The sequence below is a fragment of the Paraburkholderia nodosa DSM 21604 genome (assembly GCF_000519185.1).
Classification (GTDB): Bacteria; Pseudomonadota; Gammaproteobacteria; order Burkholderiales; family Burkholderiaceae; genus Paraburkholderia; species Paraburkholderia nodosa.
This window is the reverse complement of sequence record NZ_JAFA01000003.1, coordinates 224,680-336,161: the sequence shown is the minus strand read 5'-3', so window position 1 is coordinate 336,161 and position 111,482 is coordinate 224,680. Positions and strand designations below refer to the sequence as shown.

The following is a 111,482-nucleotide window of genomic DNA, read 5'->3' as shown; positions in this document are numbered from 1 at the left end:
AGCAGATGGGGCAGGCCGAGCCAGGCCAGGCCAGGCCGAACTTCATCTCGTCCGATTGCCAGCTCGCGGGGCATCACATTGCGCAGGGCATCCAGGAGAACCAGCTAGGCGAGCCGCCGCTCGCTCACCCCATTACCTTGCTGCGCCGCGCCTATGGCATTTAGGCCCCGACGCCAACCCGCAACATTCACGAGGCACGACTCATGACGATCGCGAGAAATTCGCTGTTGACGCTGGAAGCCTACGCCAGGGTGCGGGGCGATATGCGCAAACGCATCATCGAGCACAAGAAGCAGCGTGTGGTGTCGCTCGGCAATCACCTCACGTTCCTGTTCGAGGACGAGACCACGATCCGCTACCAGATCCAGGAGATGCTGCACATCGAAAAGATCTTCGACGAAGACGGCATTCAGGGCGAACTCGCGGCCTATCTGCCGCTCGTGCCCGACGGCGGCAACCTGAAGGCGACCATGCAGCTCGAATACGAAAGTGAAGTCGAGCGGCGCGCGGCGCTTGCGCGGCTGATCGGCATCGAGGACAACGTGTTCGTGCAGGTGGATGGCGAGTCGCCCGTCTACGCGATCGCCGATGAGGACCTCGAACGCGAGAACGCCGAAAAGACCTCGGCGGTGCATTTCGTTCGCTTCGAACTCACGCCGCAGATGAAAACGCGCTTGCGCGAAGGCGCCACGCTCACGATAGGCTGCGATCATCCGAATTACCGCGTGCCGACGCAGACCATCGACGGCGAGGTGCGCGCCTCGTTGCTCAAGGATCTCGCCTGAGTCGCTTCACATGCCTTGTCAAACGTCCTTGCGGTACATGACGAAGCCGGGCTTCACGGCCACGTCGTCGTAAAGCCGCATCGCCGTGTGATTCGTCTCGTGTGTGTGCCAGTACACGCGCGACGAATTCGACGCCTTCGCGTGCGCATACACGGCCTCGATCAGCGCGCGGCCCACGCCCTGGCCGCGCGCGTCTTCCACGGTGAAGAGATCCTGCAAATAGCAGATCGGCCCTTCCAGAATCGTGTTGCGGTGATAGATGAAGTGCACGAGGCCGAGCACGCGCTCGCCGCGCACGGCGATGAACGCGTGCACGGGCTCGTAGCCGTCGAAGAAGCGCGACCAGGTCGTGCGCGTGATGTGTTCCGGCAGCGCAGTGGCGTCGAAGCGGCCGTAAAAGCGGTTGTAGCCGTCCCATAGCGGCAGCCATGCAGCGAAATCGTCGGGTGCGACGGCGCGGACTTGCAGCGTCGTGTCGGTCATGCGTTGTCTCCTTGTTGGCAGGCTTGCCCGGACTCCCAAGCGTAAGCGACTTGTGGCACCATTGTTAGTCCCACCGAAACCAAAAGCAATGGAGCCACAGGTTTGGACTACGCGTTGATGATGACGGCCTATGCGAAGCGCGCCGTGCGCAAACTTACGCAGCAGGACCTGCTTTACGAGAGCCTGCGCCGCGCGATTCTCGACGGCGACATTGGCTGCGGCACGCGCCTCGCGTCGAGCCGCGCGCTCGCGGAGCAGCTCGGCATCGCGCGCAATTCGGTGCTCTATGCGTATGAGCGGCTCGTGGAAGAGGGCTTCGTCAGCGCTACGCGCCACGGTTCGGTCGTCAACGCGGTCAGCGCCGGCGCAGCGGCGACGCCTGCCCACACCGCGCAGCGCGAAGATCCCTTGCCTGCGCTTGCGCGCCGCGTGCGTGAACTGCCGCCGCGCCGCGCGGGCCGCGACGGTTCGAAAGCGCTGCGCCCGGGCGTACCCGCGCTCGACGCGTTCCCCTACGCGCAATGGCGCACGGCGGTCGAGCGCGCATTGCGCGAGTTGCGCGCGCACGATCTCGGCTATGGCGACAGCGCGGGCATGCCGGCGCTGCGTCAGGCGATTGCGCAATACGTGCGCGTGTCGCGCGGCGTGCGCTGCCAGCCCGGCCAGGTGTTCGTCACGGACGGTACGCAGTCGAGTCTCGACCTGTGCGCGCGTCTCTTCGCGGACGAGGGCGAGCGCGCGTGGATCGAAAATCCAGGCTACCTCGGCGCGCGTGTGGCCTTTACGGCCGCGGGGCTGGAACTCGTGCCGATGAGCGTCGATGCGGCGGGCATGGCGGCGCGCCCCGACGACTGGCGCGAGCGGCCGCCGCGACTCGTTTATCTCACGCCGTCGCACCAGTATCCGCTTGGTTGCGTGCTGAGCCTCGAGCGGCGGCTCGCGCTGATCGAGCAGGCGCGTGCGTGCGGCGCGTGGATCGTCGAGGACGACTACGACAGCGAGCTGCGCCACGATGGACCGCCGCTGCCGTCGATCCAGGGCCTCGCCGACGACGCACCCGTGATCTATCTCGGCACGTTCAGCAAGACGCTTTTTCCGGCGCTGCGCATCGGCTTCATGATCGTGCCGCAGCGTGTGGCGGCGCCGTTCGCGCAGGCGCATCACACGCTCGTGCGCCAGGGGCGCGTGGCGGAACAACTGGCGCTGGCGGAATTCATCGAAAGCGGGCGCTACGCGCGCCACTTGCGGCGCATGCGCAAGCTCTATGAAGAGCGCCGCGACGGCCTGGTCGCCGCAATCGAGAAGCATCTGGCCGGCATGATGACGGTGTCGGCGGACGCGGGCGGCATGCATTTGAGCGTACGCCTCGACGCGCCGCTCGCCGACGCCGATGTGAGCGAAGCCGCGCGCGCATACGGCCTGCATCTCTCGCCGTTGAGCGCGTATTGCGTCGATGCACCGGACGCCACGCGCTACAACGGCTTCCTGCTCGGCTATGCGGAAACGCCGCCGCAAGTCGCCGACACGCTCATGCAGACGCTCGCGCGCATCATGCGTGAACGTCTGCTGGCGGCTTCATCGCTTACTGATGGCCCGCAATCACATGCGGAAGATAGGGCGCTTCGAGCGTCTTGATCTCTTCGTCGGAGAGCTTGAGCGAGAGCGCCGCGACAGCGTCTTCGAGATGCTGCGGTTTCGACGCGCCGATGATCGGCGACGTGATGGCGGGCTTGTGCAGCAGCCACGCGAGCGCGACTTGCGCCCGCGAGACGTTGTGCGCCCGCGCGATGGTGGCGACCGCATCGATGATGGCTTTGTCCGCATCGGCGCCATAGAGCGTCTTGCCGAACTTGTCGGAGGCCTCGCGCTCGCTCGATTCGCTCCAGTCGCGCGTGAGGCGGCCGCGCGCGAGCGGGCTCCACGGCATCACGGCAATGCCCTGGTCGGCGCACAGCGGCAGCATTTCGCGCTCTTCCTCGCGATACAGCAGGTTCACGTGGTCCTGCATGCTGATGAACTCGGTCCAGCCGTTCAGGCGCGAGGTGTAGAGCGCCTTGCTGAACTGCCACGCATGCATGGACGAAGCGCCGATATAGCGCGCCTTGCCGGCCTTCACGACATCGTGCAGCGCTTCGAGCGTTTCTTCGATGGGCGTGTTGTAGTCCCAGCGATGGATCTGATAGAGATCGACGTAATCGGTGCCAAGGCGCTTGAGGCTATGGTCGATTTCCGTGAGGATGGCCTTGCGCGACAGACCCTGGCCGTTCGGGCCGGGCCGCATGCGGTTGTAGACCTTCGTGGCGAGCACGATGTCGTCGCGCTTGACGAAGTCGCGCAGCGCGCGCCCGACGATCTCTTCCGAGGTGCCGTCCGAATAGGTGTTCGCGGTGTCGAAGAAGTTGATGCCGGCGTCGAGCGCCTGGCGGACGAGCGGGCGGCTGGCGTCCTCGCCGAGCGTCCACGGGTGCGTGCCGCGCTCGGGCGCGCCGTAGGTCATGCAACCGAGACAAAGACGCGAAACCTGCAGCCCTGTCGAGCCGAACCTGACGTAATCCATTGCTGTTGCTCCTGGCGAAAAGGCGATTCAAGCAGAGGAAGTGCGTGCGCCGCGCGAGGGCGGCGGACTTTCGCAAGGGTATAACAGGCTCGGAGTTCGTGCAGGGCGTGCCGCGTCAGAACATCTCCATCACGCGGTGATAGAGCATGCCGATTTCCAGCGCGGGCCGCCGCCACGCGGGGCCGCCGGGGAAGCGCGCGTGCTGCAGCTGCGCGAACAGATCGAACGAGGCGCGCTCGCCGACGATGGCCTGCGCAACGAGACGCCCCGCCATGCCCGTGAGCGCGACACCGTGCCCCGAAAAGCCTTGCACATAGTAATAATTCGGGTCGATTGCGCCGAAGTCGGGCGCGCGGTTGCGCGTGACATCGACAAAGCCGCCCCATGCGTATTCCACGCGGGCACCGGCGAGCTGCGGGAAGGTATCGCTCATGCGCGTTTGCATGGCCGCTGTAAGGCGCTCGGGCGCGGCGCCGGTCGAATCGGCGCGGCCGCCGAACAGCATCCGGTTGTCTGCCGAGACGCGGAAGTAGTCGAGAAAGAAGTTGTTGTCGCACACGGCGGAACGTTGCGCGATCAACGAGTCGGCCAGCTCGCGGCCTAGCGGCTCCGTTGCGATGATGTACGAGGCGATGGGCGCGATGCGCGCGGCCACACTGCCGGGCAGCACGCCGCCCGGCGCGGCGTTGCAGCACGACACCACGAAGCGGCAGCGGACTTCGCCGTGCGTGGTCTTCACGACGGGCCGCGCGCCGCGTACGACTTCGAGCGCACGCGTATGCGCGAAGAGTTGCGCGCCTTCGCGGCGCGCGGCGGCGGCGAGGCCAAGACAGTACTTGAGCGGATGCAGATGCCCCGAGACCGGATCGTAGACGCCCGCGATATAACGCTGCGACGCCACGCGTGCGCGCGTGGCGTCGGTGTCGAGCCATTCGAGGCGATCATAGCCCCAGCGCATGCGTGCGGCGTCCATCCATGCGCGTAGATCGGGTACGCGCTTCGCTTTCGTTGCGACGGTCAGATAGCCCGGCGTGAAGTCGCAATCGATGCCATAACGCGCAATGCGCTCGCGCACGAGTTTCACGCCCTCGATGGAGAGCGCCCACGCCGCGCGTATGCCTTGCGCGCCGAGCTGCTTTTCGAGCACTTCGTCTTTCGCGAAGCCCACGAGCGTCTGCCCGCCGTTGCGGCCCGAGGCGCCCCAGCCGGGACGATGGGCGTCGAGCACCACGACCGAAAGGCCGCGTGCGCGGCACTCGAGCGCGACCGAGAGCCCGGCGAAGCCCGCGCCGATCACGCAGACGTCGGCGTCGAGCGTGCCTTCGAGCACGGGGTCGTCGTCGGCGGGGCGTGTGGCGGTGGCTTCGTAGTACGAGTGGCGGGCGAGGGCGTCCGCCTGGGCGTCGAGGTCGAGTGTCATCAAAGCAGGTCCTTCATTCGATACCACGCCATTGCGAGCACGAGGGCGGGGGTTCGCAGTGTAGCGCCGCCGGGGAAATCGCGGTGACGGATCTTGCCGAACAGGTCGAAGCGCGCGGCCTGGCTGTGGATCGCTTCGGCGATCAGCGTGCCCGCGAGCCCTGTGACGTTCACGCCGTGGCCCGAGAACCCTTGCGCGAAATACACCGTTGGCGAGAGGCGCCCGAAGTGCGGCGCGCGATTCATCGTGATGTCCACGTAGCCGCCCCACGCGTAATCCACCTTCACATCAGCGAGTTGAGGAAACGTTTTTAGCATGTCGCGGCGCATGGCTTCGCCCAGATTGGGCGGCGCGAAGGTGGAATAGCTCACCTTGCCGCCCCAGAGCAGGCGCGTGTCCGCCGCGGGACGGAAGTAGTCGAGCACGAAGCGGCTGTCGCATACGGCAGCTTGAGCGGGCATCAGCGCATTCATGCGCTCGGCGCCGAGCTTTTCGGTGGCGATCACATAAGTGCCCACGGGCATGATCTTGCGCGAGAGCGCCGGGGCGAGATCGCCCAGATACGTATTGCATGCGAGCACGACGAATTTCGCGCGTACGTTGCCGCGCGCGGTTTCCACCACATGCGCGCCGCTTTCTTCGCGCAGTCGCGTGACGGGGCTGTTTTCGTACACGCGCACGCCGGCTTCGACCGCCGCGCGCGCCAGCCCGAGTGTGTAGTTCAGCGGATGCAGATGCCCGCTATCGGGATCGTAGAGGCCGCCGGGATAGCGCGACGACGCCACGTAGCGCCCCACCCCGTCGCCGTCCACGTACTGGAAGCGATCGTAGCCGAAACGCTGCGCCGCCTCGTCGCGCCAGCGCTTGAGTGCATCCACGTCGCGCGCCTTGTTCGCGGCGGTGAAATAGCCGGCCGTGAGCGCGCAGTCGATGTTGTGCTGCTTGACGCGCCGCTTCACGATGTCGAGTGTCTCCAGGCCCATGTCCCAAATCTGCCGGACCTCGGCTTCGGGCATGAACTGCGCGAACGTGTCGATATCGCAGGCAAAGCCGCCAATCAACTGCCCGCCGTTTCGCCCGCTTGCGGCCCACCCCACGCGCGAGGCTTCCACGAGCGCGACGCGATGGCCGCGTTCGGCGAGGTTGAGCGCGGCCGAAACCCCCGTGAGGCCCGCGCCGACCACGCAGACATCGGCATCGAGCGCACCTTCGAGCGTGGGGTGCGCGGTGGTGTCGTTGGCGATGGCCGCGTACCAGGACGGGGCGTGAGGCTGATTGGTGAATTTGAGCATAGGGAAAGCGAATCAGGAAACGGCGGGCGACAGCACGAGGCCGGCGCCCGCCGCGACTTCATCAGAACGAGTAGATGAACTGCGCGCCCAGCAAGTCGTTGCTCTTGCCGTACGAGCCGTCGCTGTTCAGGAACACGCGCTGCGTGGCCCAGTCGTGGCGATATTCCACCTTCACCTGGATCTGCTGCGTGGGGTAGAACAGCAGGTCGAGCGCGACGTCCTGGCGTGTTGCGCCCTTGCACTCGAAGCCAAAGCCGCCGCCGGCCTTCGAGTTCGCCAGGCAGTCCGCACCAATGCCGAAGCCGTTGGCCGTATCCATGCCGTTCGAGTTGAGCACGATGCCGCCGCCACCGCCGCCGTTCTTGCCGTTCGCGAGCAGGTCGTAGCGTGCCGTCACGCCCATGCGGCCCACCACCGGCGCGTTGAACTTGCGGTGCGCGAGCAGCGAGAAGCCGTACCACTGCGCGTTGCCGCCGTTGAACGCCGCGCGCTGCTGCTGGCCGTAATCGGCTTCGGCGCTGTACTGGATGTCCGCGAGCGTGTAGGTCGCGTCCATTTCGCCGAAGAAGAAGTAGCCGCCCGAACTCGACGCCTGGCCGCCCACGCCGTACACGGCCTGGCCCGTCGTCGAATCGAATGCGCTCGGCAGCGTCTGGCGGCCGATGTTGAACGAGCCGCCGATGTCGAGTGCGCTGGACCACGTGTAGTCGGCACGCGCCGTGAACGTCGGGATCCTGTTGCTGGTGGTGATCGGGTCTCCGAGCGCGTTCTGGCCCGTCTGCACGACCGCGCCATTGGTGCGGTACTGCTCGTTGCCGATCATGAACTTGAACGCCCACTGGCTGCCGTCCGGCGTGTAATTCCAGCCAATGCCCACATAGCTGCCCGGGTCCGAGAAGTCGTAGAGCAGGTTGTGCGTGAGCGTGAGCATCTGGTTCGACTGCTGCACCTCGTAGCCGCCGAAGCTCGGCATGAGACCGGCGACGAACGTGCCCGTGGAAGTCACCGGCACGGTCACGACGGCGGTGTTCAGGATATTGTTGCCAATCTCGCCGTGCTCGTTCTGCAGCAGCGTGATGCCGTTGCCGCGGTTGGGCATGAGCGTGATTTCGGCAGAAGGCGCCATCGGGCCCACGCCGAAGGTCTTCTTGATGTCGAGATAGACGTCGCCGAACGTGCTGTTGAAGTAGTTATACGCACCGGTGTGGTTCGCGAACAGGAACGACGAGGTGCCCGGCGCGCGGTTGTAGATGTACGTCGGGTCGATGTAGCCGGTGATCGACAGACCCGCGAGCGGACCGGTGTTGGCGGCGTCGGTGAGCGAATCGACCTTGAGTTGCTGGCTCGCGATCTGCTGCTTCATCGCATCGACCTGGTCGTTGGTCAGGTTTGCCTGCGCCTTGCCGTAATCGGGCGAGCTGATGTCCACGACCGGCGCGGCTGCGGTGGCCGGTACGACCGGCGCTGCGGCTGCGGTCTTCGCCGTGGGCTTCGATTGCGCCAGTTCGGTCTTGAGCGACTTCACCTCTTTTTGCAGGGCATTCAGCTGTGCCTGCAGGGCCTTGATCTGTTCGCTGGTCGAGTCCGCTAGCGCGAGCCCTGGCAGCGCCCCGGCCACCAGCAGACAGATTAACTTCTTCTTCATCGAAATTCTCCTTGTTGGTCGTTATTGCAATCAGTTCGAGTTCGAGTTCGGTGAGAGGCGGCGCACGCCGCCCCTCCCTGCCTGGCAATCCTCATCAGGCGGCGCGGCGACCGATCGGCGCACCGACTGCGCGAGCGGGCGCGGCTGGCGTGATGGCTTCGGCGGCATCGGGCTGGACGAAGGCGAGTTGCATGTCGCGCGTGCGCTTCTTCTCGCGTGCGCTCATCAGCTGGTTCACGGCGATCACGCCGATCGTCACCGCGCTGATGAAGAGCGTGGCGAGCGCGTTCATCTCCGGGTTCAGGCCGAGGCGCACGCGCGAGAACACGACGAGCGGCAGCGTGGTCGAGCCCGGTCCGGAAAGAAATGCGGACAGCACGAGGTCGTCGATCGAAAGCGTGAACGAGAGGAGCCAGCCCGAGAGCAGCGCCTGCGAGATGAGCGGCAGCGTGATGACGAAGAACACCTTGAGCGGCGTGGCGCCGAGATCGAGCGCGGCTTCCTCGAGGGACTTGTTCATCTCCTTCACACGCGACTGCACGATGATCGCGACATACGACACGCACAGCATCACGTGGCCGATCCAGATCGTCACGATGCCGCGGCCCTTGGGCCAGCCGAGCATCTGTTCGAGCGCGACGAAGAGCAACAGCAGCGAGATGCCCTGAATGACTTCGGGAATCACGAGCGGCGCGTTGATCATGCCGGTGTAGAGCGTGAAGCCGCGAAACCGCCCCATGCGCGCGAGCACGAAGCCGGCCCACGTGCCGATCACAACCGAGGCGAATGCGGTCATGAGGCCGATCTTCAGCGAGAGCCATGCGGCGCTCAGCAACTCTTCGTCCTGCAACAGCGCCGCGTACCACTTGAGCGAGAAGCCGGACCACACCGTGACCAGTTTCGACTCGTTGAACGAGTAGACGACGAGACTGATGATCGGGATATAGAGGAACAGGAACCCGAGCGTGAGAACGCCGGTGGAGAGCGTACGGTTGGGCTTGATCATTTGCCTTCCTCCAGTTCCTTGACCTGGTAGTACTGAAAGATCGCCATCGGCACGAGCAGCAGCAGCACCATCGCCACCGTGACGGCGGAGGCCATTGGCCAGTCCATGTTGTTGAAGAACTCGTCCCACATCACGCGGCCGATCATGAGCGTGTCGGCGCCGCCGAGCAGTTCGGGAATCACGTACTCGCCCACCGCGGGAATGAACACGAGCAGGCTGCCCGCGATGATTCCGTTCTTCGAAAGCGGCAAGGTGATCTGCGTGAACGCCACCCAGGGCTTGGCGCCCAGGTCGTAGGCGGCTTCGAGCAGCGTGAGGTCCATCTTCACGAGGTGCGCGTAGAGCGGCATCACCATGAAGGGCAGGTACGAATAGACCATGCCGATATAGACGCCCGCGTCGCTGTGATAGAGCCGCAGCGGCGAATGGATCAGGCCGATGCCAATGAGCGCGTGATTGAGCAGGCCGTCGTCCTTCAGAATGCCGATCCACGCGTACACGCGGATCAGGAACGACGTCCAGAACGGCAGCATCACGCCCATCATGAGCAGGTTGCGCGTGGCCGGGTTCGAGCGCGCGATGTAATAGGCGATCGGGTAGCCGATCAGCAGGCAAAAGATGGTGGAGACCGCCGCCATCTTCAGCGAGCTGATATAGGTGGCGATATAGAGGCTGTCCTGCAGCAGGAACGCGTAGTGCCCGAGCTGCAGCGCGAAGTGCACCATGCCGTCCTTCATCTCGACCAGGTTCGAGTAGGGCGGAATGCCCATGACCTGGTCGGCGAAGCTGATCTTCAGCACGAGCACGAAGGGCAGCGCGAAGAACAGCGTGAGCCAGATGAACGGCACGCCGATCACGGCGGTGCGGCCCGACGGCACGAAGCGCGAGAAGAAGCGCGCGAGCGCGCCGCGGCGCGCGTCTGCGGCTGCGCGGCCGGATCGAGGCGTGGTGGGAAGAGTGGTACTCATGATTGAGGCCTCCTTACTGCGTGAGCACGACGCCGCTGGCCGGCGACCAGGACACGTAGACATCGTCGTTCCAGGCGGGCGCGCCCTCGTTCATGAGGTGCGAGCTGGAGAGGTTCGAGACGACCACCTTGCCGCCCGGCAGACGCACGTGATAAAGCGAATAGCTGCCCATGTAGGCGACATCCGTGACCACACCGCGCGCCCAGTTGTGCTGCGTGCCAGGCTTTTCGCGCGTCACACGCACGCGCTCCGGCCGCACCGAAATGCCCACGGGCATGCCGAGCGGGCCGCTCACGCCGTGGCTCACGTACATGCGCGTTTCGAGGTCTTCGCTTTCCACGAAGATGTGATCCGGCTCGTCCTCGACGACCTTGCCTTCGAACAGGTTGGTCGAGCCGATGAACTCGGCCGAGAAGCGGCTGTTGGGGAATTCGTAGACTTCGCCTGGCGAGCCGATCTGGACGATGCGGCCCTCGCTCATCACCGCGAGGCGGTTGGCCATGGTCATCGCCTCTTCCTGATCGTGCGTGACCATCACACAGGTGACATCGACTTTCTCGATGATGTTCACGAGTTCGAGTTGGGTCTTCTGGCGGATCTTCTTGTCGAGCGCCGACATCGGTTCGTCGAGCAGCAGGAGCTTGGGGCGCTTCACGAGCGAGCGCGCCAGCGCCACGCGCTGCTGCTGGCCGCCGGAAAGCTGATGGGGTTTGCGCTTCGCGTAGCGGCCCATCTGCACGAGGTTGAGCGCGTCGGCCACGCGCTCGCGAATTTCGTTCTTCGGCACGCCTTCCTGCTTGAGGCCGAACGCGACGTTCGCCTCCACGCTCATGTGCGGGAAGAGCGCATACGACTGGAACATCATGTTGACGGGGCGGCGGTACGGCGGCAGCGACGCGAGGTCTTCGCCATCGACGAAGATGCGGCCCGACGTGGCCGTTTCGAGGCCCGCGAGCATGCGCAGCAGGGTGGACTTGCCGCAGCCCGAACTCCCGAGCAATGCAAAAAGCTCGTTCTTGGCGATGTTCAGGCTCACGTTGTCCACGGCGGTGCTCTCGCCGAACTTCTTGACGACGTTTTCGATGCGCACGAACGCATCGTTCGTTGCCGGGGTCGCGTTGGCGCGCGGAGCTTCTGGAGCGTTGACTTTAGACGTCGAGTTCATGATCTGACCTTGGTTCCTTTCTGATCGCAGTACACGTTTTTCAGGCGCGAGCCGGCTCGCACGGGGCGCTGGCGCGACTCGCGATTAGTACTGCGAACGGAGCTCGGGAAAGGCTCGCGCGCGTCGTCAAAAATGGGGGGCGGCGCCGCGCGGCCTGACTTCGGAATTGCGCACTTCAGGCGGAGAGGGGTCGAGCGATCCCTCTTCCGCGTCGTCTCCTTCTTGTTTCCTTCAGGGGGAAATCAGCGTGTCAGCGGCCGGTCTTCAACTGGGCCCACAGACGGTTTTCGAGGCGCAGGATGTCAGCCGGCATCGGCTTCATCAGCGTCATCTTCTTGAGCACGTCTTCCGACGGGTACACCGTCGCGTCCTGCGCGACTGCCGGCGTGACGAACTGGCGTGCGGCCTTGTTCGCCGTCGGGTAGAACACTTCGTTGGTGATCTGCGCGTTGACCTTCGGGTCCGAGATGTAGTTGATCCACTTCATCGCGTTTTCGGGGTGCGGTGCATCCTTGGGCACGACCATCACGTCGAACCACAGCAGGCCGCCTTCCTTCACGTTCGAGAACTTGACGTCATACGAGCGCTTGGCTTCCTCGGCGCGGCGGTGCGCGATGCCGACGTCGCCCGACCATGCCACGGCAACGCAGATATCGTTGTTCACGAGGTCGTTGATATAGCCCGACGAATTGAACTGGGTGATATACGGGCGGACTTTCTTCAGCACTTCGAATGCGGCCTGATAGTCGGCGGGGTTCGTGCTGTTGGGGTCCTTGTGCATGTATTGCAGCGTCGCGGCGAACACGTCCACAGCCTGGTCGAGGAACGACACACCGCAGCCCTTGAGCTTCGAGAGATTTTGCGGATCGAACACGAGTGCCCAGCTATCGACCGGCGCGTTCGGTCCGAGCGCCTTTTCCACCGCCTGTTTGTTGTAGCCGATGCCGTCGGTGCCGAACGCCCAGGGCACGCCGTACTGATTGCCCGGGTCGGCGTCGGCGATCATATGCATGAGCACGGGATCGAGGTTCGCGAGGTTGGGGATCTTCGACTTGTCGAGCTTCTGGTAGACGCCGGCCTGAATCTGCTTGGCCATGTAGTTCGAGGTGGGCACGACGATGTCGTAGCCCGAGCTGCCGGCCAGCAGCTTGGCTTGCAGCGTGTCGTCGCTGTCGTAGTTGTCGTACTTCACCTTGATGCCGTCTTCCTTTTCGAAGTTCGGGATCGTGTCTTTCGCAATGTAGTCGGACCAGTTGTAGACGTTCAGATCGCCGTCGGCCGCGTGCGCTGGCTCGCTGGGAATGGCCGTGAGGCCTGCACACGCTGCGAGGGCCGCGATCGCGACCGCATGACGAAGATGACTAACACTCATGTTGCTTTCCCCTGAAGATGAAGATCGGCGGGAGGCCCAGCACCCCGTTGCGCCGCCCGCCGTGGACAAGTCGCGTTAAGAAAGACCCAGTTGTTGCGCAGTTGCGTCGATGGCCTTCTTCGCCTTCGACACGATTTCATCGATCTCGCCGCGCGTGACGACGAGCGGCGGCGAGAGCAGCATGCGGTCGCCCGTGGCGCGCATGATGAGGTTGCCGTTGAAGCAGAAGTCGCGGCAGAGCGTGCCCACATCGCCGCCATTCGCGAAGCGCTTGCGCGCCTTCGGATCTTCGGCGAGCTGCAGGCCCGCCACGAGACCCGCGCCCGAGATGTCGCCGATGATCGGATGATTGGCGAACGTCTCGCGCAGACGTTGCTGGAAGTACGGGCCGGTGTCGTTCTTCACACGCGTGACGATGCCTTCGTCGCGCAGCAGCTTGAGGTTCGCCACGGCCACGGCGGCGGCGACCGGATGCCCCGAGTACGTGAGGCCGTGATTGAACTCGCCGTTTTCGATGAGCGCCTTCGCAATGCGGTCGTGAATGCCCACTGCGCCCATCGGCACGTAGCCGCTCGTGAGGCCCTTGGCCATCGTGATGAGGTCGGGCTCGAAGCCGAAGTGCTGATGCGCGAACCATTCGCCGGTGCGGCCAAAGCCGCCGATCACTTCGTCGGCGCAGAGCAGGATGTCGTACTTGCGGCAGATGCGCTGAATTTCCGGCCAGTAGGTCGAGGGCGGGAAGATCACGCCGCCCGCGCCCTGGAACGGCTCGCCGATGAAGGCGGCCACGTTCTCCGCGCCCACTTCGAGAATCTTCGCTTCGAGCTGCTGCGCGCGCGCGAGGCCGAACTCCTCGGGCGACAGGTTGCCTTGCGCTTCGCCATAGAAGTACGGCTGGTCGATGTGCACGATGTTCTCGACCTTCGAGGGCATCTGCTCGTGCATATAGCCCATGCCGCCCAGCGTGCCGCCTGCGATGGTCGAACCGTGATACGCGTTCCGGCGCGAGATGACGACCTTCTTCGAGGACTTGCCTTGCGTGTGCCAGTACTGATGCACGATGCGCAGCACCGTGTCGTTGCCTTCGGAGCCGCTGTTGCAATAGAAGAAGTGGTTGAACGGCTCGGGCGAAAGCTGTGCGAGCAGCGCCGACAATTCGATGACCGGCGGGTGCGTGGTCTTGAAGAACGTGTTGTAGAAGGGCAGTTCCTGCATTTGCTCGTAGGCGGCGTCGGCCAGTTCCTTGCGACCATAACCCACGTTCACGCACCAGAGCCCGGCCATGCCGTCGATGATCTGGTTGCCTTCCGAGTCCCACAGGTACACGCCTTTCGCCTTCACGATCACGCGGCTGCCCGTCTTGTTGAGCGAGCCCATGTCGGAAAACGGGTGAATGTGATGCGCGGCGTCCAGCGCGCGATACTCGCTCGTCGAGCGCGCCGTTCGGCTGGATTGCGCGCGTAGCGTGGTCGGCACGTCCTGCAGCGCGCTGGCGGGGGCGTCGATTCGATAGCTCATTGCTGTCTCTCCTTTCGTTTACACGTGCAGCAGCAGGTGCTTGCGTTCCCACGAACTGATCACGCGGAAATAGGCTTCGTATTCGGTTTCCTTGAGCGCGAGGTAGGCGCGCACGAACTTCTCGCCGAGAATGTCCTTGAGCGGCTCGCACGAGCCCATCAGCGTGAGGCCTTCTTCGAGGTTGCGCGGCAACTGGTAGGGCAGCGAGTAGCCGTCGCTCACGAGCGGCTCGGTGGGCTTGAGATGCTGCGTCATGCCCAGATAGCCGGCGGCCAGCGTGCCGGCGATCGCGAGGTACGGGTTGGTGTCCACGCCGGGAATGCGGTTTTCCACGCGGCGCGCAGCCGGCGACGAATACGGCACGCGGAAACCCACCGTGCGGTTGTCGTAGCCCCATGCCACGTTGATCGGCGCGGCCATGAAGCGCGAAAGGCGGCGATACGAGTTGATGTACGGTGCGTAGATCGGCATGAGCGCGGGCGTGTACTTCTGCATGCCCGCGATATACGCGTAGAACATGTCCGTGGGCTTGCCGTCCGAACCCGTGAACAGGTTCTGGCCGCTTTCCACCGAAACGAGGCTCTGGTGCACGTGCATGGCCGAGCCCGGTTCGTTCTCCATGGGCTTCGCCATGAAGGTGGCGTACATGTGGTGGCGCAGCGCCGCTTCACGCACCGTGCGCTTGAAGAGGAACACGCGGTCGGCGAGATTGAGCGGATCGCCGTGCAGGAAGTTGATTTCCATCTGCGCCGCGCCCACTTCGTGAATGAGCGTATCGACTTCGAGGTCCTGAATATCGCAGTACTCGTAGATGTCTTCGAAAAGCGGGTCGAACTCGTTCACCGCTTCGATCGAATACGCCTGGCGGCCCGTTTCCGGACGGCCCGTACGGCCAATGGGCGGGGCGAGCGGAATATCCGGATCCTTGTTCATATCGACGAGATAGAACTCGAGTTCCGGCGCGATCACCGGCTTCCAGCCCTTCGCGGCATAGAGGTCGAGCACGCGGCGCAGCACGCGGCGCGGCGAGATCTCGACAGGCGTGCCGTCGAAATGCACGCAGTCGTGAATCACCTGTGCGGTGGGATCGACGGCCCACGGAATGATGCGGATCGTCGAGGGGTCGGGCACACACACCATGTCGGGGTCGGTGACGCCGGTAAGGCTGCCGTCTTCGGGGTAATCGCCCGTCACGGTCTGGATCATCACGGCTTGCGGCAAGCGCATCGACTCGCCCGATTCGAACTTGCTGCGCGGGATGATCTTGCCGCGTGCAATGCCCGCCATGTCGGGGATGATCGCTTCGATTTCGGTGATGTGGTGCTTTTTCAGGAATTCGTCGATTTCATGCATGATGGTTCTCTCTGTTCTGTATGGGCCGGCATCAGGCGTGGGCGGTGCGCGGCGCGTGCGCCACGTCGTGTCCGGCCCCGCCCGGTATTCGGGCCAGCATGTGGTTGCGGCAGGCTTCGCCGAACGCGTGGAAGATGGCGGTGGACAGCGCGTCGTCGGCATATTTCCATTCGGGGTGCCACTGCACGCCAAGGGCGAAGCGCTGCGCGTTCGCTACGCTCACGGCTTCGATGAGGCCGTCGGGTGCGAATGCCTCGGCCACGAGGCCCGCGCCCAGCCGTTCGATGCCCTGGCCGTGCAGCGAATTCACGCGTGCTTCGCGCGCGCCGCCCGCAAGCTGTTGCAGCACACCGCCTTCCACGAGCTTCAACGCGTGCGCCGGACCGTATTGCGTGTCGAGCGGATCGTCCTTGTTCTCGCGGTGGTCGTCGTAGCGGGCAACGTTGTGCACCTGCTGATGCAGCGTGCCGCCGAACACCACGTTCATCTCCTGGAAGCCGCGGCAGATGGCGAGCACCGGCACGCCAGCCTCGATCGCGGCGCGCATGAGCGGCAGCGTGGTGGCGTCGCGAGCGGGGTCGTGCAGCGTGCCGCTCTCGCTTGCCGGGCCGCCATAACGATGCGGCTCGACGTTCGAATAGCTGCCCGTGAAAAGCAGTCCATCCACGGCTTCGAGAATGTCGGCCGCAGCCTGCCGCTCGCCCAGGGCGGGCAGCACGAATGCGAGCGCGCCTGCTCCATCCACAGCCGCGGCGATGTACTTCTCGCCGGCAACATGCGACGCGTGCGGTCCCATCATCGTGCGGTCGGCAGTAACGCCAACTACTGGTCTGGTTCGCATGACTAATGATTCGCTTGCTTGCCCGTGCGCGGTGTGTCGGCGCTACGGGCGTGACATGACCTTGCAGCCTTGCGGGACGCAAGGCTGCAAACCCTGTGTGCTCCGCGCAGCGGCGCTAACGGATGGCGCTGCGCGTGGAGATCATGTAGGCGGTTCGTTTCTGGCCGTTGTGAGGCGCGACGGTGTTCAGGCGTGCGCAGCCACATCGCGAAGACGTGACAAGACACTTCGCGAACCAACGACGGCGAAGAAAACGAACGGCGCGGGAAGGAGAGGCGCTAGGGCAGAAGCGACGCGACTTCGTCCGTGTGGACGGCAATGAAGGCGCGTGCGGAGACCGAGTTGTGACGCCGCACAGAGCGGCGGGAAAGGATCGTGAAGACGGACAGGAACAGGCGAGAGGCAAGCCTGCCGCTACTGCCGTCGGCGATGGCGGAGCAGTCACTGCGAAGACACCTCGCATGACTACGATCCCACCTCACCAGAGGGCCACGGACTCTCACAATAACACTCGACTGGTTGCGTTGAAAAAGACGTCTGGTTAAAGCATTCGAGGTCGTCAATTTGAGTGAGGCATTAAACATTGAGCGACATCGATGTATTGCTTTCCAAACTCAGCCGACTCGCTATGTTTCTCGCATAAAACGCGGTTTTTGCGTTGCAACGCGGCAGAAACGATGCAGTGTTCGACCTGTAGTCCAGCATATACGAGCCAAAAAGGGCGTCAATTATTTTTTCAAGTTTTTGATGTCAGCACTTTCCCCGAGAGCCATGTGAATTAGCACGCTCTGCGAAATATCGGCTCCTGCACTTATATTTCGAATAACTTACAGGGGTTTGTACTGACGCAAAATCAAGCAAACTGATTAGAATAATCAACACGTCCACCGCGCCCTGTCCACGCGGTTTCACCCCCAACGATCCTTCATCGTGTCCGAGTCCGGTTCTGTGTCGTCCGAAGTCGCCACGCGCCTGCGCTATGTTCGCAAACGCTATGGCTTGTCGCAGCGCGAACTCGCCAAGCGCGCGGGCGTGACCAATGGCGCGATCTCGCTGATCGAGCAAAGTCGTGTCAGTCCCTCTGTGGGCTCGCTCAAGAAGCTGCTCGAATGCATACCGATGAGCCTCGCCGAATTCTTCACATTTGACCTGACCGAAGGGACAGAAGTCGTGTCGCGGCGCGGCGAAATGCCGAACCTCGGCAACGAGTCGATCGAGTTCTATCTGGCCGGCGCGAATGTGAAGGACCGCAACATGGGCATCATGCGCGAGGTCTATCAGCCGCTTGCCGATACCGGCCCTGAAATGCTGGTGCACGCCGGGCACGAAGGCGGCGTGGTGGTCGCCGGGCAACTCGAACTGACCGTGGAGAGCACGACGTGGCTGCTCGACCCCGGAGACAGTTACTACTTCGAAAGCCGCTTCCCGCACCGGTTTCGCAATCCCAGCGCGAACGAAGTCTGCGAAGTGGTGTCGGCCAATTCGCCGCCCACCTTCTGACTCCCTGATCGCGCGAACCCGTTTCACCTGACGCCGCGTTGCGGCGTGCAAGGTGGATCGCAAATCATTGAGGCATCCTGATGGAAAAGAAAACTCTCGCTTACTGGCAGGACAAGGCCGCGACGCTTTCGATCGAAGGCCGCGCATTCATCGACGGCGCGTATCGCGACGCGTATTCGGGCCGCACGTTCGATTGCGTGAGCCCGATCGACGGTCGCGTGCTCGCGAGCGTCGCCGATTGCGGCGCAGCCGATGTCGATGCCGCGGTCGGCGCTGCTCGCCGCGCGTTCGGCGCGGGGGTATGGGCAGGCCTGAATCCGCGTGCGCGTAAGGCCGTGCTGCTGCGCTGGGCCGCGCTCATGCGCGAGCATCTCGACGAACTCGCGCTGCTCGAAACGCTCGACGCAGGCAAGCCGATTGGCGACACGACGACCGTGGACGTGCCGGGCGCGGCTTATTGCGTGGAATGGTTCGCTGAAGCCATTGACAAGGTGGGCGGCGAAGTCGTGCCCGCCGATCATCATCTCGTTGGCCTCGTTACGCGCGAGCCCATCGGCGTGGTCGCCGCCGTCGTGCCGTGGAATTTCCCGATCCTGATGGCCTCGTGGAAGTTCGGACCCGCGCTCGCGGCGGGCAACAGCGTCGTGCTCAAGCCTTCGGAGAAGTCGCCGCTCACGGCCATTCGCGTGGCGCAACTCGCGCACGAGGCCGGCATTCCAGCGGGCGTGTTCAACGTGCTGCCGGGTGGCGGGGAGCCCGGCAAACTGCTCGGCCTGCATCGCGACGTGGACTGCATTGCGTTCACGGGCTCGACGAACGTGGGCAAGCAGATCATGCAGTACGCGGGCCAGTCGAACCTCAAGCGCGTGTGGCTGGAGCTGGGCGGCAAGTCGCCCAATATCGTGCTGCACGATTGCCCGGATCTCGACCGCGCGGCGAGTGCGGCGGCGGGCGCGATCTTCTACAACATGGGTGAAATGTGTACGGCGGGCTCGCGCCTGCTCGTCCATCACGAGATCAAGGACGTATTCCTTGCGAAGCTCGTCGAGGCCGCAAAGGCCTATAAGCCTGGGAATCCTCTCGATCCCGAGGTGTCGATGGGCGCGATCATCGACAAGATTCAGCTGGAGCGGGTGCTGAGCTATATCGAAGCCGGCCGCAAGGACTCGAAGCTGCTGACGGGCGGCGAACGCGTGAATGCGCAGGGCGGCGGCTTCTACGTGGAGCCCACGGTGTTCGATACGCATCACGACACGAAGATCGCGCGCGAGGAAATCTTCGGGCCGGTGCTGTCGGTCATCACGTTCAGCACGATCGACGAAGCGGTGCGCATTGCCAACGACAGTGACTACGGGCTCGCGGCGGCCGTCTGGACCGCGAACCTCACACACGCGCATGAAATTTCGCGCAGGCTGCGTGCGGGCACGGTGTGGGTGAACTGCTACGACGAAGGCGGGGACATGAACTTCCCGTTCGGCGGCTTCAAGGAATCCGGCAACGGCCGCGACAAGTCGTTGCACGCGCTCGAAAAGTACACGGAACTCAAGTCCACGCTCGTGCGCCTGCGCTAACGCGCGTTATCGCATCGAGTTACCGCTCCACCAGCGCGCCGAGATTGGCGCGCACCCGCTGAAGCATCGCGCTGAACTGCTCGGCTTCTTCAGGCGTGAAGCCCGCTAGGGCTTCCGCCTGGACTTCGTCGCCCACGCGGCGTGCGCCCGTGAGCACGCCTTCCGCCTTGGGCGTGAGGCTCACCAGCCATTCGCGGCGGTCGTCCGGGTTGGGCGCGCGCGCCACCCAGCCGCCTTCTTCCATGCGCTCGAGCAGCCGCCCCGCGGAAATGGGCGCCACTTCCAGCAGTTCGGCGAGGCGCGCCTGGTTCATGTCGCCGTAGTGCGCGAGGTACGCGATCATGCGGCACTGCGCGCGCGTGAGTTCGAGCGACGACTTCGCAAGCTCGTCGTAACGTTTGCCGTAGAGCCGGCCCACGTCGACGACCAGGAAGCCAAAGCGCTTTTCGAGGTCGGTAGTCATCGCGCGATTATACGGGCGTGCGGCTCGCGCCCTCTCGCGAGCGTCCTCTGCCTGGCGATACCGATTGCGTCGGCAGGGGCGAGTCGTATAATAAGCAGGCTTATTAATTCGGCACGCTCCGCCCCCAATCAAGATAGCCGCAAGACAACCGCACGATGACCGCAGTCATGCAGGACGGCGCCGCCGCGCAGCATCGGGCGGAGTCGGGCAAGGAAGCCCCGCTCAATCGCGGCATGATCGCGCTCTCGATCATGCTCGCCACGCTGATGCAGACGCTGGACAGCACGATCGCCAATGTCGCGCTGCCGCACATGCAGGGCACGCTGTCTGCCTCCCAGGACGAGATCACCTGGGTGCTCACCTCGTATATCGTCGCGGCCGCCATTGCGACGCCGCTCACGGGCTGGCTCGCCGACCGCTACGGCGTGAAGCGGTTGCTGGGAGTCGCGATTGCGGGCTTCACCGTGGCCTCGGCGCTATGCGGGCTTTCCGAAACGCTCGGCGAGATTGTCGCTTCGCGGCTGTTGCAGGGCGTGTTCGGCGCGTCGCTCGTGCCGCTCTCGCAGTCCATTCTTCTGGACATCAATCCACGCGAGCGCCAGGGGCAGGCCATGGCGGTGTGGGGCATGGGCGTGATGGTCGGCCCCGTGCTAGGGCCAACGCTCGGCGGCTGGCTTACGGATAGCTACAACTGGCGCTGGGTGTTTTTCATCAACGTGCCGGTGGGCCTGTTCGCGTTTTTCGGCGTCTCGACGTTCATGCCCGCGCGTGTGCCGGGCCGCACGCAGCGCTTCGACGTTTTCGGCTTCGCCACGCTCGCGCTTGCCATCGGCGCGCTGCAGGCCTTGCTCGACCGCGGCGAGCAGCTCGACTGGTTCGGCTCGCTGGAGATCCGCATCGAGGCGCTGGTTGCGGCCATTGCCTTTGCGTTCTTCATCGTGCATACGGCCACCTCGGGGCCCGGCACGTTCTTTCGCTACCAGCTGCTCAAGGACCGCAACTTCGCGACGGGCACACTCTTCATCTTCGTGATTGGCGCGGTGCTCTACGCCACGCGCGCGCTGCTGCCGCCCATGCTGCAGAACCTCATGGGCTATCCGGTCGCCACTACGGGGCTCGTGACCGCGCCGAGCGGCGCGGGCACCATGGTCGCCATGCTGATAGCGGGGCGCATGCTGAAACGCGTGGACGCGCGCGTCATGCTGTTGTTCGGCTTCATGGTCTCCGCGTACGCGCTTTGGCAGATGATGCAGTACACGCTGGTGCTCTCGCCCTCGGATATCGTGTGGCCGGGCGTGGTGCAGGGCTTTGGCCTGGGTTTCGTATTTGTGCCGCTTTCCGCGCTGACTTTCTCGACGCTGACACCGCAACTGCGCGCGGATGGCACGGCCACCTATAGCCTCATGCGCAACATCGGCAGCAGTATCGGCATTTCGATCGTGCAGACTTTCGTTACGCGCGGCACGCAGATCGCACATTCGGACCTCGCCGCGAACATCACGCCGTTCAATCCGGCGGTTCAGCAGATGCTCGAAAGCGGTTCGCGGTACGATCTCGCCGTGCTCAACCAGTCGATCACGCAGCAGGCTCAGATGATCGCGTATCTGAACGACTTCAAGATGATGTTCGTGGCGACGCTGCTCGTGATTCCGCTGCTCTTTCTGATCCGCACCGGCCCGAGCGCCGCCACTGTCGATACGAGTCACGCGGCGATGGATTAGCGAAACTGTTCGTCCTCCGTTTCACTCTGGCGCGCGGCACGTCCGCGCGCTTTGCATTCACGAATCCCGATGCTTTCTGCCGTTTCCATTCTCCTGCCGGTTTTCGGCCTCATTTTCGCGGGCTTCGCCTGCCGACGCACGAATGTCCTCGGCCCCGCCGCGGCTTCCGAGCTGAACCGCTTCGTCGTATGGCTTGCGCTCCCCGCGCTGCTCTTCGATATCCTTGCGCACGCAACGTGGCACGAGCTGTATCAGCCGGCATTCGTCGCCGCGTTCGGTCTTGCCGGGCTCGCCGTATTCATCGCCGTGGTGGGCGCGCGCGTGTTCCTCGGCCGCCCGCTCGCGGATGCGAGCATCGACGGGCTTGCCGCCGCCTATCCGAATACCGGCTACGTGGGCTTCCCACTGTGCATGATCGCATTCGGGCCGTCGAGCCTCACGCCCACGACCATCGCGACGATCCTCGTGGTCTGCGTGCTGTTCGCCATCGCCATCGTGCTGATCGAGACGGGACTGCAAAGCGAGCGGCGTCCGCACCGGCTTGCCATCAAGGTCGTGCGCTCGCTTCTGCGCAATCCGCTGCTGGTTGCGCCGGCGCTGGGGGCGATCGTTTCGGCCGCGCACGTCACGCTGCCCACTAGCGCGGAAACGTTCCTCAAGCTGCTGGGCGGTGCGGCGAGCCCGTGCGCGCTCGTCAGCCTCGGGCTCTTTCTCGCCGAACGCCGCGCGAGCGGCGAGGCGCCGCGTGAGTCGTCGTGGTGGCTCACGCTCTGCAAGCTCGTCGCGCAGCCGCTGCTTACGTGGTGGCTGGCCGATCGCGTATTCGGGCTGCCAGACCAGCTCGTGGAAATCGCGGTGTTGCTCGCGGCGCTGCCCACGGGCACCGGCCCGTTCATGCTCGCCGAGTACTACCGGCGCGAGGCGCACGTGACTTCGCGCACCATTTTGCATTCCACACTCGGTTCGCTCGTCACGCTCACGCTGATCCTGCTGCATCTGCACCACGGCTGAAATCCGGCGAGGCACGCAGCTTGCTGGCATGAAAGCCAGGACCATCGATCAGGAGAATCGGCGATGAACTGGCTAAGACGCTTAAGCGCCGCGCGCGCCTCACTCGTCATCACCGTCGTGCTCACGGTTGCGGGCACGGGAGCCTGCACGCTGGGCGGCGCCGCCGCGGGCGGCTATGTCGGCAACCGGGCCACCAACGGCAGCGCGGTCGGCACCGTGGGCGGCGCCGTGGCCGGCGGCGTGATCGGCCATGAACTAAGCAAGTAGGCGACGCCTCGCGCACGTCGAGATGGTGCACCCCCCGCACGCGGGCGACGGGACGAAGCGGCCAAAGCGTGGACCGTGCCCGATTGCTGCGCCCGCGCGCGCGAGACTTCCTGTTACTTCACAGCGCCTAGCGCGAGTCCCTTCACCATGTAGCGCTGCAGCCAGGCGAACACCACGGAAACCGGCAGCGTGGCCGCGAGCGTCGCCGCCATGACGAGCTGCCATTCCACGGTGTACTTGCCGGCCACCATGTCGGTGACCTGCACCGTGAGCGTCTTGTTCTCGGGCGAGCGGATCAGCGTGTAGACCACGGCGAACTCATTCCACGCGCTGATGAACGTGAAGATCGCCGTGACCACCACGGCCGGCACCGCAAGCGGCAGGAACACGCGGAACACGGCGCCCGTGCGGCTGCAGCCTTCGAGCCACGCCGATTCTTCGAGATCGCGCGGCACGGTCTGGAAATACGACGAGAGCATCCACACGGCAAAGGCGATATTGAACGCCGCATAAGAGACGATCACGCCGATCTTCGAATCGACGAGATTGCCGTCGCCGTACGGAATCATCGCGGCGAGCCGGAACAGGCCGACCACGAGCAGGATAGGCGAGAGCATCTGCGTGACGAGCAGGAACTGGCGGTAAAGCCCGCGCCCGCGGAACGGAAAGCGCGCGAGCGCATAGGCGGCCGGCAGGCTTACGGCCAGCGCAAGCGCCGTGGAAAGACAGCTCACCACAATGCTGTTGCGCAGCGCGACGCCGAAGTTCGCGGCCTGCCACATGTCGGCATAGTTCTGCCAGCGCCACTGCATCGGCAGCCAGCGCGCCGGATAGACGAACACTTCCGAAGCCGGCTTGAACGAGGTGAAGAACATCACCGCGAACGGGAACAGCACGGCCACGACGAGCGGCGAGAGCGCGAGCCAGCACCAGATCGAGCGTTTGAGCTTGCGGTTCATGCCAGGTCTCCTTCGGCGCCGCCGCGTTTTGCCTGCAGGCGCAGGTAGACCACCGAGAATGCGAACAGGATGACGAGCATGATGAGCGAGACGGCGGCGGCTTCGCCTGGTCGTCCTAACCGGAAGCCGAGTTCGTAAAGGTACGTGACGAGAATATGCGTGCTGTCGTCGGGGCCGCCTTGCGTCATCACCCAGATGATCGGGAACGAGTTGAACACGTAGATCACGTTCAGCAGGATCGCCATGTTGATGAACGGCTTGAGCAGCGGCAGCGTGAGCTGGCGGAACTGTTGCCAGGCGCTCGCGCCGTCGATGCGCGCGGCTTCGTAGATATCGCCCGGCACCGAGGAGAGGCCGCCCAGCAGGATCGTGGTCGTGAAGGGTATCGACACGAGTATGCCCACGCAGATTTCCACCGGGAACGCATACTCGGGCGTCGCGAGCCAGTGGATCGGCCCCGAAGTGAGGCCGAGGCGCTGCAGCGTGACGTTGACCATGCCGTAGTCGTCGTTGAACGCCCAGCGCCAGACCACGGCCGTCATCGTGAGCGAGACGGACCACGGCAGCATGACGATCGTGCGCGCAATGCCGCGGCCGTAAAAGTCCTGATTGAGCACGAGCGCGACCGGCACGGAAATCCCAACCGTGCCCACCACGACGAAGAATGTCCAGATCAGCGTGTTCCTCAGGGCGCTCATGAACACCGGGTCGCCGAACACGTTATAGAAGTTCTGCAGGCCGCTGAAGTCGCGAATCTGTCCGAAGCGCGAGACATCGTGCAGCGACTGATACACGATGTTGAAGATCGGATAGCTGATGATGAAGAGCGCGAGCACGAGACTCGGCACGATCAGGAGCCAGGGCGCGCGGGGCGCGGAAACGGCGCGGGGTTGTCGGCTCATGCGGGTTCGTGCGCGTGATCGGTCGGGGGCATCGCCGGCCGGTGCTGCGGCGGGCGAGGGCTTCAGGGGACCCGTAGTCATGTCGAATCGTCAGTGCTTCGAAACGTCGGTTCTCAGGCGCTCCGGCGCGCGCCGGGAACTTCGGGCGCGCGCCGGTGTTGCCATCAAGGCTTGTTTGCCGAATTTACTTGCCGAGCGACTTGTTCGCTTCGGTGGCAGCCTGGTTCAGCGCATCGGCGGGCTTGGCCTTGCCAAGGTAGACCGATTGCATGGCGTTGGTCACGGCCTTGGCGGTGTCTTCCCAGCCCGTCACGGTCGGCGCGAACTTCGCATGCGGCAGGAGCGCGATGAACGCTTGCGTGTCCGGGTCCTGGAACACCGGGTCGGTCGCTTCAGCCTTCGTGGTCGGCAGGAAGCCTTCCGTGCTCGTGAACTGCACGCGCGGTTCTTTCGTGAACAGGTAGTCCAGGAACTTCCAGGCGCTCTTCTTCACCTTGGAGTTCTTGAACATCATGATCGAGTCGGTCACCGCGTAGGTGGCGGGCGTCGTCGCAACCGGGATCGGGTCGATGCCGTACTTGATGTTCGGTGCTTCCTTCTTCAGCTGCTTGGCGAGGAACGGCGCCGAGATCATCATCGCCACGCGGCCCTGCTTGAAGAGGTTCTGCACGTCTTCACGGCTGTAGCCCGTCACGCCCGGCTGCGTGAGACCTTCGTCGATCATGGTCTTGTAGAGCGTCGCGGCCTTCACGCCAGCCGGCGAGTTGAATGCCGCCTTGCCGTCCTTGCCCACCACTTCGCCGCCGTGGGTCCACAGCGCGTAGTAGAAGTACACGTCGGTTTCGATTTCCTTGCCTTGCAGACCGAAGCCCGCAATGCCCTTCGCCTTCAGCTTCTTCGAGGCGTCGATCACGTCGTTCCAGGTCTTCGGGCCGTTCGGATAGCCGACCGAAGCGAGCATGTCCTTGTTGTAGTACAGCGCGCGGGCCGAAGCGGCGATCGGCAGGCCGTAGGTCTTGCCGTTGATTTGACCCGGAGCCAGGAACGGACCGATGAAGCGGCCCTTGAAGTTCGCGTCCATGTACGGGTCGAGCGGCTCGGCAATGTCGTCCTTCACGAAGTCGAGCAGCCATCGCGTGCCGATGATCGCGAGGTCGGCGTTCGCGCCGCCGGAGATGTCCGTTTGCAGCTTCTGTTGCAGCGAGTCCCAGTTCACGTCTTCGATCTTGATCGTGATGCCGGGGTTGGCGGCCTCGAACTGCTTGGCCATTTTCTCGAAGTACGGGGCGGTGGCGTCGCTGTAGTGGGCGACGGTCACGCGGACCGTATCGGCGTGCGCCGCGGCGGTGATGCCGGCAAACGCTAGCGCGACGGCGAGCTTGCCGAGCATGGTGGTTGCACGTGCCTGAAACGACATTCTCTTTCTCCTGGTGGTTGTTCCTGCTTATGCCGCCGCCTTGACCCGGCTGCTGGGTTGCGTTGTTTGAAAAAATCCTACAGGATGAAAAAAGCGTTGTCACCTGGTAAACGCGATATTGTTTCGAGCGCCGAAATTTGCATAACATGCTGTAAAACAGGGGAAATTCATGCGCTGCAGCAGCGCGGCGCGCTCGGTATAAACCCGCATACGGGCAACCGCGCGTCATTCGTATGTAGGAAATTTTCAGGCTCTCCGGCAAGGCTGGCGGGCCGCACGGAGAGTCGACATGAGCCGGGTGGTGCTGGTGACGGGCGCGAGCGGCGGCATAGGCCGCGCGCTGTGCAAACGGTTTCTGGAAGCGGGCGACACGGTGCTCGCGCTCGACCGCGATGCGGCGGGCGTGCAACAACTCGCGGCGGAGTTGGGCGAAGCGGGCGCGGCGCGCTTCGAACCGCTCGCCGCCGACGTGAGCGATCAAGCCGCCGTGACCGCAGCCGTGGCGCGCGGCGTGGCGGCGCGCGGCCCGGTGGACGTGGCCGTGGCGAACGCGGGCGGCGCGCTCGGCACGACGCTCGCGCATACCGACGCCACGAGCTGGCGGCGCGACATCGACCTGAACCTGAACGGGACCTACTACACGGTCGAAGCCGTGCGCGCCTCGATGATCGAGCGCCGGCGCGGCGCGCTCGTGCTGATCGGCTCGGTGAACGGCCTTTCGGCGCTCGGCCACCCCGCGTACAGCGCGGCGAAGGCGGGCCTCGTGAGCTACACGAAGGCGCTCGCCATGGAACTTGGGCCGCACGGCATACGCGCGAACATCGTTTGCCCGGGCACGGTGAAGACGCCCGCGTGGCGCGCGCGTGTCGAGCAGCATCCGAAGATCTTCGAAGAACTAAGCAAATGGTATCCGCTCGGCGACGTGGCCACGCCCGAGGACATCGCCGACGCCGTGCAGTTTCTCGCCTCGCCGCAGGCGCGCGTGATCACGGGCGTGGCGCTGCCCGTGGACGCGGGCCTCATGGCGGGCAACCGGATGATGGCGAACGAGCTGACGCTCGATCCGTTCTGAGGCGCGCACCCGGCCGCGCACCCGACATTTCGACCTGAAAAGACTTCACGCAAACGAGGACAGCATGGCAGCGGTACAACTGAACGGCATCTACAAGCGCTATGGCGACACCCAGGTCGTGCACGGCGTCGACCTCGATATCGAAGACGGCGAATTCGTCGTGCTCGTCGGCCCCTCGGGTTGCGGCAAGACCACGGTGATGCGCATGATCGCCGGCCTCGAAGACATCTCCGGCGGCGACCTCACCATCGGCGGCACGCGGGCGAACGCGCTGCCGCCGCAGCAGCGCAACATCTCGATGGTGTTCCAGAGCTACGCGCTCTACCCGCATCTCTCGGTGTACGACAACATCGCGTTTGGTCCGCGCATTCGCAAGGAGCGCGAGAATGGTTTCAAGCCGCGCATCGAAGCTGCCGCGAAAATGCTCAACCTGTCGGGCTACCTGGAGCGCCTGCCGCGCGCGCTCTCGGGCGGCCAGCGCCAGCGTGTCGCCATGGGCCGCGCCGTGGTGCGCGAGCCCGCGCTGTTCCTCTTCGACGAGCCGCTTTCGAACCTCGACGCCAAGCTGCGCGTGCAGATGCGCACCGAAATCAAGGCGCTGCACCAGCGCCTGCGCAACACGGTGGTGTACGTCACGCACGACCAGATCGAGGCGATGACGATGGCGGACCGCATCGTCGTGATGAACGCGGGGCGCATCGAACAAATCGGCCGCCCGCTCGACCTTTACGACAAACCGGGCAACCTGTTCGTGGCGAGCTTCCTCGGCTCGCCTTCGATGAACTTCGCCGTTGGCACGGTGATGAGCGACGCGCGCGGCACGGCGCTCGTGCTTGAAGACGGCGTGCGTATCGCGCTGCCGGAGGGCAAGGCCCAGGCGGGCGCGCGCGTGACGCTCGGCGTGCGGCCCGAGCACATCGAGGCGGGCGGCGACGTGCCGTTCAGCGTCGACGTGATCGAGCCGACTGGCGCGGAGACCCACTTGTACGGGAAAATAGGCGAAACGACATGGTGCGTCACCACGCGCGCGCGCCCGGACGTTTCTCCGGGCCAGCGCATGACGCTAGGTTTGCCTTTGGCGCACCTGCATCTGTTCGATACTGAAAGCGGCAAGCGGCTCGATTGAAGCGGAAGCACGCATCGAAACTGGATAGCGGGCCCTCATGTGAGCAGACCCTAGTATCTTCCACGGGAAAAACAGCTTGCCGGTCTCCAACCTGATCCATCACATCCGCAATGTCGCGGAGTCGCTGCGTCCCGCCGAGCGCAAGGTCGCGGAGATGGTGCTTGCCGACATCGACTTCGCCATGCGCGCGAGCATCACCGAGCTCGCGTTGCGTGCGGACGTGTCCGAGCCCTCCGTCACGCGCTTTTGCCGCGCGGTGGGCGCGCACGGCCTGCGCGACTTCAAGATGCGGCTCGCGCAGAGCGCGGCGGGCAACGTGCCCTTCGCGCTTGCCACGGAGATGACGGGCGGCGAGGCGAGCGGCGCCGGGTGGGCCGGCGAGGTCGGCACCCTGCTCGACAAGGTGACGGAGTCGGTCGTGCAAGGCGTGACCCATGCACGCGCTTCGCTCGATACGGCTGTGTTCGAGGCTGCCGTCGCGGCGCTCTCCAGCGCGCGGCGCGTGTACTTCTTCGGCGTAGGCGCGGGGTCGGGGCTCGTCGCGCAAGACGCGGCGCTGCGCCTGCTGCGGCTCGACATCGCCGCGAGCGCGTTCACGGATGCGCATTTGCAGCGCCTCTACGCGGCGCTGCTCGAACCGGGCGACGTGGCGTTCGCGATCTCGCAGTCGGGGCGCAGCGTGGAAGTGAACGAGAGCATTCAGATCGCCAAGGAGCGCGGCGCGACGACCATCGCGCTCACGAGTGCGGGTTCGCGTCTCGCGTGGGTGGTGGATATTCCACTGTTGCTGCGCGTGCCCGCCGCGAGCGATGCGCACGCGCCCGCCGTGGTGCGCATCGCGCATCTCGCGGTGCTCGATGCGCTCGCGCTGGGCGTGTCGCTCGGCCTCGGGCCCAAGGCGCTAGCCAAGATGCGCGACGCGCAGGCGCGCAGCGACGGCGCGCCCGACGATGCTTCCACGGTCGGCACGCCCGAGGACGGCCGTTGACGCTTAGGCGAACGCGGCGCCTTCGCGCGGCTTGAGCTTTATCGGCATCGTATCCGGCACCATCGTAAACGCCTGCACTTCCTGAATCTTCGCGGGATCGATCGCCAGTTCGATCGTAAACGACTGCATCAGCATCGAGAGCGCGAGACGCATTTCCACCGTCGCGAGATGGCGGCCGGGACACACGCGCGGCCCTGCGCCGAACTGCAGATAAGCGCGCACGTCATGGGCTTTTCCATCTTCGGCTTCGCGTTCGCCGCGCTTCATCCAGCGCCACGGATCGTAACGCTGCGGATCGGCAAAATGCCTGGCGTCGAGCATGGCGGGACGCGCGACGAAGAACATGCGCGTGCCCTTGGGCAACGCCACGTTGTCCACCACCACATCTTCGAGCGGCTCGAACGAATGCACCGACGCCACCGGGCGCAGACGCGTGGCCTCGATACAGATCGCCTCGAAAATATCGAGGTCTTTCAACGTCGCGTAGTCGGGGCAGACCGTCGAACCGCCGAGCACGCGTGAGGCTTCGTCGCCGAGATGCTGCTGCAAGGCCGTATCCGCGGCGAGATAAGGCAGCGTCCACGCGATGGAATCGGCGGTCGTGTCTTCGCCCGCGATCAGGAGCGTGAGCACATTCGCACGGATCTGCGCGTCGCTGATGGACGTCTCGCCGCCTGGCGCCTGCTGCTGCGCGAGCATCGCTTCGAGCAGGTTGCGCGGCGCATCCGATGGGTCGTCGCGCATGCGCTCGCGGGCGCGCGCCATCATCGCGTTGACGTAGCGGTGCACTTCGTCGAGCGAGCGCTCGAGCTTGCGGTCCACCGGCAGCTTGACATATCGCCAGTACGGAAAGAGCGCATTGGTGCGCCTCATCACGCCCGGCAGGATGCGCTCCAGGTGTTCCTGAATCACGCCGTGATCGCGCTCCAGCGTGCGCGGATCTTCGCCGAACGCGAGCGCGCTCGTCACGTCCACCGTGTAACGCTTGAGGTCGTCGGTCATCTCGACGGTTTCGCCGCGCTCGGCCGCACGTTGCCAGCGGGTGTGAAGACGCTGCGTGATATCGGCCAGCGTGGGGTAGAACGCCTTGATGTTGGGTATCGAGAGCGCCTGCATCACTAGCTTGCGCTGCGGTTCCCACGCAACGCCTTCTGCCGAGAAAAGGCCGTTGAAGCCCATCTCCTCGAACACCGCTTCGATCGGCTGATAGCGGCGGAAGCGATGCGGGCGCTCGCGCATGATCTGCTGGATCAGTTCGGTATCGGTCCAGATCGTGATGGGGATGCCGCCCACCTGGAAACGGTAGGGCGCGCCGAGTTCGGCGGCCCATTGCTCGAGGATCAAATGCAGACGCGGCGGCGAAAGCTGCAGCAGATTGCCGACGAGCGGCAGGCCGCGCGGGCAGGGCAGGTCGGCGATCTGGCGCAACGCTTGTCCGGCGGATGCCGTGCTCATAGGCAGGTTCTCATTGGGTGGGCGTGCCGTTCTTGTATCACGCGAGGGAGGCGATTATAGCGGCGCAGCCGCCGCGCCTTCCATGTAACCGAAGCGCCGCGAGAGGCGTTCCGCGGCGGCGACCAGCAGTTGCGCCGCCGCTCCTTCGCGGGCGATGTCGAGGCTGCCCGAAGGCCCCATCACCGCGAGCACGAGGCACACGCTGCCGGTGTGGTCGAACACGGGCGCGGTCACGGTGCTGATGCCGGGAATGGGCTTGTCGAGCGCCGTGTCCACGCCCTCGGCGCGAATGGCGGCGAGCCGCGCGAGGTAGGCGGGCGTGGCGCCCTCGCGCGGCTTCGCGCCCGCAAGCCGCAGTTCATCCTGCGCGAGGAGGGCTGCGCGCACGTCGTCGTCGACCCATGCGGCGAACACGCGTCCGATCGACGTGTTCACGAGCGACATCACCGTGCCGGGGCGCAGGCTCACATGCAGCGGCAACGGCGATTCTTCGAGACGCACGACGGTCGGACCGAGCGGCCCCGGCACCGCGAGCGCGACGCTCATCGCGGTGGCGGCGGCGAGGCCCACCAGCTCGGCATCGGCTTCGCGAACCGGCGAAAGACGCGCAAGGCCGATCAGGCCGAGTTCGAGACTGAGCGGTCCCGCTTCGTAGCGGCCCGCCGCGTCGCGCGCGAGCAGGCCGATCTTCTGCAGGCTCACGAGGTGCGGGAAGGCCTTGGCGGGCGCCATCCCCGCGGCGGCGGCGAGGTCCCGCAACGGCAAGGGCGTGCCCGCCGCGACGAGCGCGGCAAGCAGCTCGCCCGTGACATCGAGCGACTGGATGCCGCGTTGCGGTTTGTCGGCTTCGGCTGCAATGCCGGCTGCGGCGTCATCGCCGGCGGCTTGCGTTGCGTCGTCGCGCGGCGGCTTGGAACTTACTCGGGGCATGTCGGTGTCGATGAAAAAGCGGCGGCGGTGATCCCGGCAGCAGCGTCGCGCAGCGCGCGCACGACCGCGCCGTTCGCTTGCACGTCCAGCACCCCGCTCGCGCCGATAGCGGTGAGCGTGAGGCTCGGTTCGCGCCCAGGGCCGAGCACGGGCACGCACACGCTGCTCACGCCGGGGCTGGGTGCGTCGATGGCGAGTTCGTAGCCGCGCGCGCGGATGGCGTCGAGCGAGGCGAGGAACGCGGCGTCCGGCGCGCTTTCTTGGGGCGCGCCCGCGGCACTGGCCACGTGGCTGGTGCCGCGCCACACCGGCTGCGCGGTTTGTGTGGCCCATGCGGCCTCGAGCGCCTCAGGCCCGAGGAACGCGCAAAACACGCGGCCCGTGGCCGTGGCGCGCAGCGACATCACCGTGCCGACATGCAGGTTCACGTGCAGCGGCAGGCTCGCGTGCTCGTAGCGCACGATAGTCGGCCCCTGCGGCCCGGCAATGCATAGCGCAACGCTGCAGTTCAGCGCCTGCGCGAGCGCGGCGGCGCGCGGCACGGCCTCGCGCAGCGCGGGTTGCTGCGCGAGATGCAGCAGGCCGAGGCGCAGCGCGAGTGGGCCGGGCTCATAGCGCCCCGAAAGCGCGTCGCGCTTGATGAGTCCGAGGCGCGTCAGGCTCACGAGATAGGCGTGCGCCTGGCTCGACGGAATGTCACCGCTGGCCGCGAGATCGGTGGCGCCAAGCGGCGCGCGCGCGTCGGCGAGGGCGCGCAGCAGGCGTCCGCCTACCTCCACGCTCTGAATGCCGCGCTGCGTGCGGGCCGCCGTCGCGCTGCGTTCCGGCGCGGACGCGGCGCTGTCGTTGCGACGTCTCATTGCGCTTTTCTCTGGCTGAAAAAGGGTCCATGTTAACTGAACAGCGGCAGCCGTTGGCAACCACTCGGGCTGCGGCGCTCTCTGCGTAGAAATTAACCTATAGCAATATAATTCGCTATTGACAAATAAAAACGGGAAGACCATCATGGCCTCACCCCGGCACAACAGCGGTCCATTTCAATTTCAAACGGGGCGAGACAACCCGGGCTGGCGCCCAATGCGCCCGGCCCCGCGCGCTTCGCCCTGCCCCGGCTTCAAGAGCCCCTCGATACGGAGACTCAACATGGCAAAGGCGTTCGCATCCCAGGCCGACCTCGAAGAAAAGAAGGTCACGTTCACGCAGCTCTCTGAAAACGCATACGCGTACACCACGGAAGGCGACCCCAACTCGGGCGTCATCATCGGCGACGACGGCGTGCTGATCGTCGACACCACGGCCACGCCCGCCATGGCGCAGGACCTCATCGCGAAGATCCGCACCGTCACCGACAAGCCCATCAAATACGTCGTGCTCTCGCACTATCACGCGGTGCGCGTGCTGGGCGCTTCGGCGTACTTCAAGGAAGGCGCGCAGCAGATCATCGCGAGCCGCGGCACCTATGAAATGATCGTCGAGCGCGGCGAAGCCGACATGAAGTCGGAAATCGAGCGCTTCCCGCGCCTGTTCGCGGGCGTCGAAACGGTGCCGGGCCTCACGTGGCCCACGCTCGTGTTCGAGAAGGAAATCACGCTGTTCCTCGGCAAGCTCGAAGTGAAGATCGCGCATCTCGGCTCGGGTCACACGAAGGGGGACACGGTGGTGTGGCTGCCGCAGCAGAAGGTGCTGTTCTCGGGCGACCTCGTCGAATACGATGCTGCGTGCTATTGCGGCGACGCCCAGCTCGCCGACTGGCCCGCCACGCTCGAAGCGCTGCGCTCGCTGGGCGCCGAGAAGCTCGTGCCGGGCCGCGGCCCCGCGCTGCTCAACCCCGCGGAAGTCAACAAGGGTCTCGACTACACGAAGGACTTCGTGACCACGCTGCTCGCGCAAGGCCGCGCCGCCGTGGAACAGAAGCTCGACCTGAAGGGCGCGATGTCGCTCACGCGCGAGGCGATGGACCCGAAGTTCGGCCACGTGTTCATCTACGAGCACTGCCTGCCGTTCGACGTGACGCGCGCTTATGACGAGGCGAGCGGCATTACGCATCCGCGCATCTGGACAGCGCAGCGCGACAAGGAGATGTGGGACGCGCTGCAGGATTGATGTGCTGCTTGACAGGCTGGAGACGGTGGAGACAAAACGATGATCGACTATCAGACGCTGACCTTCGACTACGCGCGATGCAGCGAACAAACTCCGGACGCCGCCGCGTACGTGCGTCCGGTCGTGGTGGTCGGCGCGGGGCCGGTGGGCCTCGCGACGGCCATCGACCTCGCGCGGCAAGGTGTGCCGGTGGTGCTCGTGGACGACGACTGCACGCTTTCCACGGGCTCGCGCGCCATCTGCTTTTCCAAGCGCTCTCTCGATATCTTCGACCGCCTCGGCTGCGGCGATCGCATGGTCGAAAAGGGCGTGAGCTGGAACGTGGGCAAGGTGTTCCGCAAGGACGAACTCGTCTACACGTTCAACCTGCTGCCTGAAAGCGGCCATCATCGGCCGGCTTTCGTGAATCTTCAGCAGTACTATGTGGAAGGCTACCTGCTCGAATGCGCGCAGGCATTGCCCAACCTCGAAATCCGCTGGAAAAGCAAGGTGACGGGCGTCGCGCAGCACGGCACGCCGGGTGCCGACGATGCGCACGTCGCGCTCGAAATCGAAACGCCCGACGGCCCGTACACGCTGCTCGCTCGCTACGTGGTGGCCGCCGACGGTTCGCGCAGCCCGCTGCGCAAGCTGCTCGGCCTCGACAGCCACGGCCGCACGTTCAAGGACCGCTTCCTCATCGCCGACGTGAAGATGGAAGCCGACTTCCCCACCGAACGCTGGTTCTGGTTCGATCCGCCGTTCCATCCGAACCAGTCGGTGTTGCTGCATCGCCAGCCCGACAACGTCTGGCGCATCGACTTCCAGCTCGGCTGGGACGCCGACCCGGTGCTCGAGAAAACGCCCGAGCGCGTGATTCCGCGCGTGCGCGCGCTGCTCGGGCCCGACGTGAAGTTCGAGCTGGAGTGGGTGAGCATCTACACGTTCTCGTGCCTGCGCATGGACAGCTTCCGCCAGGGCAACGTGCTGTTCGCGGGCGACTCGGCGCACCTGGTTTCGCCGTTCGGCGCACGCGGCGCGAATAGCGGCTTCCAGGACGGCGAGAACCTCGCATGGAAGCTCGCGATGGTGCTGGAGAACCATGCGCCCGACGCGCTGCTCGACACCTACGCGAGCGAGCGCGAATACGCCGCCGACGAAAACATCCGCAACTCCACGCGCTCGACCGACTTCATTACGCCGAAAAGCGCGGTGAGCCGCGTGTTCCGCGACGCCGTGCTCACGCTCGCTCGCGAGCACGCATTTGCGCGTCAACTCGTGAACAGCGGCCGGCTTTCCGTGCCGGCGGTGCTGCGCGAATCGACCTTGAACACGCCCGACGAAGAGACGTTCGACGGCCAGATGGAGCCGGGCGCTTCGTGCGCAGACGCGCCGGTGCGCAACGCAGCGGGTCACGAGAGCTGGCTGCTCGCGCATCTGGGCGACCAGTTTGCGGGGCTCGTTTTCAGCCGTGCTGGCTCGGCATTCGATACCGCGACGCTCGACACGCTGCAGGCGCTTTCGCGCTCTGCGGTGCCGCTCAAGTTCGTGGTGATGCTCGAAGGCGATGCGGCTGTGCCCGCGGATCTGCCAGCATCGACGGTGGTGTTGCGCGACATGCAAGGGCTGGCGGCGCAGCGCTACGGCGCGCAGGACGGCGCGTTCTATCTGATTCGTCCGGACCAGCACGTGAGCGCGCGCTGGCGGCGCGCCGATGCGGCACGTGTGGAGAGCGCGCTCAAGCGGGCGCTCTGCGTGCAAGGCACGGCATAAAGAACCGAGGAGACAACCATGCTGAACACCCAACCGAATCTGGCAAGACCGGACGACTTTTATGAAGCGCTGATCGACATGCATCGCGATCTCGACGAGGCGCAAAGTCAATCGGCCAATGCGCAGCTGATCCTGCTGCTCGCGAACCACATAGGCGAGCACGAAACGCTGCTGCAGGCGCTTCGCTTTGCGCGCGCGGGCGTGAGTGCGCCGGCGAGCAACGGCGCGACGGGAAAACTTGCGGCATGAAAGACTGAAAGAGACTGATAGCGTTGACACATGCGGCCAGTGCGAACTGGCCGCATTCATTTATCCCACGCAATTCATGGCCCATTTGCAGCACTTCTCGCGCAAGCAATCGTTTGCGCTTGTAAAGCGCACATGACACATCGGCGCACACGCTTGCGCGAAGGGCTTTCGGCACGCTTTCCACGCGTGCAATCTATGCAAGCTGATTCAAGAACCTCTTGGGAAACGCCGTAAACGCGGCTCATAGCACTCACTTCGCACACGCATAAGATAGTCAGACAAATGCGGGCGATGGAATCGTTTTCCGGGGATATAACTTGAATCGCAGTCAAACATGGTCGCGTACGGCGGCGCCGGGCGAGATCATTTATTCGGAAGGCTTTGCAGGCGAGCGATTGATCTTCGTGATCGCCGACGGCAAGGTCGAAATCTCCACCCGCTGCGACGACAAGAAAGTCGTGATGGCCACGCTCGGACGCGGCGAATTTTTCGGCGAGACCGCGCTGCTCGGCGCGGAACCGCGACCGAACACGGCGAAGGCGCTCAGCTTTTGTCAGCTGACCGTCGTGCCGGCGAGCCTCATCGAAGAGGAACTCGAACGCGTCACGCCGATGCTGCGCCACGTGGTGCGCACGCTCACGCGGCGCGTCAAGGCGAAGGACGATCTGCTCGCCACCTACACCCATGCCGACTTCATGCCGGGCGTACTGTCGTACGCGCACGTGCTCGCGCTGATCGCAGGCGCGGGCGATCGCGCCGAAAGCAGCGATACCTGGTCGCGGCACGGCGCGAGCGGTGCCGAAGTGAGCGTGCCGCTCGCCGACGTCGTGCAGAAATGCCGTGCCGTGGCCGGCCATTCGCGTCCGCATGTGATGGCCATGCTCCGGCGCATGGAAAAGCTCAATCTCGTCGCGATGCAAAGCGGGCAGGCCACGCACCTCGCCAATAACGCGGCAGCGGCAGAAGGCGCATTGGGCCGCCAGGTGGTGACGTTCGACCCCGTGCGCATCGTGGAGCGCGCGACGCAGGTCGCGGACAGCGATCTCGATGTGTCGATCAACAGCGAACTCGAACTGATCGAACTGGGCGATCTCGAAGCGCTGATCGGCGTGGAGCGCAAGGTCATTCTCAACAAGCTCTCGCACGCCGAAATCGCCGACGAGGTCTTTGCGTTCCGCAAGTCGAAGGTGCTCAACTTCGTCGAGCAAAAGGGCGTGGCGTATTTCTCGAAGCGCACGAACCGCGGCTCCGGCGAACTCAAGGCGCTCGACGATCTGTTGTTCGTCGATCAGCGCACGCTGTTCGAAGCCGTGAGCGCGCTCGATACCTACGATCTCGCGAAACTGCTCGCCTCGATCGAGGATCCGGCCGTATCCGAGCGCCTGCTCTCGGTGATGGCGGACGCACGCAAGAACGAAGTGTCGTGGGTCATGCGCCGCGACATCAAGATCGATCCCGTGGAAGTCGAGGACATCGAACAGCGCCTGCTTGAAGCGGTGCGTGCACTCAAGACGCCTGGCGCGCGCCAGGCGGATCGCTGAGTTGGGAGACACGCATGGATCTGCTTACCCTGATCGGTATCGCGATTGGCGCGCTCGCTGTCGTCGCGGGCTTCTCGCTCGAAGGCGGCCATTTCGTCACGCTGCTCCAGCCCGAGGCGCTGGCCATCGTGCTGGGCGGCACGCTCGGCGCCGTGATGATCCAGAACACGTGGGCGCGTTTCTTCGACGCCGTGAAGCATTTGCGCACGGCCTTCGTGAAAGCGCCGCGCGTAGACGAAGCGAGCCTGGCCGCCGTGCTGGAGTGGGGCGATCAGGCCAAGCTCAACGGTCTGCTAGCCTTCGAATCGATGGATCTGCAAGGCATTCATCCGTTCGCGCGGCGCGGGCTCGAACTGCTTGCGAGCGGTGTTTCGACCGCCGTGCTCGAAGATGCGCTCCAGCGCGAACTCGAAGCCTCCGGGCGCAAGCACATGGCGGCGGCGCGTGTGTGGCAGCAGGCGGGTGGCTATGCGCCCACGTTCGGCATTCTCGGCTCGGTGCTCGGCCTGATTCAGGTCACGGGGCATCTGATCGAGCCTGCCGAACTCGGGCCCGGCATCGCCGTGGCCTTCGTCGCCACGCTTTACGGCCTTGCTTTTGCGAACCTCGTTTTTCTGCCGCTATATGGCAAGATGCGTGCGCATATCGAAAGCGAACTGCGCCTGCGCAAGCTCTATCTCGACGGCCTGCTTGCCATTTCGCGCAAGGAGTCGCCCCACACGATCGCCACGCGCCTCGCTGGCGAGGTGGGCGGCAAGAGCGGCGGTTTGCAGGGCGAAGCGAACGTGTGGGCGCTGGACACGACACGCGCGAGTTGACCGCCCATGCCTTCCGATAAAGACCTGCCGCTCACGGCCCAATTCGATTACGACGAGGACGAAGGCGGCGAATCGAGTTCCGGCCGTTGGCTCCTTTCCTACGCGGACCTGATCACGACGCTGATGGTGCTGTTCCTCGCGCTCTATGCGATGCAGCTCGCAAAGCATAAGGAATCCGAAATACGCTCGGCGGCCCAGCGCACGAGCACGGCGGCAGTGGTCGGGAGAATGCCCGCCGTCGATCAGGCGCTGCTCGCCGCGCTCGAAACGCTGCGCGAGCGCGGCGAAATCACGATCGTGCCGGCGGCGCGCGGCGTGGAGATCGGCATCAACGCGAAGATCCTGTTCAACGCGGGCGATGCCACGCTGCTGCCCGAATCGCTTGGCGTGCTGGGCCGTATCGCCGAGGTGCTGCGCGCGGCGCCGGCGGGCAATATCCTCGTGGAAGGGCATACCGACAGCACGCCGATCTCGAACGCGAAATTCGCGTCGAACTGGGAGCTCTCTTCGGCGCGCGCGGGCGCGGTGGTGCGCTATCTGGTCGAGCGCGGCATCGAACCTCACCGGCTCGCCGCGATTGGCCGCGCCGACAACTTCCCGCTCGTGGCAGGCAACGACCCCGCGAGCCGCGCGCTGAACCGGCGCGTGACGTTGATCGTGCAGCGCTGACGCTCACGCTCTTCGCGTGATCGCCAAGGCAACCTCGCGTCACACCTGCATGGACGGCACATCCTTCATGCAGCGCAAGGCGAACATCGACCGGCTGTGGCGAATGCTCGAGATGCGATAGAGCTTCTCGCGCAGGAAACGCTCGTAGCCGGCGGTGCCGTCCACCGCCACCTTGATCCAGTAGTCGTACTCGCCGGAGACGAGATAGGCTTCCAGCACTTCGGGCAGCGCCGCGAGTTCGGCGCCGAAGCGCGCGAGCGCGTCGTCTTCGTGGCGGTCGAGCGTCACTTCCAGAATCACGATGTCGGCGTAGCCCAGCTTTTGCTGGTTCACGAGCGCGACATAGCCGTCGATATAGCCATCGGCTTCGAGCTGGCGCGTGCGGTTCCAGCACGCGGTGGTGGACATACCCACCTGCTCGGCCAGTTCGGCGTTCGAAAGTCGGGCGTTCTTTTGCAGGGCGCTGAGGATCTTGCGGTCCTGGTTGTCCAGCGCTTTGGGCGGGCGTTCACGAGGGCTCATGGCAAAAAAGAATCTTGTACAGGTAGGAGCAATTCTAGCGGAAGAAGATTCTGTCTATCGACGGTTTTCGCCTGAAAACCGGAAGCCTATACCGGCTATTCCCCGGTATATTTTCCACATGCCTTCTTGCTTGGCACGACCCACGCGGCCACCTCCCCGCAGTGGGGAGCGCCGCCGCAGCCACGAGCCGCGGTGGTCCGTCAGGGCCGTTTGCGCTGCACCCTGCGGCGGCTACCGGGCGTTGCGCGCGTTCACCACGCAGCCAGCAATGTCCGGTCAGGCAGATGGCATTTGAAAACCGCGCTTTCGCGCGGTTTTTTGTTGCCCGTTTTCGATACCCGCTTTCAATACCCTTCGCTACCTCGAGCGCCATTCGTTACAACGTTTCCGTAAGCACGCCCCGCAATGTCGATCCAGCTGTATCTATCGTTTCTCGCCGCCGCGCTCGTCCTTGTCTACACGCCCGGTCCCGTCAACGTGCTTACCATGAGCCAGGCGCTCCACGCCGGCTGGCGGCGCGCGCTGCCCTGTGTCTGGGGCGGCACGCTCGCGGTGCTGCTCCAGCTCGCGCTGACCGCGCTGTGCCTTAATTCGCTGCTGCTCATTAGTGAGCATTCACTTACGTTGTTGCGCTGGCTGGGCGCGGCCTATCTGGTCTGGCTGGGCTGCAAGCAGTGGCGCAGCCGCTCCTTGACGGGCACGGATGTGCCTGCCGAAGCCGATGGGGCGAGCCGTCGCGATCTGTTCTGGCGCGGATTCGCGACCTCCGGGCTCAACCCGAAGACCTTGTTGTTCTTCCCTTCGTTTTTCCCGCAGTTCATGAGCGCCGATGCGCCCTGGAGCGCCAACCGTCAGTATTGGCTGCTGGCGGCGACATTCGCGCTGCTGTTTGCGGGCGGCGTGGCGTCGATGGCGCTGTTTTCGCACCGGCTGCGCCACGTGCTGCAGCGGCCGAGGCGCATGCGCGCCGTGAATCGCCTGATGGGCAGCCTGCTCGTGGGAATGGGCGCGATGATGGCCGGCTTGCGCTGAGCGCGCAGGTGGCGCTTAAGGCGAGGGAGTCGAAGCGGCCGGCGCTGCGATCGGCGTGTCCGCGGCAGCCGACGGCGTTGCCGATTCCGCTGCCACGCTCTGGGTGCCGGAAGTCGTTGAGGCCGACGCGAGCGTTTGTGCCGTCGCCACGCTAGCCGACGCCGCCACGGCCGCAGACGCCGCCGCGGGCGTCGCCGCGTTGTGAGTGGTCACACTCGTCGCGAGCCCCACCGCTTGCGGGGTTGCCGCAACCGTCGCCGGCACGCCCATGATCGCCGCCGCAGCCGCAGCACCGTGGTCGACCGGTGCGGAGGCGCCCGGCGCAGAAGCGGCGGGAGCGGGCGTCGCCGTGGCAGGCGCAGGCGCAGGTGCAACCGATGGCACTGTCACGACCGGCGCCGCCGGCAGCGTGCTGCCATGCAACACCGCCGCACCCGTCGCCGCAGCCGCTGCTGCGGCGGCCGGTGCGGCCGACCCCACCGTGGTCGCGGCGGGCGCGGCGCTTGCCGTGACCGGCTCGATAGGCGGCGGCAACGGCGAAATCTTGATCGCGCCGGCGCCCGGCACAGGCTCACTGCGCGCCGAAGCGTTCAAATACTTCCCCACCAGATCGAAGAATCGTGAATAAAACGGGCCAGACTGGATCGTCTCGCTTGAAATCTTCACCATTTCGTCGCTGTTCGAGCGAATAGGCAGAGAGACCGACCCCAGAATCGAGAGCCCGACGCTTGCCGAAGTATCGCTCTTCTTGAGCGCGTAGCCGTTCTGCACGGCGTTCACATACACCATGCTCGTATTGCTCGCGTCGCCCGGCGTGCAGACCACGTGCACCTCCACGACGATGTGCTGATCCATCGTCGGCTGGAAGTTCTTCGTGGCGTCGACGGTGTCGTTGCGCGTCATTGTCGTCATGTAGCCCTGGCTCAGCAGCGCGCGGCGCGACGACTCACAGGCATCAGCGCTCGCGTAACTGAAGCTGCGCGAGAACTGGCTGGGCGCCGTACTCAGCAACTGATCTTCCTGGAATCCGGGCTTGGGCGAGGAGCACGCGCCGAGCGCAGCAGCCAGCGTCACCGTGGTTACGGCGAGGACGGCGCTGCGAAGCGGGGCGGACAAACGAGGGACGACTTTCGAAAAACGGGACATGTTCGGAGCAAACAGGGCAGCAATGCGGCATTGCATGGGACGGGATGCATTGTAGTTCGGTTCCGCTGCGCACGACCGAACGCTCGTTTTTTCGAGGGATTTCGAAAGCCGGACGAAGGCGTTCCGAAGCTTACATCCCACATGACGAAAAAAACGGGCTTCCGCCCAACGCGAAAGCCCGTGTCAACCCGGCGCCCGGGGCAGCGAGCGGAGAAGAGCACTCGCCGGCGTGCGCCGCAGCCGGGTACCGCCGGCTGTTCCTGTGCGCAATGCGCTAAATCGTCGGGCCACACTGGCCGCCGCGCCCGCAACGCGGCGTCAGTGTGGGCTCACTTCATCGGTTCACTTCGTCGACTGACTTCATCGACTTACTTCGTGCCGACCGTCGTGAGCGGCTGCCACTTGCCATTCGCGACCTTGTAGACCTCCTCAGCGGTCTACGTTTTTCATGGGCGCAGCCGGGCCCGCACCGCGTTCGGAGCGCGCGGCGTGCCTTTTTGCGCAGGGGTGAAGCAAAAGAAACCGGCAGCCTGATGGCGGTTTGCCGGGCGAAACCGTTGCGCACGCAACAGCCTCGGAACACCCTGGATACGCTAAAATTGCTTGGTTTTCAGATGCTTACAGAAACCTATACAGTCTCCAGACAAGGACACGGCACAGTGGGAATGGCTGGCGGATCCGTACTGTCAGTTTAAATATCCAAAAGCGATTGGATTGTATCCATTTCTGGCAGGCAAAAATATTGACGACAACACTTTTTCGTCGGACGGCGTTCGTCCGCCCGGCGCCCACGAGCTCATGACGACAGTGCAGGCCAAGGAAGACCAGCGATCGCTGCCTCAAACGATCCGCGACCAGCTGCGCGACGAGATCCTGCGCGGCGTGCTGCCGCCCGGTGCGCAGCTGCGCCAGGAGAGCCTTGCGGAGCGCTTCGGCGCGAGCCGCATTCCCGTGCGCGAGGCGCTGCGCCAGCTCGAGGCCGAAGGGCTCGTGAGCTATCAGCTCAATCGCGGCGCGGTGGTGATCGCCATGTCCACGCAGGAGATCTGCGAGCTGCTCGACATTCGCGCGGCGCTGGAGACCTACGCGGCGAAGCTCGCGGTGCCGAACATGGTGGCGGGCGACATCGACGTGATGAAGCGCATTCTCGCGGCGTACGACGCCGCTTCGTCGCCCGCGGAGTGGGCCGAATGCAATCGCCAGTTCCATCTGGCGCTGTGCGCGCCCGCGAACAATTCGCGGCTGCGCAAGATGATCGAGGAGTACTGCCTGAGTACGACGAATCGATACCCGCATCTGCGCATGTCGCTCGATACGGAGAAGAACGAAGTGCAAAGCGATCACTACGCGATCGTCGATGCCTGCAAGCGGCGCGCCGTGGATGAAGTGGTGGCGCTGATCGAGCGGCATATTCTCGATACCAGGCGCGAAGTGATGGCCGCGGCGCGGCTGGCTGGTCTGGATAACTAAGCGTTTCTTTTCGCTGCGCAGGATGGATAAACGGCGAGCGCCCCGTAAGGGGCGCTCGCCGTTTCGCTTGAAGCGGACTTGAGTGTGATGCGCTGTGCTTACACGGCCATTTCCGGCGGCGCCTGGCGGAAGCACCGCGTGATCCAGCCGAGGTACACGAGGCCGAGCACGAACCAGATCACGCCGAGCACGATGGCGGTCTTTTCGAGGCTGCACAGCAGCCAGATGTCGGTCACGGCGCCGATCAGCGGGAACACCAGACCGCCGAGCAACCCGAAGCCACGCGTGCCCGCCGCGCCGCTGAAGTACTGGCGGATCACGCACAGGTTCACCGAAGTGAACGCGAGGAACGCGCCGAAGTTGATGAACGAGGTGGACGTGGCCACGTCGAGTTTCAGCGCGATCAGACCGACGACACCGGCAATCGCGATGTTGATCGCAGGCGTGCGAAAGCGCGGGTGAATGTAGCCGAAGATCGACTTGGGCAGCACTTCATCGCGGCCCATCGCATAGAGCAGACGCCCCACGCTGGCTTGCGCCGAGATGCCCGAGGCAAACTGCGCGAGGATCAGGCCCGCGAGGAAAATCGTCACGAAGATATCGCCGCCCACCTTGCGCGCGATTTCGAACGCGGCCGAATCGGGGTCCTTGAAGACGGCGCCCGGATGCGCGAGCTGCAGCGTGTAAGCGGCGATCACGAAGATTGCGCCGCCCACCAGCGCGATCAGCACGATGGCGCGCGGAATGGTCTTTTCGGGCTCGATGGTTTCCTCGGTGAGCGTGGAAACGGCGTCGAAGCCGAGGTATGAATACGCGGCGATCGCAGCACCCGCCATCGTGGCCGAGAGCGGCACGTGCGGCTGGAAGAACGGCTGCGCCGCGATCAGGCCGCCCGGGCCCGCGGCTGCAGAGGCGTAGTGCAAGCACAGGACTACGAACATTGCCGCAATGCCGAGCTGCACGATCATGAGCACGATGTTGAAACGCGCCGCGAGTTCGATGCCAATGACGTTCAGCGCACTCGTGAGCACGATGAACGCGACGATCCAGATCCACGTGGGCACGCTCGGGAACGCCGCGCCAAGATACGCCGCGCCAATCAGCCAGATCACCATCGGCAGGAAGAAGTAATCGAGCAGCGTGGCCCAGCCGATCATGAAGCCCAGCTGCGAATTGAAGCTCTTGCGCGTGTACGTGTAGGCCGAACCCGCCACCGGGAAAAGGCGCGCGAGCTTGCCGTAGCTGAGCGCCGTGAACACGATTGCGACTAGCGCGATGAGATACGCGAGAGCGGCGGTGTCCTGGCTCGCGCCGGCGAGCACGCCATAGGTGCCGTAGACGATCAGCGGCGCCATATAGGCGAGGCCGAACAGGAGCACGGATGGCAGGCCGAGCGTGCGCTTCAGGTGAGGTTCTTGAGTGCCGCGTTCATGCGACGGCGAGGCTGGCTTCATGATGCAGTTGTCTCCTGGGTGCTGCAGTTCTGGCAGGCGTGGGCGAGCCGGGCGAGCCACGAGAAGCGGCTTGCCGGATCGCTGGTTGCCGGGCTTGTTACCGGGTCTTGCTGCTTGACGCTTGTAAGGGCTTTAGCGCGTGCGCGGGCGGATATTGAGCGAGCGACGGCCTTGCGCGTCGTTCTCGTCCGCGAGATTGAGCGCAATGCGTGCGTCGTGCAGATAGCTGTAGTGTTCGCGGCTTTGCGCGAGCAACGTGCGATCCACCTTCGCGTGCAGCACCGCGTCTTCGTTCTTCAACTCGCAGAGCACGTCGCCGAACGGGCTCACGAGCGCTGTTTCGCCGGGGAACGTGAGGTTGTCGTCGCCGTCGCCGGTGCGGTTCACGAGCGCGGCGAACATCTGGTTCTCCATCGCGCGCGCGACGATCGCGCGGCGATGCACGGGGCCGAACGGATCCATATTGCCGTTCGTGACGACGAGCATTTCCGCGCCGAGCGAGGCTACGGCGCGCGCCGTTTCGGGAAACTCGATGTCGTAACAGATCAAGAGACCCACGGTCGTGCCCTTGTATTCGCACACCTCATAGCGGTCGCCAGGCGTGAACACGCCCACGTCCGTGGCCCACAGATGGGTCTTGCGGTAACGCAGCGCGATGTCGCCGCGTTCGTCGATCAGCACAGTCGTGTTGTAGAAGCGATCGCCGTCGCGCTCAGCGAGGCCCACGGCGACGCCGATCTGGGCCGCGCGTGCGGCGTCGCGCACTCTGGAGAGCGAGGGGCCTTCGAGCGATTCGGCCACGTCGCGCACGTTCTCGCGGGTGGGAAAGCCCGTGAGCGTGGCTTCGGGAAAGACGATGAGATCGCTGCCTTCGCGGCGCCTGGCCGTAGCGTCGAGTACGCGGGCGAGGTTGGGAGCGACTGCGCCGTCCACGATCGGGATCTGCGCGAGTTCGAGTTGCATGCCTGTCTCCATCCTTATGTATTACGTAAAGCACCGCGTGGGCGTCAGGAGCGGCTATTATCTCCACGTTATTTTTGTCGAGAAATTACCCTGCAGGGGTACCCTGATCGGAGGACCCATGGAGCCCCTCATGGAACTGGACTGGCAGGACCGCGCGTTCCATCACCATATCGCGACGCTGATCGACGCCCTCGACGGCCCCGACTTCTGGACCCGCATGACGCGTGTGATCGAGCGCTTCGTCGCGTTCGACAACTGGGTTGCGCTCGTCTTCCGGCGCGATCGCGCGCCGCTCGTATGCGCCGAGTCGCCCATGCCCGACGGCACCGTGGATCTCTTGTTCCGCGCGTATCTGGAAGGGATGTACCTGCTCGATCCGTTCTATCTGAATGCGAGCGAGAAGCCGCGCGCGGGGCTCGTCACGCTCGCCGAAGTCGCGCCCGACAATTTCAGCATGACGGACTATTACCAGCGCTACTTCAAGAGCAACATCATCGGCGACGAAGTGCAGTTCAATGTGCCGCTCGACGAAGCGCGCACGCTGATTTTCTCGCTAGGCGCAAAGCACCATTACACGGAGCGCGATATTGCGTTGTTCGCGATGTTTGCGCCGTGGGTGGTCGCGCTCATGAAGCAGCGGCTCGCGTATGAGACGTTTGCCGAGGGTGTCGCCGAGGCGGTCGCGTCGGATGCGGCTGAAGCCGACAGCGCGGCGCAGCAGGGGCAGTTGAGCGAGGCGGGCTTCGCGAGCCGCATCGAGGCGGTCACGCGGCAAAGCGGACGCGTGCCGCTCACCGCGCGCGAGATCGAAGTGGTGCGCTTGAGCCTGAGCGGCTTTTCCACGCGCGCGATTGCGGAGCGGCTCGAAATATCGTTCGAGACCGTGCGCGCGCACAAGAAGCATATTTACGCGAAGCTCGGCGTGAGTTCGCAGTCGGAGTTGTTTGCGCTCTTCTACGAGCCGCTCGGGCGCATGGGCGCATGAGTGCCGCGCGCCTTTGGCGGCGCGCGTCAGAACTCGACGAGCGCGAAGTCTTCCTTGCCCACGTCGCAGAGCGGGCAGCGCCAGTCGTCGGGCACGTCGGCCCAGCGGGTGCCGGGAGCGAGGCCGTCGTCAGGGGCGCCTGCCGCTTCGTCGTACACCCAGCCGCAGATCACGCAGACCCATTGCTTCAGGCCGTCGTCGGCGCTGGCCGCTCCCGTTGAAGCGCTTGCGGGCGCCTCGGGCGCGGCGCCTTCGGGCGGGGTGTCGAGCGCGACGACGAGCGGCGCTGTGGTGCTCTCGCGTTCAGCGAGCTTGCCTTGCAGCGTGGCGAGCAGCGCGGCGGCTTCGTCGGCGGTGAGGTCGATCCAGTACGGGTCGCCTGCGCCGTCATTCAGGCGTTCGGGCGAGAACTGGATTTCGAGGGCGACGCCTTTCTTGTACATAAGCGAAAACGGTTGGCTTGATGCCCCGGACGCGCTGCGCTCACAGGAAGTAGCGGAACAGCAGCGAAGCCGCGATACCGCCAGCGGCGATCAGCGCGAGCATTTGCAGGAGCGTGATGGACTTGCTGGACTTGGCGTTCGAAGCGGCGGGACGGGTGGTGGTGTTCATAGGGTGATCTTGCGGCGGCGTGGGTTGCGGTCTCGATTGCGCCCTTAAAGTCGCCATGGTCGGCATGACGGCGGCAGAGCGCGGCGGGGGAGTTTCGCACGATTTCGCATCGACGGGGGCATTTGCGCGGCGTCTGCGCGCACGCGCCGCAGATTTCGCCGCCGGCAACCTGCGCCGCACAGCGGCACTGATTATCGCCGCCAATGCGGACCGGATTCCTGAGCGCGCGGAGATGGTTTATTTCGCAGGCGTTGAGAGAAGCGGCTCACATCTGCAGCCAGCGCCGTTCGATATACGAAAACAGCCAGCTGACCGGCACCGCGCAGGCCATGCCGATGGCGACCTGCGCCACGCGAAAGAGCGCGACGTCCCACACCGGCCCGTTCATGGGTACGAGCAGCACGATGGTGGTGGTGATTGCACCCAGCCGCGCGGCGGTGCTGACGCTCAGGCACCAGCAGCCGATGATCACCACGCTCACGGCTACGAGGTAGGCCGCGAGATTTTCCGGGCCGAACGCCGCCGTTGCGAGCCCCACCGCGCCGCCCGCAATCGCGCCGATGAACTGGTCGCGCGACTGCGCGAGCGTATCGGCGTAATCGTGCTGGGTGACGGCAATCGCCGTGATCGCGGCCCAGAACGCCTGTTCGGTGTGGAGCGCGCGGCCGATGCTGTACGCAAGACCTGCCGCGCAGACGGCGCGCAGCGCCATGAGCGTGCCTTGCGCGGCGCGGCTCCTGAGCGGCAGGCGCTTGAGCGCGCCCAGCGCCGATTGCTGGAGCGAAGTGAGATAGGCGTAGAGGTTGTCTTGTGGGTCGTGCATCGCGCGTGATCGGTCGTAAGGAGAACGTGAGGATAAGCGGGCGCGCTGCCAAGCATATCAAGCCGTGTCTGCCGGGTGCGGATCGCCGGGCAGGCAATGCATGCGCAACGACTTCGCCGCGTGTCGCAGATCGCGCTCCGGACACAAAAAAGGCGCGATGCCATCCCGCATCGCGCCTTTCTGCCGTCAAACGAAACCGTGCGTTACTTCCTGTCGATCGAGATCGCTCCCGGACCCGTTACCGCGAGCGCGAGCAGGCCGCCGGCGATGCTGATGTTCTTGTAGAAGTTGATCATGTTCGCCATTTGGTCGGCGCCGGTCATGGTCCAGAAGTGATGGCCGATGAAGGCTGTCGCCACGGTATAGATCGCGAGCAGCACGGCGAGCGGCCGCGTGTAGAAGCCCACGAGCAGCAGGATACCGACCGCGAACTCCATGATCACGGCGATGGCGGCCGACAGCATCGGCACGGGCGCGCCCACGTGCGCCATGTAGTCGACCGTGCCCGAAAAGCCGGTGATCTTCGACCAGCCGAACAGGATGAACAGGGAAGTCAGCAGGATGCGCGAGACCAGCAGCACGACGTCGTTGCCCGGCCCGAACAGGTTGTATCGCATGGTTTTCTCCGAAGAAGTATTAAGTGGTTCACTACGTATCAGTTCGCGCTGTGCCGGGCGGCGGCCCGCTCTCAGTGAGCGGACCGCCGCGCGCCGGTCGCCAGCATAACCTCAGGCGCAACGCCGAAGTCAGGACCACAGCTCCGACACTTCGATATTACGCAGATCGAACACGAGGACCTCTGCATCGTGTCCGTCGCTGAAGCTCAACTCGCGCTCGGAGCGGATGCGCGCGCCGTCGCCTTCACCCAGTTCCACGCCGTTCAGCTTCACGCTGCCGCGCGCCACGTGAACGTAGGCGTACCGGTCGGCGCCCACTTCGACCTTCGCCGTTTCCGCGCCGTCGAGGCGGCCGGCATACACGCGTGCGTCCTGGCGCAGCAGCAGCGAGTCTTCGGCGCCGTCCGGCGAGAGGATCAGGCGGAGCTTGCCGCGCTTTTCCTCATCGGCGATGTGCTTTTGCTGGTAGCGCGGCTGCGCGCCCTTCACGTTCGGTGCAATCCAGATCTGCAGGAAGTGCACCCCTTCGTCGGCCGAGTGGTTGAACTCGCTGTGCGCCACGCCGGTGCCGGCGCTCATCAGTTGCACGTCGCCGGGGACGATTACCGAGCCCGTGCCCATCGAGTCCTTGTGCTCGAGGGCGCCTTCCAGCACGTACGAGAAAATTTCCATGTCGCGGTGCGGGTGCTTGCCGAAGCCGCGCGCCGGGGCCACGCGGTCGTCGTTGATCACGAGCAGGTCCGAGAAGCCCACCTGCTTCGGATCGTAGTAGTTGGCAAACGAAAACGTGTGACGCGAGCTGAGCCAGCCATGTTCACCGCGGCCGCGTTGGTCTGCCTTGCGAAGTTCGATCATTTTGGTCTCTCCTGTCGGCCAGCGTTGGTGCTTTAGCGCCTTACTCTGGCCCCATTGGGGTTAATGGGATTCGGTTGACGGGTTGCGATGGAAGAATTTTAGGTCAATCAAACTGACTTTAATTGCCTTAAAATACGACTCACTGTCACGCTGAAGTGGACAATCGGATTGCAACTCGACGACATGCGGATCTTCGTGAACACCGTGGATGCGGGCAATTTCACGGCGGCGGCCCATCGGCTGCGGCTTTCCAAGCAGTTCGTGAGCCGGCGCGTGGCGGCGCTGGAGGCCGATCTGGGCGCGCGCCTGCTCGTGCGCAACACGCGCAAGCTGGCGGTCACGGACCTCGGCCAGGACTTCTACGAGCGCGCGAAACGGATCCTTGCGGACGTCTCGGAGGCCGAGCAGGCCATGTCGGACCGGCGCAGCGAGCCCCGCGGCCTCCTGAAAGTGAGCGCGCCGATGTCGTTCGGCATGGCGCACCTTTCGCCGCTCGTCGCCGAATTTCTGCGCGAGCATCCGGACGTGCGCTTCGACATGGATCTGAGCGACCGCACCGTCGACGTGATCGGCGAAGGTTTCGACATGGCGCTGCGTATCGGCCGGCTGGCGGATTCCACGCTGGTCGCGCAAAAGCTCATCGACGTGCGCATGATCGCGTGCTGCAGCCCCGGCTACCGGCGCCGGCGGCGCGCGCCGCAAACGCCCGCCGATCTTGCGCAGCACGCCTGCCTGCCGTACGGGCAGCAGGGCCGCGCGCCGTGGGAATTCATCGTCGATGGCGTGCGCACGCCTTTCGACGTGCACGGGCCGCTGCGCGCGAACAACGGCGAAGTGATCCGCGACGCCGCCATTGCCGGGCTCGGCATCTGCTATCTGCCGGACTTCATCGTGGCGGGATCGGTTGATGCGGGCCTGCTGGTGGAGGTGCTCGAACCGTTCATGCCGCCGCCCAACGCGCTCCATGCGCTGTATCCGCAGCATCGTGAAGCTTCCGTGACGATTCGCGCGTTCACGCAATACCTGCGCGAGCGGCTCGCGGCGCGTGCGGCAACCGCGCGTGGCGGGGCGCTTTGACGCGGCAAGCCTGCGGCCCTTGCAGAAGCACCGTTGTGCCTGCATCTAACATGTAGAGCTTCGTGAACGCACCATGACAGCGCGGGTGCGTGAGGCGCATTGTCGCAGTTTCGTTGTATGCTCACCGCCCCGAGGGTTGCTCGGGCCGCGCGATGCGGGCGCGGAACCCCATGCTGGCGGGCTTTGACGGACGTTATGGGGGCCGATAGGCAGGGTTAATACCCGCGATCAAAGCAACCAATTTTTCAAACGGACGCGGTTCCCGTAACCTTCGTTCATACCTTTTCCCAACCCAGACCGAGGAAACAACGCATGTCTCTCATTAACACGCAAGTCAAGCCGTTCAAGGCAACCGCATACCACAACGGCAAGTTCGTTCCGGTCTCAGAAGAAAACCTCAAGGGCAAGTGGTCGGTTGTCGTGTTCTACCCGGCCGACTTCACTTTCGTGTGCCCGACGGAACTCGGCGACCTGGCTGACCAGTACGCAGAATTCCAGAAGCTCGGCGTTGAAGTCTACGGTGTGTCGACCGACACGCACTTCACGCACAAGGCATGGCACGACACGTCGGACACGATCGCCAAGATCAAGTACCCGCTGGTCGGCGACCCGACGGGCGCAATCACGCGCAATTTCGACGTGATGATCGAAGAAGAAGGCCTGGCACTGCGCGGCACGTTCGTGATCAACCCGGAAGGCGAGATCAAGCTGTGCGAAATCCACGACAACGGCATCGGCCGTGACGCCAAGGAACTGCTGCGCAAGGTGCAAGCTGCTCAGTACGTGGCATCGCACCCGGGTGAAGTCTGCCCCGCCAAGTGGACGCCGGGCGCTGAAACGCTCAAGCCGTCGCTCGACCTCGTCGGCAAGATCTAAGCGTCGCAGTATCCATGCGATCGCCCTGATCGCATGACGCCGAAGTCTGACTAGCTGTATCCCCGGGCCGCGCCCACGCGGCCGCGGCCCGGGTGCCCTGTTCGCCTCTTGACGCCATGAGCGGAACGGCGAAATTGCCAGGCAATACTTAGAATTCCCCTGCTTCTTCTCTAGCCGGAAAAAAAGCCATGCTCGACGCCAACCTCAAAGATCAACTCAAAAGCTACCTCGAAAAAGTCACGCAGTCGATCGAGATCGTTGCGTACCTGGACGATGGCGAGAAGTCGCAAGAACTGCAGCAACTGCTGCAGGACATCGCATCGCTCTCGCATCGCATTGCCTACGAAGAACGCCGTGGCGCCGCAGCCGGCGACGCGCGTACCCCTTCGTTCGACATCAAGCGCGCGAACTCCGACGTGAAGGTCACGTTCGCGGGCATCCCGATGGGCCACGAATTCACGTCGCTCGTGCTGGCGCTGCTCCAGGTGGGCGGCCACCCCGTCAAGCTCGAGAACGACACCATCGAACAGGTGAAGGCGCTCGACGGCGTGTTCTCGTTCGAAGTCTATATGTCGCTGTCGTGCCAGAACTGCCCGGAAGTCGTGCAGTCGATCAACGCGATGGCCGCGCTGAACCCGAACGTGCAGATCGTCACCATCGACGGCGCGCTGTATCAGGACGAAGTCGAGAAGCGCCAGATCATGGCCGTGCCGACCCTCTACCTGAACGGCGAAGTGTTCGGCCAGGGCCGCATGGGCGTGGAAGAGATTCTCGCGAAGCTCGACACGGGCGCATCGTCGCGCGCCGCCGAGAAGCTGAACCAGAAGGATATTTTCGACATGCTCATCGTCGGCGGTGGCCCCGCTGGCGCTGCGGCTGCGATCTACGCGGCGCGCAAGGGCATCAAGACCGGCGTGCTCGCCGAGCGCTTCGGCGGCCAGGTGCTGGACACGATGGCCATCGAGAACTTCGTTTCCGTGACGGAAACGGAAGGGCCGAAGTTCGCCACGGCGCTGGAGCAGCACGTGCGCGCTTATGACGTCGACATCATGAATCTGCAGCGCGCGGAAGCGCTCGTGCCCACGGGTAACGGCTTCGAAGTGCGCACGCAAAGCGGCGCGACGCTGCGCGCGAAGAGCGTAGTGCTCGCCACGGGTGCGCGCTGGCGCAATGTCGATGTGCCGGGCGAGCAGCAGTACAAAAACAAGGGCGTGGCCTACTGCCCGCACTGCGACGGTCCGCTCTTCAAGGGCAAGCGCGTCGCGGTGATCGGCGGCGGCAACTCGGGCGTGGAAGCGGCGATCGACCTGGCCGGTATCGTGAGCCATGTCACGCTGCTCGAATTCGGCGCGCAACTGCGTGCGGACGAAGTGCTGCAACGCAAGCTGCGCAGCCTGCCGAACGTCACGGTGCACGTGAACGCGCAAACCACGGAGATTTCCGGCGACGGCCAGAAGGTCACGGGTCTCGCCTGGCTCGAACGCACGTCGGGCGAGAAGCGTCAGCTCGAACTCGAAGGCGTGTTCGTGCAGATCGGCCTCGTGCCGAACACCGAGTTCCTCAAGGGCACGGTGGCGCTGTCGAAGCACGGCGAGATCGAAGTGGACGCGAAGGGCCAGACGTCGGTGCCGGGCGTGTTCGCCGCGGGCGACGTGACGACCGTGCCGTTCAAGCAGATCGTGATCGCCGTGGGCGAAGGTGCGAAGGCATCGCTCGGCGCATTCGATTACCTGATCCGCTCCTCCGTGGAGCAGGAAGAGGACGCGAAGGCGGCGCCCGTGGTCGCCTGAGCAAAGGTTTAGAGCAGTCTCTCTTTACGCCGGCTCACGCCGGCGTTTTTTTATGGTTTCGCGAGATAAGACGGCTCAGTCCTGGACGAGCGGGCTGCCATACGGGAAGTCGGCCGCCGGTTCCGCATGCTTTTGCCGATGGGCCTGGCGCAATGGCTTGAGCACGAATATGGCGAGCAGGGCTGAGACCGCCGCCATGCCCGAGGCGAGCATGAATACCGCGTGCCAGCTGCCGGTTGCCGCGGTGATCACACTCGTGAACGGCACGAGCAGCGCGGCCGTGCCCTTCGCGGTGTAGAGCAGACCCGCGTTGGTCGCGGCGAACTTCGGTCCGAAGGTGTCGCCGCAGGTAGCGGGAAAGAGGCTGTAGATTTCGCCCCACGCGAAGAACACGATGCCCGTGAGCACGACGAACGCCATTGGGCTGTGACCGTATTGCGAAAGCAGCACGATGCCGATCGCCTCGATGCCGAACGCGACGAACATCGTGTTCTCGCGGCCAATGCGGTCCGATACCCAGCCAAAGAAGGGCCGCGTGAGACCGTTGAGCACGCGGTCGATGGTGAGCGCGAACGTGAGCGCGGGCAGCGTGAGGCCGAGCAGCGAAACGGGCGAGTCGTGCAGGCCGAAATCCTTCGCGATAGGGCCGAGCTGCGCGGTCGCCATCAGACCGCCTGCGGCCATCATCACGAACATGGCGTACATCACCCAGAAGATGGGCGACGCAACCACCTCGCGCGGGCTCGCGTTGTAGACGGCGCTCGCACCCTGCGCAAGCTGCTTCGCCGCGTGTCCCATTTGCCCGATGGCGCGTTTCGCCGCGGCGACGCCGTGCGAGGCGGGCGCGCTGAGTGCGAAGCCGAGCACGAGCACGACGATCCCTTGCCCCAGACCGAACCAGAGGAAGGTGGACTCGTATCCGCTGCTCTTGATCATGTTGGCGATCGGCACGACGGTCGCCGCCGACCCCGCTCCGAAGCCCGCCGCCGTGATGCCGGCCGCGAGCCCACGCCGGTTCGGAAACCACTTGAGCGCGTTGCCGACGCACGTGCCATAAACGGCCCCAGCACCCAGCCCGCCGATTGCGGCCGCGATATAGAGCATCGGCAGCGACGCCGCGACCGAATTGAGCACCCAGGCAACCGCACACAACAGCCCGCCGGCCACGACCACCGGACGCGGCCCGTACTTGTCGACGAGCCAGCCTTCCACGGGCACGAGCCAGGTTTCGGTGACGACGAAGATCGTGAACGCGACCTGAATCGCCGCGCGCCCCCAGTGGTACTTCTCGTTGATCGGATTGACGAACAGCGTCCAGCCGTACTGCATGTTGGCGATCATCGCCATGCAGATGACGCCGAACACGAGTTGCGTCCACGGCGACGCGAATCGCGACGCCCCTCCTTGCCGATGCTCCATGTGTGTCTCCGGTTTCTTCGAATGAATGGCCATCTGCGAGGGGCGGAATTCGCCCGGATCGCAGTCACGATTTCTGTCGTTTAGCTGACAGTCGTTTACACAATATGTAATATATCAATGAAGTCAAGCGGAAGACATCTCAGGGCTTCTACTAGCTCTGGGTATTGATGAGTATGCTTTTTGAAAGATTTCGATCGATGCTGCCGGCGCCAGAAAAAAAGCCCGCCGGCTAGGCCGGGCGGGCTAAGGCATGCGCGAGATAGCGGAAATCGCGACATGTGATGTCGTTATAGTTGAAAGCTTTTGGTAATGTAAGGGGAAATTTTTCTAAAACCTTTCAAGTTGATTTGAGTGAAAGGTTGACCGGCATTATTGCGCGCGGGCTGGCGGCACGGCAGGAAGCGAGGTCGTGCAGCGCCTCAGTGCGCGTGCCAAACTGGCTGCCGGCGGGTCGACGCCGTCGATCGAGGAGACGAATCATGCAGCGCGAAACATTCATCCGCAGCCTGGCCGAGGAAGGCTTTCCGGAGCCCGTCGTCGTGACGCGCGAAGCCGGCGTCATGGAGGTCCATTCGCATCCGTTCGAAGCGAAGGCGCTGGTCATCGAGGGCGAACTGCACATCCGCGTGGGCGACGAGGAGCGGCTCTACAAGGCCGGCGACGTGTTTCATCTCGCCGCCAACCTGCCGCACGCCGAGCGCTACGGGCCGCAGGGCGTGCAGTATCTGGTGGGGAGGAAGTGAGGGGCGGGACGCCTATGCCGCGAGGGGCCGAAGTTCCGAGAGATCGGCGTTTCTTGCGGCCTCCTCCAGATCGTAGTCGCTCTGGAGGTTCATCCAGAACTGCGGTGAGGTGCCGAATACGATCGAGAGACGCAGTGCGGTGTCAGCGGTCACGCTGCGCGCGCCATGCACGATTTCGTTGATGCGCCGCAGCGGCACTTTCATGGCTCGCGCCAGCGCGTTCTGGCTCATCTAGCGAGTACGGAAAAGCGACGCTCCCCCTCACCCCCGCGCCGCGATCTCCTTCTTCCAGCCCGCGATGATCTTCCCCGCGAGCGCGTTGTAGTCGCCGTCGAAGTGGTGATCGCCGTTCGTCTTCACGACGTCGATGCCGGTATTCACGAGCGCCGGGCACAGCGTGTCTTTCTCGCCCTCGCCATACACGCATTGCACGATCGAAGGCGGCACCTTCGCGAGTTCCGGGCGCACCTGCAGTGCCTTGTCGCTGGCGGGCATGCCGAGCCAGCCCGTCACGCGGACCTGGAAGTCGGCGTCCGGCGCGAAGCCGAGCAGCGACATGTACGACACCTTCGCGCGCAACGCGTCGGGCAGACGGTTGTAGGCGAACGGCATCACGTCCGCGCCAAACGAGTAGCCCACCAGCGCGATGTGCTGCGCATGCCAGCGCGAGCCGTAGGTCTTCAGCACGCGGGCGAGATCGTGGCTCGTTTGCTCGGGCGTCTTTTCGCTCCAGAAGTAGCGCAGCGCGTCCCAGCCGATCACCGAAATACCCTGCTTTTGCAGCGCTTCAGCAATCGTCTTGTCGAGATCGCGCCAGCCGCCGTCGCCCGAGATCACCACCGCGAGCATGTCGGTGGGGTGTGCCGCGGGCAGTTCGACGAGCGGCAGGTCCGACACGTCCTCTTCGCTCTCCGTCACGACGCGCAGGTGATTCGAGGTGAGTGCAACGATCTTGTCGGCGTCGGCAACGCCGGGAGCGAAGGCACGCGGGGCGCCAGCACTGGTTGCGCGCGCATCTTTCGTCGTCACACCCTGCTCGAAGAAGCCCGGCAGGCCATTGCCGCGCGAGAGCGTGGGGTCCGCCGGGCAGGGGGCGAAGCGCGCGTCGAGCTTCGCGGCAGGATCGAGCGACACGGCGCCCGCCATCGTGTTCGCGGGCGCCTGCGAGAGCATGCGCTGTGCGATGAGCGCACCTTCGCCGCTGCCGATGGCGATCGGCGCGTAGTACTCGCTGGCCCCTTGCTGGCGTTCGAGCTGGTGGCTCAGCGCTTCGGCGTCGCTGTAGAGCTTGTGGCAGGTCTCGTTCTTCACGGCGGACAGGTTCTGCGCATAGCGCTCCGTATCCACACCCACGACGAGCGCGCCATGCTGCGCGAGCGCGTCGGCGCGCGTCTGGTCGGCGGCGCTCCAGTGCGGGTCCGCCGAGAACAGGACGGTGAAGCCGCGCATCGCGCCACTCGGTTTCGTCACCGCGACCTCGCCGTAACGGCCGCCGGAAACGTGCATCGTCGCGGCGGAAGCGGGCATCGAGGGGGGCGTCGAAGCCGCGTTCGCGTGAGCCGTGAAAAACGCGAGCACAGCGGCGCCCGCTGCCGTGCCTGCAATGCGCGGCAGCTTGGGAATTCGGAATGTCATGAGCGCCAGCCTCCTGCCAGCAGCGATAGATCGGCGAGTGTGATGAACACGCTGATCGAGCCCGAGGCGGCCAGATAGCGTGGTTCCCAGCGCGGCGCGAACTTGTTCTTGAAGCCGCGCAGCCCCCGGAAGTTATAGAAGCGGCCGCCGAAACGCCAGATGAAGCCCGCGAGCCGGTGCCACGACGAAGCGAGCGGCGAGGGACCCATGCCCGAGAGCGGCGCCATGCCGAGCGAGAGCGACTGGTAGCCGGCGGTCTTCAGATGCAGCGCGAGCTGCGTGAACAGATACTCCATCGCGTAGGACGAGGCGCCCGGCAAATGGCGCATGACGCCCACCGTCGCGTCGGTGTTCAGATCGGTCGTCATGAAGGTGACGAAGGCGAGCGGCTCGCCGTTCTGGCGGACGAGCAACACGGACTGCGCGGCGAGATAGTCGTCGTCGAACGCGGCCACCGAGAAGCTCTTTTCGCGCGCTTCGCGGTCCTGCAGCCAGGCGTCGGAGATCGCGCGCAGCACCGGCAGGCTCGAGCCCATCTGCGTGGGCTCGATATGTTCGATCGAAAAGCCATCGCGTTCGCCGCGCTTGAGCGCGTAGCGCAGATGCGCGCGCTGCGGTCCCTTGAGGTCGAATTCTTGCAGCATCACGCGCGCTTCCTCGCCGAGCTTCATCAGCGTGAGGCCGGCGTCGAGATAAAGCGGCAGCGCGTCGGCGCGCACCTGGTAGAACGCCGCGCGGCCGTTGTGCGTATGGGCGAGCGTGACGAATTCGCGGATCAGCGCGGGCCACTCTTCGCGCGGGCCGACCGGGTCGTGCAGCGCCGCCCACGTGCGGCCGCGCTTCGCGTACATGAGGAACGCCTTGCGCGAGGCGGAGAAGAGGAAGCTCTTGTCGCCCATCAGCGCGAGGCCCGCGTCGCTGCGTTCCTGCGCGCGCACGATACGCGCGGCCTCTTCGAGGTCTTCGCTCGGGGGCATCACGAAGCGGCCCGCGGCGGGGCGGAGCAATTGCCACAGCGCGAGCGCGGCGGCGAACACGCCGGCGCCGAGCGTGGCGCGCAGCGCGCGCGGGGCGCGGCTGTGGAAGGCGAATTGCCACCAGAGACTTTGCGAGTACTGCACGTCGCGGAAGGCGAACAGCAGCACCCACACGGCGAGCGCGATCACGCAGCCGACCGAGGCGAGCCAGGCCGGCGTGAAGCGCTCGGAGAACATCGACGAGTGGCGATTGAAGCGCTTGCGCGTGCCGAGGAGCAGCACGATCAGCACGCACAGTACGCCCGCTTCGACGAAGGCGAGGCCTTTGGCGAGCGAGAGCGCGAGGTTGGCCATGGCGATCACGAGCGCGAGCCACCAGGCGGCGTCCAGGCGCCGCAGCAGACCGCGCGCGACGAAGAGGAGCAACACGCCGAAGAGGCTGCCCATCAGCTGCGAGCTTTCGAGCACCCAGAGCGGCACGATGGTTTGCAGCAGCGCGATGCGCTTGGCGAACGCGGGCGTGGCGCCCGAGATCACGAGCATGCTCCCGGTCACGAAGGTCACGATGGCGAGGAACAGCGGCGCGAGTTGCGAGACGCCGTCGGCGCCGCGCTTCGCAAAGCGGGCGCTGAGCGGTGTCTTGAGCGCGCGGCCCTCGAATACGGCGAGCACCGCCGCGGCGAGCGCGAGCGGCGCGCCGAAGTAGATCGCGCGATAGGCGAGCAGCGCGGCAAGCACCTTGGAGGTGGGCACGCTCGGGCCGAGCGCGTAGACCATCGCGGCTTCGAACACGCCGATGCCGCCGGGCGTGTGGCCGATCAGGCCGAGCAGCATGGCGGCGCAATACACGGTGAGGAAGTCGGTGAAGCCGAGGAGCGCATGCGGCATGACCGACCAGAGCGCAAGCCCGGCGCCGACCACGTCGAGCGCGGCCAGCAGCAGCTGCGCGACGAGGTCGCGCCGTGCCGGCACCGAAAAGCGCAGCCAGGCGCGGCCGAACGGCTCGATCTCGCGCGCGCCTGGGGGGCAAAGGACGACCATCACCGCGCCGCAGCCTAGCACCACGCCGCCGATCAGGCGCAGCTCGTCGGGGGAGAGATGCAGCAGACCGGAGAGTGTGCCGGCGGCGCCGACCATGCCGAGCGCGGTCATGAACACGAGGGCGAGGGCGAGCGTGACGCTCGTGAACACCGTCATGCGGCCGATCTGCGCGGCGGTGACGCCCGCGCCGCCATACACGCGGCAGCGCACGGCGCCGCCCGTGAGGGCGCCGAAGCCGGTGACGTTGCCGAGCGCCGAGCCGGCGATCGCGCCGGCCCACAGCGCGCCGCGCGAGACGCGTGCGCCGAGGTAGCGCAGGCCCACGGCGTCGCGACCGACCAGCGCGACGAAGCTCACGGCCGTGGCGGCGAGCGCGCCGACCCATTGCGCCGGAGTGAGCGTCCAGAGCTGGCGGATCACCGAGTGGTAGTCGACCGTGCGCGAGAGGTGCTGGAACACGACCAGCAGCAGCGCGCAGATGCCGAGTGCCAACACCGGCGCGACAAAGCGCGGCAGGTGCAGGGCACCGGCGCGGCGGTGCAGCGCCCCGAGGGCGCGCGCCGCGCGCGAAGAATGCGATTGAGACATGGATCGGTCTGGTGGCTCTCTGCGATGTCGCCGTATCGACTGTTACAGCTTCCCCGGCGGTGACATCGTGTTTATTCGCGTTTTGCGTTCACGTTCTTTCGAGGCCGGTTCTCGCGCACCTCGCGCCGTGAACCGGAAATTCGAGCCGAATCGTAATCGTTCGGAAAGGACTAGTTAAGCTCAGCAAACGCATAGGACTACCCGCCGGTTGACGCCGCGGTGCAAGAAACCGCTATTGGGTGCGGATCAATTGGGCGCGAAAACGCGCCGTAACTAGCGGATTTAATTGGGGAATAATCTTTTGATGATTGATGTTTGCAAAGCCTGATTAACAAGTGAATTGAACGGCAAGGTAATTGTTAAGTTATGAGTAATGGGTGGGCGCTGATCGCATGCTGAAACAGGCGCCGATCGGGCCGCTTCGCCGAAAGCCTTGCGTGGCGGGCGTTGCAGGCAGTCGCTTCGGGCATTGTTGCGCAGCCGGATCTAATGTTTTAGTTGTTAGCCAGGCGCTTCCTGAAATCGCTGTCACTAATTCGAGACAGCTTGTTTAATCCTTTTACAATGCTCGGCGGGAGAGTTAGTCTGCTTTGGTCAAGAGTTGTTTTACTGGGCCGGGAGAATGACGTGAAAAGACTAGCCTTGACTTCCCTTTCGCTGGCCGCGCTCGGGGTTGCCGGCACGGCTCAGGCACAGACCAGCGTGACGCTGTACGGCACGATCGACACCTCGATCACCTACGTCAATCACGCCGACGGCAGCAAGAACCTGTGGACGCTCGGCAACAGCAGCTTCGGCAATCTCTCCGGCTCGCGATGGGGTTTGAAAGGCGCCGAAGATCTCGGCGGCGGCCTCAAGGCGATCTTCCAGTTGGAAAGCGGCTTCAACCCGTCCACGGGCGCGCTCGCGCAGGGCGGCAGGCTGTTCGGCCGACAGGCATACGTGGGCTTGACGGCCGAGCAGTACGGGTCGCTCACGCTCGGGCGGCAGTATGACCCGCTCATCGACCTCGTGCAGGGCATCACGGCGGACAACTATTTCGGCTCCGTGTTCGCAACGCCCGGCGACGTCGATAACTACGACAACAGCTTCCGCGTGAACAACGCCGTCAAGTACACCACGCCCGTATGGAGCGGCCTCCAGGCTGCGGCGATGTACTCGTTTGGCGGCATTGCGGGCTCGACAGGCGCCGAACAGTCGTACTCGGCGGCGGTCAACTACACCAACGGTCCGCTCGCGCTGGCAGGCGGCTACTTCTACGCAGCGAACAGCCAGGCCGTGAACGGCATTCGGACCGGCGGCTGGACGAGCACCTCGGACGGCACCTTCGACGGCCCGATCAACTCCGGCTACGCCACGGCACACTCGCTCACCATCGCGCGCGCGGCGGCGCAGTATCAGCTCGGCCAGTTCACCTTCGGCCTCGGCTACAGCAATGCGCGCTACTCGCCCGATGCGAGTTCGGTGTTCCGCGAGACGCAAAAGTACAACACCGGCCAGGGCTTCATGAACTATCAGCTGAACCCCGCGCTGCTGCTCGGCATCGGCTATAGCTACACGCACGCCAATGGCGATACGTCGGCGAATTACAACCAGGTGTCGCTCGGCGCGGACTACAGCCTTTCGAAGCGCACGGACCTTTACATGACGGCGGCCTGGCAGCATGCGAGCGGCGATACCGGCAACGGGACCGGCGGCTCGACGCCGGCAGAGGCGTCGGTCGGTTCGTACGGTTACGCGGGGACGTCGAACCAGACCATCGTGAACCTCGGGCTGCGGCACAAGTTCTGATCGCGCGCCGCGCGCGCCTCGATTTACGACGCCGGATGCGCCAGTTGGGCGGTGCATCCGGCGTTTTGGCGTTTGCGGCTCTGGCTTCGGCTCAAAGCGCGTCAAGCGCCAGGGCTTCGCGCATCACGCCTCGCGCGAGCGCCGGAGCGTGAGCAGCGCAAGCCAGGCGGCGAGGCGCTCCATACCGCGCCGTACGCCCGCAAACGGCGGCTGCCAAGCGCTCGTGATGCTCACGCGCGCCGGCAAGGCGGCCTCGGTGCTGAGCCAGATGCGCTCGCCACGCTCGAGCCGAAGCGTCTCGCCCGGTTGCAGCCAGTGGTCGTAGGGCGAGCGGGCGCGCGTGACCCACACCTGGGCGACCTGAACCCGCAGCGTGGCCGACGCATTCACGCGCCAGGTGAGCGTGCGCATGGACGGCACGGCGAAGTGGATCGATTGTGCGGGCAACGGATCGTCGAAGCGGTCGGTTGCGTCCGCAACGGCGTGCGGTGCGGGCTGTGGGGCGGGTTGTGAAGCGGTCAGTGAAGCTGCCTGAAAAGCGTCATCCATCGTTTTCTCCAGTTTTTGGAGCCGACGAACGGAGCGCTGTCACCCAGAAAAACAAAAAGCCCCGTCGATGCCGGCGGGGCTTGTGATTTGCGTGACGACAGACTGCTAGTACGCACACCATCCCCGTGGGCTACCCATATGGGTTTTCCACGGATGATTCATCGTGTTTGCGATGACGAGGCGGGTGGAGGAAGTGTGCATGGGTCGAGTGTGCGGGGTGCCTTGCAGCGCTGTCAACCTGAAATGCTTAAATGGCTTGGCAGCCGTAGTTTGTGTTGCGTGCGCGTCTCGTTCGCACCTTTGCATGACGCGATCGTGCCCTTCGATAGCATACCCCTTGCGGGCAGCACCGGTTTCTCACTAGGATGGGTTGTTTTTCATGGATATCCGGTCGACCGTGCCCACAATGTGGGAGCGCACCCCTGATAAGCCCGCGAAGCATCGAAGTGTTGTAGGGAAACGACTGCATCTGATATATCACATACAGAATATTGCTTTTTGTCGCGACGCAGCATATGATTGAGTCATTCGATTACTCAATCATGCGGAGCTTCAAATGGATTTCGTTTCTCTCGCACTGTTCGGTGCAGCGGTCGTGGGTCTGGGTGCAGCTGCTACGGTCATGATCGCCAGGTGGCTGCCGCAGTCTGCCATCGAGCAGGCCGCGCAGCATGGCCGGTACGCTGGTTTGGGCGAAGCACCGCGCGCCAGGGCCGTTCGTCGTGCACAATTCGGTCCGCGAATCCGTCCGCAGGTCGGAAAAGAGGTAATCAATGTCGTCAGAACAAACTGAAGTTGTAGCAAGCCGGGAAGCGGCACCGCTCAAGCTGGTGCTGCAGCCCATCAACGCCACACTGAGTCTGCGCGATCAGGCTTATGCCATGCTGCGCCAGGCCATTGCCGACGCCGACATCTACCAGTCGCGCGAGGAAATCCGGCTCGACGAGCGCGTGCTGAGCGAATCGCTCGGCGTGAGCCGCACGCCGGTGCGCGAGGCCATGACGCTGCTCGAGCAGGAAGGCTTCCTGCGCATGGTGCCGCGCCGCGGCATCTATATCGTGCGCAAGAGCAAGCGCGAGATCGTGGAGATGATCCAGATGTGGGCCGCGCTCGAAAGCATGGCCGCGCGCCTCGCCACGATCCACGCCACCGACGAGGAAATCGCGCGGCTGCGCCACATGTTCGACGACTTCCGCGACAGCACGCCCGCCGAACACATCGCCGAGTACTCGGACGCCAACATCGCGTTCCACCAGGCGATCGTCGAGCTTTCCCGCTCGCAGATCATCCTCGACACCATCAAGAACATCTTCGTGCACGTGCGCGCCATTCGCCGCATGACGATTTCGCAGAGCGACCGGGCTTCGCGCTCGATCGTCGATCATCTGCGCATTATCGAGGCACTGGAGAAGCGCGACACCGAACTGGCGGAAAAGCTTGTGCGCCAGCATTCGCTCGATCTAGCGGTCTACGTCGACAAGAACTGCGATTTCCTGGATTGAGGCGGACAGCTAGCGCTGCGAACTCAACGCAAAACGGGAGACCTTCGGGTCTCCCGTTTTGCGTTTACGTCCCATCACGCCCATTCATCACGCGTCGGCTGAACGCCTCCGCCGGCCGACTTTATGCGCATCAACCCCTGGCATCCCTGACCAAATCACGGTGCCCTACAGCCATCCATTACACGGAATCTGGCATATCAGACGCAGCAAATGCTCGGGGTTTTCCCTTGTGTGCACCGCGTCAAAACCGTCGGACTTGCGCCAAAACCATGGTGGATACGGCTTCGGCGCGATTCTAATGGCATTCCCGATGGGCAATTCCCCTCTTGCCTCGTACTGATATATCACATACCGTATTGCTCAAGGACGCAGATGACGCGCCATCGCGCGAAACGCCTCTGCCCACGCAACCCCACCGATTTTCGAAAACTCGCCCGGCCACGATTAGATAAGGAGACATGACATGGGCAAGGCATTGAACGGCGTGCGCATCCTCGATTTCACGCACGTGCAGTCGGGACCCACCTGCACGCAACTGCTCGCCTGGTTCGGCGCGGACGTGATCAAGGTAGAGCGCGTAGGCGCCGGCGACATCACGCGGGAGCAGTTGCGCGACTTGCCGGACGCGGACAGCCTCTACTTCACGATGCTCAACGGCAACAAGCGTTCGCTCACGCTCGACACGAAGAACCCGCAAGGCAAACGCGTGCTGGAGCGGCTCATTCGCGACTGCGACGTGCTGGTCGAAAACTTCGCGCCCGGCGCGCTCGAGCGCATGGGCTTCAGCTGGGAACGCATACAGACGCTGAACCCGCGCATGATCGTCGCCTCGGTGAAGGGCTTCGGCCCCGGCCCGTACGAGGACTGCAAGGTCTACGAGAACGTCGCGCAGTGCGTAGGCGGCGCGGCGTCGACGACGGGCTTCGACGACGGCCCGCCGGTCGTCTCCGGCGCGCAGATCGGTGACAGCGGCACGGGCCTGCATCTCGCGCTCGGCATCGTCACGGCGCTCTATCAGCGCACGCACACGGGGCGCGGCCAGAAGGTGCTCGCGGCCATGCAGGACGGCGTGCTCAACCTGTGCCGCGTGAAGCTGCGCGACCAGCAGCGGCTCGAGCGCACCGGCGTCATGAAGGAGTACCCGCAGTATCCCAACGACGGCTTCGGCGAGGCGGTGCCGCGAGCGGGCAATGCGTCGGGTGGCGGCCAGCCGGGCTGGATTCTCAAGTGCAAGGGTTGGGAGACCGATCCGAACGCCTATATCTATTTCATCGCCCAGGCGCCTGTTTGGGACCGCATCTGCAAACTGATCGGGCGCGAGGAGTGGATCGACGACCCGGACTACGCGACGCCGAATGCGCGCCTGCCGCGCCTGAAGGCGATCTTCGACGAGATCGAGCACTGGACCATGCATCGCACGAAGTTCGACGCGATGGCCGTGCTCAATCGCTACGACATTCCGTGCGGCCCGATTCTCTCGATGAAGGAGATCGCCAGCGACGAATCGCTGCGCGCGAGCGGCACGATCGTCGAGGTGGATCACCCGGTGCGCGGCAAGTACCTCACGGTGGGCAACCCGATCAAGCTCTCGGACAGCCCGACCGAAGTCACGCGTTCGCCGATGCTGGGCGAACACACCGACGAAGTGCTCGCCGAATTCGGCTACACGAAGGACGAGATCCACTTGCTGCGTGCTTCTGGCGCCGTTTGAAACGAAGGAGCGAAACATGGAAACGTGGATGCGTTTGATGGCGAGCGACGGCAGCATCGTGTTCGGCCGCGTCGAGAACGGTTACCTGCACGAATACGAAGGGCTCGATCAGCCGGTGCCCACTGGCGCCGTGCTGTCGCTGCGCGCGCTCACACCGCTCGCGCCCTGTGCGCCCGGCAAGGTCGTCGCGCTCTGGAACAATTTTCACGCGCTCGCCGCGAAACTCGAAAAACCGGTGCCCTCGCACCCGCTTTTTCTCATCAAGCCGGCGGCTTCGGTGATCGGCTCTGCGGCATTGATTCGGCGTCCTGCCCACTATGCGGGAAAAATCGTCTTCGAAGGCGAGCTCGGCATCGTGATCGGCAAGCGCTGCCGCGATGCGAGCGTCGAAGAAGCCGGGTCGGCGATCTTCGGCTACACGATCGTCAACGACGTCACGGCTGCGGGCCTCATCACCGAGAATCCGCACTTCCCGCAATGGTGCCGCGCCAAAGGTTTCGATACGTTCTGTTGTCTGGGACCGGCGATCGTTTCCGGGTTCGACTGGCAGCGCGCACGCGTCGTCACGAAACTCGATGGCGTGGAGCGGCAGAATTATCCGCTCGACGACATGGTGTTTTCGCCGGCACAGCAGGTGAGCCTCATTTCGCAGGACCTGACGCTCGAACCGGGCGACGTGATTGCGTGCGGCACCTCCCTCGGCGTAGGCTCGATCGTTGATGGCGCAACGGTCGAGGTCACCATTGAAGGGATCGGTACGTTGAGCAATGCGCTGGGCGCCGCATGCGCGCATTCCGAGTCGCTCGCTGCCGTAGAGGGCGCGGCTTGACGGCGTAAAACCAAAGACGCGCGCGGCAGCGATGCCGCGCGAGGAGGAGAGATGCCGGAGCAACTGGCTGGCGACCTGGCGTGGCTGGGCGCTGGCGCGCTGTTCGCATGGCTCGGCTGTGCATTTGCACAATTGGCGGCGCTCGCGCCGGTGCGTGCGTGGCCGTCGTCGCGTTCTCGTGCCGCGCCGTGTTGCGCCAGGCGTGCTGGTGCGCCGCACAAGCATCGGCTTGCCTTCGCCATGTCGTTCGCATTGCTACTGACCGTGCCGCCCGGCGTGATCGCGGCGGCCTGGATGCATGCGCCCGACGCGACGGTCGCGGTCGAAGCCGGCGTGCTGGGTGGTTTGTGCCTTGCGGGCCGGCGCGACCTCACGCGGCGCGCGCGGACGGCGGCGCTGCTGGGTGGTGTAGCGGGCGCGAGTGCATTGATCGGCGCGTTCGTTGGCTACGTGTTGCAGCCAGGGCGTAGTCCTGGCGAGCGTATGGCGCTGTTCGTCGCGGCGGCGACCGGCGCACTGCTGATCGGCGGCGCGCTGAGTCTGTTCAGCCGTGGCGCGCAAGCGAGCGGCGCAGTGCGCAGGCGCGTGCCGTTCGGCCGCGGCGACCGCGTCATGCATGTCATCGCGCTGCTGCTAGGCGCGGCGCTCGGCTATGGATTCCTGAGCGCGCGTGCTTCGCCCGAATTCGAAATCTCCGTGCTGGTCGCGGCGAGCGTGCTGTGCGCGGCGCTGGGCGCGCGGCTCATGAGCGGCGCGCGGCGACCGCGGTTCGCGCGGACGGGCGCCGTCGAGGCGTCACCGCCCCGCGAGCCCTTCAGCGCGACATTCAATGCAAGCTTTGCGGGTGTGCCGGACGAACTGCTGGTCGCGGCCTGTGGCGGCGGCGCGTTCGAACCCGCCTGGCTGGCCGCGAGCGACACGCCGCACGGCGGCGCGGGGCGCGCGGGTCATCACGCGTCGCAGGACTTGCCACGGCGGCGGCGCAGCCGGGGCGGCGCGCTGCGTCAGCGGCAAGGGCCGCACTGACATCGTATCGACCATCTGCGGGACCAGACAAACCATCAGAACGCGCAATACGACGCGAACGATTAGTCATGCCTGATGATTTGTGTTGAAACCATCGAACCTTACTTATGCAAACTCGATTCTGACACTTTTGTAATGTTCTCGATGAGCGCCGCGCCTTCCTCCATGAGGAAGCGCTTGAACGCGAGCGCGACGGGCGGCAGGCGCTTGTTTTTCCGGTGCACGACGTACCAGTTGAGCATGACCGGGAAGCCTTCGACGTCGAGCACGGTGAGGTGACCGACCTGCAATTCGAGGCTGATGGTGTGCGCCGAAAGAAAGGCGATGCCCATGCCCGCGATCACGGCCTGCTTGATCGTCTCGGTGCTCTGGATCTCCATGGCGATCTTGAGGTTCGTGATCTTCCCGGCGAAGCCTTCTTCCATCGAGTTCCATGTGTCCGAGCCGCGCTCGCGCACGATGAACGCCTCGTTGGCGAGTGTGCTGAGCTTGATGGCGCGCTTGTTGGCGAGCGGATGCGTGGGCGCCGCAACGATCACGTACGGGTGGGGCGCAAACGGCTCGTTGATGGCGTCGGTCGCGTGGGGCGGGCGCACCATCACGGCGAGATCGGTCTGGTTGGTGGCGAGCTGCTGGAGCAGCTGCTCGCGGTTGTGCACGGAGAGATTGAGCGCGACGCCCTTGTAGCGGCGCGTGAACTCGGCCAGCAGGCGCGGAAAGAAGTAATCGCCCGCGCTAATGACGGCGACGTTGAGCTTGCCGCCCGAGACGCCCTTTAGCTGGCCCATCGCCTCGTCGACTTCGTGGAACTGCTGCATGATCGAGCGGCTGTAGTGAAGCATCTCCGTGCCCGCGGGCGTGAGATAGATCTTCTTGCCGAGCTGCTCGAAGAGCGGCAGGCCTGCGTGATCTTCGAGCTGCCGAACCTGCGTAGAAACGGCCGGCTGGGTGAGATGCAGCTCTTCCGCAGCACGCGAAAAACTGAGGTGGCGCGCCACGGTCTCGAAGACCTTGAGCTGGCGCAGCGTGGCGTTTCGCATCGTCATGGCCGAACCATAAAGGATACTGAATCCACATAATAACAAACTTTAATTGTGAGTAATTCAGCAATCACCCTAGCATAAGTTGAAAGGAGTCCGAATGCCGCGCAAAACGCTCGAAGCTACGTTCGGGTTAACGCTCGGAAATACGATTTCATAAGGGACAACACGTAGAAAAGCCCTTGTTTCACGATGTTTTCAGGGGTCTGACGTAATGCCAGGGTGAATGAGGATTGACGAATTGTCATTCGGATTTGTGATTCAGCCGGCGAATAAAAAACGCAGCGTGGCGAAGTGAAAAGTTAAAACCATAAGCCTCAATTTATGCAGACCCGTAATCATGCAGGCTGCAATGAATAGATAGCGGAGACAAGCGATATGAATGCAATCGGTCAGAGGAGCGAGAGCGGTCCGTTCTGGACGAACCGCTGGTTTCAACTGGTGGTGGGCATGCTATGCATGGCGCTCGTTGCCAATCTGCAATACGCATGGACGCTGTTCGTCGCGCCGATGAACTCGCGCCACCACTGGGGCCAGGCGGAGATTCAACTGGCGTTCTCGATTTTCATTCTGACCGAGACCTGGCTCGTGCCGGTGGAAGGCTGGCTCGTCGACAAGTTCGGCCCGCGTCCGGTCGTGGCGGTCGGCGCGGTATGCGCAGGCCTCGCCTGGGTGATCAACTCCTACGTCACGACGCTGCCGATGCTCTACGTGTCGGCCGTGATCGCGGGCATCGGCGCGGGCGCCGTGTACGGCACCTGCGTGGGTAACGCGCTCAAGTGGTTCCCGGACCGCCGCGGCCTCGCCGCGGGCCTCACGGCCGCGGGCTTCGGCGCCGGCGCCGCCGTGACGGTGATTCCGATTGCGAACATGATCACGCGCTCCGGCTACGAGCACACGTTCTTCTTCTTTGGCGTGCTCCAGGGTGTGTCGATTCTCGTGCTCTCGTTCCTGCTCGTGAAGCCCGTGACGCGCCCCGTCGCCGTGGCAGGCCGCCGTCTCGTCTCGCGCGTCGACTACACGCCGGGGCAGATGATCAAGCAGCCGGTATTCTGGGTGATCTACATCTGCTTCGTCGCGGTGGCCGCCGGCGGCCTGATGGCAACGGCGCAGATCGGGCCGATCGCCAAGGACTGGGGCCTCGCCCGCATTCCGATGACGGTGTTCGGCATGACGCTGCCGCTCCTCACGCTCACGCTGTCGATCGACAACATCTGCAACGGCTTTACGCGTCCGCTGTGCGGCTTCATCTCCGACAAGATCGGCCGTGAGAACGCGATGTTCCTGATTTTCGTGGGCGAAGGGCTCGCGCTGCTCGGCATGATGCAGTTCGGCACGAACCCGTATGCGTTCATGACCTTCGCTGCGCTCATCTTCCTGTTCTGGGGCGAGATCTTCTCGATCTTCCCGGCCATCTGCGCGGACACCTTCGGTAGCAAGTTCGCCGCCTCGAACGCCGGCACGCTTTACACCGCCAAGGGCACCGCGGCGCTGCTCGTGCCGGTGGCATCGGTGCTGTCTGCTACGGGCGGCTGGAGCGCGGTGTTCATCGCGGCGGCGGTCATCACGATCGCGGCGGGCGTGAGCGCCAAGTTCTTCCTCGCGCCGATGCGCAAGCGTCTGATCGAGCAGAGCAGCGAAGCCAGCAGTGACGCGAGCAACGAGTCCAACGTCACGCTGGCCACGAATACCGGCGCAGGGTTGCCGCACTGGTCCAACCAAAGCGGCGAATGAGGCGCGCGGGCCCGCCATGTCGATGAACGTATCGCTCCAGCAACTCAAGGTGTTCGTCGCGGTGGCGCGGGCGCGCAGCTTCACGCGCGCCGCGCGCGAGTTCGGGCTCACGCAGTCGGCCGTGAGCCGCTGCGTGCGCGAACTGGAGGAAGCGATCGAACTCAAGCTGTTCGACCGCACCACGCGCCAGGTCGAGCTCACGCTCGCGGGCAGCGGCTTCGAGCGGCGCATCGGCCGCTTGCTCGACGAGATCGAGATGGCGCTCAACGAGGGTCGCGACGCGCATCAGGCACATAGCGGCGTGGTGCTCGTGGCGAGCAACCCGGTGCTCTCGTCGAGCTGGGTGCCCGCCGCGCTCGCGCGCTGCGCGGCGGCTTTTCCATCGCTCACATTGCAACTGCAGGACTTGCCGCAGGCGGCCGTGCTGCAGGCGGTCGAGCAGGGCGAGGCCGACTTCGGCGTGATCGCGGAAAGCGTGCCGTTCGCGAGCGGCAACCTCGATGTGCAGCCGCTCTCGGCCACGCCGCTTTGCGCGCTCTTGCCAGCCCACCATCCGCTTGCGCTACAGGGGGCGCTGCGATGGGACGATCTCGCGCGCGAACCGCTCGTCACGCTCAATCGCGACGCCGGTTGCCGCGGCGCGGTGATGCGGGCGCTGGACGGTCTGCGGCCTGAGGGGAGGCCGCTACAGGAGTTCGCGCACGTGGCGGGCGTGGCACGCATGGCGCAGCTCGGCATGGGCATCGGCGTGTTGCCGGTGTGCGTGGACGGCGCGCGCGGGGGGCATGCGCATCGTGCGGGCGACGTTGCGCACGCAACGTGTCACTGGCCCGCGCCCGCGGGGGCACTCGTTACTCGTTTGCTGCATCCCGTCGTCAACGTGACGACGATGCTCGTGCGGCGTCGCCATCGTTCGCTGCGGCCCTGTGCTCAGGCCGCGTGGTCGCAGTTCATGCCGGACGGGCCAGTCGCGGACGGGGCAGTGGCGGACGGTTCTGACGCACAGGCCTCATCGCCGGATAGCGACGCGCTGCCGGAAACGTCCATCGACGGCTCGCCGATGCGTGGCTCGAACGGCGCGCCGATGCGCGTCGCGTTGCGCGGCGCCGATACGCCGCCGCCGCTCCAGGTGACCCGGACCCACGCCCGCATCGAATAGCGCGCGTTTCCTTCCTCCGCAAAGCAAAACGGATCGCTCGAAGCGATCCGTTTTTGTTTTTCCAGCACCGAGAACCGGCGCAGAAAAAAAAGCGGCGCACGCGCCGCCCTTCGTCGTGTCTTACGCCGGCTGCATCGCCATCCGCTCACGCTGCTTGACCAAGGCAAGCACGGTGTCGATGGCCGGCGTCGGCTCGCCAACCAGGCTGCCCATTTCCTGCACGACGGTGATCAGCGGATCGATCTCCATCGGCCGGCCGGTTTCGAGGTCGACGAGCATCGAGGTCTTGTGCGCGCCCACCGCGCCCGCGCCGTCGATGCGACGCTCCACATCCACGCGGAAGTTCACGCCGAACCGCTCGGCAATGCGCTTGCCCTCGAGCATCATCGTGCGCGCTACGGCACGCGTGGCCGGGTCGCTGGTGATGACGTCGAGCGTGGCGTGCGTGAGTGCGCTGATCGGGTTGAAGCAGAGATTGCCCCACAGCTTGAGCCAGATTTCGTCGCGGATGTTCTCGCGGATCGGCGCATCGAACCCGGCGGCCTGCATGGCTTCATGAAGCTGGACGATGCGCGGCGTGCGCTCGCCCGAAGGCTCGCCAATCGGAAACTTCTTGCCGTACACGTGGCGGATCACGCCAGGCGCGTCGATTTCGGCGGCCGGATAGAGCACGCAGCCAATCGCGCGCTCGGGCGTGAGTCGGTTCCATTGCGCGCCGTCCGGGTCGATGCTTTCGAGCCGCGTGCCCGCGAACTTGCCGCCATGCTGGTAGAAGTACCAGTAGGGAATGCCGTTGGTGCCCGTGACGATGGCTGTGTGCTTGCCGAGGAGCGGCTGCATCGCGTCGATCACACCCGCCACCGAATGCGCCTTGAGCGTAATGATGACGACGTCCTGCACGCCCAGTTCGCGCGGATCGGACGTGCAGCGCACCTTCGCCACGTACTCCTCGCCGTCCATCAGCAGGCGTGCGCCGTTCTCGCGCATGGCGGCCAGATGCGGGCCGCGAGCGACGAAGCTCACGTCGGCGCCTGCGCGTGCGAGTTGCACGCCCATCATGCCTCCAATGGCGCCCGCTCCAAAGATGCAGATCTTCATGTTGAAACCCCAATGACGTTGAAAACCGCTTGTCCGCAGGGCGATGCGCGAGCGTCGGGGAAAAGCTGCCCGCTCGCCGCGACCCCGGACGATGGTTTGAGCATAGGGGGCACTGTCGATTAACGACAGTTAAAGTTTCTCGCGAAAATCATCAAGAGATACTTATGGATGAAGAGCGCGTGACGAGGCTGTTCAGACGCGCCGCACGAGCAGAAAACTCACGCCGATCAGGCCGAGAAATGCGCCGCAGGTGCGATTGAACCAGCGGCGCACGGCGGTGCGTGTGAGCCAGCGGCCGAGGTACATGCCGGCGAGCGAGTAGAGCGCGATGGCCACGCATTCGAGCACGAGAAAGCTCGCGCCGAGCACGCCGAATTGCGGCGCGATGGGCCTGGCGACGTCGACGAATTGCGGCAGGAAGGCCGTGAAAACGAGAATCGCCTTGGGGTTGCCCGCCGCCACGAGGCACTCGCGCCACGCGAGGCGCGCGAGCGAGGCGTCGCTATCCATGCTCTCGCCGATAGGGTTGGCGTCGCTGCGCCAAAGCTGCACCGCGAGCCACACGAGGTAAGCGGCGCCGGCGAGCTTGATGACGAAGAAGACCGCCTCGGAAGCGCGCAGCACCACGGCAAGACCCGCGGCCGCGAGCGCGATCATGGCGGCGAACGAAACGAGCCGGCCCGTACCGCCGAGGAACGCGCGCAGGAAACCGTGCCGCGCGGCTACGTTGATGGAGAGGAGATTATTCGGCCCCGGCGCCATGTTCAGCGCGAAGCAGGCGGGCAGAAAGAAGAGCCAGGCGGTGAGGGACATGATGACGCTCGAAGAACGTTAGCGCCGCGCGCGGCGCGCCGTGATTCGCGCCATTCTAGCGCGCCTGGCGCGATCCGCCTTGCCGCTCAATGGAAAACCGGCAGCATGAGAAAGAGCTTGATGGTGATGGCGTTGGCAATGTCGATGAAGAACGCGGCCACCATCGGCACCACGAGAAACGCCAGATGGGAATGGCCGAAGCGCGCGGTGACCGCCTGCATGTTCGCAATCGCTGTGGGCGTTGCACCGAGGCCGAAGCCGCAGTGCCCCGCCGAAAGCACGACGGCGTCGTAGTTCGCGCCCATCACGCGGAACGTCACGAAGATCGCGTAGACCACCATGAGCAGCGTTTGCGCGACGAGGATCGTGAACACCGGCAGCGCGAGCGCGGCGAGGTCCCACAGGCGCAGCGTCATGAGCGCCATGGCGAGAAAGAGCGCGAGGCTCACGTTGCCGATCAGCGCGACGGCGTGCTCGGCCACGGGGCGCCTGGCGAGTGCGAGCGCGTTGGCGAGTAACACGGCCACGAACAGCACGCACACGAAGGTGGGCAGTTCGAACGCGGTGCCCGCGATCAGCCCGGAGAGCGCGTCGCCCCCGGCGAGGCTGATGGCGATGAGCGTGACCGTGTTGATGAACGCGCCCGGCGTGGTGGGCTGTTCGGCTTTCGGCTCCTCGAATGCGTACGGGTCGGGCGTTGCCGCGCCGCTGGCGCCGGGCGCTGCGTCGCCGGCCTGTGCGCCGATGTGCTTCATGAGGTGCTGCGCAACGGGGCCGCCAAGGATGCCGCCCATGATCAGCCCGAACGTGGCGCACGCTATCGCCGCTTCGGTGGCGGACTGCAGCCCGTGATGCTCGGTGAACACCGCGCCCCACGCGGCGCCCGTGCCGTGCCCGCCCGCGAGCGACACCGAGCCGCCCAGCAGCCCGTACAGCGGATCGACGCCGAACGCCATGGCGAGCGCGATGCCCAGCGCGTTTTGCAGTACGAGCAGTGCGACCACGACGGCGAGAAAGCGCACGAGTACAGGGCCGCCCTGTTTCAGGTTGCCGAGGTTCGCATTGAGGCCGATGGTGGCGAAGAACGCTTGCATCAGCGGCGCTTGCAGCGAGGTGTCGAAGACCACGTCCCTATGCGCGAAGCTGTGCAGGCCGAAGACGATCAGCGCGGCGACAATGCCGCCCGCCACGGGCTCCGGGATGGTCCACTTGCGCAGGATCGGCACGGCGGCGACGAGCCACTGGCCGACCAGCAGCACCAGCGATGCGACGACGAGCGTTCCGTAGACTTTGACGTTCATGGCGAGTGTCCGGCGGGGCAATGAGGGGGCCAGGCTGGCGGCGCATCTTTCGCGCACGGTACACCAGGCGCTTGCGCGTTGCGCGCATGGTGCGCAGCCAGGCGCCGGTTACGGCCACGTTGCTTGCACGAAACGGGGCGCCACGCTTAAATAGGCAGGCATTCACGGGCGAAAGGCCGCCGCCCATGCAGGACGAATACCCCGCATTTCCCCGTTTGCCACGATGGCGCAAGACCGTACAAGAACCGGAGAAGGTCATGAATGGGAGCACCGTTGCTGATCGCGAGGCGGCCGGGCGTGCCGCGCGCGAGCGCTCGAAACGTTCGAGCCACAAGGAAACCGGCACCATCAAGCGCGATCCGCTCGCATTGCTGCGCTCGAGCAGCGAAGGCCGCGTGCCGAACCTCGTGCAGCTGCGCTACGGGCGCATGATCGTCTCGCCCTTCACGTTCTTTCGCGGTAGCGCGATCCTCCAGGCGCACGACCTCGCGGGCGTGCCCAACACCGGCATGACGATGGAGATTTGCGGCGACGCGCATCTGCTGAACTTCGGCGCCTTCGCCACGCCCGAGCGCCAGCTCGTGTTCGATCTCAACGACTTCGACGAGGTCGCGCCTGGCCCGTGGGAGTGGGATGTGAAGCGCCTCGTGGCGAGCTTCGTCGTGGCGGCGCGGCACATGCGCTACTCGCGCGGCGTGGCCGAGGAACTGGTGATGACGGCCGTGACTAGCTATCGCGACCGCCTGCGCCAATACGCCGAGTACGGCGCGCTCGATCTCTGGTACGACAAAATCACCTTCGACCGCATGGTCGAAACCGCGCTCACGCCCGAAGGCCGTCGCCTGATCCGGCGTGGCATGGAGAAGGCCGCGAACCGCACGCACGAGAACCTGCTCGAAAAGCTCGCGGAGCGCGACGGCGACCACTGGACGATTCACGACGCCCCGCCCGCGCTCTTTCACGTGCACGGCGTCAACACGCTGTTCGAACCCGAAGACGACTGGTTCACGCTTGGCGACTGGCGCACGTTGATCGAGCCCATGTACGAGGATTACGCGAAGACGCTCGCGCCCGACCGGCGCGAACTGCTCGATCACTTCGCGATTCAGGACCTCGTGTTCAAGGTAGTGGGCGTGGGCAGCGTGGGTACGCGTTGCCTCGTGATGCTGCTCGTCGATCATCACGAGAAGCCGCTCTTCCTGCAGGTGAAAGAGGCGCGTCGCTCGGTCGTTTCGCAGTACTTCAAGTCGCCTTCGATCAAGCACGAAGGCGCGCGGGTCGTGCACGGCCAGCGGCTGCTGCAGGCGGCGAGCGATCTCTTCCTCGGCTGGACCACGGGGCCCAACGGGCGTCATTTCTACGTGCGCCAGTTGCGCGACATGAAGCTCTCGGTCGATCTCCAGCTGCTCGACAGCACGCTGCTCTGCGGCTATGCGCGTTTGTGCGGCTGGGCGCTCGCGCGCGCGCATGCGAAGTCGGGCAGCGCCGCCATCGAAATCTCTTCGTACATTGGCCGCAGCGACCAGTTTGCGGAGGCGCTCACGGGCTACGCCTTCAGCTATGCCGACCAGGTGGAGCGCGATTACGACGTGTTCCTCAAGGCCGCGCGCAGCGGCGCGATCGTCGCGCGCAGCGAAGAGGACATGGCCGCCGATTTCCGCGTTTGAGCCGGGTCTGAGTCCAAGCTGCAAGCGAAGCGCGCAGCCGAACGCGCTATCCTTGCGCTTTTCTTTCATCCCGCCGCGCATGAGCCTCGTACGCATGCCCGGCATGCGCCCCATGCGTCTACGCCATATCGAAGTCTTTCACGCGATCATGCGCACCGGCTCGCTCTCCAAAGCGGCCGAGCTGCTGTGCGTTTCGCAGCCCGCGGTCAGCAAGGTGCTCGCGCATGCGGAGCGCAGCGCGGGCCTCAAGCTCTTCAGCCGCGCGCACGGCCGTCTGCAGCCCACGCGCGAGGCCGAATTGCTGTTCGCCGAAACGCAGAAGCTGCAATCGAACCTCGACAGCATTCGCGATCTCGCGCGCAATCTCGCGCTGCGCCCGCAAGGGCTGCTGCGCATCGGCTGTCTGCCAAGCCTCGGCATGAGCCTGATCCCGGCTGCCGTGCAGACGTTTCGCGCGGGCTACCCCGAGGTGTCGCTCAGGATCCAGACGCGCCACACCGCGGAACTGCTCAACGCGCTGCTCACGCGCGAACTCGATCTGGGCGTCGCGCTCAATCCGCCCGCGCGGCCGGGCATCGCCGCGGTCGAACTGGCGCGCACGGCCGTGGTCTGCGTCGGGCCGCCCGACGACCCGACGCCGGAACACGCGCCGCTCGCGTTGCGCGATCTGGTCGACGGCGAGTGGATCAGCATCGGCAATGTCGATCCGCTTGGCGAGGCGATCAGCAACCTGCTCGAAGCCGAAGGCGTGGACGACCGGCTCGCGGCCGTCGAGGCGCAGACGTGGCACGTCGCGCGCGCACTTGCGGCGCGCGGCATCGGCCGCGTGCTGCTCGACGAACTCAGCGCGCGCGGGGCGGGCGAGCCGGTGGCGATCCGACGCGTCGAACCGGCGCTCACGGTCGGCGTGTTCGCCATGTGGCGCGAAGGCGGTATGGACTCGCAGGCAGGCAACGCGTTCGTGGACGTGCTGCGCGGCTGCCTCGCCGCGACGTGCACGGTGTGAGCGCCTGGGAGCCCAGGCCACATCACGCGAGCCGGCACGGACCGCCGGTACAATCGCGCGCAGAAGGGGAGCGCAGCTGTGCGCGCGCCTCGAGCGAACGAATCAGAGATCGAAGGAGACACGGTTGAAGCGCGAGTCAAAGCCGTTGGGTGTCGCCAGAAGGCTGTGCGGCCACATGCGCTACGTCACGCTCGCGTGCGCCTGCGTGTCTGCAGGCGCGGTGCATGCCGACGAACTGGAAAGCCCCACGCTGCGCAAGATTCGCGATACCGGGACGATCGTCATCGGCGTGCGCGAGGCCACCGTGCCGTTTTCCTATATGGCCGGCGGCGAGCACGCAACGGGCTACTCGTACGAGATCACCCAGCGCATCGTGGAAAGCGTGCGCGCAACGCTCAAGCTCCCCGAGCTGCGCGTGCGCGAACTCGTCGTCTCGCCGCAGAACCGCATCACGCTCGTGCAGAACGGCACGATCGACCTCGAATGCAGCACCACGACGCATACGCGCGAGCGCGAGAACGACGTGGCGTTCTCCAACAGCATCTTCGAGTACGGCGTGCGCATGCTCGTGAAGCGCGGCTCGCCGGTCCTCGACTTCGGCGATCTCGCGGGCCGTACGGTGGTCACGACCGCGGGCACGTCGGAAGAGCGCCTGCTGCGCCGCTGGAACATGGAGCGCGCGATGAACATGCGCATCGTCGTCGCGAAGACTCACGGCGATTCCGTCGAAGCCGTGCGCTCGGGCCGCGCCGTTGCCTTCGTGATGGACGAACCGCTGCTGCACGCCGCGCTCGCGACCGGCTACATGGCGAGCGACACGCCGGGTGCGCCCGTCGCGCAAAGTGCGCGTAACCTGAACGACGCGCGCGCTTACGCGATCGTCGGCAGCCCGGCCAGGTCGGAAGTGTACGGCTGCATGTTCCGGCGCGGCGACACCGCCTTCAAGCGCATTGCCGACGACACCATCGCGAGGATGGAGCGCTCGGGCGAGGCGCTCGCGCTTTACCGGCGCTGGTTCGAGTCGCCCATTCCGCCTGCGGGCGTGAACCTCGACTATCCGATGTCGGAGCCGATGAAGGCGCTTTTCGCGAATCCCAACGACCAGCCGCTCGATTGAAGGCTCAACCGAAACAAAGAGGCAACGATGAGTGATACGGAACAACGCAAGATCGCCCTGGTGACGGGCGCGGGCAGCGGCATTGGCCGCGCGTGCGCGCAAAGACTGCTAGCCAACGGCTTTGCCGTCGTGCTGGCGGGCAGGCGAGCCGCGCCGCTCGAAGCGCTCGCCGGCGAGGCCCGCGCGCGCGGCGAAGAGGCGCTGGCGGCGCCTTGCGACGTGACCGACGCGGCGGCCGTCGAGGCGCTCTTCGAGACGATCCGCGCGCGCTACGGCCGGCTCGACCTGCTCTTCAACAACGCGGGCCGCAACGCGCCGGCCGTGGACATCGACGAGCTTTCCGTGGACGACTGGCGCGCCGTGGTCGATACGAACCTCACCGGCGTGTTCCTGTGCACGCGCGCGGCGTTCGGGCTCATGAAGCGGCAGACGCCGCGAGGCGGGCGCATCATCAACAACGGCTCGATTTCGGCGCACGCGCCGCGGCCGTTCAGCGCCGCCTACACGGCTACCAAGCACGCCATCACGGGCCTCACGAAAACCGTTTCGCTCGATGGCCGGCGCTACGACATTGCGTGCGGGCAGATCGACATCGGCAACGCGGCGACCGAGATGGCCGAGCGCATGGCGCGCGGCGTGCCGCAGGCGAACGGCGAGATTGCCGTCGAACCGCTGATGGATGTGGAACTCGTGGCCGACGCGCTGCTGCACATGGCGCAACTGCCGCTCGAAGCGAATATCCAGTTCATGACGATCATGGCGACGAAGATGCCGTTCGTGGGGCGCGGCTGAGCGCGCAGGCCGGGCGGGCGCCGCCGCACGCTCGGCCGCCGCGTCCCGTATACTGGCCGCTGAACCACCACGACGCCCGAGCGCCCATGTCTTTGCCCCCGCGTCCGGACGATGATCCGCGTCCCCAGCCGCCCGAATGCCCCGATAACGACGACTGCTGCCATAGCGGCTGCGACCCCTGCATCTTCGATCTGTATGACGAGGAGTTCGGCCGGTATCGCGCCGCGCTGGCCGCGTGGGAAGCGCGCGAAGCCGAACGGCAGGCACAGGTACAGGCGCAGGTGAAAGCGCCGCGCAAGCGAGCCGCAAAACCGGCTTCGCCATCGGCCGCGCCGTCGCGGGACAAGCCCTCGCGCTGAACTGCATTGCTCCCTGCCGCCATGACCGAATCCATCCTCGTTCCCGACGCTCCCGCCCTCGACGCCGCCGCCCTCGACGCGCTGCAGGCGTTCGTCGAGCGTCATCCGCGCCTGTTCGTGCTGACGGGCGCGGGCATCAGCACGGATTCGGGCATTCCGGGTTACCGCGACGAGAACGGCGCCTGGAAACGCTCGCCGCCCATCACGCTGCAGGAATTCCTCGGCTCCGAGAGCATGCGGCGCCGTTACTGGGCGCGCAGCCTGATCGGCTGGCCCACGGTGGGTCTCGCGCAGCCCAACGGCGCGCACCGCGCGCTCGCGCGCCTCGGTGCGGCGGGCTATGCGCGCACGCTCGTCACGCAGAACGTGGATGGCCTGCATCAGCGCGCGGGCAGCCGCGACGTGATCGAGCTGCACGGCAGCATCGCGCACGTGCATTGCCTCGACTGCGGCGCGCAGTACTCGCGCGCCTCGATTCAGCCGGAACTCGAAGCGCGCAACCCGGCCATCGTGGGCGCGAGCGCGGAACCCGCCGCTGACGGCGACGCCCATCTCGACTTCGACGGCGCCAACGCCTTCCACGTGCCCGCGTGCGCGGCGTGCGGCGGCATGCTCAAGCCTTCAGTGGTGTTCTTCGGCGAGAACGTGCCGCGCGAGCGCGTGGCGAGCGCCTCGAATGCGCTCGACGAGGCCGACGCCGTGCTCGTGGTCGGCTCCTCGCTCATGGTGTATTCGGGCTACCGCTTCTGCGCCTGGGCGCAGCAGCGCGGCAAACCCGTCGCCGCGATCAACATGGGCAAGACGCGCGCCGACCCGCTCCTCGCACTCAAACTCGAAGCCCCTTGCGCGGCCGTGCTCGACGCACTGGGCGCGCGCCTCGTCCCCTGACACTCCACGTCCCCACGGAACCGACGACATGCTGACCACGCTAGCCGACCTCGAAGCGCACTACGGCACGCCGCACGAACGCGCGTTGCGCAAGGAAATCGATCACGTCAACGCGGATTACCGGCGTTTCATCGAAAGCTCGCCGTTCGTCGTGCTCGCCACGGGCGGTCCGGAAGGTCTCGACTGCTCGCCGCGCGGCGACGCACCCGGCTTCGTGCGCATTCTCGACGAGCACACGCTCGCGTTGCCCGACCGTCCCGGCAACAATCGCGTGGACAGCCTGCGCAACGTGGTTGCCTCGTCGCAGGTGGGGCTGCTGTTCATGGTGCCGGGCGTGGGCGAGATGCTGCGCGTGAACGGGCGTGGCCGCGTGAGCACCGACCCCGCGCTCGTCGCGAGTTTCGCCGTGGATGGCAAGCCGCCGCGCTCGGTGCTCGTGATCGACGTGGAAAGCGTGTACTTCCATTGCTCCAAGGCCATCGTGCGCTCGAAGCTGTGGGACCCGTCGCGCCACGTCGAACGCTCGCACCTGCCGAGCGCGGGCGAGATGCTGCGCCGCGTAAATGAGGAGCAATATGGCGAGACGTTCGACGCCGAGACTTACGAGGCCGGTCTCGCCCAACGCATCAAGACCACGCTGTACTGAGTGAATGCCGACTGAACGCTGAGAGACCGCAAGACGATGAACGACCCGCAAGCCGCCCAACGCCTTTGCGCGCCCGCCGCCGAGCGCAACGCCGCGCCGATCCTGGCAGTGCTGCGCGGCGCGCTGCCCGCGCGGGGCACCGTGCTCGAAATCGCGAGCGGCACCGGCCAGCATGCCGTCCACTTCGCGGCCGCGTTTCCCGACCTCGCGTGGCAGCCGAGCGACGCCGACGCGCGCGCCCGCGCCTCGATCGACGCCTGGCGCGAGCACTCGGGTCTCGCCAATTTGCGCGCGCCGCTCGACCTCGACGTGCGCCGCGAGCCCTGGCCGATCGATGCGGTGAACGCCATCGTCTGCATCAACATGATTCACATCGCGCCGTGGGCAGCGGCGCAGGCGCTCATGAAAGGCGCGGGCGCGCGCGTTGCTACGGGTGGGGCACTCGTGCTCTACGGGCCGTACCGGCGCGAAGGCGCACACACGGCGCCGAGCAACGAGGCTTTCGACGCCGACTTGCGCGCGCGCGACTCGTCCTGGGGCGTGCGCGACATGGAGGAAGTGGAGGCGCTGGCGCAGGCACAAGGCTTCGCGTGCGAAGCGCGCGTGCCGATGCCAGCGAACAATTTCAGCCTGGTGTTCCGAAAACAGTAAGCGAGGTCGGCAAACGTCCGTCGCGCATGCGCGCGTTCGCGCAGCACCGCTACGTTTCCCTTATGCTTGCACGGTTGGCGCCCCGTTGCGGCGCCGTCAATGAATGAAGTGGAGAAACAACATGAGCAAACAGCCAATCGGCGTGGTGGGTCTGGCCGTGATGGGTAGCAATCTGGCGCTCAACATCGAAAGCCGCGGCCACGCGGTCTCGGTGTTCAATCGCAGCCGCGCCCGAACCGACGAGCTGATCGCTGAGTATCCGGATCGCAAGCTCGTGCCGGCGTACACGCTCGAAGAGTTCGTGGATTCGCTGGAAAAGCCGCGCCGCATCCTGATGATGGTGAAGGCCGGCGCGCCCACCGACGACACCATCGCCGCGCTCAAGCCGCTGCTGGAGAAGGGCGACATCCTGATCGACGGCGGCAACACGCACTTCACCGATACCATCCGCCGCAACCAGGAACTCGCGAAGTCGGGCCTGCACTTCATCGGCACGGGCGTGTCGGGCGGCGAGGAAGGCGCGCTCAAGGGCCCGTCGATCATGCCGGGCGGCCAGCGCGATGCTTACGATCTGGTTGCGCCGATCCTCACTGAAATCGCCGCGAAGGCGCCGGACGGCGAGCCGTGCGTGGCCTACATGGGCCCGGACGGCGCGGGTCACTTCGTGAAGATGGTGCACAACGGCATCGAGTACGGCGACATGCAGCTGATCGCCGAAAGCTACGCGGTGCTCAAGCAGGTGCTCGGCCTCTCGAACGAGGAACTGGGCAAGGTCTACACCGAGTGGAACGAAGGCGAGCTCGACAGCTACCTGATCGAGATCACCTCGAAGATCTTCGGCAAGAAGGACGAGGAAACGGGCAAGGATCTCGTCGACGTGATTCTCGACCGCGCCGCGCAAAAGGGCACCGGCAAGTGGACGAGCCAGAACGCGCTGGACCTCGGCGCGCCGCTGCCGCTCATCACCGAAGCCGTGTTCGCGCGCGTGCTTTCGTCGCTCAAGACGCAGCGCGTGGCCGCGAGCAAGGTGCTTTCGGGCCCGGACGCGAAGCCGTTCTCGGGCGACCGCAAGGCGTTCATCGAGTCGGTGCGCCGCGCGCTGTACTTCTCGAAGGTGATTTCGTACGCGCAAGGCTTCGCGCAACTGCGCATGGCTTCCGACGAGTACAAGTGGGACTTCCAGTACGGCACGATCGCCAAGATCTTCCGCGCGGGCTGCATCATCCGCGCGCGCTTCCTGCAGAAGATCATGGACGCCTACGCGAAGGACCCGCAGCTCGACAACCTGCTGCTCGACCCCTATTTCCGTGACATCGCGGCCAACTATCAGTCGGCGCTGCGCGACGTGGTGATCCAGGCGGTGAGCGCGGGCGTGCCGGTGCCGGCGTTCTCGTCGGCCGTCGCGTACTTCGACGGCTACCGCTCGGAGCGCGTGCCCGCCAACCTCGTGCAGGCGCAGCGCGACTTCTTCGGCGCGCACACGTTCGAGCGCATCGACAAGCCGGGCAGCTTCCACGCCGACTGGTCGTAAGGTCCTAAGACAAAAGGCCGCATTGTCGTTGCGGTCTTTGTTGGAATCGTAAGGTGAGTCCCGAGGACTCACCTTTTTTTATTACCAAAATCGCAATGGTGTTTTGACGAATTAGGGTTTTCCCTAGCGTGAACGGACGCCTACACTGTAATCAATCGCTGACGAACACGGTGTTCCGAAGCGGAAATAAAACAGTTGGAGGTCCGATCATGAACAAGCTTATCCCCGCAGTTGTCGTTGCCGCCGCTCTTGCCATCCCGGCAATCTCGTTCGCCCAGTCGAGCGAGCAAGGCCTGACCCGCGCCCAGGTGCGTGCGGAACTGGTTCAACTCGAGCACGCTGGCTACAACCCGTCGGCTGACCATGTGAACTACCCGGAAAACCTGCAGGCCGCCCAGGCGCGCGTGACCCAGGAAAAGCTCGCCGCCGGCGACACCAGCGGTTACGGCGCACCGGCAGTCGGCACGTCGCAGTCGGGTGCCGCGGTGCAACCGGCGCAAGTCGCACCGAGCCAGCGCATTTACTTCGGCCACTAAGCCCTGACCGAACGGAACCGCTTCAGGCGGTTCCGGCAAGCTACCCCCTGTAGTGAGTTGTCGCTGTACGTAGTCAGTCGTTGCAGCAGAACTGAGCAGTGAGTTGCAGTTGCAATACGCAGTGAGTGGTTGCGGTAGAAGTTGCAGTCGTAGTACGCAGAGAGTGGTTGCAGTAGAAGTCGTAGTTGCAATACGCAGTGAGTGGTTGCAGTAGAAGTTGCAGTTCGCAGTGTGCAGTTGCAATACGCAGTAGGTGAGTTGTTGCAGTCAGGAAGTTGCAGTACGCAGAGAGCAGAAGGTAGTTGAAGTTGGCTGGCGCAGTGAGAGGTGCAGCCGTGCAGTAGCAGTACGCAGTAGGCAGTACGTTGTTGCAACAGGCAGTCCAGCACGGGCCGGTTCTCCACCGGCCCGTACTTTTTTGTGGCGCGTTTTGTCCATATCTAAGGACGCCATATCAAACATTGACGGGTTCGAACGTCACTCCTATGATCGGGCGGCAGTTTCCCTGACTGTTGCCTCGCGACAGGAGACGCCCCGCCATGACCCGCTCCACCCGTAAGCCCCTGCGCAGCCAGGCCTGGTTCGGCAAAGCCGACAAGGACGGCTTCATTCACCGCTCGTGGATGAAGAATCAGGGCATCCCTCACGACGCGTTCGACGGCCGCCCCGTCATCGGCATCTGCAATACGTGGTCGGAACTCACGCCGTGCAACGCGCATTTTCGCGAACTCGCGGAGTATGTGAAAAAAGGCGTGTACGAAGCCGGCGGCCTGCCGCTCGAATTTCCCGTCATGTCGCTAGGCGAATCGAACCTGCGGCCCACCGCGATGCTGTTTCGCAACCTTGCCTCCATGGACGTGGAGGAGTCGATTCGCGGCAATCCGATCGACGGCACGATTCTGCTCGTCGGTTGCGACAAGACCACGCCGGCCTTGCTGATGGGCGCGGCGTCGTGCAACTTGCCTGCGCTCGCTGTCTCGGGCGGCCCGATGCTCAACGGGCGCTTCCGGGGCCATGAAATCGGCTCGGGCACGGGCGTGTGGCAAATGTCGGAGGAAGTGCGCGCGGGGACGATGTCGCAGGCCGAATTCGTCGAGGCGGAGTCGTGCATGAACCGCTCGCGCGGTCACTGCATGACCATGGGCACGGCATCCACGATGGCCTCGATGGTCGAATCGCTGGGCATGGGGCTCCCGCACAACGCGGCCATTCCCGCGGTCGATGCGCGCCGCCAGGTGCTCGCGCAACTCGCCGGGCGGCGCATCGTCGAGATGGTGCGCGAGGACCTCACGATGTCGAAGATCCTCACCCGCGCGGCGTTCGAAAACGCGATCCGCACCAACGCGGCCATCGGCGGGTCGACCAACGCCGTCGTGCATTTGATCGCGCTCGCGCGGCGCATTGGCGTGCCGCTTTCGCTCGACGACTGGGAACTCGGCTCCGATGTCCCTTGCCTCGTGAATCTGCAGCCTTCCGGCCATTATCTGATGGAGGATTTTTACTACGCGGGCGGCCTGCCAGCGGTGCTGCGGCAACTGGGCGAGCAAGGGCTGCTGCATCGGGACGCGTTGACGGTCAACGGTAAAACCCTCTGGGAAAACGTCGCCGACGCGCCGAACTACAACGCCGAAGTGATTACGTCGTTTGCGCAGCCGTTCAAGCCCAAAGCCGGCATCGCCGTGCTTAAGGGCAACCTCGCGCCCGACGGCGCGGTCATCAAGCCTTCTGCCGCCACGCCGGCGCTGTTGCGTCATCGCGGCCGCGCGGTGGTGTTCGAGAACGTCGAGGAACTGCACGCGAAAGTCGACGACGCCTCGCTCGATATCGACGAGCATTGCATCATGGTCCTCAAAGGCGCGGGGCCCAGGGGCTATCCGGGCTTCGCCGAGGTCGGCAACATGCCGCTGCCGAAGAAGGTGCTGCAAAAGGGCATTACCGACATGGTGCGCATTTCGGACGGCCGCATGAGCGGCACGGCGTATGGTGCAGTCGTGCTGCACGTGTCGCCCGAAGCGGCGGCGGGCGGTCCGCTTGCGCTCGTGCGCACGGGCGACATGATCGAACTGGACGTCGCGGCGCGGCGCCTGCATCTGGAAGTCTCCGATGCAGAACTCGCGCGCCGCAAGACGGAGTGGCAGGCGCCTGAGCTGCCCGAGCGCGGCTATTACCGGCTTTACGTCGAACACGTGCTGCAGGCCGACAAGGGCGCCGACCTGGACTTTCTTGTCGGCGCGAGCGGTGCGGCCGTGCCGCGCGACTCCCACTGAGCGTGCCGGAGCACGCGATGAGCGCGCCAACCAGCGCCGCCGGGGCAATCGCCGGCATCTACCCGATCCTCTACGCATTCTTCGATCGCGATAACCACCTCGACCGCGCGGCCATGCGGCGCCAGGTCGAAGCGGCCGTGCGTGGCGGCGCGCCGGGTATCGCCGTGCTCGGGCTCGCAACCGAGGTCAACAAGCTTTCGCGCGCCGAACGCGAGCAGGTGATCGACTGGGCGCAGGAGGACAGCGGCGGCGCACTGCCGCTCGCCGTCACGGTGAGCGGTCCCACGGTGCAGGCGCAGCGCGAATTCGCGCAACACGCGATCGAGCGCGGCGCGGCATGGCTGATCCTCCAGCCTCCCACGCGCGCTCAAGGCGAGCCTGCGCAACCCGAATCGTTCTATTTCGACTTCTTCGCGGGCGTGATGGCGGGGCTCGACGTGACGGTCGGCGTTCAGAACGCGCCCGAGTATCTGGGCGTCGGGCTTTCGCCGGGCAGTTTGCGCGCGCTTGCCGCGCAATGCCCGAACTTCCGTGTGCTCAAGGGCGAGGGCCCGGCGGTGACGATTGCCGAAACGATCGCGCAGATCGGCGACCTGATGCCCGTGCTCAACGGCCGCGGCGGGCTGGAATTGCTCGACAACCTGCGCGCCGGCTGCGCGGGCATGATCGTCGCGCCCGATTGCTTCGACTGGCAGCAGCAGGTTTACGCCGCGTTTTGCTCAGGCGATATCGAGCGCGCGCAAGCCCTGTACCAGCAGGTGCTGCCCGCCATCGTCTTCGTCATGCAGTCGCTCGATACGCTGATTTGCTACGGCAAGCGCATTGCGGCGTGGCGCATGGGCATCGACGTCGATCATGAGCGCGACGTGAAGCTGGCGCCGAGCCGCTTCGGCCTCGAAGCCGCCCGGCGATTCGCGCGGCAACTGGGCCCGCTCGCGTGATCACCGCGCATGCAGATGGGGCACGCCCTCGCTCGTCGCAACCTTGAGCTGATGCAGCGCCCGGTGTGCCTTGTTCAACTGGGCCTGCGCGGCAATGCGCTGCGCCTCCAGCTGAGCGACGTCCTTGCGTATCTGGTGCTGGCGGCCCGTCACCGTCTGTTCCTGTTCCGCATGGCGCTGCAGGTCCACGCGCAGGCGTTCGGCCTGGGCTTCCGACTCCTCGATCTGCCGCGTGAGCTCCGCGTTTTGGGCGACGAGTTGCACGCGGCGCGTTTCGCCGTCGGCGAGGCGCGTGGCTTGCTCCTGCATCAGGTGAAACGCCGAGCCGGCCGCGTCGAGGTCGTTGGCTTTCAGCGCGCGCCACAGTACGCTTTCCTGATGCAGCGCGACGAAGTAGCCGAGTGTGGGCGGATGGAAGAAGAGGCTGACCGTATAGGCGAAGCAGCGAAAGACGCGGAAGGTCATCAACTCGTCGGCGGCGTGGAGCGCTTCGAACGCGGCGCCGTCGGCGATCTGCACCGGGCGGCCGTTCAGGTGCGCGGGCATGACCGGCACCGGATGGAGCGTGGAGACCGGCCGAGGCCCGCCGGCGCCTTCGGGCAGCGCGGTCGCGCCCGCCGCCGGTTCCGCGCGAGACTCGATCTCGACGGCGGTCTCGGACGGCGTAATGGCGGGCTCGACCGCGGATTGCGGGACGCGGCTGGCGGCTTCGCTTGCGGCGGCGCGTTGCGTGGCGGCATCATGGGCCACGGCAAGGATTCGTGATGGTGCGCCAGAGAGCGCGGCGTTACGGCGGTTCAGAATGGATTTCACGGCGGTTCCCCCAGTTTGGCGCGCCGAAACCATGGCGCCCCGCGCGCGGCAGCGTGGCACACAGGCGCCGGCGCGCGGGCAAATGGGGCGGGCGATGCGGGTAGGGCGCCGTCCGCTCCGGATTCGCGTACTAGTGAAGCAGGCGAGGCCGGCGTGCAATATCGTCGAAGAGTGCACGGCCGGGTTCGAGCGCGAAAAGCCAGGTTTCGTCATAGCCGCTCAGCGTGTCGAGCGCATCGCGCAAGCGCTCGATGACGACGGCGGGAATTTCCACGGACGCCTGGGTGGCGCCGGAAAGCCGTGCGATGCTGGCGTGCTGGACCAGTTCGTCGGCGGCTTCGGCCACGTCGGCCGCAAAGATGAGATGGTTGTTCAACAATTCGACGAGGCCCGGCGACGATGTGACATCTTCGACGTTGAGCTGCAGCGAAAGAAAGGTGGCTTTGTTCATTCTCGGATCCCTCAGGGCCATGGGACTGCAGCGAGAGGCCTTTCATCTGATTATCGGGTGACGCGTGAACCAGTATAGGCGTTGACCCGCGCAAACGCAGGCCGGGCGAGCATGCCGGCGAAAAAAGGCGGTTGGAGCATGAACGATATAATGGGGGACGTTCGCCATTTCCGGCTTCATTCGCGGAACGTGGCGCGCAAGCGAACGCCTGCGGCCCACCGCGCATCCCATCTGCGTATTTTTTCGTCATACGCGAGGACCAAGCGAGGAACAGCAAGATGAATCGACAACGGCGAAATCCGGGCGCCTATGCGGCGCTGGCCGCCCTCACGCTCGTCTGCAGCGCCTGTAGCAGCCCCTTCGCGCCCTGGGAGTCCCCAAGCGCGCCCCCCATGTCCACGAGCGGCGTTCCCGCGGGCTACTACCGCGTCAATCCGGGCGACACGCTCTCGCGCGTCGCCGGGGCCTTCGGCCAGCGTCCCCAGGACATCGCGAGCTGGAACCAGCTGCCTTCCGCCAACGCGCAGCTCCTGACAGGCCAGGTGCTGCGCGTAGCGCCCCCGCCCAACTACGCAACGGCCGCGCCGCAGGCGCAGATGCCTGGCGGCGCACCCGCCGCCGCCGGCGTAGCCATGCCCGCGCCCGTCGCGCCCAGCATCGCGCTCGCGTGGCCGGCGCGCGGGCCGATCCTGCAGCGCTTCGTGCCGGGCAAGTCCACCGGCATCGTGATCGGCGGCACGCCCGGCGAGGAGGTCAAGGCCGCCGCCGCTGGCCGTGTGGTCTATGCGGGCACGGGTATCGAGGCCTATGGGCCGCTCGTGATCATCAAGCACAACGACCAGGTCGTGACGGCTTATGGCCGCAACGGCAAGCTGCTCGTGAAGGAAGACGACGCCGTCTCGCAAGGCCAGCCGATCGCCGAAATGGGCGCCGGCGGCGTTCAGTTCGAAGTCCGTAGCGACGGCAAGCCCGTCGATCCGCTGCCGCTGCTCGCGCACTAACCACGGCACAAGCGCGCCTTGCGCCCGGCCCGGCATTGCGCTGGGCCGCCGTTTGAAAATACACTCGATGGTTCTCACGCCGTGCAGCGCGCGCCCGACAAGGCGCGCGCTCGTCCGTCCCGCGCGTGCTTCAACCACGAGGATTTCATCGCAATGATCGACTTGCGCAGCGACACCGTCACCCGTCCGAGCGAAGCCATGCTCGCCGCCATGACCCGCGCCGAAACCGGCGACGACGTGTGGGGCGACGACCCGACCGTGCTGCGCCTGCAGGCGCGCGCGGCCCAGGAGGCGGGCAAGGAGGCGGGACTCTTCTTCCCGAGCGGCACGCAGAGCAACCTCGCCGCGCTGATGGCGCATTGCGCGCGCGGCGACGAGTACATCGTCGGCCAGGCGGCCCACACCTATAAGTACGAGGGCGGCGGCGCGGCCGTGCTGGGCAGCATCCAGCCGCAGCCGCTCGACAACGCCGAAGACGGATCGATCCCGCTCGAGCGTATCGCCGCGGCAATCAAGCCGCTCGACGACCACTTCGCGCGCACGCGTCTGCTCGCACTCGAAAACACCATTGGCGGCAAGGTGCTGCCGGCGGATTACGTCGCGAAGGCCACGCAGCTCGCGCATGAGCGCGGGCTCGCCACGCACCTCGACGGTGCACGCGTGTACAACGCGGCGGTCGCTTCCGGCCAGCCGCTCGAGGCGCTCACGGCGGGCTTCGACTCGGTGTCGATCTGCTTTTCGAAAGGATTGGGCACGCCGGTGGGGTCGGTGCTGGTGGGCAGCCGCGCGCTCATCGACGCTGCGCATCGCTGGCGCAAGGTGCTGGGCGGCGGCATGCGCCAGTCGGGCGTGCTCGCGGCCGCGTGCCTTTACGCGCTCGATCACAACGTCGCGCGTCTCGCCGACGACCATGCGAACGCCGCGCGTCTCGCCGCCGGTCTTGCGCAGATCGATCAGGTGAAGGTGATGTCGCAGGCCACGAACATGGTGTTCGTGCAGTTCCCGCAGGAACACTGCGCGCCGCTGGAGGCGTATCTCAAGGAGCGCGGCATCCTCACGCAGATGCTGTACGCGTCGCGCTTCGTCACGCACCTCGACGTGACGGCCGCCGATATCGACACGTTCGTGGCGGCGGTGAAGGGCTACTTCGCGCGATAAGCCGGTAGCCGGTCTGGCCAAGGCGCGCTTTTCCCGCGTGCCTTGGCCTCAGACCGCATCCACTCGCACTGCCGGCATCAGCCGCGCTGCACCGCCCGGTGCGACGGTGCGAACAGCCGCAGCCCGCTCGCAATGGCCGCCGCGCCCGCAAAGGCACAGCCAAGGCTCAGGGCGAGCGTCGGGCCGTGCCGGCCCACGATCCCGAAGCACAGCGCCACCAGCGCCGCGCCCGTGGTCTGTCCGAGCAGACGCGAGACCGCGATGGTGCCGCTCGCACCGCCGCTGCGCTCGGGCGGCGCGCTCGCCATGATCGCCCGCAGGTTGGGCGACTGGAAAAAGCCGAAGCCCGCGCCGCAGATCGCCATGCGCACGACGATGTCCGTCACCGTGGGGTGCGCGGGCAGCAGCGCCAGCGACGCCATGCCGGCCGAGAGAATGGCGAGCCCGATCGCACCGAGCAGGCCCGGCGGATAGCGGTCGGAGAGGCGCCCCGCAATGGGCGCCGCGGCGGCCACGACCACGGGCCAGGGCGTCATCAGGAAGCCGGTCTCCACCTGGCTGCGCATCAGCACGGTTTCGAAATAGAACGGCAGTGAGACGAACGCGAGGCCCTGCGCCGCGAACGAGCAGATCGCGGTGACCGACGAAAGCGCGAAAACCGGCCGGCGGAACAGATCCACGGGCAGCATGGGCGCGGGATGCCCGGCCTCGCGCCGGATCAGCAGTGCGCCGAATACCAGCGCCACGACAGCCGCAATGCCCACTTCCATGCCTGGCGCGCGCTGCGCGGCCTCGCCGAGCGCGAAGATCAGCGCCGCGAACGTGATGACATTGAGCACCGCCGCGACTGGGTCGAAGGCGTGCTTGCCGCGCGCCGTCTGCGGCAGCGCGGGCAGCGCGAACACGAGTGCGAGCACGCCGAGCGGCACGTTGATCGCGAAGAGCCATGGCCAGGTGCCCGCGGAGAGGATCAGCGAGGCCATGGTCGGACCCACGGCGAACGAAACGCCTACGATCAGCGCGTTCGTGCCGAGCCCGCGCCCGAGCCGGTGCGGCGGGTAAAGAAAGCGGATCAGCGCCGTGTTCACGCTCATGATGGCGCTCGCGCCGAGCCCCTGCAGCACGCGTGCTCCGGCGAGCGCGGTGAGCGTGGGCGCGAGCGCGCAGGCGAGCGAAGCGACCGTGAAGATCGCGAGGCCACTGATATAGATGCGCCGGTGGCCGATGATGTCGCCGAGCGCGGCGAGCGGCAGCAAGGTGGCGACCATTGCGAGCTGGTACGCGTTGATGATCCACACCGAGGCGGCGGGGGCCGCGTGCAGGTCGGTGGCGATGGCGGGCAGCGCGGTGTTGGCGATGGCGGTGTCGAGCGTCGCGAGCGCAACGGCGAGCATCACCGCGCCCATGGCGCGGCGGTTCTTCGCGGACATGGGCGCGTCGGGTGGCTCGGTATTGAGCGTATTGCGGGTTTCGCGCGCCGCGGAAAAGGTTTCGGACAAGACAGTCTCGGGCGGATGGACGATGAAGGCTGCGGCGCGGGCCGAGCGGACGAATTTTGCGATTGTTACAGAGCCCGTCCGGTTCTGCAGGAGACACTCCAGGGCGTGGGGTGACTGTAAGGGTTTGGGTGACGCACTCGATCGCGCATCATGCGCCGGCATATCGCAACTAACCGCCAAGCCCGTCATGCGCAGGCATGGCGCCGCGCTGCGCGCGCGCAACCGTCCGCATGGCAAGGGATCGAGGCGGCCGGCGGGTTCCGCGCGGCTGGCGGCCGCGCTCCGCGCCCGGTTGGCGCGCCGCCGCACGCCATTTGAAAATGCACTACTCTGCAAATTGATCTGCGCTCGCTGGCGAGCGGTGCCGGCCTTTTGCGCCGCTGCGCCGATGCGTCATCGTCCCGTTCCGCCGCGCGCGGCGCAGGCCCAGAACAACCGCGCGCCCTGCACCTTTTATGGGCGCGCCGCCATTTCCAGCGCTTTGCGTGGGACTGCACCAAGCGCTCTGCGTGGGGCCGGAGTCAGTGCTAAAGCACTAACTCCGGCCGACAGCTAAAGCGCCAGGTGCACTCGACAGGAGTCGTCGATGACAGCCATCGGTCTCGAGTTCGATCAGTTGCAAAGCAGCGTCGAAGCGCTGCGCCGTTCCCTCTCCAATCGCCTGATGTACGGTGTCGGCAAGGACGCCGTGACGGCCCGTCCGCAAGACTGGCTGCACGCCGCGGTGCTTGCCGTGCGCGACCGGCTCGTCGAGCGCTGGATGATCACCACCCGCCGCCAGTACGACCAGGACGTCAAACGCGTCTATTACCTGTCGATGGAATTTCTCATCGGCCGCACGTTCTCGAACGCGCTGATCGCGCTCGGCATACGCGACCAGATGAAAGAGGCGCTGGCGAGCGTGGGCGTCGACATGGACACGGTGCTCGACTACGAGCCCGACGCCGCGCTCGGCAACGGCGGTCTCGGCCGGCTCGCGGCGTGCTTCCTCGATTCGATGGCGACGCTCGGCATTCCGGGCTTCGGCTATGGCATTCGCTACGACTACGGCATGTTCCGCCAGCAGATCGTGAACGGCGAGCAGGTCGAGGCGCCCGACTACTGGCTGCGCTACGGCAATCCCTGGGAATTCCCGCGGCCCGAGGTCCAGTATCCGGTGCGCTTTGGCGGGCGCACCATGCAGAGCAACGGCCATGTCGAATGGGTCGACACGCAGCATGTCAACGCCATGGCCTACGACACGGTCATTCCCGGCTACGACACCAGCGCGACCAACACGCTGCGGCTGTGGTCCGCGCGCGCGGATGAGGAACTCGACCTCTCGGCGTTCAACCAGGGCGACTATCAGCGCGCGGTGGAAGCGCGCAACATCTCCGAGAACGTCTCGCGGCTGCTCTATCCCGACGACTCGACGATGGCCGGGCGCGAGTTGCGTCTGCGCCAGGAATACTTTTTCGTCTCCGCGACGATGCAGGACCTGATTCGCCGCTATCTGCGCACGCACAGCACGTTCGGGCGCTTCTCCGAAAAGGTCGCGGTGCACCTGAACGACACGCACCCGGTGCTGGCCATTCCCGAGCTGATTCGCCTGCTCGTGGACGTGCATCATCTGCCATGGGACGAGGCGATGGGTCACGTGCGCCGCGTGTTCTCGTACACCAACCACACGCTGATGCCCGAAGCGCTGGAAACCTGGGACATCGAACTATTGGCACGCCTCTTGCCGCGCCACCTCGAAATCATCTTCGACATCAACGCGGCGTTCCTGCGCGAAGCGAGCGACCGCGGCGCGCACGACCTCGACCTGATCCGCCGCATCTCGCTCGTGGACGAATACGGCCAGCGCCGCGTGCGCATGGCCTATCTTGCGATCGTGGCGAGCCACAAGGTGAACGGCGTCTCGAAGTTGCATTCGCAACTGATGACGCGCGATATCTTCGCCGACTTTGCGCGCCTCTTTCCCGACCGCTTCACGAACGTGACCAACGGCATCACGCCGCGCCGCTGGCTCGCGCAGGCGAGCCCGCCGCTCGCGCGCCTCGTGGACGAAGCGATCGGGCCGCGCTGGCGCAGCGATCTCTTCGAGCTGGGCGCGCTGCGCAAGCTGCGCGGCGACGCGTCGTTCGAAGCCGCCTTCCGCGCGGCCAAGCGCAGCAACAAGGTGCGCCTCGCACATCGCGCCCTGGAGCGCACGGGCATCGTCTTCAATCCCGATGCGCTGTTCGACATGCAGGTCAAGCGCATTCACGAGTACAAGCGCCAGTTGCTCAACGTGCTGCACGTGATCACGCGCTACAACCGCATTCTCGAAGCGCCGGAGCGCGACTGGGTACCGCGCGTCGTGCTGTTCGCGGGCAAGGCCGCGTCGGCGTACCGAATGGCGAAGATGATCATCCACCTCATCAACGACGTGGCCGCGAAGATCAACAACGATCCCGTGGTGGGCGATCGGCTCAAGGTGGTGTTCGTGCCGAACTACGGCGTGAGCGTGGCCGAGGTGCTGATTCCCGCGGCGGACCTTTCCGAGCAGATCTCGACAGCGGGCACCGAAGCGTCGGGCACCGGCAACATGAAGCTCGCGCTCAACGGCGCGCTCACCATGGGCACGCTCGACGGCGCGAACATCGAGATCGGCGAGGCCGTGGGGCAGGACAACATCTTCATCTTCGGGCACACGTCCGATCAGGTCGACCAGCTGCGTTGCGCGGGCTACCGGCCGCGCCAGGTCTACGAGGAAAACGCCGAGTTGCGCCGCGCGCTCGACCAGATCCGCACGGGCTTCTTTTCACCGCACGATTCGGCACGCTACACGGACATCTTCCACACGCTCGTGGACTGGGGCGACCACTACCTCGTGCTGGCCGACTACTCGGCCTTCATCGAGGCCCAGGACGCCGCCGACCAGCGCTTCATGGACGTGCCGGCATGGACCGCGAGCGCGATCGAAAACGTGGCGGGGATGGGGAAATTCTCTTCGGACCGTGCGATCGCGGAATACGCCCGCGATATCTGGCACGTGAAGTCGATCGAGATGGAGTGAGGGGCGAGCGTCCGCAGTGCTGCCGGCAGTGCTTCGGGCGCTATCAGGGTGCTGCGGGCCGCGTCGCGCCGCCCTCGGCCTGCGCCGCTTGCGCGGTCTTGGCGGTGCGCACCGCTTCTTGCACGCGTTCGAGGAATGCCGGGTCGAGGCTCGTGACCGCCTCGCGCGATTCGCCGCCCGTCACGACATAGAGCCGGTGCACGGCTTCCTGCCAAAGCCACGCGAGCCAGCCCACCACGATCACCATCACGCCGCACGCGAGACCGGTGGCCGAGCCGAGCACGCCGCCCACGACAGCGCCGGCGGCGCCGAGCAGGCTAATCGCGATCGGCACGACGCGGCTCCGTCGCCCGATGACGATACGCACGTCCTCGATGTCGCGCATGGGGAAGACCTGGCCGGCTGCGGAAAGCGCGTTGCGCGTGACCGAGACGGCGGCTTCGTTGAAAGGGAGTTCCATCGGTTCGATCGCTGCGAGGTGAGAGAGCGCAGCGTACCAGAAGCGGGGCCAGGGCGGGGTCGCGGCGGACATAACGTCGCAGGCCGGACGCATGGCAGGTTGGGCCGCCTGCCGGAGCCGCTATACTTGCGCGCTTTTAATGCCCCCGTCGGCACAAGGGATTCTCCATGAGCGCACTGCCACGCTGTCCGAAATGCAATTCCGGGTTCACCTACGAAGATGGGAGCGTCTACATCTGCCCGGAGTGTGCGCATGAATGGTCGGCGCAAGCCACCGCGCCGGCCGAAACAGCGGGCAGGGTGTATCGCGATTCGGCCGGCAATGTCCTTCAGGACGGCGATACCGTCACGGTCGTCAAGGACCTGAAACTCAAGGGTTCGGGTGGCGTGATCAAGATGGGCACCAAAGTGAAAAATATCCGGCTGGTGGACAGCGACCACGATATCGATTGCAAGATCGACGGCTTCGGCGCCATGAGCCTCAAATCGGAATTCGTCAAGAAGGCGTGACGAAGGGCGTTGCGCATCGACTGCGATGAACCAAAAAAAAGCGGGGCATCCCAAGGGATGCCCCGTCCGGTAAGGCGCGGCGCGCAGCGTGAGCTGCGGCGCGCCGAGCAGAGCCGGCGCTATGAGTCGCCGGCTGCCGCTGTTGCGTAAGTTACGCTGCTTAGAACTTGTGGCGGATACCGACGCGAACCGCGACTTGATCCTGCGAACCCGTGCCCGACGGCTGGAAAATGTTCGAGCCCGAGTCGCCGATCTGCGCCTGAACCTTCTGGCCGTTCGCGAGCGTGCCCGACGCGTCCTGGTACGACACGAGGCCGTAGACGTCGGTGCGCTTGCTGAGCGCGTAGTCAACCGATGCGTTGACCTGGTTCCAGTGAGCCGTCTGGCTGCCCGAGGTGCGCGAGTACGTGTAGCCGAGCGCAGCCGAGAGAGCCGGCGTGAAGGCGTACTTGCCGCCTGCTTCGTACGCGTTGTAGAGCGTCGACGAACCGGCGATCGGCGAGAGCAGCGTGTTGGTCCACAGGGCCCACAGCGTTGCCGGGCCGACGATGTAACGGGCACCCACACCGTACGAGCGCAGGTCGCGCAGCGTGCCTTGTGCAACGTTGGAGATCGTGGTCGACGTCGACGGCGTGGTCTGGCCCGGGTACGTGAGGTTCGTGTAGGCAGCGCCGATGCTGAACGGGCCGTAGCCGTAGTTCGCGCCGAAGCTGTACGCGCGCGACGAGCCGGCGATCGGGTTGGCCGTCGTGCCCGTTGCCGGTGCGCCGGCGAACGAGGTCGAGTTCGAGAAGCCGTACAACGCGCCGAACGTGAAGCCCGAGAAGTTCACGCTCTGGAACTTGACCGCGTTGTTGATGCGGCTCGAGGTCAGCTGGTCGACGTCGTTGAAGTGGTATGCCCAGTTACCCGAAACCGTGTTGCCACCGGTCGAGTACTGCGAGCCGAGAACGTCCGTGCTGAGCGAGTATTGACGGCCGAACGTCAGCGAACCGATGTTCGACTGCGTCAGACCGACGAATGCTTGACGGCCGAACATCGCGCCGCCCTGGCCTGCCGTGCCGTTACCGCTGTTGAAGCCGTTTTCGAGCACGAAGATCGCCTTCAGGCCGCCGCCCAGGTCTTCCGTGCCGCGCAGGCCCCAACGGCTGCCCTGCGCCACGCCGTCACCGTACGAAACCTGATGCGAGCTGCCGTTCGTTCCGTTCGAGTTCTTCACGTTGCTGATGTAGTTCACACCCGCGTCGATCACGCCGTACAGCGTCACGCTGCTTTGTGCGTGGGCAACGCCTGCGATCGAGGCCAGAATAGCGGTGGTCAGAATTTTCTTTTTCAACTGTTTCTCCGGGTAAAGGAAGAGATGACGACTCCGGCCTCTTATGGGCCGGTCAATGTGACGGGCTGCAATTTAAGGGTCGATAACGAAAGGAATGTGACAGTAAGGCTTTGTAGGGAAAATGTCGCCATTCTGTTGTGTGGATGCGACACACGGGTTGCACCCGCGGAGAACGGTGCCCGAAGCCCGCCGTTATTGGCTTTGCGGGCAATTTTCCTGTCAATTTGAAAGGCTGGACTGCGGCAATCGGCCTTATAAGATTTTTTTCTAAGCTTTCTTCTATTTGCCGGGTTAATGGATCTTTTGAATCTGGCTTCAGGCTGAGTTTGATTTATCTCAAAAGCGCATTAACGGCCGATCAATGCGCGCTTTACATGGCTGATTGCCCTCGATTCACGGAAGTGAAAAATTAGTTACCCGAAATAATCGAAATAGCGGAAAACGCTCATGAAAAAAGGCTTGCATCCATGATGCGAGCCTTTTTGGGTAAGGCGTTGCTGTTACAGCGAGAGAAGCGAGCCGCTGCGAATCGGCTTTTCGCCGGCAATGCGTGCGACTTCCATGCCGGCCGTGGCGAAGCGCGCGCTATGGCGTGCGTACATCACGCCGCTCACGCCCGCGTGCAGCGTGGTCACGGTGTCGGCGAGCGGGTCGATGACATCGGCAATTGCCGCGCCGCGCTCCACCCACGTGCCGCAATCCACGCGAAACACGAGCACGCCGCTGGCAGGGGCCACGATCGGCTCCGTGCCCGCGAGCGGCGTGGCCGCATGGGCGAGTGGCGGCAGCGGCGCGGCCGTGCCTTCGATGACGCCGCGCCCGATCAGATAGTCGACGATGGCCTGGGCGTCGTGCTCGGCGAGTTCGTGCGAAACGTCGCGCTGGCCGCGCAGCTCGACCGTCACCGAAATCGAGCCGTACGGAATGGGGAAGCGCGTGCCGAAGTGCTCGCGCAGCTCCGACCAGCAGAAACTGTGAATCTCGTCGAACGGATTGCCGATCGAGTTGAGCGCGAGGAGCGACGCCTTGGCGTCGAGATAGCGCGCGAGCGGCTCGACTTCGGGCCACAGTTCGGGGTTCGTGTAGATGTGCATGGCGGCTTCCCAGTCGCAATGCAGGTCCAGCACGATGTCGGCGTCATACGAAAGGCGCTGGAGCGCGAGCCGCATCGAATCGAGTTCGGTTTTCGGCTTCTGCGCGGCCAGTGCTTCGCCCATGGCGGCGCGGATCGCGGTGCGGTTCGCGGCTTCGTCGGGCCCGAGACTCGCCTCGATGCTGGGCAGCACGAGCGCGGTGAGCTCGTGGAAATTGCGGTTGAAGTTCTGCGCCGTATTCGACTCGAAGCGGCCGATCATATGCCCGAGCCAGTGCTGATTCAGACCCACGGGGTTGGGCACCGGCACGATCACGATCTCGCCGCGAAGGCGGCCCGCAGCTTCCAGCTCCGCGAGCTTGCGGCGCAGCGCCCACGAGACGAGCATGCCCGGCAGTTCGTCGGCGTGCAGCGAGGACTGAATGTAGACCTTGGGGCCGCCGGCCTTGCCGTAGTGGAAACTGGCAAGTTCCCGCGCGGTACCGAGGGCGGGCGCGATCAACGGGTGGTTTCGGGTTTGCATGATGGGTGCGCGAGGCGCAAGGTGTTGGAGTGAACGATGGCCCGGCAGGAACACGCTGGGGCCGTAGCCCGATCTTAGCCGATTCGACGCGCAGCCGGAACCGGCGCGCCAGCGCGCGCCTGCGGCATCGTCAGAAAATAGGGAATCCGAAATAAAATTCCGGAAAAGAAAAAGCCCGGGCAGAAGCCCGGGCTCCGCGCGCCGTGATGCAGCGCCGGCGCGATGCGGTGCTTAGCCGCCGTACACGTCGAAGTCGAAGTACTTGGCTTCGATCTTCTTGTACGTGCCGTCCTTGATCATGTCGGCGATAGCCTTGTCGATCTTGCCCTTCAGGTCGGCGTCGTCCTTGCGCAGGCCGATCGCGGCGGCGCCCGTCGGGATTTCCTTGCCGGCGAACTGGAAGCCAGCGCCGCGCGGCGTCTTCAGGAAGCCCAGATCCGCTTGCACTTCATCCTGCAGCGCGGCGTCCAGACGGCCCGAGATCAGGTCGGCGTAGACCTGGTCCTGGTTCTGGTAAGGAACGACGTTCACGCCCTTCGGCGCCCAGTTTTCCTTCGCGTAGGTTTCCTGGATCGTGCCTTGCTCGACGCCAACCGACTTGCCCTTGAGCGAGTCAGCCGTCGGGGCGAGGCTCGAGCCCTTCTTGGCGACGAGACGCGTCGGCGTGTTGAACAGCTTCGCCGAGAAGGCGATCTGCTGCTCGCGCTGCGGGGTGATCGTCATCGACGAGAGCACGCCGTCGAACTTCTTGGCCTTCAGGCCCGGGATCATGCCGTCGAAGTCTTGCTCGACCCACACGCACTTGGCGTTCAGGCGCTTGCAGATTTCGTTGCCGAGGTCGATGTCGAAGCCGACCAGCTTGCCATCGGGTGCTTTGGATTCGAACGGTGCGTAGCTGGCGTCAACGCCGAAACGCACGGTGGACCAGTCCTTCGCATGGGCGACGCCGGCCGAGACGGCGAGCAGGGCAACCGTGAGGGTGGCAAGCAGTTTCTTCACTATGGGTACTCCTCGAGATGGTTCAGGGCGCGCCGCGTGCGGTTGTGCCGCCATGGCGCATTTTCCGGCGCGGCTCACGCCGGATTATTGTTGGACCCGCCAGCCTGCGGCCAGCGAAGCGCGCGCAAGCTTACCAGGTCAAAATTGCTGCGTCGCTAGTGTAATACCGGATAGCGGGAAAGGGAGCCGGTAAGTGTACGCCCGTGCGCTTGTACGATTTAACGCAAAGCCTTGTCGGGCAAGGCGCGCAGGTCAGCGGGGATAGGCCGTTGCGGGGGGCTTGGGGCGGGCTGCGCGATGCTCCGCCGCAACAGTCAGAAGAATGCAATGCCGCGCGTTCGCGGCATCGTCAACGGTATGAAGGGAAATTGAAATCGAATCGACGGCGCGCCGCTGGCTTTCGGCCCGAATGGGGCCAGACAGCGCGCCGCTTTTGTCGCGGTGCAGCAAACACAGGCTGCACCGCGTGGATGACGTCAGACCACGCGCACGCCCGCGCGCCACGTCGCGCGCGGCACGGGCAGCGAATCGAGCATCGTCACCCGCACGAAGTCCGCGCGCAGGCCCGGCTCGATCGCGCCGCGGTCGTGCAGGCCCGACTTGCTGGCGGGTTCCCACGAGACCGTGGCGAGCGCGCGCGGCAGCGTCCAGTCGGCCTTGGTCACGAGGTCGAACGCGGCGGTCAGGAGACTCGACGGCACGTAGTCGGACGAGAGGATGTCGAGCAAACCGGCCTGCGCCAGCTCCAGCGCCGAGACGTTGCCCGAGTGCGAGCCGCCGCGCACCACGTTCGGCGCGCCCATGATCGTCGCGATGCCGCGCTTTTTCGCTTCCTCGGCGGCCACGCGCGTGGTCGGGAATTCGGCGAGCACGATGCCTTCGGCGGCGGCCTGCTCGACGTGCTCCACGAGAGTGTCGTCGTGGCTCGCGAGCGGGATGCCGCGCGCGCGGCAGCGCTGCACGATTTCGAGGCGGTGCGCGTCGGCGTAGCGCTCCTGCTCGGTGGCCATGTCGGCGAGCATGGTGTTCGTCTGCTCGTCGGTCCACTTGCCGTGGCGCTCCTGGAAGCGGCGCCATTGCTCGCGGTCGTGCCACTGGCGCTGGCCCGGCGTGTGGTCCATCACCGAGGCGAGGCGCAGCAGCGGGTGGTCGCTGAGCGTGTCGAACAGCTCGATCACGTCTTCGGTGGCGATTTCGCAGCGCAAGTGCAGGAAGTGCTCGGCGCGCAGCAGGTTGCGCTCGGAAAAACGCTTGAGCGCATGGGCGCTAGCGAGCTGCACGTCGCGGCCGCGCACGCCCACGGCCAGGCGCGTGCCGATGGCCAGCGCGTCGAATACCGTGGTGATGCCGGCGGCGGCGATCTGCGCGTCGTGAATGACGAATGCGGCGTCGGTGTTCCAGTGCACGCCGGGGCGCGGCGCGAGGTGCTTTTCCAGGTTGTCGGTGTGCAGTTCGACGAGACCGGGCAGCAGGAAGTCGCCTTCCCAGTCTTCGGCTTCGGGCGCGGCGGTCGAGCCGCGCGAGATGTCGCGGATCTTGCCGTCTTCCACGCTTAGCGTGCCGGTGAAAACGTCGTCTCGCGTCACGATGCGAGCGTTCTTGATCAACATCGTCAGGCTCCGTATCAGATATCGGTTTGCGCCGTTCAGGCGGGATTCAGGCTGCGGCGCTGAGCGGCGCTTGCGCGCGCGGCGCGCTGAGTTCGAGTACGCGTGTGGCGATGCGCTCGCGCGTGTCCTCGTCGTGGAATACACCGACGATCGCTGCGCCGCGCTCGCGCGCCTCGCCAATCAGGCTCGCGACGACTTCGCGGTTTTCCGCGTCGAGCGAGGCCGTGGGTTCGTCCAGCAAGAGCACGCGATGCTGTGCGATCAGGCCCCGCGCGATGTTCACGCGTTGCTGCTCGCCGCCCGAAAACGTGGCGGGCGCGAGCGGCCAGAGGCGCTGCGGCACATTCAGGCGTGCCAGCAGAGTTTGCGCGCGCTCGCGTGCTTCATTTTCCTCCACGCCGCGCGAAATGAGCGGCGCGGCCACGATGTCGAGCGCGCTCACGCGCGGAATCACGCGCAGAAACTGGCTCACATAGCCCACCACGTTGCGGCGCAGGCGCAGGATGTCGTGGGGCGCCGCGCCCGTGATCTCCAGATGCTCGAGCGGCGCGCCCTCGTCGCGGATCGCAATCGAGCCGCCGCTTGCGAGATAGTTGCCGTACAGGCAGCGCAGGAAAGTGCTCTTGCCCGCGCCCGAGGGTCCGACCAGCACGATGCATTCGCCGCGCTCCACGTCGAGCGAAACGCCCGCGAGCGCTTCGATGCCGATGCCGCCCTGGCCGTGCAGCGTGAAGGTCTTGCGTACGTCTTCGGCGCGCAGCATGAGCGCCGGTCTTTCGAGGAACGCTCGCGTGCCCGGTGATGAGTTCAGAGTCATGTCTTTCATCCTAGACCGGCAGCACGGATGCCACCAGTGTCTGCGTATAGGGGTGTTGCGGGTCGTCCAGCACCTGGTCGGTCAGGCCCGATTCGACCACCGTGCCGCCTTGCATCACCATCAAGCGATGCGCGAGCAGCCGCGCCACGCCTATGTCGTGCGTGACGATCAGCACCGAAAGATGCAGGTTGGTCGTGAGCGTGCGCAGCAGGTCGAGCAGGCGCGCCTGCACGGACACGTCGAGACCTGCCGTGGGCTCGTCCATGAAGACGAGGCGCGGGCCCGTGACGAGATTGCGCGCGATTTGCAGGCGCTGCTGCATGCCGCCCGAAAACGCCGAGGGCAATTCGTCGATGCGCATCGCGTCCAGCTCCACGCGCTGCATCCAGTGCTGCGCCGTGTTGCGGATTTGCCCGTAATGGCGCGCGCCCACGGCCATCAGCGGCTCGCCGATATTGGCTCCGGCCGAGACGCCCACACGCAGCCCGTCGCGCGGATTCTGCTGCACGAAGCCCCATTCGGTGCGCGCAAGCAGGCGCCGGCGCGGCTCGGAAAGCGTGCGCAGGTCGAGCGTTTCGCCGTTCGCGCTCGTGTAGTGCAGCGCGCCCGAGTCGGATTCGGTGCGCAGCGCGAGCGTGTTGAGCAGCGTGGTCTTGCCCGAGCCCGATTCGCCGACGATACACAGCACCTCGCCGGGATACAGGTCGAAGCTCACGTCGCGGCAGCCGTTGCGGCCGCCGTACTGCTTCGTGAGCGATCTTGCGCTTAGCAGCGGCGTCATGCTTTCTCTCCTGCTTCATTCGTTGCGTGCGCATCGATCTGTTCGCGGCGGTCGTGACAGTAGTCGCTGTCCGAGCAGACGAACATGCGTTTGCCTGCGTCGTCGACGATCATCTCGTCGAGGAAGCTCTCGCGCGAGCCGCACAAGGCGCACGCATGCTCCCAGCGCTGCACTTCGAACGGATGGTCGTCGAAGTCGAGGCTCTTCACCGGCGTGTACGGCGGAATCGCGTAGATGCGGCGCTCGCGGCCAGCGCCGAACAACTGCAGCGCGGCGTTCATATGCAGCTTGGGGTTGTCGAACTTCGGAATCGGCGAGGGCGACGTGAGATAACGGCCGTTCACGGTCACCGGGTAGTCGTACGTCGTGGCGATGCTGCCGTGCTGCACGATGTCCTCATAAAGCTTCACGCTGATGAGGCCATAGTCGGCCAGTGCATGGAGCTTCTTGCATTCGGCCACGCGCGGCTCGAGCCGGAACAGCGGCTCGGGCATCGGCACCTGGTACACGAGGATCTGTTTGTCCGTGAGCGGCGTTTCGGGAATGCGGTGCCGCGTCTGGACGATCGACGCCTCGCTCGTGCGGCGCGTGGTGGCCACACCCGTGGTGCGTGCGAAAAAACGGCGGATGTTGACGGCGTTCGTGGTGTCGTCCGAGCCCTGATCGATCACCTTGAGCGTGTCCTTCGTGCCGATGATCGCCGCCGTCACCTGAATGCCGCCCGTGCCCCAGCCATACGGCAGCGGCATTTCGCGCGAGGCGAACGGTACCTGGTAGCCCGGCACGGCCACGGCCTTGAGGAGCGCGCGGCGCAGCATGCGCTTGGTCTGCTCGTCGAGGTACGCGAAGTTATAGCCCGAGACGGCCTGCGTTTCGTGCGATGCAACTTCGGCTGCGGTGGATTGCAAGGTATCGGGCGCGTTCATGCGGCCTCCTTGTTTTGCGCATCGGCATCAGCGTCGGTGCCGTTTTCGTGCTGCGCGCGCAGCTTGCGCACGAGTTCCAGCTCGGCCTGGAAGTCTACGTAGTGCGGCAGCTTCAGGTGTTGAACGAAGCCCGAGGCTTCCACGTTGTCGCTGTGCGAGAGCATGAATTCGATGTCCTGAGTCGGCGAGGCGATCGTCTCTCCCAGCTCCTCGGCTCGCAGCGCGCGGTCCACCAGCGCCATCGCCATGGCCTTGCGCTCCGCGTGGCCGAACGCGAGACCGTAGCCTTGCGTGAATTGCGGCGGCACGTCTTTCGCGCCCGCGAACTGGTTGATCATCTGGCACTCGGTCAAGTCGATCTCGCCGATTTCCACGGCTTCGTCGAGTTCGTCCAGCATCATTTCTACGCAGACCGAACCAAAGCGGATCTCGCCCGCGAACGGGTGCGAATGCGCGTAGCCGCGCTGCGTGGCATAGCCCATCGCGAGCAGGAAGCCTTCGTCTCCGCGTGCGAGATTTTGCAGGCGCACCGTGCGATCGGCGGGGAACGCGAGCGGCTCGCGCGAGAGGTCGCCGGGCTCGCGCGCCTGCGGCGAGCGCGTTTCCTGCTCGATCAGGCCTTCCTTGTCGAGCAGGGAGACCACGCGCGGCATCGCTTCTACGGGCGGGGTTGCTCGCGGCGCCGGGGGCGTGGCGCTCGCGGCGTCGTCGCCTTCGGCCAGCAGCGCGAAGTCGAGCAGGCGCTGCGTGTAATCGTAGGTCGCACCGAGCACCTGGCCGCCGGGCACGTCCTTGAAGGTGGCGGAAATGCGGCGCTCCACCACCATGTTTTCCGTTTCGACCGGCTGCGTGTAACCAAAACGCGGCAGCGTGGTGCGATAGGCGCGCAGCAGAAAGATCGCTTCGACGAGATCGCCTGCGGCCTGCTTGATCGCGAGCGCAGCAAGTTCTTCGTCGTAGACCGAACCTTCGGCCATCACACGCGCCACGGCCAGACGCATCTGTTCGCGGATCTGCGCGACGCTCAGCTCGGGCACGCGCGTATCGCCGCGGCGCGCCTCGTCGAGCAGACGCCACGACGCTTCGATCGCGCGCTCTCCCCCTTTGACGGCGACGTACATCAGCGCATCTCCACGAGAGTGGTGCGCGGCAGGCCCATCAGGCGGTCGCCGCACACGAGATAGAAGTCGATGCCGCACGGGAAGTGCGGCGCGAGGGCGGCGCGTTCGCGCCAGAAGCGCTCGGGCAGGCCGACGGGCGCGATGCTGCAGGTCGTTTCGATGCCGGGGCCGCGCAGCGTGAGCGGTGCGCCGCCGGCGAGCGAATCGACACGCACGAATACCGTGGCCGACTGCTCCGGCGACTCGGGCGTGCCGCTCGCGAAGGCGTCGAGCGGCGGCAGGGCGGCGGCGTCGTGCACATAGGCGAACGCGGCTTCGCGCGCTTGCTGTGCAAGCGGCGCGCCTGCGTGAAAGCGCAGCGCGGCCGCGAGTGCGGCGTCGGGCTGGGCGAGCCATACCGGCGTGGCGTAGTCTGCGAGTGCGAGCAGCGAGGCGAAGGCGGCGAGGCGGGCGCGCGCGGGGGGCGCATCCGCCGCCGTGGCCGCCGGCAGCGGCGTTTCGATCACGCCGATCGTGCCGGGGCGCGCGAGCGCGTCGAGCAGCGTGCGGAACACCGTCTGCGTGTCGTGAACCGGATCGCCGAAGCCGGGCGCGAGCGCCGCGAGCAAATCGGGCGTCATGGCATTGCGTTGGTCGCTCATGCGTCACCTCGAACCATCGTGAAGAACTCGACCCGCGTGCTGGCGGCGTCGGCGCGGCGCGCGTCGCGCTGTGCGGCGAGACGCGCGGCAAGCGGCTCGATCAGGCGGGCATGCAACTGGTCGTGGCGCGCGGGGAGTTGCAGCAGCGCATCGGCGAGCGCGGCCAGCTCGGCGCGGCGTTTGTCGCGGCCCAGATGGCAGGCCACGCCGACCGGGCCGGGCTGGCCTGCGTCGCCGCCTTCGGTGCCCGAGGCGCGCAGGCGCAGCGTGGCGCGCGTGACGGTCGCTTCGCCGAGGTTGAAGGCGTCGCCGGTGCCGCCAATGCGCCCGCGGACCATGGCCAGTCCGGTTTGTGGCAGACGCAGCCAGTCGAAAGCGGGCTCGGGCGCACCGTCGAGTGCGACGCTCAGCGCCGCTTCAAGCTCGGCGCGTGGGGTGTGCGCGAGAACGGCCATCCATGCGCGCCGGGTCGCCGGCGTGGAGGATGGGGTGGAGGAAGCGTTCATCGGAGTTCCTGTGTCGTGAACGGGGGAGAACGGACATGGCAACTGCGCTTTTCGAACCGCCTTGTCTGGACCTCAATTGAACCATCTATTCATCTAAACGTCTAGACGTTTAGTGGTACAGTCATCCAGTCCGGGCGCAATGAAGGTTTTCATATTTACATCACGCCCTGCGCACTACAATGCACAAAACGCTATTGGAACCGAGAGGAATGACAGCACCATGACATCGAACGACGAGGCGCCGTCCAGCCTGCTTGAGCGCGGCGCGGGTGTGGCGGTGTGGCGGCAGATCGAGCAGATCCTCGCAGCGGAGATTGCGGCGAAGGGTTTCGGCGAAGACGGCCGGCTGCCTAGCGAGGGCGAGCTTGCGCGCCGCTTCGACGTGAACCGCCACACGGTGCGGCGCGCGATGCTGGGCCTCGCGGCGTTGGGGCTCGTGAGCGTGGAGCAGGGGCGCGGCACCTTCGTGCAGCCCGGCGCGATCGACTACACCATCGGCAAGCGCACGCGCTTTACCGAGAACCTGAAGCGCCATCAGCATTCGGCGGCGGGCAAGCTGCTCGCGTCGTCGCGTGGCAAGGCCGACCCCACGGTCGCCAAGGCGCTCGGCCTCCGCGCGGGCGCGCTCGTCTACCGGCTCGAAACGCTGCACGAGTCGGACGGCGTGCCGCTCACTTACGCGCGCAGCTGGTATCCCGCCGCGCGCTTCGCCGATCTGCCCGTGGTCATGGAGCGCGTCGACAGCACCTCGAAGGCCCTCGCCGAATACGGCGTGACCGACTATCTGCGCAAGTGGAGCCGTATCGGCAGCGTGCTGCCCGAGGCCGAGGTGGCGCGGCGCCTGAACATCAACCGGCAGCAGCCGGTGCTGTGGGTGGAAAACGTCGACGTCGATCTCGAAGGCGTGCCGATCAAGTACGGCATCACGCACTTCGCCGCCGACCGCGTGCAGCTAATGGTGGAGCACGACCTATGAGCGTGCTGCACGAAGACGGGAACGAAGCCACGCGCTTCGCGCTTTACTATGCGCCGCCGCGCGAATCGGTGTGGTGGCACGCGGGCTGCGCGTGGCTTGGCCGCGATCCGGAGACGGGCGACACCCTCGCGCCGCCGCCGTGGCTCGCCGGCCAGCCGCAGCCGCTGGAAACGCTCACGGTCGCGCCACGCCGCTATGGCTGGCACGGCACCCTCGTGCCGCCGTTCCGTCTCGCGCCGGGCGTGACGCCCGCGGCGCTCCTGGTCGCCGCGCAGCAGTGGGCGCAGGGGCAGGCGCGCTTCGAAGCCAGTGTCGAGGCGGCGCTGCTCGGCCGCTTCGTGGCGCTGCGCCCCGCCGACGATGCCGGCGAAACCGCGCTGCGAGAACTGGCCGCCAACGCACTGCGCGCGCTCGGCTCGCTGCGCGCCCCGCAAACGCCCGCCGAACTCGCGAAGCGCCTGGACGCGCCGCTCACGCAGCGTCAGCGCGCTTACGTCGAAACATGGGGCTATCCGTACGTGTTCGAAGAATTCCGCTTTCACATGACGCTATCCGATTCGCTGAACGACGCGCAAACGTGCGCGCAACTCGTCGATGCCTGGAACACGCAGATGCACGACGCCAACCCGCTGCCGGTGGAAGGCGCGGCGCTCTTCGTCGAGCCCGGGCCGGGCGCGCCGTTCGCGTTGTGGCGCCGCTTGCCGTTCGCGGGGGCTCGTGCATGAAGGGCGGCCTGATCTACGTGATGGGGCCTTCGGGCGCGGGCAAGGACACGCTGCTGCGTTACGCGCGCGAGCGCCTGTCCGGCGAAGACGTCGTCTTCGCGCATCGCTACATCACGCGCGAAGACAGCGGTGGCGAGAACCACATCGCGCTCACCGAGGCCGAATTCGAGGCGCGTTCGCAGCGCTGCCTCTTCGCATTGCAATGGCGCAGCCACGCGCTGCGCTACGGCGTGGGCGTGGAGATCGACCAATGGATGGCGCTTGGCTGCACCGTCGTGGTGAACGGTTCGCGCGCCTACGCGGGCGAGGCGTTCGAGCGCTACCCGCGCATGACGCTCGTGCACATCGAAGCCGCGCAGCACGTGCTGGCCGCGCGCCTCGCATCCCGGGCGCGCGAAACGCCCGAGCAGGTCGCGTTGCGTCTCGCGCGGCGCGCGCCGTTCGAGGTGCCGTCGGGCGTCGCGTTCGCGCGCATCGACAATTCGGGGCACCTGGAGGAGGCGGGCGGGGCATTCGTCAAGCTCGTGCGGCAGGTGGCGGCCGGATAGTCGCGGCGCCGTCATTGAGCGTCGCTTAACAGCCGCTTAAAGACTCGAACGGGCCGGGGGATTTTTGGTTGGGCGCGGTTGCCATGAGAAGATGCAGGCGACCCGAGAACTCAACGAGAATGCCCTTGGACCGTTTCCAGGAGATGCAGATTTTCACGCGCATCGTCGACCGCCGCAGCTTCACACAGGCGGCCGAGGATCTGAACCTGCCGCGCGCGACGGTCACCAACTCGATCAAGCGTCTCGAAGCGCGCCTCGGCGTGCGTCTGCTCGAACGCACCACGCGCCAGGTCAAGCCGACGCTCGACGGCGACGCCTACTACCAGCGCTGCATGCGGTTGCTCGCCGACCTCGAGGAAACCGAGGAGGCGTTTCGCGACACCGATCCGCAGGGGCGCTTGCGCGTGAACATGCAGGGCACGCTCACGCAGTATTTCGTGATGCCGCGCCTGCCCGACTTTCTCGCGCGCTATCCGCGCGTCGAGCTCTTCATCGGCTCGGGCGACCACTTCGTCGATCTCGTGCGCGAGGGCGTGGATTGCGTGCTGCGCGCGGGCGAGCTGACCGACTCCTCGATGATCGCGCGGCGTGTGGCGCTGCTGGAGCAGGTGACCTGCGCGAGCCCCGCGTATCTGGAACGGCACGGCGACCCCGAGTCGATCGAGGCGCTCGCCGGTACGCACACGGACAATCCGGGCCGGCCCGGCCATCGGGCCGTGAACTATGTTTCGCCTGCCACGGGCCGCGCGCTTCCGCTTGAATTCACGACCGCTGACGGCATTGCCCGCGTGACGCTGCCGGGCCCGGTGGCCGTCAACGGCGCGGAACTCTACGCGGCCGGCGCGCTAGCGGGGCTCGGCATCGCGCAGGTGCCGCGCTACCGCGTGCGCGAACTGCTCGCCAACGGCGAGCTGTGCGTCGTGCTGCCGGCGCATCCGCCGCCGCCCTTGCCGGTCTCGGTGCTGTACCCGCAGAACCGCCAGTTGTCGCTGCGCGTGCGCGCTTTCGCCGACTGGCTCGTGCAGGTGTTTGCCGAGGTTGCCTGAAATGGCTCGAGCGCGCCGGGGCGGTTTGCCCAGTCGCACCCGGTTGCTATCAGTTGTCTTTACGTGCGCCGCGCGACCATGCCGGACACACGCGCCGCGGCTTGCTGAAGCGGATCGAGGAAGGTCTTCACCATCTGTTTGGCCGACGTGCGCTGCGCGTTGCCGCTGATGTTCATCGCGGCGATCACACGGCCCTGCCGGTTGCGGATAGGCGCGGAGATCGAGATGAGGCCGCCTTCCAGTTCCTGATCGACGATGGCCCAGCCCTGCTGGCGCACCTGAGCGATGATCTTCTTGAGTTCGCCGACGTCGGTGACCGTGCGCCCCGTATGCGCATAGAGCGGTGAGGAGCCGAGCGTTTCGTCGAGCGAGGCGTCGTCGAGCGAGGCCAGCAGCACGCGCCCCATGGAGGTGCAGTACGCGGGCAGGCGGCTGCCGATCGAGAGGTTGATCGTCATGATCTTGTGCGTGGGCACGCGCAGCACATAGACGATTTCGGTGCGGTCGAGCACGGCGGCCGAGCAGCTCTCGTGCACTTCCTGCGACAGCTCTTCCATTACCGGCTCGGCGAGATTCCAGAACGGCATCGACGTGAGGTACGCGAAGCCCAGGTCGAGAATGCGCGGGGTGAGGCGAAAGAGCCGCCCCTCGGCTTCGACGTAGCCGAGCGTCTGCAGCGTGAGCAGAATGCGGCGCGCCCCGGCGCGCGTGAGGCCCGTGGCGGCGGCGACGTCGGTGAGGGTCTGCTCGGGATGCTCGGCGTTGAACGCGCGGATCACCGAAAGCCCGCGCGCGAACGACTGCACATAGGAGTCGCCCGGTTTTTCGGGAATCTCCTGCTGGTCGGCGGAGCGGTCTGGCGAGGCACTGGAAGCAGAATTCATGGGCGTGGCGTTCGATCTTGCTGCGGCACTTGAAGAACCTATCAAGATAACCCAAGCGATCGGTTTCGCCAACAAGCGGCGAAGGCGGCGAAGGCGAGGCGGGCGCAAACTTTCGGGGCAGCGCGCCCGCGTCAACATCGATAGTGCGGCGTGGCATGACATGCGTCAAATGCGCACGTCAGATCATTTGACATTCAGCTATTTGATTCCGGTCAATTAATTTCGGTGCGAAAAATGATTGACGCGCGAATTGATCATTTAGATCTGAATACCGGCTTGGCCTGAGATTAAAGCGAGATAAAAATAATGTCTAAATTCGAATGAATTGGAAAATTTTCTGATCATTCTTCGATTGGGACGTGCGCGTCGTTGGTCCTCTTTCTTGCTTGAGCGCGTGTAGGCCTTCACGCTGAAACCTCCGTGCAATGAGCGTTTTCTTGATGAAAGCTATTGGAAAGATAATTGCGGCTTTCCGTCGCGCTTGCCTGGGCGAGCTTTGTCCCGCTAGCTAATACTTAGCAAAGATCAAATTTTGAGATTGTTGCTTTCCGTAGAATCGCGCTGAATACGATACGGGTGCATTTTGCGTGGCGAATTTGCGATGCAAATGTGTTGGGTGTTACGAGTTTTGGTGGACAACGGAAGAACAGGCAAACATGAAAGACAGAAAAGCCTTTAAAAGGTGGTTAATCCCCCTCGGCAGCGGGCTGCTCGTTTCTCTTGCGGGGTGCAGCGGCAATTTCGCCGTGCTGGACCCGAAGGGCAGCGTGGGCGCGGCCGAGAAGTCGCTCATCCTCACGGCCACATGGGCCATGCTGCTGGTCGTGGTGCCCGTCATCATCCTGACACTCCTGTTCGCGTGGCGCTATCGCGCCTCGAACCGCAACGCGACCTACGCGCCGAAGTGGGCTCACTCCACGGCGATCGAAGTGGTGGTCTGGGCCATTCCGGCCGCAATCATCCTGTTCCTCGCCATCCTCACGTGGCGCACCTCGCACGAACTCGACCCGTACAAGCCGCTGGAGTCGAGCGTGAAGCCCATCAACGTCGAGGTCGTCGCGCTCGACTGGAAGTGGCTCTTCATCTACCCCGACCTCGGCATTGCCTCGGTGAACCAGCTCGCCGTGCCGGTGGGCACGCCGGTCAACTTCCGCATCACGTCGGACTCGGTGATGAACTCATTCTTCATCCCGCAGCTGGGCACCCAGGTCTACGCCATGGCGGGCATGCAAACGCGTCTGCACCTGATCGCCGACGAAGCGGGCGATTTCGACGGGCTCTCGTCCAACTACAGTGGCAAGGGTTTCTCGGACATGAAGTTCCGCACGCTCGCCACGAGCCAGCAGGACTTCGACGCGTGGGTGCAGAAGGTGAAGACGTCGTCCACCCAGCTTTCGATGGACGAGTACGCCACGGTTGCGAAGCCGCAGGAGAAAGCGCCGGTGCAGTACTTCTCGACCGTCGACCCGAAGCTCTTCAATAACATCATCGCGAAGTACAACAACGGGCACGTCACGAATT

The 111,482-nt window shown here is 65.3% G+C and carries 107 protein-coding genes (2 of these 107 only partly in view); 54 read left to right on the top strand and 53 right to left on the bottom strand.

Annotation, left to right across the window (positions count from 1 at the left end):
- Positions 1-164 carry the 3' portion of a heterodisulfide reductase-related iron-sulfur binding cluster gene (locus tag A3CW_RS0106085; protein ID WP_028202766.1) on the top strand. The gene continues 1,189 nt to the left of window position 1, outside the view, so 164 of the gene's 1,353 nt are visible here — the last part of the coding sequence; its start codon lies beyond the left edge, outside the window; its stop codon occupies positions 162-164.
- A 39-nt stretch (positions 165-203) separates the two neighbouring features.
- A complete protein-coding gene (locus A3CW_RS0106080) occupies positions 204-785 on the top strand; it encodes a DUF3501 family protein (protein ID WP_028202765.1) in 582 nt (193 codons plus the stop codon).
- A gap of 18 nt (positions 786-803) precedes the next feature.
- On the opposite strand, the gene A3CW_RS0106075 is transcribed toward A3CW_RS0106080, so the two are convergent.
- Positions 804-1,268: a GNAT family N-acetyltransferase gene (locus A3CW_RS0106075; RefSeq protein WP_028202764.1), complete on the bottom strand. Its 465-nt coding sequence runs from the start codon at positions 1,266-1,268 to the stop codon at positions 804-806.
- Positions 1,269-1,370: 102 nt separating this feature from the next.
- Here A3CW_RS0106075 and pdxR point away from each other — a divergent pair, with 102 nt between their 5' ends.
- Positions 1,371-2,903 carry a MocR-like pyridoxine biosynthesis transcription factor PdxR gene (gene pdxR, locus A3CW_RS45415; protein WP_051481255.1) on the top strand — a complete coding sequence of 511 codons (1,533 nt, stop codon included), beginning with the start codon at positions 1,371-1,373 and terminating at the stop codon, positions 2,901-2,903.
- Here pdxR and A3CW_RS0106065 read toward each other — a convergent pair.
- The 12 genes from A3CW_RS0106065 to A3CW_RS53790 all read right to left on the bottom strand — a co-directional run bounded on the left by A3CW_RS0106065 (position 2,851) and on the right by A3CW_RS53790 (position 16,908).
- Positions 2,851-3,825, bottom strand: a complete 975-nt coding sequence (locus A3CW_RS0106065) for an aldo/keto reductase (protein WP_028202763.1) — start codon at positions 3,823-3,825, stop codon at positions 2,851-2,853. The genes pdxR and A3CW_RS0106065 overlap by 53 nt on opposite strands.
- 115 nt (positions 3,826-3,940) lie before the next feature.
- Positions 3,941-5,245, bottom strand: a complete 1,305-nt coding sequence (locus tag A3CW_RS0106060; protein ID WP_028202762.1) for an NAD(P)/FAD-dependent oxidoreductase — start codon at positions 5,243-5,245, stop codon at positions 3,941-3,943.
- Complete coding sequence (locus tag A3CW_RS0106055; RefSeq protein WP_028202761.1) at positions 5,245-6,537, bottom strand: NAD(P)/FAD-dependent oxidoreductase; 1,293 nt, start codon at positions 6,535-6,537, stop codon at positions 5,245-5,247. Before A3CW_RS0106055 ends, A3CW_RS0106060 begins: the two co-directional genes overlap by 1 nt.
- 61 nt (positions 6,538-6,598) lie before the next feature.
- Positions 6,599-8,182, bottom strand: coding sequence for a DUF3138 family protein (locus tag A3CW_RS0106050; protein ID WP_028202760.1), 1,584 nt, complete (start codon positions 8,180-8,182; stop codon positions 6,599-6,601).
- A gap of 94 nt (positions 8,183-8,276) precedes the next feature.
- The gene (locus tag A3CW_RS0106045) at positions 8,277-9,188 is read right to left on the bottom strand and encodes an ABC transporter permease subunit (RefSeq protein WP_028202759.1); all 912 of its coding nucleotides are present in this window, start codon (positions 9,186-9,188) and stop codon (positions 8,277-8,279) included.
- On the bottom strand, positions 9,185-10,156 hold the full coding sequence (locus tag A3CW_RS0106040; protein ID WP_035512407.1) for an ABC transporter permease subunit: 972 nt from the start codon (positions 10,154-10,156) through the stop codon (positions 9,185-9,187). The genes A3CW_RS0106045 and A3CW_RS0106040 overlap by 4 nt, the downstream gene beginning before the upstream one ends.
- A 13-nt stretch (positions 10,157-10,169) precedes the next feature.
- Positions 10,170-11,321 (bottom strand): ABC transporter ATP-binding protein, encoded by a 1,152-nt coding sequence (locus tag A3CW_RS0106035; RefSeq protein ID WP_028202757.1) that lies wholly within the window; start codon positions 11,319-11,321, stop codon positions 10,170-10,172.
- Positions 11,322-11,571: 250 nt separating this feature from the next.
- Positions 11,572-12,693, bottom strand: coding sequence for a polyamine ABC transporter substrate-binding protein (locus A3CW_RS0106030; RefSeq protein WP_028202756.1), 1,122 nt, complete (start codon positions 12,691-12,693; stop codon positions 11,572-11,574).
- A gap of 75 nt (positions 12,694-12,768) precedes the next feature.
- Positions 12,769-14,211, bottom strand: coding sequence for an aspartate aminotransferase family protein (locus A3CW_RS0106025; RefSeq protein WP_028202755.1), 1,443 nt, complete (start codon positions 14,209-14,211; stop codon positions 12,769-12,771).
- Between the two features lie 18 nt (positions 14,212-14,229).
- Positions 14,230-15,564: a glutamine synthetase family protein gene (locus tag A3CW_RS0106020; RefSeq protein ID WP_028202754.1), complete on the bottom strand. Its 1,335-nt coding sequence runs from the start codon at positions 15,562-15,564 to the stop codon at positions 14,230-14,232.
- Positions 15,565-15,595: 31 nt separating this feature from the next.
- A complete protein-coding gene (locus A3CW_RS0106015) occupies positions 15,596-16,405 on the bottom strand; it encodes a gamma-glutamyl-gamma-aminobutyrate hydrolase family protein (protein WP_028202753.1) in 810 nt (269 codons plus the stop codon).
- A gap of 278 nt (positions 16,406-16,683) precedes the next feature.
- Entirely contained in the window at positions 16,684-16,908 is a 225-nt protein-coding gene (locus tag A3CW_RS53790) for a hypothetical protein (RefSeq protein ID WP_233271840.1), read from the bottom strand.
- 445 nt (positions 16,909-17,353) lie between these two features.
- On the opposite strand from A3CW_RS53790, the gene A3CW_RS0106010 reads away from it, so the two are divergent.
- Positions 17,354-17,905 (top strand): cupin domain-containing protein, encoded by a 552-nt coding sequence (locus tag A3CW_RS0106010; protein WP_028202752.1) that lies wholly within the window; start codon positions 17,354-17,356, stop codon positions 17,903-17,905.
- A gap of 80 nt (positions 17,906-17,985) precedes the next feature.
- Complete coding sequence (locus A3CW_RS0106005) at positions 17,986-19,476, top strand: aldehyde dehydrogenase (RefSeq protein ID WP_028202751.1); 1,491 nt, start codon at positions 17,986-17,988, stop codon at positions 19,474-19,476.
- Between the two features lie 19 nt (positions 19,477-19,495).
- Here A3CW_RS0106005 and A3CW_RS0106000 read toward each other — a convergent pair whose 3' ends face one another.
- Positions 19,496-19,939, bottom strand: a complete 444-nt coding sequence (locus A3CW_RS0106000) for a MarR family winged helix-turn-helix transcriptional regulator (protein ID WP_028202750.1) — start codon at positions 19,937-19,939, stop codon at positions 19,496-19,498.
- A gap of 233 nt (positions 19,940-20,172) precedes the next feature.
- On the opposite strand from A3CW_RS0106000, the gene A3CW_RS0105995 reads away from it, so the two are divergent.
- The 3 genes from A3CW_RS0105995 to A3CW_RS45410 all read left to right on the top strand — a co-directional run bounded on the left by A3CW_RS0105995 (position 20,173) and on the right by A3CW_RS45410 (position 22,938).
- Positions 20,173-21,660, top strand: coding sequence for a DHA2 family efflux MFS transporter permease subunit (locus A3CW_RS0105995; RefSeq protein ID WP_028202749.1), 1,488 nt, complete (start codon positions 20,173-20,175; stop codon positions 21,658-21,660).
- Between the two features lie 69 nt (positions 21,661-21,729).
- Positions 21,730-22,671 carry an AEC family transporter gene (locus A3CW_RS0105990; RefSeq protein WP_028202748.1) on the top strand — a complete coding sequence of 314 codons (942 nt, stop codon included), beginning with the start codon at positions 21,730-21,732 and terminating at the stop codon, positions 22,669-22,671.
- Positions 22,672-22,734: 63 nt separating this feature from the next.
- The gene (locus A3CW_RS45410) at positions 22,735-22,938 is read left to right on the top strand and encodes a glycine zipper 2TM domain-containing protein (RefSeq protein ID WP_035512405.1); all 204 of its coding nucleotides are present in this window, start codon (positions 22,735-22,737) and stop codon (positions 22,936-22,938) included.
- A gap of 113 nt (positions 22,939-23,051) precedes the next feature.
- Here the strand turns inward: A3CW_RS45410 and A3CW_RS0105980 are convergent, their stop codons facing one another.
- The 3 genes from A3CW_RS0105980 to A3CW_RS0105970 form a co-directional block, all read right to left on the bottom strand.
- A complete protein-coding gene (locus A3CW_RS0105980; protein WP_028202746.1) occupies positions 23,052-23,897 on the bottom strand; it encodes a carbohydrate ABC transporter permease in 846 nt (281 codons plus the stop codon).
- Positions 23,894-24,799: a carbohydrate ABC transporter permease gene (locus A3CW_RS0105975; RefSeq protein ID WP_028202745.1), complete on the bottom strand. Its 906-nt coding sequence runs from the start codon at positions 24,797-24,799 to the stop codon at positions 23,894-23,896. The genes A3CW_RS0105980 and A3CW_RS0105975 overlap by 4 nt, the downstream gene beginning before the upstream one ends.
- A 184-nt stretch (positions 24,800-24,983) precedes the next feature.
- Positions 24,984-26,216 (bottom strand): ABC transporter substrate-binding protein, encoded by a 1,233-nt coding sequence (locus A3CW_RS0105970; RefSeq protein WP_028202744.1) that lies wholly within the window; start codon positions 26,214-26,216, stop codon positions 24,984-24,986.
- A gap of 289 nt (positions 26,217-26,505) precedes the next feature.
- On the opposite strand from A3CW_RS0105970, the gene A3CW_RS0105965 reads away from it, so the two are divergent.
- The 3 genes from A3CW_RS0105965 to A3CW_RS0105955 all read left to right on the top strand — a co-directional run bounded on the left by A3CW_RS0105965 (position 26,506) and on the right by A3CW_RS0105955 (position 29,402).
- On the top strand, positions 26,506-27,288 hold the full coding sequence (locus A3CW_RS0105965) for an SDR family oxidoreductase (RefSeq protein WP_028202743.1): 783 nt from the start codon (positions 26,506-26,508) through the stop codon (positions 27,286-27,288).
- A gap of 64 nt (positions 27,289-27,352) precedes the next feature.
- Entirely contained in the window at positions 27,353-28,414 is a 1,062-nt protein-coding gene (locus A3CW_RS0105960) for an ABC transporter ATP-binding protein (RefSeq protein WP_028202742.1), read from the top strand.
- 76 nt (positions 28,415-28,490) lie between these two features.
- Positions 28,491-29,402, top strand: a complete 912-nt coding sequence (locus A3CW_RS0105955; protein ID WP_028202741.1) for a MurR/RpiR family transcriptional regulator — start codon at positions 28,491-28,493, stop codon at positions 29,400-29,402.
- A 3-nt stretch (positions 29,403-29,405) separates the two neighbouring features.
- Here A3CW_RS0105955 and A3CW_RS0105950 read toward each other — a convergent pair whose 3' ends face one another.
- Genes A3CW_RS0105950 through A3CW_RS0105940 form a run of 3 tightly spaced genes read right to left on the bottom strand, consistent with a single transcriptional unit; the run spans position 29,406 to position 32,647 of the window.
- Positions 29,406-30,857: a cytochrome P450 gene (locus A3CW_RS0105950; protein WP_028202740.1), complete on the bottom strand. Its 1,452-nt coding sequence runs from the start codon at positions 30,855-30,857 to the stop codon at positions 29,406-29,408.
- Positions 30,858-30,911: 54 nt separating this feature from the next.
- A complete protein-coding gene (locus A3CW_RS0105945) occupies positions 30,912-31,787 on the bottom strand; it encodes an IclR family transcriptional regulator (RefSeq protein WP_081771536.1) in 876 nt (291 codons plus the stop codon).
- Entirely contained in the window at positions 31,775-32,647 is an 873-nt protein-coding gene (locus tag A3CW_RS0105940) for an IclR family transcriptional regulator (RefSeq protein ID WP_028202738.1), read from the bottom strand. Before A3CW_RS0105940 ends, A3CW_RS0105945 begins: the two co-directional genes overlap by 13 nt.
- Before the next feature lie 283 nt (positions 32,648-32,930).
- On the opposite strand from A3CW_RS0105940, the gene A3CW_RS0105935 reads away from it, so the two are divergent.
- The 6 genes from A3CW_RS0105935 (at position 32,931) to A3CW_RS0105910 (ending at position 38,919) form a co-directional block, all read left to right on the top strand.
- A complete protein-coding gene (locus tag A3CW_RS0105935; protein ID WP_028202737.1) occupies positions 32,931-33,890 on the top strand; it encodes an MBL fold metallo-hydrolase in 960 nt (319 codons plus the stop codon).
- A 39-nt stretch (positions 33,891-33,929) separates the two neighbouring features.
- A complete protein-coding gene (locus tag A3CW_RS0105930; protein WP_028202736.1) occupies positions 33,930-35,642 on the top strand; it encodes an FAD-dependent oxidoreductase in 1,713 nt (570 codons plus the stop codon).
- Between the two features lie 18 nt (positions 35,643-35,660).
- Entirely contained in the window at positions 35,661-35,891 is a 231-nt protein-coding gene (locus A3CW_RS0105925; protein ID WP_028202735.1) for a DUF2783 domain-containing protein, read from the top strand.
- Positions 35,892-36,208: 317 nt separating this feature from the next.
- Positions 36,209-37,432: a cyclic nucleotide-binding domain-containing protein gene (locus A3CW_RS0105920; RefSeq protein WP_028202734.1), complete on the top strand. Its 1,224-nt coding sequence runs from the start codon at positions 36,209-36,211 to the stop codon at positions 37,430-37,432.
- A gap of 14 nt (positions 37,433-37,446) precedes the next feature.
- A complete protein-coding gene (locus A3CW_RS45405; RefSeq protein WP_051481253.1) occupies positions 37,447-38,250 on the top strand; it encodes a flagellar motor protein in 804 nt (267 codons plus the stop codon).
- A 6-nt stretch (positions 38,251-38,256) separates the two neighbouring features.
- Positions 38,257-38,919 (top strand): OmpA/MotB family protein, encoded by a 663-nt coding sequence (locus A3CW_RS0105910; RefSeq protein WP_028202733.1) that lies wholly within the window; start codon positions 38,257-38,259, stop codon positions 38,917-38,919.
- Positions 38,920-38,958: 39 nt separating this feature from the next.
- On the opposite strand, the gene A3CW_RS0105905 is transcribed toward A3CW_RS0105910, so the two are convergent.
- Positions 38,959-39,441 (bottom strand): Lrp/AsnC family transcriptional regulator, encoded by a 483-nt coding sequence (locus A3CW_RS0105905; RefSeq protein ID WP_028202732.1) that lies wholly within the window; start codon positions 39,439-39,441, stop codon positions 38,959-38,961.
- A 405-nt stretch (positions 39,442-39,846) separates the two neighbouring features.
- On the opposite strand from A3CW_RS0105905, the gene A3CW_RS0105900 reads away from it, so the two are divergent.
- Positions 39,847-40,473, top strand: a complete 627-nt coding sequence (locus A3CW_RS0105900; RefSeq protein WP_028202731.1) for a LysE family translocator — start codon at positions 39,847-39,849, stop codon at positions 40,471-40,473.
- 15 nt (positions 40,474-40,488) lie between these two features.
- On the opposite strand, the gene A3CW_RS45400 is transcribed toward A3CW_RS0105900, so the two are convergent.
- Positions 40,489-41,589 carry a DUF2242 domain-containing protein gene (locus A3CW_RS45400; RefSeq protein WP_035512402.1) on the bottom strand — a complete coding sequence of 367 codons (1,101 nt, stop codon included), beginning with the start codon at positions 41,587-41,589 and terminating at the stop codon, positions 40,489-40,491.
- A gap of 828 nt (positions 41,590-42,417) precedes the next feature.
- Here A3CW_RS45400 and A3CW_RS0105890 point away from each other — a divergent pair.
- Positions 42,418-43,089, top strand: a complete 672-nt coding sequence (locus tag A3CW_RS0105890) for a GntR family transcriptional regulator (protein WP_028202730.1) — start codon at positions 42,418-42,420, stop codon at positions 43,087-43,089.
- A 98-nt stretch (positions 43,090-43,187) separates the two neighbouring features.
- Here the strand turns inward: A3CW_RS0105890 and A3CW_RS0105885 are convergent, their stop codons facing one another.
- Together A3CW_RS0105885 and A3CW_RS0105880 are read right to left on the bottom strand one after the other, a co-directional pair.
- Positions 43,188-44,543 carry an APC family permease gene (locus tag A3CW_RS0105885; RefSeq protein ID WP_051481252.1) on the bottom strand — a complete coding sequence of 452 codons (1,356 nt, stop codon included), beginning with the start codon at positions 44,541-44,543 and terminating at the stop codon, positions 43,188-43,190.
- Between the two features lie 132 nt (positions 44,544-44,675).
- Positions 44,676-45,506 carry a carbon-nitrogen hydrolase family protein gene (locus tag A3CW_RS0105880; protein ID WP_028202728.1) on the bottom strand — a complete coding sequence of 277 codons (831 nt, stop codon included), beginning with the start codon at positions 45,504-45,506 and terminating at the stop codon, positions 44,676-44,678.
- 130 nt (positions 45,507-45,636) lie between these two features.
- Here A3CW_RS0105880 and A3CW_RS0105875 point away from each other — a divergent pair, with 130 nt between their 5' ends.
- Positions 45,637-46,491, top strand: a complete 855-nt coding sequence (locus A3CW_RS0105875) for a response regulator transcription factor (protein WP_028202727.1) — start codon at positions 45,637-45,639, stop codon at positions 46,489-46,491.
- 26 nt (positions 46,492-46,517) lie between these two features.
- On the opposite strand, the gene A3CW_RS50760 is transcribed toward A3CW_RS0105875, so the two are convergent.
- The 5 genes from A3CW_RS50760 to A3CW_RS0105850 all read right to left on the bottom strand — a co-directional run bounded on the left by A3CW_RS50760 (position 46,518) and on the right by A3CW_RS0105850 (position 49,398).
- A complete protein-coding gene (locus tag A3CW_RS50760) occupies positions 46,518-46,934 on the bottom strand; it encodes a rubredoxin (RefSeq protein WP_081771535.1) in 417 nt (138 codons plus the stop codon).
- Positions 46,935-46,974: 40 nt separating this feature from the next.
- A complete protein-coding gene (locus A3CW_RS54250; RefSeq protein ID WP_266227690.1) occupies positions 46,975-47,103 on the bottom strand; it encodes a hypothetical protein in 129 nt (42 codons plus the stop codon).
- Positions 47,104-47,368: 265 nt separating this feature from the next.
- The gene (locus A3CW_RS45395; protein WP_051481251.1) at positions 47,369-47,926 is read right to left on the bottom strand and encodes an FUSC family protein; all 558 of its coding nucleotides are present in this window, start codon (positions 47,924-47,926) and stop codon (positions 47,369-47,371) included.
- A gap of 203 nt (positions 47,927-48,129) precedes the next feature.
- A complete protein-coding gene (locus A3CW_RS0105855) occupies positions 48,130-48,543 on the bottom strand; it encodes a DoxX family protein (RefSeq protein WP_028202725.1) in 414 nt (137 codons plus the stop codon).
- 129 nt (positions 48,544-48,672) lie between these two features.
- On the bottom strand, positions 48,673-49,398 hold the full coding sequence (locus tag A3CW_RS0105850; RefSeq protein WP_028202724.1) for a pirin family protein: 726 nt from the start codon (positions 49,396-49,398) through the stop codon (positions 48,673-48,675).
- A 168-nt stretch (positions 49,399-49,566) separates the two neighbouring features.
- Between A3CW_RS0105850 and A3CW_RS0105845 the strand changes: the two genes are divergently transcribed.
- The 3 genes from A3CW_RS0105845 to ahpF all read left to right on the top strand — a co-directional run bounded on the left by A3CW_RS0105845 (position 49,567) and on the right by ahpF (position 53,141).
- Positions 49,567-50,475: a LysR family transcriptional regulator gene (locus tag A3CW_RS0105845; protein ID WP_028202723.1), complete on the top strand. Its 909-nt coding sequence runs from the start codon at positions 49,567-49,569 to the stop codon at positions 50,473-50,475.
- Positions 50,476-50,787: 312 nt separating this feature from the next.
- The gene (gene ahpC / locus A3CW_RS0105840) at positions 50,788-51,351 is read left to right on the top strand and encodes an alkyl hydroperoxide reductase subunit C (protein WP_028202722.1); all 564 of its coding nucleotides are present in this window, start codon (positions 50,788-50,790) and stop codon (positions 51,349-51,351) included.
- Between the two features lie 188 nt (positions 51,352-51,539).
- Positions 51,540-53,141, top strand: coding sequence for an alkyl hydroperoxide reductase subunit F (gene ahpF / locus A3CW_RS0105835; RefSeq protein WP_028202721.1), 1,602 nt, complete (start codon positions 51,540-51,542; stop codon positions 53,139-53,141).
- Positions 53,142-53,216: 75 nt separating this feature from the next.
- On the opposite strand, the gene oxlT (A3CW_RS0105830) is transcribed toward ahpF, so the two are convergent.
- Positions 53,217-54,560 (bottom strand): oxalate/formate MFS antiporter, encoded by a 1,344-nt coding sequence (gene oxlT, locus A3CW_RS0105830; protein ID WP_028202720.1) that lies wholly within the window; start codon positions 54,558-54,560, stop codon positions 53,217-53,219.
- A gap of 479 nt (positions 54,561-55,039) precedes the next feature.
- Here oxlT (A3CW_RS0105830) and A3CW_RS0105825 point away from each other — a divergent pair, with 479 nt between their 5' ends.
- Positions 55,040-55,303, top strand: a complete 264-nt coding sequence (locus A3CW_RS0105825; protein ID WP_028202719.1) for a cupin domain-containing protein — start codon at positions 55,040-55,042, stop codon at positions 55,301-55,303.
- 12 nt (positions 55,304-55,315) lie between these two features.
- Here A3CW_RS0105825 and A3CW_RS45390 read toward each other — a convergent pair whose 3' ends face one another.
- Genes A3CW_RS45390 through mprF form a run of 3 tightly spaced genes read right to left on the bottom strand, consistent with a single transcriptional unit; the run spans position 55,316 to position 59,544 of the window.
- Complete coding sequence (locus A3CW_RS45390; RefSeq protein WP_035512400.1) at positions 55,316-55,534, bottom strand: HigA family addiction module antitoxin; 219 nt, start codon at positions 55,532-55,534, stop codon at positions 55,316-55,318.
- A gap of 30 nt (positions 55,535-55,564) precedes the next feature.
- Positions 55,565-56,938, bottom strand: a complete 1,374-nt coding sequence (locus A3CW_RS45385) for a virulence factor family protein (protein ID WP_051481250.1) — start codon at positions 56,936-56,938, stop codon at positions 55,565-55,567.
- Entirely contained in the window at positions 56,935-59,544 is a 2,610-nt protein-coding gene (gene mprF, locus A3CW_RS0105810) for a bifunctional lysylphosphatidylglycerol flippase/synthetase MprF (protein ID WP_028202718.1), read from the bottom strand. The genes A3CW_RS45385 and mprF overlap by 4 nt, the downstream gene beginning before the upstream one ends.
- Positions 59,545-60,171: 627 nt before the next feature.
- Here mprF and A3CW_RS0105805 point away from each other — a divergent pair.
- Positions 60,172-61,335, top strand: coding sequence for a porin (locus tag A3CW_RS0105805; RefSeq protein WP_028202717.1), 1,164 nt, complete (start codon positions 60,172-60,174; stop codon positions 61,333-61,335).
- A 123-nt stretch (positions 61,336-61,458) separates the two neighbouring features.
- Here A3CW_RS0105805 and A3CW_RS45380 read toward each other — a convergent pair whose 3' ends face one another.
- Complete coding sequence (locus A3CW_RS45380; protein ID WP_063750806.1) at positions 61,459-61,884, bottom strand: DUF2917 domain-containing protein; 426 nt, start codon at positions 61,882-61,884, stop codon at positions 61,459-61,461.
- Positions 61,885-62,440: 556 nt separating this feature from the next.
- Here A3CW_RS45380 and A3CW_RS50755 point away from each other — a divergent pair.
- The 5 genes from A3CW_RS50755 to A3CW_RS0105780 all read left to right on the top strand — a co-directional run bounded on the left by A3CW_RS50755 (position 62,441) and on the right by A3CW_RS0105780 (position 66,952).
- A complete protein-coding gene (locus tag A3CW_RS50755; RefSeq protein WP_081771534.1) occupies positions 62,441-62,677 on the top strand; it encodes a hypothetical protein in 237 nt (78 codons plus the stop codon).
- Positions 62,658-63,386 (top strand): GntR family transcriptional regulator, encoded by a 729-nt coding sequence (locus A3CW_RS0105795; protein ID WP_028202716.1) that lies wholly within the window; start codon positions 62,658-62,660, stop codon positions 63,384-63,386. Before A3CW_RS50755 ends, A3CW_RS0105795 begins: the two co-directional genes overlap by 20 nt.
- Positions 63,387-63,849: 463 nt before the next feature.
- Positions 63,850-65,097, top strand: a complete 1,248-nt coding sequence (gene frc, locus A3CW_RS0105790; protein WP_028202715.1) for a formyl-CoA transferase — start codon at positions 63,850-63,852, stop codon at positions 65,095-65,097.
- 16 nt (positions 65,098-65,113) lie between these two features.
- Entirely contained in the window at positions 65,114-65,926 is an 813-nt protein-coding gene (locus A3CW_RS0105785) for a fumarylacetoacetate hydrolase family protein (protein WP_028202714.1), read from the top strand.
- A gap of 51 nt (positions 65,927-65,977) precedes the next feature.
- Positions 65,978-66,952: a hypothetical protein gene (locus A3CW_RS0105780; RefSeq protein WP_028202713.1), complete on the top strand. Its 975-nt coding sequence runs from the start codon at positions 65,978-65,980 to the stop codon at positions 66,950-66,952.
- A gap of 101 nt (positions 66,953-67,053) precedes the next feature.
- On the opposite strand, the gene A3CW_RS0105775 is transcribed toward A3CW_RS0105780, so the two are convergent.
- A complete protein-coding gene (locus A3CW_RS0105775; RefSeq protein ID WP_028202712.1) occupies positions 67,054-67,998 on the bottom strand; it encodes a LysR family transcriptional regulator in 945 nt (314 codons plus the stop codon).
- Between the two features lie 372 nt (positions 67,999-68,370).
- On the opposite strand from A3CW_RS0105775, the gene oxlT (A3CW_RS0105770) reads away from it, so the two are divergent.
- Both oxlT (A3CW_RS0105770) and A3CW_RS45375 read left to right on the top strand, forming a co-directional pair.
- Entirely contained in the window at positions 68,371-69,726 is a 1,356-nt protein-coding gene (gene oxlT / locus A3CW_RS0105770) for an oxalate/formate MFS antiporter (RefSeq protein ID WP_028202711.1), read from the top strand.
- A gap of 22 nt (positions 69,727-69,748) precedes the next feature.
- Complete coding sequence (locus A3CW_RS45375) at positions 69,749-70,885, top strand: LysR family transcriptional regulator (protein ID WP_081771543.1); 1,137 nt, start codon at positions 69,749-69,751, stop codon at positions 70,883-70,885.
- A gap of 120 nt (positions 70,886-71,005) precedes the next feature.
- Here the strand turns inward: A3CW_RS45375 and A3CW_RS0105760 are convergent, their stop codons facing one another.
- From A3CW_RS0105760 to gltS, 3 genes are all read right to left on the bottom strand, one after another.
- Complete coding sequence (locus tag A3CW_RS0105760) at positions 71,006-71,983, bottom strand: 2-dehydropantoate 2-reductase (RefSeq protein WP_028202710.1); 978 nt, start codon at positions 71,981-71,983, stop codon at positions 71,006-71,008.
- A 192-nt stretch (positions 71,984-72,175) separates the two neighbouring features.
- Entirely contained in the window at positions 72,176-72,796 is a 621-nt protein-coding gene (locus A3CW_RS0105755) for a LysE family translocator (RefSeq protein ID WP_028202709.1), read from the bottom strand.
- An 86-nt stretch (positions 72,797-72,882) separates the two neighbouring features.
- Positions 72,883-74,097 carry a sodium/glutamate symporter gene (gene gltS / locus A3CW_RS0105750; protein WP_028202708.1) on the bottom strand — a complete coding sequence of 405 codons (1,215 nt, stop codon included), beginning with the start codon at positions 74,095-74,097 and terminating at the stop codon, positions 72,883-72,885.
- Between the two features lie 257 nt (positions 74,098-74,354).
- Between gltS and A3CW_RS0105745 the strand changes: the two genes are divergently transcribed.
- The 12 genes from A3CW_RS0105745 (at position 74,355) to A3CW_RS0105690 (ending at position 86,498) form a co-directional block, all read left to right on the top strand.
- Positions 74,355-75,764, top strand: coding sequence for a DUF2252 domain-containing protein (locus tag A3CW_RS0105745; protein WP_028202707.1), 1,410 nt, complete (start codon positions 74,355-74,357; stop codon positions 75,762-75,764).
- A 112-nt stretch (positions 75,765-75,876) separates the two neighbouring features.
- The gene (locus A3CW_RS0105740) at positions 75,877-76,770 is read left to right on the top strand and encodes a LysR family transcriptional regulator (protein ID WP_028202706.1); all 894 of its coding nucleotides are present in this window, start codon (positions 75,877-75,879) and stop codon (positions 76,768-76,770) included.
- Between the two features lie 175 nt (positions 76,771-76,945).
- Complete coding sequence (locus A3CW_RS0105735; RefSeq protein WP_028202705.1) at positions 76,946-77,887, top strand: transporter substrate-binding domain-containing protein; 942 nt, start codon at positions 76,946-76,948, stop codon at positions 77,885-77,887.
- 27 nt (positions 77,888-77,914) lie between these two features.
- On the top strand, positions 77,915-78,679 hold the full coding sequence (locus tag A3CW_RS0105730; RefSeq protein WP_028202704.1) for an SDR family oxidoreductase: 765 nt from the start codon (positions 77,915-77,917) through the stop codon (positions 78,677-78,679).
- Between the two features lie 86 nt (positions 78,680-78,765).
- The gene (locus A3CW_RS0105725; protein ID WP_028202703.1) at positions 78,766-79,038 is read left to right on the top strand and encodes an oxidoreductase-like domain-containing protein; all 273 of its coding nucleotides are present in this window, start codon (positions 78,766-78,768) and stop codon (positions 79,036-79,038) included.
- Between the two features lie 21 nt (positions 79,039-79,059).
- On the top strand, positions 79,060-79,926 hold the full coding sequence (locus A3CW_RS0105720; protein WP_028202702.1) for an NAD-dependent protein deacetylase: 867 nt from the start codon (positions 79,060-79,062) through the stop codon (positions 79,924-79,926).
- A 28-nt stretch (positions 79,927-79,954) separates the two neighbouring features.
- Positions 79,955-80,572, top strand: coding sequence for a pyridoxamine 5'-phosphate oxidase family protein (locus A3CW_RS0105715; protein ID WP_028202701.1), 618 nt, complete (start codon positions 79,955-79,957; stop codon positions 80,570-80,572).
- A gap of 36 nt (positions 80,573-80,608) precedes the next feature.
- Positions 80,609-81,223: a DUF938 domain-containing protein gene (locus A3CW_RS0105710; protein WP_028202700.1), complete on the top strand. Its 615-nt coding sequence runs from the start codon at positions 80,609-80,611 to the stop codon at positions 81,221-81,223.
- 121 nt (positions 81,224-81,344) lie between these two features.
- On the top strand, positions 81,345-82,754 hold the full coding sequence (gene gndA, locus A3CW_RS0105705; protein WP_028202699.1) for an NADP-dependent phosphogluconate dehydrogenase: 1,410 nt from the start codon (positions 81,345-81,347) through the stop codon (positions 82,752-82,754).
- 209 nt (positions 82,755-82,963) lie between these two features.
- Positions 82,964-83,290 carry a DUF4148 domain-containing protein gene (locus A3CW_RS0105700; RefSeq protein WP_028202698.1) on the top strand — a complete coding sequence of 109 codons (327 nt, stop codon included), beginning with the start codon at positions 82,964-82,966 and terminating at the stop codon, positions 83,288-83,290.
- 539 nt (positions 83,291-83,829) lie between these two features.
- Entirely contained in the window at positions 83,830-85,557 is a 1,728-nt protein-coding gene (locus tag A3CW_RS0105695; protein WP_028202697.1) for an IlvD/Edd family dehydratase, read from the top strand.
- Positions 85,558-85,574: 17 nt separating this feature from the next.
- Positions 85,575-86,498 carry a dihydrodipicolinate synthase family protein gene (locus tag A3CW_RS0105690; protein WP_245623545.1) on the top strand — a complete coding sequence of 308 codons (924 nt, stop codon included), beginning with the start codon at positions 85,575-85,577 and terminating at the stop codon, positions 86,496-86,498.
- Here A3CW_RS0105690 and A3CW_RS0105685 read toward each other — a convergent pair whose 3' ends face one another.
- Together A3CW_RS0105685 and A3CW_RS0105680 are read right to left on the bottom strand one after the other, a co-directional pair.
- The gene (locus tag A3CW_RS0105685; protein ID WP_028202695.1) at positions 86,499-87,311 is read right to left on the bottom strand and encodes a DUF2968 domain-containing protein; all 813 of its coding nucleotides are present in this window, start codon (positions 87,309-87,311) and stop codon (positions 86,499-86,501) included. It abuts the gene before it with no gap.
- A 130-nt stretch (positions 87,312-87,441) separates the two neighbouring features.
- Entirely contained in the window at positions 87,442-87,762 is a 321-nt protein-coding gene (locus tag A3CW_RS0105680) for a hypothetical protein (protein WP_028202694.1), read from the bottom strand.
- 278 nt (positions 87,763-88,040) lie between these two features.
- Here A3CW_RS0105680 and A3CW_RS0105675 point away from each other — a divergent pair, with 278 nt between their 5' ends.
- Both A3CW_RS0105675 and ltaE read left to right on the top strand, forming a co-directional pair.
- Entirely contained in the window at positions 88,041-88,763 is a 723-nt protein-coding gene (locus tag A3CW_RS0105675; protein WP_028202693.1) for a peptidoglycan DD-metalloendopeptidase family protein, read from the top strand.
- A gap of 153 nt (positions 88,764-88,916) precedes the next feature.
- Positions 88,917-89,921, top strand: coding sequence for a low-specificity L-threonine aldolase (gene ltaE / locus A3CW_RS0105670; RefSeq protein ID WP_028202692.1), 1,005 nt, complete (start codon positions 88,917-88,919; stop codon positions 89,919-89,921).
- A gap of 77 nt (positions 89,922-89,998) precedes the next feature.
- Here the strand turns inward: ltaE and A3CW_RS0105665 are convergent, their stop codons facing one another.
- A complete protein-coding gene (locus tag A3CW_RS0105665; RefSeq protein WP_028202691.1) occupies positions 89,999-91,351 on the bottom strand; it encodes an MFS transporter in 1,353 nt (450 codons plus the stop codon).
- A gap of 655 nt (positions 91,352-92,006) precedes the next feature.
- Between A3CW_RS0105665 and A3CW_RS0105660 the strand changes: the two genes are divergently transcribed.
- Complete coding sequence (locus A3CW_RS0105660; protein ID WP_028202690.1) at positions 92,007-94,460, top strand: glycogen/starch/alpha-glucan phosphorylase; 2,454 nt, start codon at positions 92,007-92,009, stop codon at positions 94,458-94,460.
- Positions 94,461-94,503: 43 nt separating this feature from the next.
- Here the strand turns inward: A3CW_RS0105660 and A3CW_RS0105655 are convergent, their stop codons facing one another.
- On the bottom strand, positions 94,504-94,920 hold the full coding sequence (locus A3CW_RS0105655; protein ID WP_028202689.1) for a DUF6232 family protein: 417 nt from the start codon (positions 94,918-94,920) through the stop codon (positions 94,504-94,506).
- 167 nt (positions 94,921-95,087) lie between these two features.
- Here A3CW_RS0105655 and A3CW_RS0105650 point away from each other — a divergent pair, with 167 nt between their 5' ends.
- Positions 95,088-95,429, top strand: a complete 342-nt coding sequence (locus tag A3CW_RS0105650) for a zinc ribbon domain-containing protein YjdM (protein WP_028202688.1) — start codon at positions 95,088-95,090, stop codon at positions 95,427-95,429.
- A gap of 160 nt (positions 95,430-95,589) precedes the next feature.
- Here the strand turns inward: A3CW_RS0105650 and A3CW_RS0105645 are convergent, their stop codons facing one another.
- The 10 genes from A3CW_RS0105645 to phnG all read right to left on the bottom strand — a co-directional run bounded on the left by A3CW_RS0105645 (position 95,590) and on the right by phnG (position 105,782).
- Positions 95,590-96,765 carry a porin gene (locus A3CW_RS0105645; RefSeq protein ID WP_028202687.1) on the bottom strand — a complete coding sequence of 392 codons (1,176 nt, stop codon included), beginning with the start codon at positions 96,763-96,765 and terminating at the stop codon, positions 95,590-95,592.
- A 500-nt stretch (positions 96,766-97,265) separates the two neighbouring features.
- Positions 97,266-98,381 carry a succinylglutamate desuccinylase/aspartoacylase family protein gene (locus tag A3CW_RS0105640; RefSeq protein ID WP_028202686.1) on the bottom strand — a complete coding sequence of 372 codons (1,116 nt, stop codon included), beginning with the start codon at positions 98,379-98,381 and terminating at the stop codon, positions 97,266-97,268.
- A 231-nt stretch (positions 98,382-98,612) separates the two neighbouring features.
- Positions 98,613-99,380 (bottom strand): ABC transporter substrate-binding protein, encoded by a 768-nt coding sequence (locus A3CW_RS0105635; protein WP_028202685.1) that lies wholly within the window; start codon positions 99,378-99,380, stop codon positions 98,613-98,615.
- 476 nt (positions 99,381-99,856) lie between these two features.
- The gene (locus A3CW_RS0105630) at positions 99,857-100,990 is read right to left on the bottom strand and encodes an alpha-D-ribose 1-methylphosphonate 5-triphosphate diphosphatase (RefSeq protein WP_028202684.1); all 1,134 of its coding nucleotides are present in this window, start codon (positions 100,988-100,990) and stop codon (positions 99,857-99,859) included.
- 46 nt (positions 100,991-101,036) lie between these two features.
- On the bottom strand, positions 101,037-101,807 hold the full coding sequence (gene phnL / locus A3CW_RS0105625; RefSeq protein ID WP_211254044.1) for a phosphonate C-P lyase system protein PhnL: 771 nt from the start codon (positions 101,805-101,807) through the stop codon (positions 101,037-101,039).
- 10 nt (positions 101,808-101,817) lie between these two features.
- Entirely contained in the window at positions 101,818-102,588 is a 771-nt protein-coding gene (gene phnK, locus A3CW_RS0105620) for a phosphonate C-P lyase system protein PhnK (RefSeq protein ID WP_028202682.1), read from the bottom strand.
- Positions 102,585-103,514, bottom strand: a complete 930-nt coding sequence (locus A3CW_RS0105615) for an alpha-D-ribose 1-methylphosphonate 5-phosphate C-P-lyase PhnJ (RefSeq protein WP_028202681.1) — start codon at positions 103,512-103,514, stop codon at positions 102,585-102,587. The genes phnK and A3CW_RS0105615 overlap by 4 nt, the downstream gene beginning before the upstream one ends.
- A complete protein-coding gene (locus A3CW_RS0105610) occupies positions 103,511-104,635 on the bottom strand; it encodes a carbon-phosphorus lyase complex subunit PhnI (protein WP_028202680.1) in 1,125 nt (374 codons plus the stop codon). Before A3CW_RS0105610 ends, A3CW_RS0105615 begins: the two co-directional genes overlap by 4 nt.
- Positions 104,635-105,276, bottom strand: coding sequence for a phosphonate C-P lyase system protein PhnH (phnH, locus tag A3CW_RS0105605; protein WP_028202679.1), 642 nt, complete (start codon positions 105,274-105,276; stop codon positions 104,635-104,637). Before phnH ends, A3CW_RS0105610 begins: the two co-directional genes overlap by 1 nt.
- The gene (phnG, locus tag A3CW_RS0105600) at positions 105,273-105,782 is read right to left on the bottom strand and encodes a phosphonate C-P lyase system protein PhnG (protein ID WP_028202678.1); all 510 of its coding nucleotides are present in this window, start codon (positions 105,780-105,782) and stop codon (positions 105,273-105,275) included. The genes phnH and phnG overlap by 4 nt, the downstream gene beginning before the upstream one ends.
- A gap of 220 nt (positions 105,783-106,002) precedes the next feature.
- On the opposite strand from phnG, the gene phnF reads away from it, so the two are divergent.
- The 4 genes from phnF (at position 106,003) to A3CW_RS0105580 (ending at position 109,077) form a co-directional block, all read left to right on the top strand.
- The gene (gene phnF / locus A3CW_RS0105595) at positions 106,003-106,758 is read left to right on the top strand and encodes a phosphonate metabolism transcriptional regulator PhnF (protein ID WP_028202677.1); all 756 of its coding nucleotides are present in this window, start codon (positions 106,003-106,005) and stop codon (positions 106,756-106,758) included.
- Positions 106,755-107,483 carry a DUF1045 domain-containing protein gene (locus tag A3CW_RS0105590; RefSeq protein ID WP_028202676.1) on the top strand — a complete coding sequence of 243 codons (729 nt, stop codon included), beginning with the start codon at positions 106,755-106,757 and terminating at the stop codon, positions 107,481-107,483. Before phnF ends, A3CW_RS0105590 begins: the two co-directional genes overlap by 4 nt.
- On the top strand, positions 107,480-108,031 hold the full coding sequence (gene phnN, locus A3CW_RS0105585) for a phosphonate metabolism protein/1,5-bisphosphokinase (PRPP-forming) PhnN (RefSeq protein ID WP_028202675.1): 552 nt from the start codon (positions 107,480-107,482) through the stop codon (positions 108,029-108,031). The genes A3CW_RS0105590 and phnN overlap by 4 nt, the downstream gene beginning before the upstream one ends.
- A 125-nt stretch (positions 108,032-108,156) precedes the next feature.
- The gene (locus A3CW_RS0105580; RefSeq protein ID WP_028202674.1) at positions 108,157-109,077 is read left to right on the top strand and encodes a LysR family transcriptional regulator; all 921 of its coding nucleotides are present in this window, start codon (positions 108,157-108,159) and stop codon (positions 109,075-109,077) included.
- Between the two features lie 59 nt (positions 109,078-109,136).
- Here the strand turns inward: A3CW_RS0105580 and A3CW_RS0105575 are convergent, their stop codons facing one another.
- A complete protein-coding gene (locus tag A3CW_RS0105575) occupies positions 109,137-109,961 on the bottom strand; it encodes an IclR family transcriptional regulator (RefSeq protein WP_035512392.1) in 825 nt (274 codons plus the stop codon).
- On the opposite strand from A3CW_RS0105575, the gene A3CW_RS0105570 reads away from it, so the two are divergent.
- A complete protein-coding gene (locus A3CW_RS0105570; RefSeq protein ID WP_028202672.1) occupies positions 109,960-110,181 on the top strand; it encodes a hypothetical protein in 222 nt (73 codons plus the stop codon). The genes A3CW_RS0105575 and A3CW_RS0105570 overlap by 2 nt on opposite strands.
- Before the next feature lie 436 nt (positions 110,182-110,617).
- On the top strand, positions 110,618-111,482 hold the 5' portion of the coding sequence (gene cyoA, locus A3CW_RS0105565; RefSeq protein ID WP_035512391.1) for a ubiquinol oxidase subunit II. The gene runs 29 nt beyond the window's last position; 865 of the gene's 894 nt are visible here — the first part of the coding sequence; the start codon lies at positions 110,618-110,620; its stop codon lies off the right edge, out of view.

What these genes read in the sequence shown, in the direction of transcription:
- phnH (WP_028202679.1), bottom strand. Translation starts at nt 105,276, where the DNA reads ATGAGCGACCAACGCAATGCCATGACGCCCGATTTGCTCGCGGCGCTC.
- A3CW_RS45405 (WP_051481253.1), top strand. Translation starts at nt 37,447, where the DNA reads ATGGATCTGCTTACCCTGATCGGTATCGCGATTGGCGCGCTCGCTGTC.
- A3CW_RS0105960 (WP_028202742.1), top strand. Translation starts at nt 27,353, where the DNA reads ATGGCAGCGGTACAACTGAACGGCATCTACAAGCGCTATGGCGACACC.
- A3CW_RS0105695 (WP_028202697.1), top strand. Translation starts at nt 83,830, where the DNA reads ATGACCCGCTCCACCCGTAAGCCCCTGCGCAGCCAGGCCTGGTTCGGC.
- A3CW_RS0105655 (WP_028202689.1), bottom strand. Translation starts at nt 94,920, where the DNA reads ATGGAACTCCCTTTCAACGAAGCCGCCGTCTCGGTCACGCGCAACGCG.
- A3CW_RS0105855 (WP_028202725.1), bottom strand. Translation starts at nt 48,543, where the DNA reads ATGCGATACAACCTGTTCGGGCCGGGCAACGACGTCGTGCTGCTGGTC.
- A3CW_RS0105610 (WP_028202680.1), bottom strand. Translation starts at nt 104,635, where the DNA reads ATGTACGTCGCCGTCAAAGGGGGAGAGCGCGCGATCGAAGCGTCGTGG.
- A3CW_RS50755 (WP_081771534.1), top strand. Translation starts at nt 62,441, where the DNA reads ATGGATTTCGTTTCTCTCGCACTGTTCGGTGCAGCGGTCGTGGGTCTG.
- phnN (WP_028202675.1), top strand. Translation starts at nt 107,480, where the DNA reads ATGAAGGGCGGCCTGATCTACGTGATGGGGCCTTCGGGCGCGGGCAAG.
- A3CW_RS0105785 (WP_028202714.1), top strand. Translation starts at nt 65,114, where the DNA reads ATGGAAACGTGGATGCGTTTGATGGCGAGCGACGGCAGCATCGTGTTC.
- mprF (WP_028202718.1), bottom strand. Translation starts at nt 59,544, where the DNA reads ATGTCTCAATCGCATTCTTCGCGCGCGGCGCGCGCCCTCGGGGCGCTG.
- A3CW_RS0105930 (WP_028202736.1), top strand. Translation starts at nt 33,930, where the DNA reads ATGATCGACTATCAGACGCTGACCTTCGACTACGCGCGATGCAGCGAA.
- A3CW_RS0106050 (WP_028202760.1), bottom strand. Translation starts at nt 8,182, where the DNA reads ATGAAGAAGAAGTTAATCTGTCTGCTGGTGGCCGGGGCGCTGCCAGGG.
- A3CW_RS0105590 (WP_028202676.1), top strand. Translation starts at nt 106,755, where the DNA reads ATGAGCGTGCTGCACGAAGACGGGAACGAAGCCACGCGCTTCGCGCTT.
- A3CW_RS0105995 (WP_028202749.1), top strand. Translation starts at nt 20,173, where the DNA reads ATGATCGCGCTCTCGATCATGCTCGCCACGCTGATGCAGACGCTGGAC.
- A3CW_RS0105795 (WP_028202716.1), top strand. Translation starts at nt 62,658, where the DNA reads ATGTCGTCAGAACAAACTGAAGTTGTAGCAAGCCGGGAAGCGGCACCG.
- phnL (WP_211254044.1), bottom strand. Translation starts at nt 101,807, where the DNA reads ATGACTCTGAACTCATCACCGGGCACGCGAGCGTTCCTCGAAAGACCG.
- A3CW_RS0105745 (WP_028202707.1), top strand. Translation starts at nt 74,355, where the DNA reads ATGAATGGGAGCACCGTTGCTGATCGCGAGGCGGCCGGGCGTGCCGCG.
- A3CW_RS0105880 (WP_028202728.1), bottom strand. Translation starts at nt 45,506, where the DNA reads ATGCAACTCGAACTCGCGCAGATCCCGATCGTGGACGGCGCAGTCGCT.
- A3CW_RS0105885 (WP_051481252.1), bottom strand. Translation starts at nt 44,543, where the DNA reads ATGAAGCCAGCCTCGCCGTCGCATGAACGCGGCACTCAAGAACCTCAC.
- A3CW_RS0105905 (WP_028202732.1), bottom strand. Translation starts at nt 39,441, where the DNA reads ATGAGCCCTCGTGAACGCCCGCCCAAAGCGCTGGACAACCAGGACCGC.
- A3CW_RS0105675 (WP_028202693.1), top strand. Translation starts at nt 88,041, where the DNA reads ATGAATCGACAACGGCGAAATCCGGGCGCCTATGCGGCGCTGGCCGCC.
- A3CW_RS0105660 (WP_028202690.1), top strand. Translation starts at nt 92,007, where the DNA reads ATGACAGCCATCGGTCTCGAGTTCGATCAGTTGCAAAGCAGCGTCGAA.
- gltS (WP_028202708.1), bottom strand. Translation starts at nt 74,097, where the DNA reads ATGAACGTCAAAGTCTACGGAACGCTCGTCGTCGCATCGCTGGTGCTG.
- A3CW_RS0105730 (WP_028202704.1), top strand. Translation starts at nt 77,915, where the DNA reads ATGAGTGATACGGAACAACGCAAGATCGCCCTGGTGACGGGCGCGGGC.
- phnK (WP_028202682.1), bottom strand. Translation starts at nt 102,588, where the DNA reads ATGACGCCGCTGCTAAGCGCAAGATCGCTCACGAAGCAGTACGGCGGC.
- A3CW_RS0105725 (WP_028202703.1), top strand. Translation starts at nt 78,766, where the DNA reads ATGTCTTTGCCCCCGCGTCCGGACGATGATCCGCGTCCCCAGCCGCCC.
- A3CW_RS0105735 (WP_028202705.1), top strand. Translation starts at nt 76,946, where the DNA reads ATGCGCTACGTCACGCTCGCGTGCGCCTGCGTGTCTGCAGGCGCGGTG.
- A3CW_RS0106040 (WP_035512407.1), bottom strand. Translation starts at nt 10,156, where the DNA reads ATGAGTACCACTCTTCCCACCACGCCTCGATCCGGCCGCGCAGCCGCA.
- A3CW_RS0106060 (WP_028202762.1), bottom strand. Translation starts at nt 5,245, where the DNA reads ATGACACTCGACCTCGACGCCCAGGCGGACGCCCTCGCCCGCCACTCG.
- A3CW_RS0105780 (WP_028202713.1), top strand. Translation starts at nt 65,978, where the DNA reads ATGCCGGAGCAACTGGCTGGCGACCTGGCGTGGCTGGGCGCTGGCGCG.
- A3CW_RS0106025 (WP_028202755.1), bottom strand. Translation starts at nt 14,211, where the DNA reads ATGAGCTATCGAATCGACGCCCCCGCCAGCGCGCTGCAGGACGTGCCG.
- A3CW_RS45380 (WP_063750806.1), bottom strand. Translation starts at nt 61,884, where the DNA reads ATGGATGACGCTTTTCAGGCAGCTTCACTGACCGCTTCACAACCCGCC.
- phnG (WP_028202678.1), bottom strand. Translation starts at nt 105,782, where the DNA reads ATGAACGCTTCCTCCACCCCATCCTCCACGCCGGCGACCCGGCGCGCA.
- oxlT (WP_028202711.1), top strand. Translation starts at nt 68,371, where the DNA reads ATGAATGCAATCGGTCAGAGGAGCGAGAGCGGTCCGTTCTGGACGAAC.
- A3CW_RS0106055 (WP_028202761.1), bottom strand. Translation starts at nt 6,537, where the DNA reads ATGCTCAAATTCACCAATCAGCCTCACGCCCCGTCCTGGTACGCGGCC.
- A3CW_RS0105690 (WP_245623545.1), top strand. Translation starts at nt 85,575, where the DNA reads ATGAGCGCGCCAACCAGCGCCGCCGGGGCAATCGCCGGCATCTACCCG.
- A3CW_RS0105575 (WP_035512392.1), bottom strand. Translation starts at nt 109,961, where the DNA reads ATGAATTCTGCTTCCAGTGCCTCGCCAGACCGCTCCGCCGACCAGCAG.
- A3CW_RS0105890 (WP_028202730.1), top strand. Translation starts at nt 42,418, where the DNA reads ATGACGACAGTGCAGGCCAAGGAAGACCAGCGATCGCTGCCTCAAACG.
- gndA (WP_028202699.1), top strand. Translation starts at nt 81,345, where the DNA reads ATGAGCAAACAGCCAATCGGCGTGGTGGGTCTGGCCGTGATGGGTAGC.
- A3CW_RS0105720 (WP_028202702.1), top strand. Translation starts at nt 79,060, where the DNA reads ATGACCGAATCCATCCTCGTTCCCGACGCTCCCGCCCTCGACGCCGCC.
- A3CW_RS0105875 (WP_028202727.1), top strand. Translation starts at nt 45,637, where the DNA reads ATGGAACTGGACTGGCAGGACCGCGCGTTCCATCACCATATCGCGACG.
- A3CW_RS0105760 (WP_028202710.1), bottom strand. Translation starts at nt 71,983, where the DNA reads ATGAAGATCTGCATCTTTGGAGCGGGCGCCATTGGAGGCATGATGGGC.
- A3CW_RS0106035 (WP_028202757.1), bottom strand. Translation starts at nt 11,321, where the DNA reads ATGAACTCGACGTCTAAAGTCAACGCTCCAGAAGCTCCGCGCGCCAAC.
- A3CW_RS0106080 (WP_028202765.1), top strand. Translation starts at nt 204, where the DNA reads ATGACGATCGCGAGAAATTCGCTGTTGACGCTGGAAGCCTACGCCAGG.
- A3CW_RS0105740 (WP_028202706.1), top strand. Translation starts at nt 75,877, where the DNA reads ATGCGTCTACGCCATATCGAAGTCTTTCACGCGATCATGCGCACCGGC.
- A3CW_RS0106065 (WP_028202763.1), bottom strand. Translation starts at nt 3,825, where the DNA reads ATGGATTACGTCAGGTTCGGCTCGACAGGGCTGCAGGTTTCGCGTCTT.
- A3CW_RS0105775 (WP_028202712.1), bottom strand. Translation starts at nt 67,998, where the DNA reads ATGACGATGCGAAACGCCACGCTGCGCCAGCTCAAGGTCTTCGAGACC.
- A3CW_RS45410 (WP_035512405.1), top strand. Translation starts at nt 22,735, where the DNA reads ATGAACTGGCTAAGACGCTTAAGCGCCGCGCGCGCCTCACTCGTCATC.
- A3CW_RS0105715 (WP_028202701.1), top strand. Translation starts at nt 79,955, where the DNA reads ATGCTGACCACGCTAGCCGACCTCGAAGCGCACTACGGCACGCCGCAC.
- A3CW_RS0105640 (WP_028202686.1), bottom strand. Translation starts at nt 98,381, where the DNA reads ATGCAAACCCGAAACCACCCGTTGATCGCGCCCGCCCTCGGTACCGCG.
- A3CW_RS0105650 (WP_028202688.1), top strand. Translation starts at nt 95,088, where the DNA reads ATGAGCGCACTGCCACGCTGTCCGAAATGCAATTCCGGGTTCACCTAC.
- A3CW_RS0105850 (WP_028202724.1), bottom strand. Translation starts at nt 49,398, where the DNA reads ATGATCGAACTTCGCAAGGCAGACCAACGCGGCCGCGGTGAACATGGC.
- A3CW_RS45385 (WP_051481250.1), bottom strand. Translation starts at nt 56,938, where the DNA reads ATGACATTCCGAATTCCCAAGCTGCCGCGCATTGCAGGCACGGCAGCG.
- ahpC (WP_028202722.1), top strand. Translation starts at nt 50,788, where the DNA reads ATGTCTCTCATTAACACGCAAGTCAAGCCGTTCAAGGCAACCGCATAC.
- oxlT (WP_028202720.1), bottom strand. Translation starts at nt 54,560, where the DNA reads ATGGAGCATCGGCAAGGAGGGGCGTCGCGATTCGCGTCGCCGTGGACG.
- A3CW_RS0105990 (WP_028202748.1), top strand. Translation starts at nt 21,730, where the DNA reads ATGCTTTCTGCCGTTTCCATTCTCCTGCCGGTTTTCGGCCTCATTTTC.
- A3CW_RS0106020 (WP_028202754.1), bottom strand. Translation starts at nt 15,564, where the DNA reads ATGCATGAAATCGACGAATTCCTGAAAAAGCACCACATCACCGAAATC.
- A3CW_RS0105940 (WP_028202738.1), bottom strand. Translation starts at nt 32,647, where the DNA reads ATGAGACGTCGCAACGACAGCGCCGCGTCCGCGCCGGAACGCAGCGCG.
- A3CW_RS0105700 (WP_028202698.1), top strand. Translation starts at nt 82,964, where the DNA reads ATGAACAAGCTTATCCCCGCAGTTGTCGTTGCCGCCGCTCTTGCCATC.
- A3CW_RS0105945 (WP_081771536.1), bottom strand. Translation starts at nt 31,787, where the DNA reads ATGCCCCGAGTAAGTTCCAAGCCGCCGCGCGACGACGCAACGCAAGCC.
- A3CW_RS0105965 (WP_028202743.1), top strand. Translation starts at nt 26,506, where the DNA reads ATGAGCCGGGTGGTGCTGGTGACGGGCGCGAGCGGCGGCATAGGCCGC.
- ltaE (WP_028202692.1), top strand. Translation starts at nt 88,917, where the DNA reads ATGATCGACTTGCGCAGCGACACCGTCACCCGTCCGAGCGAAGCCATG.
- A3CW_RS0105630 (WP_028202684.1), bottom strand. Translation starts at nt 100,990, where the DNA reads ATGTTGATCAAGAACGCTCGCATCGTGACGCGAGACGACGTTTTCACC.
- A3CW_RS45375 (WP_081771543.1), top strand. Translation starts at nt 69,749, where the DNA reads ATGAACGTATCGCTCCAGCAACTCAAGGTGTTCGTCGCGGTGGCGCGG.
- phnF (WP_028202677.1), top strand. Translation starts at nt 106,003, where the DNA reads ATGACATCGAACGACGAGGCGCCGTCCAGCCTGCTTGAGCGCGGCGCG.
- A3CW_RS0106030 (WP_028202756.1), bottom strand. Translation starts at nt 12,693, where the DNA reads ATGAGTGTTAGTCATCTTCGTCATGCGGTCGCGATCGCGGCCCTCGCA.
- A3CW_RS0105710 (WP_028202700.1), top strand. Translation starts at nt 80,609, where the DNA reads ATGAACGACCCGCAAGCCGCCCAACGCCTTTGCGCGCCCGCCGCCGAG.
- A3CW_RS0106045 (WP_028202759.1), bottom strand. Translation starts at nt 9,188, where the DNA reads ATGATCAAGCCCAACCGTACGCTCTCCACCGGCGTTCTCACGCTCGGG.
- A3CW_RS0106075 (WP_028202764.1), bottom strand. Translation starts at nt 1,268, where the DNA reads ATGACCGACACGACGCTGCAAGTCCGCGCCGTCGCACCCGACGATTTC.
- A3CW_RS0105570 (WP_028202672.1), top strand. Translation starts at nt 109,960, where the DNA reads ATGGGCGTGGCGTTCGATCTTGCTGCGGCACTTGAAGAACCTATCAAG.
- A3CW_RS0105970 (WP_028202744.1), bottom strand. Translation starts at nt 26,216, where the DNA reads ATGTCGTTTCAGGCACGTGCAACCACCATGCTCGGCAAGCTCGCCGTC.
- A3CW_RS0105900 (WP_028202731.1), top strand. Translation starts at nt 39,847, where the DNA reads ATGTCGATCCAGCTGTATCTATCGTTTCTCGCCGCCGCGCTCGTCCTT.
- A3CW_RS0106000 (WP_028202750.1), bottom strand. Translation starts at nt 19,939, where the DNA reads ATGACTACCGACCTCGAAAAGCGCTTTGGCTTCCTGGTCGTCGACGTG.
- A3CW_RS0106015 (WP_028202753.1), bottom strand. Translation starts at nt 16,405, where the DNA reads ATGCGAACCAGACCAGTAGTTGGCGTTACTGCCGACCGCACGATGATG.
- ahpF (WP_028202721.1), top strand. Translation starts at nt 51,540, where the DNA reads ATGCTCGACGCCAACCTCAAAGATCAACTCAAAAGCTACCTCGAAAAA.
- A3CW_RS0105825 (WP_028202719.1), top strand. Translation starts at nt 55,040, where the DNA reads ATGCAGCGCGAAACATTCATCCGCAGCCTGGCCGAGGAAGGCTTTCCG.
- A3CW_RS54250 (WP_266227690.1), bottom strand. Translation starts at nt 47,103, where the DNA reads ATGAACACCACCACCCGTCCCGCCGCTTCGAACGCCAAGTCCAGCAAG.
- A3CW_RS0105980 (WP_028202746.1), bottom strand. Translation starts at nt 23,897, where the DNA reads ATGAACCGCAAGCTCAAACGCTCGATCTGGTGCTGGCTCGCGCTCTCG.
- A3CW_RS0105665 (WP_028202691.1), bottom strand. Translation starts at nt 91,351, where the DNA reads ATGTCCGCGAAGAACCGCCGCGCCATGGGCGCGGTGATGCTCGCCGTT.
- A3CW_RS45395 (WP_051481251.1), bottom strand. Translation starts at nt 47,926, where the DNA reads ATGCACGACCCACAAGACAACCTCTACGCCTATCTCACTTCGCTCCAG.
- A3CW_RS0105975 (WP_028202745.1), bottom strand. Translation starts at nt 24,799, where the DNA reads ATGAGCCGACAACCCCGCGCCGTTTCCGCGCCCCGCGCGCCCTGGCTC.
- A3CW_RS0105615 (WP_028202681.1), bottom strand. Translation starts at nt 103,514, where the DNA reads ATGAACGCGCCCGATACCTTGCAATCCACCGCAGCCGAAGTTGCATCG.
- A3CW_RS45390 (WP_035512400.1), bottom strand. Translation starts at nt 55,534, where the DNA reads ATGAGCCAGAACGCGCTGGCGCGAGCCATGAAAGTGCCGCTGCGGCGC.
- frc (WP_028202715.1), top strand. Translation starts at nt 63,850, where the DNA reads ATGGGCAAGGCATTGAACGGCGTGCGCATCCTCGATTTCACGCACGTG.
- A3CW_RS0105925 (WP_028202735.1), top strand. Translation starts at nt 35,661, where the DNA reads ATGCTGAACACCCAACCGAATCTGGCAAGACCGGACGACTTTTATGAA.
- A3CW_RS0105680 (WP_028202694.1), bottom strand. Translation starts at nt 87,762, where the DNA reads ATGAACAAAGCCACCTTTCTTTCGCTGCAGCTCAACGTCGAAGATGTC.
- A3CW_RS0105910 (WP_028202733.1), top strand. Translation starts at nt 38,257, where the DNA reads ATGCCTTCCGATAAAGACCTGCCGCTCACGGCCCAATTCGATTACGAC.
- A3CW_RS0105935 (WP_028202737.1), top strand. Translation starts at nt 32,931, where the DNA reads ATGGCAAAGGCGTTCGCATCCCAGGCCGACCTCGAAGAAAAGAAGGTC.
- A3CW_RS0105950 (WP_028202740.1), bottom strand. Translation starts at nt 30,857, where the DNA reads ATGAGCACGGCATCCGCCGGACAAGCGTTGCGCCAGATCGCCGACCTG.
- A3CW_RS0105755 (WP_028202709.1), bottom strand. Translation starts at nt 72,796, where the DNA reads ATGTCCCTCACCGCCTGGCTCTTCTTTCTGCCCGCCTGCTTCGCGCTG.
- A3CW_RS0106005 (WP_028202751.1), top strand. Translation starts at nt 17,986, where the DNA reads ATGGAAAAGAAAACTCTCGCTTACTGGCAGGACAAGGCCGCGACGCTT.
- A3CW_RS50760 (WP_081771535.1), bottom strand. Translation starts at nt 46,934, where the DNA reads ATGTACAAGAAAGGCGTCGCCCTCGAAATCCAGTTCTCGCCCGAACGC.